A 115,343-nucleotide genomic window follows, 5' to 3' on the forward strand; every position below is an offset into this window, starting at 1 on the left:
AAAAAAGAAAGGATGGCTGTNGTTCCGGTCGCTGCTGGGTGATGGGTCGTCGTTGGGGATGTCGATCTCGTATGCGGTGCAGGAGTCGCCGGACGGGTTGGCGCAGGCGTTCCTGATCGGGGAGGAGTTCATCGGCGACGAGTCGGTGGCGTTGGTGCTGGGGGACAACATCTTCCACGGGACGGCGCTGGGGACGGCGTTGGCGGCGAACACGGACATCACGGGGGCGGTGATCTTCGCGTATCAGGTCGCGGATCCGCGGGCGTACGGGGTGGTGGAGTTCGATCAGGATTTCCATGCGCTGTCGATCGAGGAGAAGCCGGCGGCTCCGAAGAGCAACTACGCGGTGCCGGGGCTGTACTTCTACGACAACGAGGTGCTGGCGATCGCGAAGACGATCGAGCCGTCGGCGCGGGGCGAGCTGGAGATCTCGACGGTGAACGAGCGGTATCTGGAGGCGGGCGCGTTGAACGTGCAGGTCCTGGACCGGGGCACGGCGTGGCTGGACACGGGGACGTTCGACTCGATGATCGAGGCGACGGAGTTCGTGCGGGTCATCGAGCAGCGTCAGGGATTCAAGATCGGCTGCATCGAGGAGATCGCCTGGCGCAACGACTGGATCGACGACGCCCAGCTCGCCACCCTCGCCGCACCGCTCGTCAAGAGCGGCTACGGCGCCTACCTCGTGCAACTGCTCATCGACGGCGGGGACGAGAGGGCGAGCACGGGCCCGGGCCGCTCCGCCGGCGTGCGGTAACGTCTCAGCGGCAAGCCCCGCCCCGTTCACACCCATCTGCAGGAGTACTCGTGCGAATCCTCGTCACCGGCGGCGCCGGCTTCATCGGCAGCAACTTCGTGCACCTCACGCTGCGCGAGCGTCCCGACGCGCGGATCACGGTCCTCGACAAGCTCACCTACGCCGGCAACCGCGACTCCCTCGCGCCCGTCGCCGACCGCATCACCCTCATCGAGGGCGACATCACCGACGCGCCCCTCGTCGACCGCCTCGTCTCCGACTCCGACCTCGTCGTGCACTTCGCTGCCGAATCGCACAACGACAACTCCCTCAACGACCCCTCCCCCTTCCTCGAGACGAACATCATCGGGACCTACACGCTCCTGCAGGCCGTCCGCGCCCACGATGTCCGCTACCACCACATCTCCACCGATGAGGTCTACGGCGACCTCGAACTCGACGACCCCGCGAAGTTCACCGAGCAGACTCCCTACAACCCCTCCAGCCCGTACTCCTCGACCAAGGCCGGCAGCGACCTCCTCGTGCGCGCCTGGGTCCGCTCCTTCGGCGTCCGGGCCACGATCTCCAACTGCTCCAACAACTACGGCCCCTACCAGCACGTCGAGAAGTTCATCCCCCGCCAGATCACCAACGTCATCGACGGCATCCGCCCCAAGCTCTACGGGGCCGGCGAGAACGTCCGCGACTGGATCCACGTCGACGACCACAACAGCGGCGTCTGGGCCATCATCGACCGCGGCCAGATCGGCGAGACGTACCTCATCGGCGCCGACGGCGAGAAGAACAACCTCGAAGTCGTCCAGCAGATCCTGACCGAATCCGGCCAGCCCGCCGACGCGTTCGATCACGTCACCGACCGCCCCGGCCACGACCTCCGCTACGCCATCGACTCCACCCGCCTGCGCACCGAGCTCGGCTGGCAGCCCCGCTACACCGACTTCGAGACCGGACTCGCCGCGACCATCCACTGGTACCGCGACAACGAGGCATGGTGGCGGCCGCAGAAGGCCGCCACCGAGGCGAAGTACGCGGCGCAGGCCGCCGCCACCGCCGTCTAGGCGAGGTATCGACCGGAGCGGTCGCCGTCCCACGACGACGACCGCTCCGCTGCGTCTGCGGTCCGTGGATCAGAGACCGACGGGCCATCACTCCGCGACTCGAGTCGAGCACGAGCTCCTCGTCGCTGAACCGCCCCTCGTCGCCACGCCGTGGAGTCGAGCGACCCCGCGCGGTCGGCCCGGCCGACGATGGGCTGCACGCCCTCGGCGATCAGTCCGACCGATCGAACGCGCCGTGCCGGTGCGCTGCTCGCGCGACCGGTGTCGAGTGTTGTCAGCCCTCCCCTCTGCGGACGCCTCATTAGAGGGACGAAGCGCCGACGCATTCTTCACTCCTGCTGAGAAGCGAGCCGATCTGCCTACGTTGGGGCTCACCCGGTCTCTCGCTGTTGAGCGGTCTCCCCGGTCTATCCGGCACCGCTGAAGAAGAAGGCACGAAGAGCATGTTCCTCGCCTCCCGACATCCCCTCCGCTCGCTCGGTCTCGTCATCGCGCTGGCGCTCGCAGCCGGCCTGGTGCCCCTGGCCGCTACTCCGGCAGTCGCGGCGCCCGCGGCCGTGACGCCCGGGACCTACCAGAACGACTCGCCGGACGTCACACTGACAGGCACGTGGAACACGGTGTCGTCCTCGATGGACAGCGGCGGCTCGTACTCGCAGCTGCCCACTGCCGGCTCGGCGGAGATCACCTTCGCGGCGACAGGAGTCGCGTGGGTCGCCCGCAAGAACCAGTCCTCCGGGCTCGCGGACGTCTTCCTCGACGGCACCAAGGTGACCACGGTCGATCTGTACTCGGCGAGCACCCAGTACCAGCAGAGCGTCTACAGCGTCGACGGGCTCTCCGACGGCAGCCACACCCTGCGGATCGTGCGCACCGGGACGAAGAACGACGCGTCGATCGGGCGCAACATCACCCTCGACTCGTTCGTCGTCTCGGACATCACCCCGCCGGCCACGCCCGCGGATCTCGCCGCAGTACCGGAGGGGACCGGTGCTCGGGTCACCTGGACGGCGAGCGCCGACACCGACGTCACCGGCTACCGCCTCTTCCGCGCGTCGAGCGGGAGCAGCACCTGGACGCAGATCACCACCGACAGCGGCGTCGCCGACACGAGCTACCTCGACGCGGGTCTCGCGCCCGGCTCGAGCTACGACTACCAGGTCCTCGCCGTCGACGCCGCGGGCAATCTCTCTCCGCGCAGCGCATCCGCCTCCGTCACCCTGCCGCAGAACGCCGTCGCACCGGGCACTCATGAGAACGACAGCTCGGCCGTCACCCTGTCGGGCACCTGGGCCGTCGTCTCGTCGTCGATGGACAGCGGCGGCTCCTACTCGCAGCTCACCAGCGCGGGGTACGCCGAGATCTCGTTCACGGGCACCGGCATCTCGTGGATCGCTCGGAAGAACCAGTCCTCGGGGTTCGCTGACGTCGTGCTCGATGGAACCACCGTCACCACGGTCGACCTCTACTCGAGCAGCACGCAGTACCGGCAGGCGGTCTACCAGATCGACAGCCTCCCCGCCGGCACCCACACCCTCCGGATCGTGCGCACCGGGACGAAGAACGACAGTGCGATCGGGCGGAACATCACGCTCGACTCCTTCGTCATCCCCGACATCACGGGACCTGCTACTCCGACCGACCTCGCTGCCACGCCCGAGGCGACCGGCGCCCGGGTCACCTGGAGCGCGAGCCCCGACCCCGACACGGCCGGTTACCGCCTCTACCGGGCCGCGGGCACGTCCACCTCCTGGACCGAGGTGACTCCCGCCGCGGGAACGACCGGCACGAGCCTCCTCGACGGATCGCTGCAGCCGGGCGCCGACTACCGCTACCAGGTCGTCGCCTTCGACGGCTCGGGCAACACGTCGCCGCGCAGCGGCTCCGCGTCGGTGACCACCGCGATCACCTCGGTCGCGCCGGGGACGTACGAGAACGACTCAGCGGACCTCACTCTCTCGGGGACCTGGAACACCGTCGCGTCGTCGATGGACAGCGGAGGCAGCTACTCGCAGCTCGCCAGCGTCGGCTACGCCGAGATCTCGTTCACCGGCACCGGGGTGTCGTGGATCGCCCGGAAGAATCAGTCCTCCGGCATCGCCGAGGTGCTGCTCGACGGGATCTCGGTGGCCTCGGTCGACCTATACTCGGCCTCGACCCAGTACCGGCAGACCGCATACCAGGTCGCCGGACTCGTCGACGGCGCGCACACCCTCCGGGTGGTGCGCACCGGCACCAAGAACACCAGCGCGATCGGGCGCAACATCACGCTCGACGCGTTCGTCGTGCCCGATGTCACTGCTCCGTCGACCCCGACCGGGCTCGCCGCTACGCAGGAGGGGACCGCCGCCCGCGTCACCTGGAACGCGACCCCCGAGGCGGACGTCGCCGGGTACCGCGTCTACCGCAGCACCGGGGGCTCGGCCTGGTCGCAGATCAGCCCGGCCGCCGGAGTCGCCGGCACCAGTCACCTGGACAGCGGACTGCAGCCGGGCCAGACCTACTCGTACCAGCTGACCGCCTTTGACGCGTCGGGTAACACCTCCGCCCGCACCGCGTCCGCCAGCATGACCATGGCGATCGCCTCGGTCGGTCCCGGTTCGTACGAGAACGATGACGACGCGATCACCTACACCGGCACCTGGAAGACCGTCACGTCGACGATGGACAGCGGCGGCACGTTCTCACAGCTGACCACCACCGGCTACGCCGAGTTGTCCTTCGGGGGCACCGGTGTCTCGTGGACGGCGCGCAAGAACCAGTCCTCCGGCATCGCCGACGTGCTGATCGACGGGACCAAGGTCGCCTCGGTCGACCTCTACTCGGCCTCGACCCAGTACCGGCAGACCGTGTACCAGGTCAGTGGCCTCCCCGACGGCGACCACACCCTGCGGATCGTGTACACGGGCACGAAGAACGCCAGCGCGATCGGGCGCAACATCACCCTCGACTCCCTCGTCGTCGCCGACATCACCGCACCCTCCGCCCCCAGTGGAGTCACGGCCGTCCCCGAGGGTACGGGCGCGAGGATCACTTGGACGGCCAGCCCCGAGTCCGACGTCACCGGGTACCGGATCTACCGCGCACCCAGCGGCACGGTGACGTGGACGCTGATCACGCCTGCGGCGGGCGTCACCGGGACAAGCTACCCCGACGCGGGACTGCAGCCGGGAGCCGGCTACAAGTACCAGCTCACTGCGATCGACTGGGCGGGTAACGCCTCGCCGCGGACCTCCTCCGCCTCGGTCACGACGTCGCAGAACACGGTCGGGCCGGGGACGTACGAGAACGACTCCCCCGCGGTGACGCTCTCGGGCAGCTGGGCCGTCACAGCCTCTCCCCCGGACAGCGGCGGGAGCTACTCGCAGCTCACGAGCGCAGGCTATGCCGAGCTCTCCTTCACGGGAACCGGAGTGTCGTGGACCGCGCGGAAAAACTCGTCCTCGGGCATCGCGGACGTCTACCTCGACGGGGTAAAGGTCACCTCGGTCGACCTCTACTCGGCCACCACTCTGTACAAGCAGACGGTCTATCGGGTGGGCGGTCTCCCGGACGCCGTGCACACGGTGCGGGTGGTGCGGACGGACTCGAAGAACGACGCGGCGATCGGTCGCAACATGACGCTCGACTCCTTCGTCGTCCCCGACGTCACGGCACCCGTGGCCGCCACGGGTCTCACCGTGGGCCCCGAGGGGACCGGTGCCCGGATCACCTGGACGGCGAGCAGCGCCTCCGACGTCGTGGGCTACCGCCTGCTCCGCACCCCCACCACCAGCACGACGTGGATCCAAGTGCAAGCGGCGCTCATCACGGGGACCAGCTACTACGACGCGGGTCTGACTCCGGAGGGCCGGTTCAAGTACAAGGTGATCGCGGTCGATGCGAGCGGGAACGAATCGCCCGGCACGCCGACCGCCTCGATGACGGCTCCATCGATGCCTGTCATCCAGAGCCCGACCCTCGCGGACTGCCCGGCCGCGACCGTGACCGTCTCGACCGCGAACCAGCTGAAGGCAGCGCTGAACGCAGCTGGGCCGGGGACAGTCATCCGGCTCACGGCCGGCGTCTACGCCGACTCGTTCACGGCCACCAAGTCGGGGACCGCAGCTGCTCCGGTGTGGATCTGCGGAGACCGCAACGCCGTCCTCGACGCAGGATCGACCTCGGAGGCCCGCGCGCTGCTCCTCTCCTCGGTCAGCTACGTGAACCTGGTCGGCTTCTCGATCCGCAACTCCACGAAGGGTGTCATGGTCGCCGGGAGCGACCACGTCATCGTGTCGCACCTGAAGATCGAGAACATCGGGGACGAGGGCGTGCACCTCCGCTCGACCACCACCGACAGCTTCGTGACCGGGAACATCATCGACGGGACGGGCCGCGTCCGCCCGGAGTACGGCGAGGGGGTCTACATCGGCACCGCGGAGGACAACCGCTGCACCTTCAGCAACTGCCTCCCCGACGGATCGAGCCGCAACATCATCGCGGGCAACACCATCACCGACACCACCGCGGAGGCGATCGAGGCGAAGGCCGGAACGTTCGACGGCTGGATCCTCGACAACTCCGTCGACAGTTCGGGCATGGGACCCGACCACGAATCACCCCTCGTGATCCTCGGCAACTCGTGGGTCGTGACCGGCAACACGATCGTCACCGCCAAGCGCGACGGCATCCAGGTCTATGCCTCGGAAGACCAGTTCGGCTGGGACAACGAGATATTCGGCAACAGCTTCACCACAGCTCCCAGCGGGTACTTCGCCCGCATGACAGTGCTGGTCTACGGCAACATCGTCGGGTGCGACAACGATCCGGGAGCGTCGGGGATCTCGAACCTGGCCTGCCAGAACTGACCCTCACCGGGACGGATGCGCCTCGATCACCGACGCCTGCGAGTGCCGGACCGAGATGGTGGAACTCCCGGGCCGGGCGGAGTAGGCGATCAGGCCCTTCGGGTCGGCGACGCTCGTCGCCGCGAAGTAGGTGACGTCGAGCTCGTACTCGTCAGCGAGCCGATACGCCAGCTCGAAGGTCTGCCGATCGTCGGAGTCGGAATCGGACTGCCAGCCGAGCTCGCCCATCGCGCAGTGCACACCCTGATCGGAGCACCACTCACCGAAGGTCGTCATCGAATCGAGCAGCTTCTTCCGCGTGCCGTCGTGGAGGTAGAAGTGCTGGGAGTAGACGATCGCGTTCAGCGGATCGGTGACGGGGGGACCGTTCGCGGCGTCGGCCGCGAAGCTCGAACCGAGGATCGAGTCGATCCAGATCGCATGGGTGTCGCCGCGCTCGCGGAGGTCGTCGACGACCGTCTGCATGTACTGGAAATAGGCCGGCGCTCCGGTCTTGCTGCCGCGAGGCTCATTGAAGAGGTTGTAGGCGGCCACCCGCGGGTCGTCCGCGAACCGGTCGGAGATCGCACGCCAGACCTTGCGCACGTCGTCTGTCGTCAGGTCGCCGCCGCAGTAGATCGTGCCCTCCGGCGCGGCGCCGGTCCCCCACGGATAGGCGCAGCTGTTGTGCAGATCGAGGACCACGCGGATCCCCGCCGCCCCGGCGCGCTCGACCTGCTCGGCGATCAGGTCGAGGTACGCGGAGTCGACGGGTGCGTCGAGAGCCTCGCGGACGTCTTCGCCGGGCTTCCACGGCTGCAGCCGCTGCCACGGCACCGCGAGGCGGACGATGCTGACACCCCGGCTCGCGAGGTAGTCGTACGACGCCTGATTGTCGGGCTTCACCCGCGAGGTCGAGATCGCGCGCTGCTGCTGGAGCGTGTAGATGTTGACACCGCGGAGGTAGGACCGGCCGTCGAGATACGTCTCGAGGCCGTCGGAGCGCGCGCCGGTGGGGGTGGAAGAGGAGGTCGGCGCGGGAGTCGGTTGCGGCGTGCAGCCCGCGAGGACGGCGACGACTGCGCAGAGGGACACCGCGATCGATCCCCGCCTGCGCGATCGAGTCCGCCTGCTCCTGGTCACTCCGGCTCCTGTCCTCTCCCTCTCATCGCCCCGCCTCGGCGCGGGCCTGCTAGCTCAGCCGCCCGAAGCGCTCGCGAGGAAGAAGGCGCGCAGGTCGTCCTCGTATCGGGAGTACGGTCTCCGACGCGCGATCGACGATACCTTCTCGTTCCTCTCAGCCAGCTCGGGAGCATCGGCGAGAAGCGAGTTGACCGCTTCTCGGAGGGCGATATGGTCGGCGACCGGAGTGACCGCGACCGCTAGATCCTCGTACCCTCGAATACCCACTGCATCGGTCGCCACGACAGGCGTTCCGAAGGTCGCGGCACTCATGAGCCGGACGTGTCCCGCACTCTTGTCGCTATCGATGAGAGCGAGAATGAAAAGAGTGGAGTGCGCCATCACCGAATCGTGCTCCGCGCGAGGAACCCGTCCTGATATCGTCACTCCCGCTCTCTGAGCTTCGGCCGCCAGAGAGGCCGCCTCGTCGTCGTTGCAGAAGATCCGGAGATCCCAGTCCTGGCCGTCCGCAGCCGCGATCAGGGTCTTCCAGTCGCAGGAATTGCGACCGCTCGACATGACACCCCGTCGCTGATCGGGGCCCACCGGCCCCGCCACGCCGTCACGGTCGTCCGAGTAGTAGAACGGGATGTGGACGAGCTGCTCCTGCGCGAAGCCGTACTGGTTCGCGAGGTGCTCCCGCTCCCACTCGGTCATCGTCTGCGCCCCCCGCACGACGCGCGGCAGGAGCATCCGGTAGAGGAATGCGACGACCGCGCCCCGGCGTCCGGGAAGGAACTCGACGAGCACGAGCTTCTTCTGCCGAGTCACGAAGAGGTAGGCGCTCAGAAGAATGAGTCCGAGTACCGTCCGTGCGCCCTGACTCGTGATCAGCACATCATTCCGATGGCTTCCGATGCAGAATCTCGCCGTGGTCACAACAAGTGTACGAGCACTCGTCGCGCGACCGACCTTCTCGGCATCGACGAGGTAGTGGTACGGGATGTCACTCATGGTGCGAATCGTCGACTTCATGGTTCTCTCCTCGTGTGGTCCTGTGTCTCGCCGGGCTCATGAGCTCTATGATTCGGATATCCGATCACGAAGGAAGTCCGAATGCCTCTCCTGCTCAGACTCACCGGCAAGCTCCCCCCGCAGTGGCGCTGGCGCATCCTTTCGCGTCGGCTGGGCCGATCGGCGGCGGCTCGCGCGCTCGGCGTGAAGGTCGGCGAAGGCTGCCGGATCGTCTCCTGCCAGGTCCGCTCCGAATACGACCTGCTCACCATCGGAGACCGGGTGACGGTGAGTAGCGAAGTGCTCTTCATCACGCACGACGGTGCCGGCTGGCTGGCCAACGACGAGAAGGGGCGCCGATACCGACTGGCGCCGATCACCATCGGCGACGACTCCTTCATCGGAGCCCGCTCGACGATCCTCCCCGGCGTGCGCATCGGATCGGGATGCATCGTGGCCGCCGGCTCGATCGTGACCAAGTCGGTCCCGTCCGGTGCCATCGTCGGCGGGAACCCCGCCCGAGTCATCGGCGAGACCGCGACGTTCCGCGAGCGAGCGCTGCGGGAGTGGCCGACGACGCGTGAGGTGTCGAGGGAGTTCCGTCCGGAGATGGGGCGCTGATCAGCTGACCGGCGCGGAACATCAGCGGAGTGAGCAGCGCGAGCAGTGCCGGGTTCACATCGATCGCGCTGAAGCCCGACAAGCTCACGAGGAAGGCGACGACCGCGGCCGCAACGCCGGCGTCGCCCCTCCGGGCGACGCGGAGCACCACGACCGCGAGTGCGCCCAGCGCCAGCGCTGCCAGCGGAATCCCGAGCGACAGCGTCAGCTGGAACACCGAGTTCTCGAGCGGCCCATCGAACACCGATGAGAATTCGGTCGCAGAGTTGCCGGGACCGGTCCCGAGAAGCCAGTCGTCCTCGATCAGGTCCAGAGCGACCTTGGTCGACTGCTCCCGGTAGTCCGAGGACTTGATTCCGCCCGAGGAGTCGTTCCTCTGGTCGAGCAACGGCGAATTGGTGACCACGCCGAGGAAACCGACCGCCGAGACGAGCAGGAAGAACGCCGTGACGCGGCGGGTCCGCCTGCTCGGCGAGGAGCTGAAGAGCAGAACGAAGCAGCCGAGCGCGAGACCGATCGCGAGAGCGAGGACTCCGGTGCGCGAGACGGCGAGGATCACCGCGGCGCCCGAACCCAGTAGTGCGGTGATCCGGAGCCATCGCCGACGATCGGAGCCGAAGAGGGCGATCATCGCGCACATGGTCGCGACGGTCGACGTCACCAGCGGGTGGCCCAGACTCGTGCGGGTGCGGAACACCGACCAGACCTTCTCGGTCACGTCGTACGAGAACAGGGACGACCACGGGTTGAACCCGGCGACGAAGTCGAGCACGGCGAGACCGCCGATGAAGACGCCGATCCAGAGGAAGGCCGTCTGTGACGACGGCCAGATCTCATCGCGACGGATCCGACCGTAGTGGTACGGCAGGACGACGCAGATCAGCGCGACCAGAGCCCAGGTGACAGAGATACCCGGATCGACGCCGAGGAGGGTGGACACTCCGACGACGCCGAGGACAGGCAGCCAGAGGACCGCGCCGATCTTGACGGGTGCCGCGTCGGAGTCGCGGGCGCCGAACATCATCCGCAGCACCCAGACTGCGAGGATGATGACAGCCGGAGTGAAGTAGCGGCCGGTGATCCGCGGGATGTCCATGTAGCCGACCGGCAGGACCACCAGCACCGCGAGCGCCAGGGCGGGCATCAGATGGCGGGGCATGAAGAAGACGACGAGCCCTCCGATCAGCCCGACCGCGGCCAGCGCGACCAGGGTCATACGCGCACGTCGCCCGACGCGATCCCGAGTCCGCTCCCGAGAGGACGAACCGAGCGGGACGAGGCCAGAGCGAGGTCGTCGACGGTGACCTCATCCGCCTCCCTCACCAGCGCGAGGTCGCGCTCGGAGAGCAAGCGCGCGATCTGCGCCTGGTGGTCGTCGATGTGCTCGCCGCGCTGGGAGCGCCGGATCACCAGGATCGGGTAGATCCCGAGCTCGAGCAGTCGCAGCACGCTGCCGACTCCGGCATGGCTGACGACGACGTCGGCGTCTCGCGCCGAGTCGTCGAATCGCGCGCTCGAGAAGAAGCCGAGCACCTCGCCCCGGAGCCCCGGAGCTGGCGGGGTCACGCCGAGCTGCCAGACCGTGCGATCGCCGACCAGCGGCGCGAGCGCCCGCATCGGCCGCGGGAAGGGGTACTTCTTGATGGTGCCGAGAGTCACGAAGACGCTCGGGTCGACGATGCTCTCGCGTGCGGTGTACGACTCGAAGGAGTCGAGGACGGAGCCGTGGTACGACCAGCGGGCATCGGACCAGTGCTCGTGCTGGGTCCAGACAGTACGGGCCAGGCGGGTGCGGTTGACGAGGCGACCGGTCACCGACGGGCCCTCCACGCGCGAGACGCTCTCGATGTAGAGAGTCGGCATCCGGAGCGAGCGTGCGGCGACGAACGCGGGCGCCGCGATCGCCGCACCCGTGCTCACGACTCCGTCGAAGTCGCCCTGGGCGAGGATTCGGCGGAACAGCGGCACGGCGCGCGCGGCGCCCTGCACGTCGCGCTGCAGGATCTCGGGGATGTAGTGGTGCGGCGACTCCGAGAGCAGTCCCACGGCCTGCGGGGAGTCGAAGGTCACCCACTCGGAGGCAGGGTCGATCGAGGAGCCCTGTGAGAGCCGCCAGAGCTGCTCCAGGTGCCCACCGGTCGACGCCGCCAGCAGGAGGCGCGGACGGGTGGCAGTGAATCCTTCTGCGAGATCGATCATGCTCGTGCCTCCAGGAGTGTGCGGACTGCGGTACGGACTTCGGCCAGCTGCTCGACGGCGCCCCGGAGGGCGTTCTGCTGCGAGGTGACGGACTCGGCGCTGCGCAGAGCGTCGCGGATGTCCTCCTTCGAGCGGTGCTGCGCGTCGTAGACGACGATCGGGATGCCTGCCGCGGCGAAGTGTCGCTCGATCTTGTCGGTCGGCGAGTCTGCGACGGAGGTCACGTCGGCGCCCTCGGCGACGGCCACGATCAGGGCGTGGAGGCGGTCGCTGACGACGAGCGCCGACTGCGCGAAGGCGCGGCGCACCTCCTCCTCCTGGTCCCTGTGCGAGCGGGAGCCCCAGCTCACGTAGTCGGCTCCCCACTCCCGAGCGAGCTCGGCCATCAGCGGCTCATCACGCTCTACCTGAGTGACGACGGTGAGGCACAGACCGCGCTCCGCCGCGACCTGCGCGACCGCCTGCCGCCACTGGGGTGACGGCGGTACACGATCGCCTCGCATAGTGACGGTGAGGCGCGTGCGTTCGTTCGACTCCGACCGCTCGGTGCCCGCCTGTCCGAAACCGAGATCGGGCATCACTCCCCCGTGCCCGAGCCGGTCGGCCGTGCGCACGTCGCGCCACATCGTGTAGTGGCTGAGCCCAAGGGTGGAGCGGAAGACCGCCGTCGGGAGGCGGTCGAAGTTGCGCGAGCCGGCCCCGACCCGGATCACGAGACCGCGACGCAGGCGCGTCGCGACGACGAGTGGGAGCAGTCCGATGTGCTCCTTGAGACCGCGCCAGGTGAGCTGGATCTCGCCGGGCTTGTAGACGTAGGCCACGCACTCGCCGCGTCGGAGGCTCGTGACGAGCGCCTTCGCCCATCCGCCGACACCCTTGTAGGTGATGACGTCGGCGGGGAGGTCGAGGGCCTCGTCGTAGGAGGCGGGAGAGTTGCCGACGTAGGCGTGCATCTCGCCGAGACCACTCAGCCACTCGACGAGCTCTCGACGCAGGACGATGTCGCCGATGTTCTCGTACTGCCCGACAACGGGCACGAAGATCTTCATACTCACCCCTACTTGCTCAGGATCGTGTCGACGATGAGAGGAGCGTTGAGCTCCTCGACGGAGGCGCGGGCGGTCACGGCGGAGGCAAGGCTGGCCCGCTCCACCGCCGCCGCGAGCTCGGCCGGGTCGTCCTGGGAGGCGCGGGCGCCGTTGACTCCCTCGACGATGAGCGCATTCGGGTCGCCTCCCGGCGTGGTTGCGACCGGGAGGCCGGTGGCGAGTGCCTCGACGATCGAGCGGGAGAAGCCCTCGAAGCGGGAGCTCATCAGCAGAAGGTCGTGCTCACGCATCAGCGCGCCGACCTCGCCCTTCGGCACCGCGCCGCGGAAGTCGACGCGGTGCGCGATGCCGCCCGAGGCCGCGGCGTCGCGCATCCGGCCCTCGAGGGTGCCGCTGCCGGCCACGGTGAGGCGGAAGCGCTCGTCGAGAAGGGCGAAGGCGGCGATGGCCAGCTCGGGGTTCTTGGCCGGTTCGATGCGGCACGCCCAGAGCACGTTCACCTTCTCGCTGCGCTCCGACTCGCTCGGGTAGAACTCGGTGGGGTCGAACCAGGTCGGCGAGAAGTGCACCGACTCCGACTGGCGACGGAGCCGCTCCGCCCCTCCGCTGCTGAAGATGACGACGGCGCGGGACTGCTTCACCACGCGGCGCTCGAGGAACCGGTAGAGACCGCGCGCTCGGCGGAAGAACGAGACGCTGCCCTGCTTGAGGTTCGCGTCGCCGCTGCTGTGCATGAACTGCACGTGCGGGGTCCCTCGGAAGTGCCGGAGCGCGACGGCTCCGACGTTCACGCGGTGGGTCTGCACGGTGTCGAAGTCGCTGGTCGGCAGGAACTTCTTCAGTCCCTGCGCGAGGCGCACCGAGTGCGGGATGCGCCGGGTGAGGTTCGCGTGGTCGAGTTGCACCAGCGGCATGAACTCGAAGCGGCGGCCGCCGATCTCGTACTCCTTCCACTGGCCGAGGACCTTGTCGCCGATCGCGTCGACGCCGGCGATCCGGATCACCTCGTCCTCGGGGGCGAATTTGACGAGTCCGCGGATGCAGGTGTCGATGCCGCCGGGCTTGGGGCGCACCGGGTCGAACTGCTCGACGATCAGACGAGTTGCCATCTCGGGATTCCTTCTCTGGGGTGTCATTTCTTCAACCAGCGCACGAGTTCGACGGGGGAGATCGACGAGCGACGGGTCAGGAGCACATAAGCGGCGATGAAGACGAGGGTCTGCGCAGCGACGATGGCGAGCACGGAGATCAGCGGGGGGTCGATGAGGAAGAGCACGGCCCATCCCGGAGCGCCGACGACGAGCGAGACCGACGCCGTCGCGACGGCGGCACGGAGGATGTCGCCACGGGCAGCGCGATTCATCCGGTAGCCGATGCGGGACGACAGCCAGCGGAGCTTGATCGGCAGGTCGAGCCAGTAGGACGCTGCGAAGCCGACCGCGAGGCCGAGAATGACCGACTGGGCGGGCAGCCACAGGAGCGCCATCAGGCCGGTCGCGATCCAGATCGTGTTGATGATGATCGCGCTGTAGAGCGGTCGCATCGCGTCGTGCTTCGCGTAGAAGGGGCGGATGAGCAACGCGTGCCAGGTGTAGGGAAGAAGACCTGCGGCGAGGATCGCCAGGACCACGCCGATCACCCGCGCCGAATCGCTGGAGGTCTCACCGCGGGCGAACATCACCTCGCTGAGCCCCGGTCCCAGAGCGACGAGAAGACCCGCAACCGGCAGCACGAACGACGCCAGCCGAAGCAGCGCGTCGTCGAGCTCGTGGAAGGCAGCCGTGTCGTCCGAGGCCGCGAAGTGCTTGGACAGCCGTTGGAGCAGGACGGAGGCGAGGCTCGAGACGGCGACACCCTGCACGACCGACACGATCGCCTGCGCGTAGAAGAGCGCCGAGAAGCCGAAGCCGATGAGGCCCGCGTCAGCCGCTGTCGCACCGGCCTGGGAGGCCCAGGCGGCTGTCAGCAGATTCGAGACCTGGTAGCAGATCGCGGAGGCGACCGCCAGGAGACCGGTCCGGACTGCGACACGCAGACCGAGGCCGCGCACGCCCCCGCGCCACTGCGGACGGAAGCCGACGCGGAGCAGCAGCACGCAGAGGACGACGGTCTGCAGCACGGTTCCGCCGAGAGTCGCCGCGCCGAGGATGATGATCGCGACGAGCGGAACGGAGTCCGGCGAGTCTCCGCTCACCTCGCCCGAGGCGACCACGACGAGTGCGCCGACGATGATGCCGACGCTGGACAGAGCGGGCAGCCAGCTCACGGAGGTGAACTTGCCGCGAGCGTTCATCAGCTGCGAGGCGACGGTGAACACGGAGGCGGCCGCCACCTGCGGGATGCACCAGAGGAAGAACGCGAAGGTCAGCTCGCGCTGCGACACACCCCAGCTCCCGCCGCCGAGGACGGCGATGAGCGGGCCGGAGAAGGCGAGCAGGAGCGCGCTGACGACGATGCCGAACGCACCGGAGCAGATCAGGAGGATCGTCCCGTAGCGGTCGGCGTCCTGCTCCGAGCGCACCCGCAGCGTCGCGAGCTGAGGGAGGAACACCGCGGCGATCACTCCTCCGCCGAGCAACAGGAAGATCTGATTGGGGACCTGGTTCGCGAGGTTGTAGGAGTCCGATACCAGGCCCGTGCCGAGCGCCGCTGCGAGGGCGATGTTGCGGAGGAAGCCGAGCACACGAGCGACGAGCGTGCCGGTCGACGCGCTCAGGACCGTGCGGCCGGCGCCCCGCTCACTCACTTCTGCATCACCACGGCCTTCAGCCGGCTGCGGAGTGCGGCACCACTGGACGCGCGGGTGAAGGAGCTCAGCCACGGCTCGTAGCCAGCCGGCGACATCTCGGAGGCCTCGAGGACACCCTCGGCGAAGTCGGCGGCCGACTCCCCCGCGACCAGTACGCCGGTCAAGCGCGGGACGATCGCGTCGGCGACGCCGAGCGCCTGCGACGACGCGACGCTGGGCACGCCCACCCGTGCCGCCTCGACGAGCACGTTGCCGAACCCCTCCGACAGCGAGGGCAGAAGCACGACGGAGTTCGCGGGCAGGTCGGACGACCAGGACGACACCCAGCCGTGGAAGACAGCCGTGACGCCGCGCGATGCCGCGAGAGCGCGGACCTGCTCGGTCAGCGGCCCGACACCGTAGAAATGGGCCTCGACATCGCGTCCGTGTCGGTCCCTGACAGCGACCGCGGTCTCGATGACCAGGTGCGGTCGCTTCTGGGCGACCAGCCGCGCCGGTGCGACGAGGGCGATCGGGCCCTCGCTCCGCAGGCGCGGGACGATGTCGGCGGAGTCGGTCTTCAGCGACGGGTTGAGCACGACCGAGACCTTCGCGGGCGGGAGGCTGTAGAGGGCGATAGCTTCGGCGGCCACCGGGTGCGAGATCGCGATGAACTCGTCGGTCCAGCGGTAGGAGATCCGTGCGAGCGCCTGCTTGAGCGCGTACGCGACTCCGAAGGTGCGGCGGAGGTGGACGGCCATGTTGCGCCCGCTGATGACGACCTTGGGGCGGCCGGGCAGGAGGCGGGTCGAGAACAGGGCGAGGAGGTTCCAGTACGGCATCAGCGCGAGCACGACGTCGGGCTTCTCCGCGCGGATCACTCCGCGCAGCTGCAGCAGCTTGCGCACGGCACCCCGCGCGTCGATGTCGGCGAGCCGCAGCTCCGCGGGGATCTCGTCGTCGGCGGAGAGCTTGGTCGCGGCGACCACGACCGTGTCCCCGCGCTCCGCGAGGTGCAGCGCCCACTGGCGTGCCACGAACTCCGCCCCGCCGCCCGAGAACCGGGGGACGAGGATGACGACCTTCATCGCTTCGCGCTCTCGACGCGGGCGAAGGCTGCCGGCATCATCGCCGCGGAGTCGCGGTCGGCCACGACTCGCGCGGGGGCGCCGGCGACCGTGACACCGGCCGCGACGTCGCGGTTGACGACGGCGTTCGCGCCGATGACGGCTCGATCGCCGATGCTGACGTCGCCGTAGATGACCGCGCCGGGTCCGATGTAGACGAAGTCGCCGATGGTGGGCACGCCGCCCTGGGCGATGCCGATCGTGACAGTGGGGTGGATCCGGCAGAAGGCGCCGACGCGCGCGCGCGAGTTGACGACGAGCGTGCCGTAGTGCGCGATGGAGAGTCCGGGACCGAAGACGCCCGGCCCGATCGAGATGCCGGTCCGCAGCCCCGCCTGCTGGAGGCGGAAACGCGCGACGAAGCGAGCGATGCGCGCAGCAGCACCCTTCTGGGCACGCAGGAACTCGACCTGTCGGAGGCGGCGTTGGTAGTGCACGACCGGATAGCGCCAGCGCGAGTCGAACCGCCACGCGGATACTCCGTGGGCCATCTGGTCGGCCAGCACGAACGCCCGGTAGTCGGCGCGGCTGCTGATCACGCGAGGCAGCGTGCGCAGCTCGTCGTCGGTGAGGATCATGCGGTGTCCCCGAAAGTCTCGCGCGCCCAGGCGAGGTGGCGAGAGAGACCGTCCTTGAGATCCACCTTCGGGGCCCATCCCAGCTCGGCCGCGATGCGCTCTGTCGCACCGCCCGTCCGGACCACGTCGCCGAGAGCGGCATCGGTGTACGAGACGTTCAGCGGTGACCCGTTGACCTCACCGAGGAACTCCAGCACCTCGTTCACCGAGGCGCTCGTCCCACCGGCGACGTTGTAGACCGAGCCGGGCGCGGTAGCGGTCGTCGCCGCAAGCACGTTCGCCTCGACGATGTCATCGACGAAGGTGAAGTCGCGGATCTGCTCGCCGGTGCCGTAGATCTCGATCCGATCGCCCAGGACGGCCGCCTTCACGAAGCGGGTGAACGCCATGTCGGGGCGCTGACGCGGGCCGTAGACGGTGAAGTACCGCAGCGACGTGGTCGGGAGCCCGAAGTTGGTCCCGTAGAGGCTCGTGAGGTGCTCGGCGGCGAGCTTGGTCACGCCATAGGGGCTGACGGGAGCGGGCGTCGTCGACTCCGCGGTCGGGAACGACTCCGCGTCGCCGTAGATCGACGAGGAGGACGCGTAGACGAAGCGCTGCAGACGGTCGTGGTCGCGGAGGGCCTCGAGCAGGCGCTGCGTCGCGCCGATGTTCCGCGTGAGATAGGGAGCGAATCCGTCCTTCCACGATCCGCGCACTCCCGGCTGACCGGCCTGGTGGAAGACGACATCCACACCATCGAGAAGAGGCGGGAGTTCGATCTCGGTGAGGTCGGCCTCGACCAGATCCAATCCAGCGGCGACATTCGCTGCGGCATTGGTGCGCTTGAGAGCGACATCGTAGTAGTCGGTGAACGCATCGATTCCGACGACATCCCAGCCGTCCGCGAGGAGTCGTCGACTGATGGTCGAGCCGATGAAGCCGGCAGCTCCGGTCACGAGCGCTTTCATGGATCCCTTCGCGGCCGGCACCGAAAGGCGGCGCCGATACCCAGTAAATATCTATCGAGCGGCCGGCATCGCCCGCGGAGTTTTGAACTCTACCGGCCGCTGGAGTCGCCGAGGTTACAGGGAAACGATATTCACTCAGTTCTCGCCCCCCGTTAGGAGGCAGAGAAATGGAGGGATCGTCGCCGCTCCGAAAGCGGATGCGCTGCACCGGCGACCGACCCGATGGCACCGCCCCCTAGCCAGGATCCTGCTAGGTTCTTGGGCGAGCACCACCGCCGATCGCCACGAAGTCCACCCGTCGGCGCGTCGGGCGGAACTGCCGGTCGACGGATTCTCCTGTCCGAGCAGACTCATTCGAGGGGTGAAGGGAAGATCGCGTTTCCCGTGAACTGTAGATGGAAAGCAGTGCCCGCCGCACGGGTCGAGAAGGCCGGCAAGGCATTCCTGCTCCCCCTGATCGAGCCGCTCCGAGAAGCCGTGGAACTCACTGGCTCAGGTCTGCTCATCTGGGACGAGATCTGCGACTCGTCTCATGGGATCGCAATCGATGAGCTCGTCGGGAGGATAGCGACACTCTATTCGACAGATGTGTCGGAAGTGGATGCGTCAGTGCAGGAATTCGTGCTCTCCCTTCGCGCGCAGGGGCTGATCGTGGCTGCGGACAAGAGGGTGGTCGACGAATGACGGACATCTCTGGACTCGATATCCGAAGCGCGGTCCTCCTGCTCCACGGCTGGATCTCGGCTGTCTCGGAGAAGCACGGATATCGCGCTCTCTTCATCAAAGGACCAGGTCTGCGCTTCCTCGGACTCCGAGAAGATCACGTCTCAGCAGACGTCGACGTCCTCGTCGACCCGGCCTCCTTCGAGGAGTTCTGCTCGCGGCTCGAGGCGAGCGGGTGGAGCCAGCGGAGGATCACGTTCGCCGGAGCCCGCTACACCGAGCACTCCCGCACGTTCATCCACCCGAGCTGGCCGTGCGACATCGATGCGCACCGGTTCTTCCCCGGCTTCCTCGCCTCGGAGCACGTCGTCTTCGACGAGCTGTGGGAGCGCCGCATCCCGATGGAGATCGCCGACCGGGTCTGCACCATCCCGGATCGCGCCGGGAGCATGCTCATCCTCGGGCTGCACGCTCTCCGCAGCCGTGCAGACAACCCCAGGCATGCTCGAGAGCTCAGCTACATGATCGAGCACACCGCCCTCGATGCCGATCAGCGGATCGACCTCGCTGACCTGGCCCGGCGCACCGGTGCCGAATCCACCCTCGCCGAGGTCCTCCTCGCCGTCGGCGCCACGCCCTCGGCACAGGCGCCGACTAAGGACGACCCCGCGACAGCTGCGGCACTGAGGGCGTGGAACCACCGGGTCGCCTCTGGAGCGAGCACCGGCTACATGTGGACCAGCATCATCCGCCGGCAGCGGGGCTGGCAGCGCCTCGTCACCATCGGTCACGCACTGTGGCCTGAGCGCGCCGACCTCTTGAGGATGCGGCCCGGCACACCCGACACCGTCGCAGGGCGGTCGATTGCGCGGATCCGGCGCCTTGCCGCCGGAGCTCCGGCGGTGCGGCAGGCTGTCGCAACGCTTCTCGCCGAGACTCGTCGGTCGCGGCGCTGAACCCTCAGCGCACCGCCACCGTCGACCGATCCCGCCCGGTCAGATCGCGCTGCGTCGTCGCCCCACGCCACCCGTCGCCCGAGAGCAGCGCCCGGATCTCCGCCCCCTGCAGCTCGCCGTGCTCGATCACGAGCACTCCCCCGGCCCGCAGGAGCCGGCGCGCCGTCGCCGAGAGCGATCGCACGACCTCGAGGCCGTCCTCGCCTCCGTAGAGCGCCGACGGCGGATCGTACAGCCGCACCTCCGGATCGCGCGGTACAGCAGCCGAGGGGATGTACGGCGGGTTGGACACCACGACCGAGACCGTCCCGTCGAATTCCGGCAGCGCCCGGGCGATGTCGTCGAAGACTATCCGTGCGTTCTCGAGCCCGAGCCGATCGCGGTTCCCGCGGGCCCAGATGAACGCCTCGACGGCGTTCTCGACGCCGATGACGCGGGCGTGCGGCACCTCGTGCGCGAGCGACAGAGCGATGGCTCCACTGCCGGTGCCGAGGTCGACCGCGAGCGGGGACGGATCCACGACGGCTCGGAGCGCGTCGATCGCGATCTGCGCGACCCCTTCGGTCTCGGGCCGCGGCACGAACACTCCAGGCCCGACCGCCAGCTCGAGTGAGCGGAACGGCGCGACGCCGGTGATGTGCTGGAGCGGCTCCCGGGCCGCCCGGCGCTCGATGAAGCGGTCGTAGGAGGCGGCGGCCTGCTCGTCGACGACGAGTCCCGTGATCAGGCGCGCCTGCAGCTCGCCCCGCCCGAGCCCGAGCACGTGGCCCAGCAGCAGCTCGGCATCGACGTCGGAGGTCGGCACGAAGGCTGCGGAGAGCCGCCCGGTGGCGTCGGCGAGCAGGGTCCGGCCGTCGACGGCGGTGGTCACGGCGATCACGCCTCGTCGCTGCCGATGTCGGCGAGGCGCGCCTCTTCGTCGAACTGGATCGCGCTCTCGACGACGGGGTCGAGGGCGCCGTTCATGACGCCGTCGAGGTTGTACGCCTTGTAGCCCGTGCGGTGATCGGCGATCCGGTTCTCGGGGAAGTTGTAGGTGCGGATGCGCTCGGAGCGGTCCATGGTGCGGATCTGAGTCTTGCGGGCGTCGGACGCGGCCGCAGCGATCTCCTCCTGCTGGCGCGCGAGGATGCGGGCGCGCAGCACGCGCATCCCGGCCTCGCGGTTCTGCAGCTGGCTCTTCTCGTTCTGCATCGACACGACGATCCCGGTCGGGAGGTGGGTGATGCGCACCGCGGAGTCGGTCGTGTTGACCGACTGGCCGCCGGGGCCGGAGGAGCGGTAGACGTCGATCTTGAGATCGTTCTGGTTGATCGCGACCTCTTCGGGCGCGTCGACCTCGGGGAACACGAGGACTCCGGTGGTCGACGTGTGGATGCGGCCCTGCGACTCCGTCACGGGAACCCGCTGCACGCGGTGCACGCCGCCCTCGTACTTGAGGTGCGCCCAGACACCCTGCGACGGGTCGGTCGCATTGCTCTTGATGGCCACCTGCACGTTCTTGTAGCCGCCGAGGTCGGACTCGTCGCGGTCGAGGATCTCGGTCTTCCAGCCCTTCGCCTCGGCGTAGTGCAGATACATGCGGAGGAGGTCGGCGGCGAAGAGCGCGCTCTCGGCTCCGCCCTCTCCCCCCTTGATCTCCATGATCACGTCGCGGCCGTCGTCGGGGTCGCGCGGGATGAGGAGGCGGCGCAGCTTCTCCTGCGCGACGCGCAGCGACTCCTCGAGCGCCGGCACCTCCTCGGCGAAGGCGTCGTCCTCCCGGGCGAGCTCGCGGGCGGCGTCGAGGTCCTCCCCCGCCTCGATCCACGCCGCGTGCGCGGCCTTGATCTGGCTCAGCTCGGCGTAGCGGCGGTTGACCTTCCTCGAGCGCGCGGGGTCCGCGTGCAGCGCGGGGTCGGACAGCTGCGTCTGGAGATCCTCGTACTCGGCGAAGAGGACGCTGACGGATTCGAACATGAAGAGTCCTGGTTTCAGGTCGTGGGGTGTTCAGGGGGTGCGCCGGGGAACGCAAAACGTCCGCGACCGCCCCTGGTGAAGGGGCGGTCGCGGACGTCGGGGCGCTAGTGGTGGCCGTTGCTGTGGTTCGCGGTCGTCGGGCCGACGGCCGACTTCGAGACCTGCATCAGGAACTCGACGTTGGAGGTCGTCTCCTTCAGACGCGACAGGATGATCTCGAGCGCCTGCTGCTGGTCGAGTCCGGCGAGGGCGCGGCGCAGCTTCCAGGTGATCTTGACCTCGTCGGGGCTGAGCAGCATCTCCTCGCGACGGGTGCCGGATGCGTTGACGTCGACCGCGGGGAAGATGCGCTTGTCGGCGAGGTGACGCGAGAGGCGCAGCTCCATGTTGCCGGTGCCCTTGAACTCCTCGAAGATCACCTCGTCCATCTTCGAACCGGTCTCGATGAGCGCGGTGGCGAGGATGGTGAGCGAGCCGCCGTTCTCGATGTTGCGCGCGGCGCCGAAGAACTTCTTCGGCGGGTACAGCGCGGAGGCGTCCACGCCGCCCGAGAGCACACGACCCGAGGCCGGCGCGGTCACGTTGTACGCGCGGCCGAGGCGGGTGATGGAGTCGAGCAGCACGACGACGTCGTGGCCCAGCTCGACCAGGCGCTTGGCCCGCTCGATGGCCAGCTCGGCGACGGTGGTGTGATCCTCCGCCGGGCGGTCGAACGTCGAGGCGACGACCTCGCCGCGCACGGTGCGCTGCATGTCGGTCACCTCTTCGGGACGCTCGTCGACCAGGACGACCATGAGGTGGACCTCGGGGTTGTTCTGCACGATCGCGTTGGCGATCTGCTGCAGCACGATCGTCTTGCCCGCCTTGGGCGGCGCGACGATGAGGCCGCGCTGGCCCTTGCCGATCGGGGCGACGAGGTCGATGATCCGCTGGGTCAGCTTGCCCGGCTCGGTCTCGAGGCGGAGGCGCTCGGTCGGGTACAGCGGCGTGAGCTTCTGGAACTCGACGCGCGCGGCGGCCTCCTCGACGGTCTGGCCGTTGATGGAGTCGACCCGCACGATCGCGTTGTACTTCTGGCGACCGCTGCCCTCTCCCTCGCGGGGCTGGCGGATCGCGCCGACGACCGCGTCGCCCTTGCGCAGGTTGTACTTCTTGACCTGGCCGAGCGAGACGTAGACGTCGTTCACCCCGGGCAGGTAGCCGGTGGTGCGCACGAAGGCGTAGTTGTCGAGGACGTCGAGGATGCCGGCGACCGGGATGAGGACGTCGTCCTCGCTGATCTCGGGCTCGAAGTCGTCGCCCATGACGGTACCGCCACGACGCTTCCGGTCGCGGTAGCGGCTGCGACGACCGTCCTCGCCATCGGCCTGCTGGCCGTTCTGGGGCTGCTGCCCGTTCTGCGGCTGGTTGCCGTTCTGCGGCTGGTTGCCGCCCTGGCCCTGGTCACCCGAGTTCTGGCCACCCGACGCGCGCTGCGCCTGGTTGCCGTTCTGTCCGGCGCTGTTCTGGCCGTTCGCGTTCTGCGGCTGACCGTTCTGGCCCTGCTGGCCGCCGTCGGCCCCCTGGCGATCGTCGCCCCGGTTGCGGTTGCGGTTGCGGCGGTTGCGGCCGCGGCTCGAGCCCTGCTGGTCGCCCGAGTTCTGCTGGTCGCCCTGCTGGTCGTTCGAGCCCTGCTCGTCGGCGGAGTCGCCGTCGGCGTCCTGCGTGTCGACCGCGTCATCGGCGGTGGACTCGGCTGTCTCGTTCTGCTCGACGCTGCCGCCGCGGCTGCGACGGCGTCCGCGGCGCTCGCGGGGCCCGTCCTCGCGGGAGGAGCCGCCGGTCTCGGGGCCGTTGGGCAGCTCGATGTCGATGACGGTCTTCGGCGCCTGGTCGGCCTCGGCCGCGGGCTCGATGACGGGGAGGTCGGGGATGAGCGACTCGACGCCGCTCCCGCCCTCGATGTTGAGGTGCTCGCCGGCGGCGACCGTGCCGCTGGAGGCGCGACGCGAGGCGCGGCGGCGCGGGGTGCGCTCGGCGGGCGCCTCGACCGGGGCCGGCTCGGCAGCGGCCGGCTCGACGACCTCGGGCGCGGTGACCTCGACGGCAGCCTGCTCGGCCGCCTCGGGGGCGGGCTCGGTCGCCGCGGGCGACTCGAACTCGAGCGGCGCCGCTTCGGCGGCGGGCGACGGCGCCTCGTCGACGACCGGGGCGGCCTGCTCGATCACATCGGCGGTGTCGGCCTCGACGGTCTCGACCGCGGGCTCGACGATCGCCTCGGGCGCCGGAGTCGTCTGCTCGACGACGTCGGCCGGCTCGGCCTCGACGCTCGCCGCATCGACGACGGCGGCCGCCTCGGCTGCCGCACCGTCGCGGAGCGCCGAGATCGCCTGGACGAGCTCGCCCTTGCGGAGCTTGGAAGCTCCGCCGAGGCCGAGGCTTGTCGCGAGCGCCTGCAGTTCTGCGACGCGGAGTGCCGAGAGATCGGCGCTGGTGTCCACGGCCGAGCCGTGGGTGTTGACATCTGTCACTGGAGAGGGTTCCTTCCCTCCGGGAGCGACTGCTCACCGGGAGAGCTCATCATCCGTGCGGTTCCATCGCGTGTTCTGATCCACGCGATGCTCTCGGCAGCCCATGCACCGGCTGCGACGAGGCAGCGGAGGAGGATGGACGACCGGACGCCGATCTGCAAGAGGAGCAGGACGGGCGCCCTTCACACGAAACGATGGCCGTGGTTATCGGGACGATCCCGGGGACAGATTCCGCTCGTTACGCGGTTCCCTGGGATGCGATGCCTACTGTAGCACCCTTGAAGTCGACGGCCAGCATGTGCGCGCGCCACGGCGTGGGCGCCTCCTTCTCGACCAGCTCGGCGGCGGCGAGCCGCTGAGCAGGGTCGCTGCACAGCACGAGCACGCTCGGGCCTGCTCCGGAGACGACGGCGGCGTAGCCGTGCGAGCGCAGCAGGAGGATGAGCGAGGCGGTCTGCGGCATCGCGGCCGCGCGGTAGTTCTGGTGGAGCTTGTCCTCGGTCGCCGCGAAGAGCAGCTCCGGGCTCTGGATCAGCGCTGCGATGAGCAGCGACGAGCGCGAGACGTTGAAGACGGCGTCCTCGTGCGGCACGCTCTGCGGCTGGAGCGAGCGCGCCAGCTTCGTCGACATCGTGTGCTCGGGCACGAACACCACCGGTGACACTCCGCGATGCACCATGAGGCGCTTCGACCGCGGGCGCAACGGGGTCTCGACTCCCCCGGACGCGTCCGGCTCGACCCACGCGATCGTCAGCCCGCCGAAGAGGGCGGGCGCGACGTTGTCGGGGTGACCCTCCATCTCGGTGGCGATCCGGAGGAGGTCGTCGGCGTCCAGGGAGACGACGCCGTCGAGGAGCCCCTTGGCCGCCATGATCCCCGAGACGATCGCGGCACCGGAGGAGCCCATCCCGCGGCCGTGAGGGATGATGTTGCGCGCGATCACCTCGATGCCGGGCATCTCCTGGTGCTGATCGGCGAAGGTGTACGCGATCGCCTGCACGACGAGGTTGGTCTCGTCGGTCGGAACCTCCCCCTCGCCCACTCCGTGCACGGTCACCCGGGCACCGGAGGCGGCGACGGCCGTCACGTCGAGCTCGTCGTACGACGAGAGCGCGAGGCCGAGCGTGTCGAACCCGGGGCCGAGATTCGCCGAGGTCGCGGGGACCTTGACGTGCACGGTGCGGCCGACGGGAACCGCCGAGGTCATGCGCCGGCCAGCCCCAGCACGCCCGCGATCGCGGTGGTGTCGACGGGGACGACGGTCGGCGTGATGTCGGCACCGTCGGCGGTGCGGAGGGCCCACTGCGGGTCCTTGAGGCCGTGGCCGGTGACTGTGAGCACGACGGTGGCGTCCTTCGGGATCGCTCCCGCCTCCGCGCGCTCGAGCAGGCCGGCGACGCTGATCGCCGAGGCGGGCTCGACGAAGACGCCGACCTCGCCCGCGAGGATGCGGTACGCCTCGAGGATCTTGTCGTCGCTGATCGCGCCGAAGTAGCCGTCGCTGACGGTGCGCGCGTTCAGGGCGAGCTCCCACGAGGCGGGGTTGCCGATGCGGATCGCGCTGGCGATGGTCTCGGGGTGTCGGACGATCGCGCCGTGCACGATCGGCGCGGAGCCCTCGGCCTGGAAGCCGAACATGCGCGGGAGGCGCGTGGTCGCTCCGCGCTCGAGCTCCTCCGAGTAGCCGCGGAAGTACGCGGTGTAGTTGCCCGCGTTGCCGACCGGGACGATGTGGAAGTCGGGGGCGTCGCCCAGGACCTCGACGACCTCGAACGCGGCGGTCTTCTGGCCGGCGATGCGGTCGGGGTTCACCGAGTTGACGAGGTGCACCGGGTAGTTCTTCGCGAGGTCGCGGGCGATGTCGAGGCAGTCGTCGAAGTTGCCCTGCACCTGCAGCAGCTGCGCGTTGTGGGCGATCGCCTGGCTGAGCTTGCCCAGAGCGATCTTGCCCTCGGGGACCAGCACGGCGGCGGTGATGCCGGCGTGGGTCGCGTAGGCCGCGGCGGACGCCGAGGTGTTGCCGGTCGAGGCGCAGATGACGGCCTTCGCGCCGTGCTCGACGGCCTTCGAGATCGCCATGGTCATGCCGCGGTCCTTGAAGGAGCCGGTGGGGTTCATGCCCTCGTATTTCACCCAGACCTTCGCGCCCGTGCGGGCCGACAGCGCCGGAGCCGGGATGAGCGGGGTGCCGCCCTCGCCGAGGGTGATGACCGGGGTCGCCTCGGTGACATCGAGGCGGTCCGCGTACTCGTGCAGGACTCCGCGCCACTGCTTGGCCATCTCAGGCTCCTTCAACTCGTAGAACAGACGTCACGGCGCCGACGAACCCGTGGGAATGGAGGGCGGTGACGGTGGCCGCCAGATCGGACTCTGCCGCCGCGTGCGTGCCGATGACCAGGGTAGCGGTCGGCTCGCGGCGCTCAGCACCGGGCGCGACCTCGTCGAGCGGGTCGGCGACGGGCGGTGTCTGCACGAGGGTCTCGACCGAGACGGCGTGGTCGGCGAAGACTCCGGCGATCTGCGCGAGGACACCCGGGCGGTCGAGGACCTCGAGGGTGACCTGGTAGCGCGTCGTCACGTGGCCGATCGGCAGGACGGGGAGGCCGGAGCTCGCGCTCGTGACGAGGCCCGGTCCGCCGACGACGTGCCGGCGCGCAGCCGAGACCACGTCGCCGAGGACGGCGGAGGCCGTCTCGACGCCGCCGGCGCCTGCTCCGTAGAACATCAGGCTGCCGGCCGCCTCGGCCTCGACGAAGACCGCGTTGTTCGCGCCGTGCACGGCCGCGAGCGGGTGCGAGCGGTGCACGAGAGCGGGGTAGACACGGGCCGAGACGCCCTCCTCCCCCGTCTTCGCGTCGACGAGCCGCTCGCAGATCGCGAGGAGCTTGACCACGTATCCGGACGCGCGGGCCTGGTCGATCTGCTGCTTGGTGATCCCGGTGATGCCCTCGCGGTGCACGAGGGTGACCGGGACGTCGGTGTGGAAGGCGAGGCGCGCCAGGATCGCGGCCTTCTGCGCCGCGTCGTAGCCCTCGATGTCGGCGGTCGGGTCCGCCTCCGCGTAGCCGAGCTCGGTCGCGCGGGCGAGCGCCTCCTCGAGGGTCGAGTGCTCGGTGTCCATCCGATCGAGGATGTAGTTGGTCGTGCCGTTGACGATCCCCATGATGCGGTGCACCCGGTCGCCCGCGAGGCTGTCCCGCAGCGGGCGGATGATCGGGATCGCTCCGGCGACGGCCGCCTCGTAGTTGAGCTGCGCGCCGACCTGGTCGGCCGCCTCGAAGAGCTCGTTGCCGTGCGCGGCGAGCAGCGCCTTGTTGGCGGTGATCACGTCGGCGCCCGACGAGATCGCCTTCAGGATGTAGCTGCGCGCCGGCTCGAGGCCGCCGATCAGCTCGACGACGATGTCGGCGCCGAGGATAAGAGCCTCGGCGTCGGTCGTCAGGTACTCGCGGGGGATGTCGGCGGTGCGCGGTGCGTCGATGTCCCGGACGGCCACCCCGGCGAGCTCCAGCGGCGCCCCCACGCGCTGGGCGAGCTCGTCGCCGTGGTCGAGCAGGAGGCGTGCGACCTGGGCACCGACGGACCCGGCGCCCAGCAGGGCGACGCGGAGGCTGCGGTACTCGATCATCGGAGGATGGCCTTTCGTTCGATGCCGGCATCGCGGCGGAGGAGGTCGTCCTCGGTCTCGCCGCGCACGATCACGCGGGCGCGGCCGTCGCGCACGGCGACGACCGGGGGGCGGCCGAGGTGGTTGTAGTTGCTCGAGAGCGACCAGCAGTAGGCGCCGGTCGCCGCGACCGCGAGCAGGTCGCCGGGCTCGACATCGGCCGGCAGGTAGTCGTCGTGCACGACGATGTCGCCCGACTCGCAGTGCTTGCCCGCGACCCGCACCAGGGCGGGTTCGGCGTCGGAGGCGCGGTTCGCGATCCGCGCCGTGTAGTCGGCTCCGTAGAGAGCGGGCCGGGCGTTGTCGCTCATCCCGCCGTCGACGCTGACGTAGCGCCTGACCGCACCCTCGCCGCCGACGACGACGTCCTTGATCGTGCCCACCTCGTAGAGGGTGAGGCCCGCCGGGCCGATCAGCGAGCGGCCGGGCTCGATCGCGATGTGCGGGACCGGGATGCCGCGATCCGCGCACTGCTCGGCGACCGCGTCGGCGATGGCCGCCGCGATCTCGTCGATCGGAGTCGGGTCGTCGGCGCTCGTGTACGCGATGCCGAAGCCGCCACCGAGGTTGAGCTCGGGGACGGGGCCGCCGTCGAGCAGCGCCGCATGCACCTCGAGCAGCCGGGACGCCGACTCCGCGAACCCGGCGGAGCCGAAGATCTGCGAGCCGATGTGGCAGTGCAGGCCGAGGAAGCTCAGACTCGCGTGGGAGCGGATGCGAGCGACCGCCTCCGGGCAGTCGGCGAGCGTGATGCCGAACTTCTGGTCCTCGTGCGCGGTCGCGAGGAACTCGTGGGTGTGCGCGTGCACTCCGCTGTTCACGCGCAGCCGGACCGCCTGCACGCGGCCGAGGCGCTCGGCGGCGGCGGCGACCCGCTCGATCTCGATCAGGCTGTCGAGGACGATCGTGCCCAGCCCGACCTCGACCGCGCGGTCGATCTCGCGGAGCGACTTGTTGTTGCCGTGCAGCCCCAGCCGCGCGGGCTCGATGCCGGCGGCCAGAGCGACGGCGAGCTCGCCCCCGCTCGAGAGGTCGATGTTGAGGCCCTCGTCGCGCATCCAGCGCGCGACCTCGGTCGAGAGGAAGGCCTTGGCCGCGTAGTACACGGTGACTCCGGTGCCGATGCGGCCGAGCTCTCGGGCGAAGGCGTCGCGGGTCTGGACGGCGCGGCGGCGGGCATCGCCCTCGTCGACCACGTAGAGCGGAGTGCCGAACTGCGCGGCGAGCTCGGCGGCCCGGACGCCGGCGACGCTCAGGGCGCCGTCGACGCCGCGCGACGCGCCGTCGGACCAGACGCCGTGGACGAGCGTGTTCGCGTCGGCCGGGGCGAGCAGCCACTCAGGGGCGAGCGGGTGACGCGGGGCGCGGGCGGGCGCGTCGTCGTGTTCCACGGGTGAGACCTCACAGGAGAGAGTGTGGGAGCGTCACTGCGTGGCGAGCGAGTCCGGATTGACCCCTGAAGCCAGCGAGTTGAGTGGCGGGCCGCGGGATTCCGCGGGCACAGCGCTCCGATCCTACCGGGCGGCGGCGCGAGCCCCTCGACGTCTCAGGGGCAGACGCCGGTCTCCTGCTGAGCGGGGTCGCTGAGGAAGGTCGGGGCCAGCGCGAAGGTCGCGTCCAGCGACTCCGCCGACACCACGGCGCCGGTGAGGGCGAGACCCCGGGGCACCGAGTCGGCGATGCAGACCGAGCGGGGTCCGAGCAGGCCGTCGGCGACAGGCCCGAAGCGCGACTCGACGTCGGAGGCGGTCAGTGTCGCCCCCGCGACCGTCACCTCCGAGGGCGTCAGCTCGATCGCTCCGTCCGCCGTTCCGAGCTCGATCCCGACGCCGGCCGCGAGGGTCAGTCCGAGCACCTCGACCGAGGTGTTCACCCGCACGAGCGGTGGGTCGAGGGTGACGCCGTCGATCGGCACCTCGCTCCGCGCGGCGACGAGGTCGCTGACCGAGGCGGGGTCGAGGGCGACGGTCGCGGTCCCGGAGTCGAGCGCACCCGATCCGCTCGCCGGCACACCTTCGAGGGTGACGTCGATATCACCGTTCAGATCACCGAAGGCGACGTCGTCACTGCGGATGTCGAGCCGCTCGAGCCGCCCCGAGACCAGCTGCGGCAGCACGGCCCAGCCGGCCACCTCGACATCGACGGGGTGATCTGCGGGGAGCGAGAGCGCCTCCCGGATTCCCGATGCGGTTTGGTCGGCGACGGCGCGGCGAGCGAGGGAGTCGCCGACCACCGCGGCCACGACGAGCAGCACGACGACGACCGCCAGCACGAGGAGGAGGCGGCCGGTGCGCCGGCGTCGGGGCGCCGCTGCTGTGGTCACATCCGGTCCGGAGCGGTCACGCCGAGCATCGAGAGGCCGTTGCGCAGGACCTGACCCGTCGCTTCGTTCAGCCGGAGGCGGGTGGAGTGCACCGCCTCGATCGGGTCGTCGCCCTGCGGCACGACCCGGCAGTTGTCGTACCAGCGGTGGTAGAGACCCGCGATCTCCTCGAGGTAGCGCGCGATGCGGTGCGGCTCGCGCAGCTCGGCCGCATGGGCGACGATGCGCGGGAACTCCTGCAGACCTCCCAGCAGCGCCGACTCGCTCGGGTGCACGAGCGTCTCGGGCGCGAACGGCTCGCGCGGCACTCCCGACGCCTCGGCCTTCACCGCGACCTGGCGGGTGCGGGCGTGCGCGTACTGCACGTAGTAGACGGGGTTGTCGTTGCTCCGCTTGGTCAGCAGATCGAGGTCGATGTCGAGGGTCGAGTCGGCGGAGGAGCGCACCAGCGAGTACCGAGCGGCGTCGACGCCGACGGCCTCGACCAGGTCCTCCATCGTCACGACCGTGCCGGCGCGCTTGGACATCCTCACGGCCTCTCCGTCCTTGAGGAGGTTGACGAGCTGGCCGATCAGGATCTCGAGGTTCACGCCCGGGGTGTCGCCGAACGCCGCGCACATCGCCATCATGCGGCCGATGTAGCCGTGGTGGTCGGCGCCGAGCATGATGATCGCCCGGTCGAAGCCGCGCTCGCGCTTGTCGAGGTAGTAGGCGAGGTCGCCCGCGATGTAGGCGGCCTCTCCGTCGCTCTTGATGATGACCCGGTCGCGGTCGTCGCCGAAGTCCGTGGTGCGCAGCCACGTCGCTCCGTCGGACTCGAAGATGTGGCCGAGCTCGCGGAGGCGCTCGATCGCGCGCTCGACCGCCCGCGACTCGTGCAGCGAGTTCTCGTGGAAGTAGACGTCGAAGTCGACCCCGAACTCGTGCAGGCTCTGCTTGATCTCGCCGAACATCAGGTCGACGCCGATCGAGCGGAAGGTCTCGGCGCGCTCCTGCTCGGGGAGGACCGACAGGTCGCCCGGGTAGGCGGCGACGACGCGGTCGGCGATGTCGGCGATGTACGCGCCGCCGTAGCCGTCCTCCGGGGTCGGCAGACCGTCGTGGGCGGCGAGCAGGCTGCGGGTGAAGCGGTCGATCTGCGCGCCGTGGTCGTTGAAGTAGTACTCGCGCGTCACCTCGGCGCCCTGCGCGATCAGCACGCGGGCGAGACTGTCACCGACGGCCGCCCAGCGGGTACCGCCGATGTGGATGGGCCCGGTGGGGTTGGCGGAGACGAACTCGAGGTTCATCCGGAGTCCGGAGTAGAGGGATCCGGTGCCGTACGAGTCCCCCGCCTCGACGATGACCCCGGCGAGCGCTCCGGCCGCCGCGGCGTCGAGACGCACGTTGAGGAATCCGGGACCCGCGACCTCGACGGTGGCGACGCCGTCGACGGCGCCGAGCCCCTCCGCCAGCTCGGACGCGAGCTCCCGGGGGTTCACGCCCACCTTCTTGGCGAGCTTCATCGCGATGTTCGACGCCCAGTCGCCGTGGTCGCGGTTCTTGGGGCGCTCGAGGACGACGTCGGCGAGCGGCACCTCGACATCGCTTCCTCGTCGCTGCACGGCGTCGAGGACGAGGGCGTGCAGGGAGGCGGCGAGCTGTTCGGGAGTCACGGGGCACGATTCTACCGGCCGGTGCCGCCGCGCCTCCCCGGCGGTCGGCCCACCGCCGGAGCGGTTGCTAGGGTGCCTCGCATGCGCCGTCCCGCTGCCCTCCTCGTCGCCGTCGCGCTCGCCGTCGCGCTCTCGGGGTGCTCGCAGGCGCAGGAGCCGTCACCGAGCGCCGACGCCGCGATCACCGGCACCCCTGTCCCTCTCTCCTGCGAGCAGCTCGTCCCCTCCTCGGCACTGACCGGGCTCTGGGCCGGCTTCTCGCCGGGCGACGTCGACCCCACCGCGGTCTCGGCCGAGATCGCCGGCTACGACGGAGTCGTCTGCGGCTGGTCGGACGACGCGGGGGCGACGTTCCAGCTCGCCGTCGCGCAGTTGGACCCCGAGATCATCGAGGCGCTGAAGAACGAGTACTACACGACCAGCAAGGCAGTCCCGACCTACGGCAAGCCGCCGGCGGTCGAGGGCTACTACGAGGTGGCGAGTGGCCGCGGAGTCGCGGACGCCTTCGTCGACCAGTACTGGCTGGAGGTGTCGAGCGAGTCGTTCGTGGAGCCGGGCGATCCAGAGCCTCTCGTCCGAGCGGCGCTGGACGCACTGGCCGGCTGAGCGTCAGCCCAGCCGCATCGGCGACACGTGGTCGTCGTCGGGCAGCTCGTCGCACTCCGCATCCACGCTCATCGTCTCGAGCCGCAGGTCGGAGAGGTAGCTGCTGAGGAACGCGGTGTCGGCCGTGTCGCGGCCCGACGAGATGCGCAGCATCGAGCCCCGCGGGGCCAGGCGCGTCGCGTCGACCACGTGCCAGGCCCCGCCGACCCACGCCTCCGTCACGGCGTGGAAGTCCTTCGGCTGGAGCGCGGGCGCGTACACCGCGGTGACCCGCGCCGGGATGTCGAGCGCGCGGAGGAGACCGGCCACCGTGTGCGCGAAGTCGCGGCAGACGCCCTGGCCGCTCTCGATCACCTGCGCCGCTCCTCCGGTGGCGACCGTCGACCCGTAGACGTAGGAGAGGCGCCCGTGCACCCACTCCTCGACCGCGAGGAGCGCCTCGAAGCCGCGCGCGCGACCGAACTCTCGCCGGGCGATACCGCCGAGGGCGTCCGCCTCGGCGTAGCGGCTCGGCCGCAGGTACTCGACCAGCTCGAGCTCGCTCGGCTCGTCGGGAGCGCCGTGGCCCTCGACCCTCGCCCGGTACTCGACCGACATCTCTCCCCGGTTCGCCTCCACCCGGTGGATGCGAGCACCGTGCCTCGCATCGAATTCACGGACGGGCACCGGCTCACCGTCGAGCAGCACGGTGAACGAGTCCTCGAACCCGGTGCCGGTCGGGGCCGCAGCGACGAGGAAGATGAGGTCGGTCGGCCCGGAGAGACGCAGGCCCAGCGAGGCGGAGACGGTGCGCAGCATGGCTCCATCGTGGCACGCCGTGCGCCCCGCGCCGGCGTCGGGGAGGCCCCTGCCCGAGTGCTAATGTTGACCGGTACTCCTGGCCCCCATAGCTCAGGGGATAGAGCACTGCCCTCCGGAGGCAGGGGCGTAGGTTCGAATCCTACTGGGGGCACCACTTCTCAAGGCCCTGAATCACGAGGATCGTGTGTCGTTCCGAGCCTGCCCACGATCCGCCCACTGCGCCCTGATCGGGGCGGAAGAGACGGCGTCGCACAGCTGAGGGCAGATGTCGAGAGTGACCGCCGCGCAGACACCAACGAGCATCCGCTGCACGGCCTTCACATCGGCTCCGGCGCTGGTCGCGAGCGACGCCGAAGCGTGCCGCAGCTCGTGTGGTGCGAGCCCCGGCAGTCCCATCGACTCGCCTGTGGCAGCGTCATCCGTGCGCGGAAGGCCCGCGCACCGGCCGCCGACGCACCGCTACGACCACTCAGTCGTCGTCGGTCGCGCAGTTCACAGAGCAGTAGGGGTCGGCGAAGCGGCGAGGGCGCCGCCGGCACGAGTCGCAGCGTCCGGTGTGCAGAAGGGTTCGCAGAATAGCGGTCATCGATGACTCCAGGGTGTAGGCGCCGCGACCACCGTGAGGCTGCGAGCATTCGGGTGCTCGCTGGTCGCTCGGGAGGCGCCAAAGTCATTCGTACCCGCCCCGCGATCGGATGGGAAGCCCTCCCGTCGAGGACCTGCGCGGGCTCGTGTCGGTTGTCTCGAGCGCGATCGCGGCACGACCCGCTTCGACCCCGACCATCCGCACCGCCCCCGCGGCCACCCCGACGCCGCCGTCGACGCGTACCGTCGGCATGGCGACGACGCGCCCTGGCTGCTCTCATGGAAAGGCGGAGTGGTCGTGATCGACTCCGAGACGGGCCGCTGCATGTGTGACGGCGAAGTCCGCGCGGACGCCGACCGGCGTGAGCGTGGCGGTCGCCGCTGACCAGCTCCTTCGTCACGCGCCGCAACTCTTCGGAGCGCCACAAGCCGAGTGCGTTCATGGTCGCGACGACCTCGGACACCATGAACTCGTTCATGCGATTCACCTTCCGGTGCATCGTGCGCTCCGGGATCCCGATGCGTCTGGTCATCGCGGCATTCGTCGGATGGCCACGGTCGACCGCAACGGTGATGAGGGTGATCACCCGCTCGAAAGTCGGCCGATCGTCCATCGTGAAGGCTGTGTCCGCCTGCGCATGACCGGCGCCGTTGCGTCTGCATCCACCGGCGAGTGTTCGACGAGGTGTTCGATCCATCTCGTGAGCAGCGAGAAGGTCGTCCACACTGTGGACCCCTCCGGGGCTCGTGTCAGGCGTGGAGTCCCTACCCCCTCCCCCCGGAGAAGGCTGCACAAGAGTGCGTAGCCCGGGCCAGGGGCCGTGATTCATCCGGACCCTTGAAGGGGGGACTCGCGTCACACCCCTCCTTGCTCGCATTCTGCCGACACTCCCCCGCAACCCTTGTGCGTGAGCAGGGTCCGAACGAGCGAGCAAGGCGAGAAAGACGCGGCTCAGGCGTCGAAACTCCGCATCCTCGCGGGAAGCGATCGCCCCTCCAGGGGCGGGGGCGCAGGTTCTCATTCCGCTGGGGGCACCACGCGGAGGCGCTCTCCGTCCGATCGCCGAGCCCTGTCGGCTCTCACGATGTCGCAGATCGCGTGCCAGCGCCTCGCCCAACATGCGCCCATCGTCGGCGCTCGCCCACAGCCTGAATAGCCTGACGGGCGTGCCTCAGCGACTTGACAGCCTCACGAGCTTGCGATGGTTCGCCGCTCTTCTCGTTTTCTGCTTCCACGCCACAGCTCTCCTCGATGGCCCGTCCGCAACCGTCTTCGGTGTCCTGTCCTCATCGGGGCGAAGTGGTGTGACCTTCTTCTTCATCCTGTCGGGTTTCGTTCTGGCGTGGTCCCACCGGAGGTCAGTGACACCTGTGACGTTCTACAGGCGTCGGCTGTCGAGGATCTATCCGGTGTATGCGGTCACTCTGCTCGCAGGTGTCGCCGCGAAGATCGCAACCGACCCGGCTGCTCTCTCCGACGGCATCCTCACTCCGGTGCTTCTCCAAGCCTGGCTCCCGGATCACGACGTCATCCTCGCAATCAATGTCCCAGCCTGGTCCCTGTCGTGCGAGGCCTTTTTCTACCTTGTGTTCCCGCTCGTGATCCGTCCGGTTGTCGCTATGCGGTCGCGAGCACGATGGTTGATGGCAGCGGCGTCCGCCGCGGGCGTCCTTCTCGTTGGCGTGGTCGGATCCTTCGTCTCGGGCACGGGACGCATCGGGGACTCCGAGGTCGCCGACTGGCTGGTCGGGTACCTGCCACTGGCAAGGCTCCCGGAGTTCTTCCTCGGGGTCGTCTTCGCGGTCGCCCTACGGAAGGGCGAGATGCCCCGCATTCCACTCGCACTCGCTGGGGGGCTCTCGGTCGGAGCACTGGCGTTCGCCTCCGCGACACACTCCCTCATCGGCGTTGCTGCCGCGCCCGTCCTCGCCTTCGGTCTCCTCATCGTCTCAGCAGCGCAGTCCGATCTGGATGGCCGCGGCCGGTGGCTCCGACACCCCGTCCTCGTTCGTCTCGGCGCATGGTCCTACTCGTTCTACCTCGTGCATGTCCTTGCGATGGGCGCCGTCTCGACGGGGTCGGGCATGCTCGGCTTGGCGACTCGCGGCCCGACAGTGATCCTGCTCGTCTTCGCCGTCAGTCTCGCTTCCGCGGGTCTACTCCACGCCTTCGTCGAACGCCCCGCAGATCGGCTGCTGAACGGGCGCAGCGCACGATCAGTCGTCGCCGACGCCTGATCGACGAAGGGCTGAGCGTCATCGTCTGGGAGCCGGCATCGAAGAGCTCGTGCTGAATCACGCCGTGACGATGATCTCCCGGAGGTCCTCGGCCGGCTTCTGCGCCATGTGGTCGTAGCCGGCCGTGTTCGGGTGGCCGAGCTCGATGTTCACCCACTCGGGCTGCGACGACGTCGGGAACCACGTCTCCGCCAGCGGGCTGATGAACTCGATCCGCTGCTCGGCCGCATACTCGCGGAGCACCTGGTCGACGTAGCGCTTGTTTGCATTCGAGTTGGTCGATATCGAGACCGGGCCGAGCATCAGGAGCCGCGCTGACGGGAAGTGCGCGCGCAGGGTCTGCACTGTGCTGCCCACCGCCTCCGCCGGTCCCGCGTTCTCGACGTTCTGGTCGTTCGATCCACCCGGGAGGATCACCAGCTGGAACTCGTCTCCATGGCTCAGCGCGTCGATGCGCTGCTGGAAGGTGCCCAGACCGTCGTTCCCGGCCTTGAGGTAGCCCGTCGAGCCGACTCCCTCGACGGCGACATCCCAGCCCTCGAGACAGCGCGGGAGCACCGCCGCGAAACTGTCGGAGCCGCGGTTCGCGACCCGCACGGTGATCCTCACCGCCGTCCTCTGCCACTCGTGCGTCAGTCCTCGAGCACGTGCCATCGGATGTCCCCCGTGATCGGATACCTGATCGCTGCGGGACCGATCGCGGGCCACCGGCTCTTCCTGCGGGCGGTCCTCAGACCGCAGAGCGCGTGGCCGCCCTGTCCGAGACCGCGCGGCCGACGCGTCGTGCGAGCCGGTGCGACGGGTACTCGACGGCGCGATAGAAAGCCCAACCCGCGGCGAGGGACAGCGGCAGAGCGATGACGATCGCGAGGAAGGACAGGTCGGGTCCCAGCGCGACCCCGACCGCCACCACGATCGGCTCATGGATCAGATAGAGACTGAACGAGATCATCCCGAGCCAGCGCAGAGCACGGCGGCGGAGCAGGTCGACGGCCGGCTGCCACGAGAGCGCGAGGACGAAGAGGATGACGATGCCGGCGATCGCGGTGCCCTGTGCGGCCGAAGACAGCACTGACGGAAGGGCAAGGGGCAGCAACGTCCACTTCAGGGTCAGCAGCAGGACCGCCGCCATCAGGAGCGCCCACCCGACCGCATCGCCCCGGCGCCCGCTGAGGAGGCGACGCGCCGCGGCATCGATGCTCGGCCAGTTGCTCGCCAGGACGCTGCCGAAGAAGAACATCGGCATGAAGAAGAGGGCCTTGACGTCGAGCAGCGCGCCGAGGACGATCAGCGCGAGCAGGCCGCCCGCCGTCGCCACCCACCACCGCGACGGCCGCCCGAACAGGAGCAGCGCGAGCGGGAGGATCAGGGAGTAGAGGACCTCCCACTGCAGCGACCACAGAGGAGTGTTCAGCGTCGAACCGCCGAGGACCAGCGCTGCGTCGGTGAGGGTCTCGCCGAGTGGCTGCGAATTGTGCCGGTCCATCCACGCGCCGGCCGAAGCATCGGGGCGGGTGACCAGGAGGGCGAGGACGGCGGCGAACGCGAGCGCCGCCCACGCCGGGAGGTAGATGCGGATCAGTCGACGCGGGTAGTAGGAGGCCATGTCGAGTCGACGTGTGCGCAGGTAGGGAAGCGTCAGCACGAAGCCGCTCAGGATGAAGAACAGCCAGACGGCCTCTGTACCGAGCCAGACGAGGTGCAGCGGAGAGAACTTCAGCACGTCCGCGAGGAGAGACCCCTCCCCCGGCCCCCCGGAGGCGAGCTCGGGCACGACGAGCAGGCAGTGGTGGATGACGACGACCAGCGCAGCGACCCCCCGGAGGCCGTCGAGAGACTCGAAGCGTCCCGTTCCCGCTGTGCTGACCTCCATCGACGGAGTGCGGTCGACCTGCTCCTTGCGTTCCGTCGTCATGCCGTCCCCAACCGTCGAATAGCGCCGAGGCTAGTCGAGGAGCGGAACAGCGTTCTGCCGGCTGCGGAGACGACGAAGCCGCTTCGCAGAAGGCGATGTGCGAAAGCGCCGACCGCCTCCTTCCGCGCGAATACGGGGGCTCGGCACGCCGTCGAGCGCATGGAGTACCCGCTGCACAGTCCGCGCGAGCCACTCGCACGGACGTCGCCCCTCGGACGTCGTCGATTTCTCCTTCCCCGCGTCACCCGGAGTGGCGCCAGTGAAGCGCCGACCGGTACTGCCGAGAACCGGGCCCGCCGATCGTCCGCCGAGCCTGCGGCGTCGGTACGGGAGGTCCGGCCGATGCGTCAGTCGTCGTCTTCGGCGCAGCGCTTCGAGCAGTACGGATCGAACAGCCGCCGCGGAACGCGTCCGCACGACAGACAGAGCTGTCGCTTCCTCCGCCAGCGGGCGGGGACGAGCGGTCGGAGGCGCGGGAGGAATCGTGCAGGGGTCACGGACATCACCTATTCGTCGACGTCGCGAATCTCCATGGGGACGGAGCGCGCTTCGGGTGCGCGAGGTTCGCCGGGAGACGTCGTGTCCTATTCGTAGTCGCATGCCCCCCGGATGGGAACGTCGTGGCGGGAAAAGACAGTAGATCTGCTCAGCTCGAGGACACATCGTCTCGCTGATCGCCTCCCACCCTCGATCGAGGGCCACCGGTGGCCGAGTCGGCTTCCTCGCTGCCGACCCCGAACATCCCTCGAAACGCTCTCAGGAAACGCCCGTTCCTGAGAGCCGCGCCGTAGGGTGAGCGCGTGAACATCCTTGTCGTCGAAGACGATCCAGCCATGGGCGAGGCCCTCGTGGGCGGCCTCGAGGACGCCGGCTACCAGGCCGTGCTGACGACCAACGGCGTCGACGCCCTCGTCGCCTTCAACAACGCCGAGTTCTCCGCCGCGATCGTCGACGTGATGCTGCCGGCGATGTCCGGGTTCGAGATCTGCCGGCGCATCCGGGAGCTCGGCCGGTCCACTCCGATCATGCTGCTGACGGCGCGCGACGCCATCGAGGACCGCGTCTTCGGGCTCGACGCCGGTGCCGACGACTACCTCACCAAGCCGTTCGCCTTCACCGAGCTCAACGCCCGCCTCCGCGCGCTGCTGCGCCGGAGCCCGTCGCTGATGTCGACCTCGATCGAGGTCGGCCGCATCACCGTCGACGGCTCGAGCATCCGCCGAACGGCCGACGGTACCCGGATCCACGTGAGCCCGAAAGAGCTCGAGCTCCTCAAGCTCCTCATCACTCCGGTCGGCTCGGTCGTCACCCGGCAGCGGATCCTCTCGGAGATCTGGGGCGGCGGCGAGATCGTCGACAACAACATCGTCGATCAGTACGTCAGCTACCTCCGCAAGAAGCTGCCCACCGAGGACACCGGCGTGAGCATCGTCACGGTGCGCGGCAAGGGCTACTTCCTGCGTCCCGTCGAGTAGAGCCGTGTCGACGCCCGAGCCGGCCGGGCGCCGATCGAACGCCCTCTCGATCCGCGCGCGCATCACCATCGGCAGCGTCGCGGTCGCGACCGTGCTGTTCGCGCTCGCCGCGATGCTCTTCTACCAGGTGGTCTCGGGGATCGTCGAGCGGAGCGAGCGCACCATCCTGGTCTCGATCGAGGACGAGATCCGCCGCGACATCTCGGCCGGCAACGTCCCCCGTGCCGACGGCTCCTCGACGGGTCAGCTCTACCTCGCCGTGAGTCCGGAGGGGGATGCCGGTGCGACGACGATGCCCGCCCGCCTGTCGACCTCGATCCTCGACGAGCTGAGGGCGAGCGCCGCCGACTCGACCCCGCGCTACACCGAGATCACGACGGGCTCGACCCGGTACCTCGTGCGCATCACCGCGGTCGAGGCCGATGACGGCATCTGGTCGGTCGCGACCGCGCGGGATCAGGCCGCCTCGCAGCTCGTGCTCGACGACTTCGCTCATGTGCTGGTCTACGCGGCGATCTTCCTCGTCGTCACGTTCGGTCTCGCCTCCTGGATCCTCACCGGTGCGGCTCTCGCACCGGTCAGACGGATGCGCGCCCGCGCCGACCAGATCGCCGCCGACCCCGGCCAGGGCGACCAGCTGCCGGTCGTGGGCACCCGCGACGAGATCGACGAGCTGGCCGAGACTCTCAACGCGTTCCTGACGAAGCAGAGCGCCTCCCTCGCCCGCGAGAAGCAGATGGTCTCGGATGCGAGCCACGAACTGCGGACTCCGCTCGCCGCCCTGTCGGCTCAGCTCGAGATCGCCCACCACCGCGTCGAGGATCCGGTGGCGGTCGACCGGGTGATCCTCGACGCGCGCAAGAGCGTCGACCGGCTCGTGCGCCTTGCCTCGGCCCTCCTCGACATCTCGCGGATCGAGAGCCGGTCGGTCCGGCCGACGGCTCCGTTCGACGAGCTGGTCGACGAGCTCGTCGGCGCCGTCGACCGCACCCGGCTGCTGGCGAGCGAATCGGGCGTCGAGATCGACTACGACATCGACGAGCGCGAACCGTCGCGCCTCTATGCCGTCGCGGCTCAGGACTTCGGACGTGTCATCGACAATCTGGTCCGCAACGCGATCCAGGCGATCAGCGGCGGAGGAATGATCGTCGCCGCACTCAGCCAGAAGGACGGACGGCTGCTGCTCACCGTCTCGGACGACGGGCCGGGGATGCCCGACGCCTTCATCCCCGTCGCCTTCGATCGGTTCTCGCGGCCCGACGACTCCCGGACGCTCGCGTCAGGCGGCAGCGGGCTGGGCCTGGCACTCGTGCACACGACGGTCCTCTCGGCCGGCGGCACCGTCGCACTCTCGAACCGCGAACCGCACGGGCTCGTGGTCGACATCGTCCTGCCGCCGGTGGGCTCGGCGTCGCGCTGATCGAGGACGGAACGAGGCGGTTCTCGCAGAGGTACCGCTCAGGAGGCGATGTCTCCGCGAGAACTGGTTCCCTCGGTGCGAGTCAGCGCTGGTCGTCCTCGGGGCGGACAGGCGCCGGCTCGCCCGTCACCGGCGGCGGCGCCCAGACGGTGTTCGGCGCCTCGGCCCCGGCGGCCTGCCCATCGAGCAGGTTGCGGGCCCGGTTGACCACCTCGGGGTCGACGAGGACCGAGTAGCTGGTCGCGATGACCTGCATCGTCGAGGTGAAGTCGCGGCGACGGCGGTTCACGGCGTAGGAGGCGAGGCCGAACAGCATCCCGAAGCCGGCACCGAGCAGAACGGCGGCGATCAGGAAGGAGAACTCGGTCGTCGGAGAGAAGATGATGAGCAGGAGGCCCAGGAACACCCCGAGCCAGGCTCCGGACGCCGCTCCTGCCAGCGCGACGCGACCCCACGTGAGCTTGCCGGTCACCCGCTCAACGCTCTTGAGCTCGTTGCCGATGATCGCGAGCTGGCGCACGGGGAAGTCGGCGCGGGCGAGCACATCGACGGCGGCCTGCGCCTCCTGATAGGTGTCGAAGGTGGCGAGGATCTCGCCGCGAGGGATGGTCGGGAAGGCCCGCCCGCGGCCGTTGAACGGCGTCTGCTGAGTCACCCGTTCAGGGTCGCACAGCCGACTTGGAGCCTTCTGAACAGTGATCGAGAGCATCCCGAGGGCCAGCCGGGAACGCACGGCTCCGGCCTGGGTGGGCGGCACTAGGTTTGTAGCCGTGAGTTCTGCCAGAGTCTTCGTCGCGCGCTTGGCCGGATGCAGCGTCTTCGACCCCGCCGGTGATCGCGTCGGCAAGGTCCGGGACGTGCTCCTGGTCTATCGGCAGAACGACCCTCCGCGCGTCGTGGGACTGGTCGTCGAGATCCCCGGCCGCCGACGCGTCTTCGTCTCGATCGGCCGCGTGACCAGCATCGGCAGCGGGCAGATCATCACCACCGGGCTCATCAACGTCCGCCGCTTCGAGCAGCGCGGAGGCGAGGTCCGCGTGATCGCCGAGCTCCTCGGCCGGCGCATGAGCTTCGTCGACGGCTCGGGCGACGCGATCGTCGAGGACGTCGCGATCGAGGAGGTGGGGCCGGGTGAGTGGCAGCTCGCCCAGCTCTTCGTGCGCCGTCCCAAGACGAGCCCCTCCCCCTTCGCCAAGGGCGCGACCGCGTTCGCCGGCTGGCGCGAGGTGCGCGAGAGCGTCTCCCGCGAGGCGCAGTCGGCCGAGCAGTACGTCGCCAGCCTCTCCGAGCTCAAGCCCGCCGACCTCGCCAGCACACTGCTCGACCTTCCGCAGCAGCGGATGCTCGAGGTGGCCGGCGAGCTCTCCGACGACCGCCTCGCCGACGTCCTCGAGGAGATGCCCGAGAGCGAGCAGGTCGAGATCCTCGGCCAGCTCGACGACGACCGCGCCGCCGACGTCCTCGACCAGATGCAGCCGGACGATGCGGCCGACCTGATCGCCCAGCTGTCGGAGGAGCGCGGCGAAGCCCTGCTCGAGCTGATGGAGCCGGAGGAGGCGGACGACGTCCGCATGCTCCTCACCTACGCGCCCGAGTCGGCCGGTGGTCTGATGACGACGGAGCCGATCATCGTCTCGTCCGAGGCGACCGTCGCCGAGGGCCTGGCCCTGATCCGCCGCCACGAGCTCGCACCCGCCCTCGGCGCCGCTGTCTGCGTCACTCTGCCGCCGTACGAGCCGCCGACCGGTCGTTTCCTCGGCATGGTGCACTTCCAGCGGATGCTGCGCTACCCGCCGCACGAGCGACTGGGCACGCTGCTCGACCAGAGCCTCGACCCGATCACCCCCGACACCTCGGCCGCCGAGGTCGCCCGGATCCTGGCGAGCTACAACCTCGTCTCGGTGCCCGTGGTCGACGAGTCGCACAGGCTCGTCGGCGTGGTCACGATCGACGACGTCCTCGACTACCTGCTGCCGGACGACTGGCGCAGCCACGGAGACGACGACGAACCGCGGAAACCGGTGACCACGGCGACGCAGGGCATCCCGCTCGCCCCGCAGAAGACGACCAGGGCGAGCGGCGGACGACGACGAGGATGGAGGGGCGCCCGTGGCACGGGAGACTAAGCAGGACCGGCGGCTCGACGCCCCGAAGGGACTGCGCACGCGGGTCCTGCCGTTGCGCAACAGGCAGAGGAGCGACCGCTTCGGCCGGCTGACCGAGTCGTTCGCCCGCGGCATGGGGACCCCGTGGTTCCTGTTCGGCATGACGGTCTTCTGCGTGTTCTGGCTGCTCTTCAACACCTACGGCCCAGAGGATGCGCGCTTCGACTCGCAGGCCCTCGGGTTCACGGTGCTGACGCTGATCCTCTCGCTGCAGGCCTCGTACGCGGCTCCGCTCCTCCTGCTCGCGCAGAACCGACAGGACGACCGCGACCGCGTGCAGATCGAGCAGGACCGTCAGCGCGCCGAGCGCAACCTCGCCGACACCGAGTACCTCGCCCGAGAGGTCGTCGCCCTCCGCCTCGCGATCCGCGACATGGCGAGCAAGGACTTCATCCGCTCCGAGCTGCGGAACCTCGTCGAGGAGCTCGAGAAGGACCGCGCGGAGTCGGGCGCGCCCGAGCGCGGCGATGCCTGACGTCGCGGGCGCTGACCGAGCGGCGTGCGACCCGGCCGAGCTGCAGCGCGCCGTGCGCGAGTCGCTCGCACGGGTCGTCGATCCCGAGATCCGCAAGCCCATCACCGAGCTCGACATGGTCGAATCGGTGGTGGCCGACGCCGATGGTGCCGTCGACGTCGAGATCCGGCTGACCATCGTCGGCTGCCCGGCCGCGTCGGCGATCGAGCGCGACGTCCGCGAGGCCGTCGAGCGGACCCCCGGAGTGACGCAGACCCGCCTCGCGGTCGGCGTGATGACGCCGGCGCAGCGGAACGCCCTCACAGAGCGCCTCCGCGGCGCCCGGCGAACGATGCCGTTCGGTCCAGAGTCCCTGACCCGGGTCATCGCGGTCACCAGCGGCAAGGGGGGAGTCGGCAAGTCGACGGTGACAGCCAACCTCGCGGTCGCCCTCGCCGAGCAGGGCCTCTCGGTCGGGCTGGTGGACGCCGACGTGCACGGCTTCTCGATCCCGGGGCTCCTCGGACTCATGCACGACGGGCGGGTCGCCGGACCCACGCGGGTCGGCGAGCTGATGATGCCGCCCGTCGCTCACGGCGTCAAGGTGATCTCGATCGGGATGTTCCTCGAGGGCGATACCCGGGGCGCCGCCGTCTCGTGGCGCGGACCGATGCTGCACCGCACGATCTCGCAGTTCCTGACCGACGTCTACTTCGGCGATCTCGACGTGCTGCTGCTCGATCTTCCGCCGGGCACGGGCGACGTCGCCATCTCGATCGGCCAGCTGCTCCCCCATGCCGAGGTGCTGATCGTGACGACCCCGCAGCCGGCCGCCGCTGACGTCGCCGAGCGCAGCGGCGCTCTCGCGCGGCAGTCGGGCCAGCGCATCATCGGCGTCGTCGAGAACATGGCCGGGCTCCCCCAGGCCGACGGCACAGTGCTCGAGCTCTTCGGCAGCGGAGGCGGCGCCGAAGTCGCCCGCCGGCTCACGGCGAGCGGCGATCCGGTACCCGTGCTCGCATCCCTGCCGATCAGCGTCGCTCTGCGTGCGGGCGGTGACGACGGCGTGCCGGTGGTGGTCGGTGACCCCGGCGATCCCGCTGCGCGGGCGATCACGTCACTCGCGCGGGACCTCGCGCGGAGGCCGCGCGGGCTGACCGGGCGGAGCCTCCCGATGTCGGTCGGTTGACCCGGACGCTGTCAGCGGGTCACGGCGGCGCGCCTCAGGTGGCTTCGGAGTCGATGGGCGGCGGCGCCACCGTCGAGAGCTCGCCGGCACCGGCGGAGCGCTTCATCGTCGTGTAGTAGCTGTCCTGCTTCGACGCGGCGGTCGTGACCGGAGCTGCGACGGCGGACGGCGGCTTGACCGTCGGAGTGGGCGTGTCGTCCTCGAGGAGGGCGTCGCGGATGATCCGACGCGGGTCGTACTGACGCGGGTCGAGCTTCTTCCAGTCGACCTCGTTGAACTCCTCGCCCATCTCGTCCTTGACCCGCTCGCGGGCCTGCGTGGCGAATCCGCGCACCTTGCGCACGAGCTGCCCGAGCTGGGCGGCGTAGTGCGGGAGGCGGTCGGGACCCAGCACGAAGACGGCAATGACTCCGATGATGAGGAGCTTGTCGAACGTCAAACCGAACACGAGACAAGAGTAACCCGCCGCGCCTGCGTCGCCGACCTCGCGCGCCACCGTAGCCTGACCGTGCGGCGGGCGCGATCCGCCCCCGCATCGACGAAAGGGAGTCCCTCCGTGTCCGACAAGGATGCCAACTGGAAGTACGCCGAGGACGCCATCGTCGAATCGGAGGCGATCACCGCCGCCCGACGACTCTCGGTCGAGCTCGGCATCGACGCCGTCTCCCCCTCGATCGGCGCGCAGTCCGCCCTGGTCGCGGCCGCCGCACGTGCCACGTCGATCATCGAGATCGGCACGGGGACCGGCGTGAGCGGGCTGTGGCTGCTCGACGGCGCTCCCGAGGCGATGCTGACCTCGATCGACTCCGAGGCGGTGCATCAGCAGCACGCGCGCGCTCAGTTCCACGAGGCCGGGATCTCGCCGAACCGGCTGCGGCTGATCCCGGGACGCGCCCTCGAGGTGCTCCCCCGGATGAACGAGAACTCGTACGACATCGTCTTCGTCGACGGCGACCCGCTGCAGGTCATTGAGAACGTCGAGCACGCGCTGCGGCTCGTGCGACCGGGCGGCACCGTGCTGGTGCCGCACGCGCTCTGGCGCGGCCGGGTCTCGAACCCTGCTCAGCGCGACGAGATCGCGTCGGCGTTCCGCACGCTCGTCGCAGAGGTCTGCGCCTCGCCCGCGGTCGTCAGCGTGCTCTCGCCGATCGGCGACGGGCTGCTGCAGGCCAACAAGCGCCGCGCCTGACGCTGCCGAGCGTTTCCGCGCCTCCGAGGGACTGCCGGAGAAAGAGGGAACGCCCGCCGCACGGGGTGCGACGGGCGTTCTCGACAGTGCTGTTCAGATCCGGGCTGTTCAGATCTGGCGATGTGCTGCTCAGGCGGGAGACACCACGGACGCGAGCGCGTCGTGGAGTTCTTTCGCCTCTGCATCGTTGACCGAGACGACGAGGCGTCCGCCTCCTTCGAGCGGGACGCGCACGACGATGAGTCGCCCCTCCTTAACAGCCTCCATCGGTCCGTCTCCGGTCCTCGGCTTCATGGCCGCCATAGAGTTCCCCTTTCGTGACGTATCCGTCTATTATCGCGCATCCGCGGCCCTCACGAAATCCGCCCTCTCGGTGACCCTCAGGGGTTGCCGATCACGGCGGAGTCCAGTCGTAGCCGTCGACCGCCCAGCAGATGGTGATCCAGCCGATCTGGCCGGCGATGCCGAGGGCGACGAGGCCGCAGCGGAACAGCGGCGAGCGGGGAACGGCGAGTGCGCCGACCAGCGGGAACATCGGGCCGAGGAGCCGGAATGTGCTGGACTGCGGGAAGAAGAAGGCGAACAGGTAGACGGCGTATCCGGCGACCCAGACGCGGCTGAACAGGTCCAGACGTCGTGTCCACGGAGCCGCCAGGATGCCCACGAATGCGGCGACCAGCAGCACGACGATGAGGATGCCGATCAGCGGGGCGCCGAACCACCAGTTCCCCCACCAGGCCCCGCTCTGGAACCACGCCGTGAAGGGGAAGAGCTCCTGGTAGCCGATGTAGGCCGAGCGCCAGGCGAGCTCGGTGTCGGTGTAGGCGGTCGGCGACCCCGTCACCGCCCACGCGGCGGCGGGCCAGAAGAAGCCGACGACGAGGCCCCAGCCGGTCAGCGCGACGGCAGGGAGCCAGTCGGCGCGCGGGAACGGCTCGCGAGCGCGGCGGACGAACCGCACCACGACATAGAGGCCCATCGCGGCGGCGAACGCGAGACCACTCGGCCTCGTCAGCCCCAGCAGGAGCACGACCGGGAACACCCAGGCGAACTGCCTCCGTACGAGCAGCAGCAGTGCGATCGCGGTCAGCATCATGGCCATCGACTCGGCGTAGGCGAGCTGCAGCATCGGCGAGGTCGGCGCGACGCAGAAGAGCAGAACCGCCATCAGCGACTGCCCCTCGCCGAGCGAGTGCCGGAACAGGCGGTAGAGCACGAGGCACGTGGCGGCTCCGCAGATCACCGAGATGGCGACGGCGGCGGTCGCCCAGCCGAGTCCGGTGACGGCCATCAGGAGTCGCACCACGGCCGGGTACAGCGGCATGAACGCCCACGCGTTCTCGCCGATCTCCCCCGCCTCCGTCACTGGGAGCACGGACGGGTAGCCGGAGGTCGCGATGATCTCGTACCAGCGGCCGTCCCACATCGTCGCGAAGTCGACGTAGGAGGGGGACGGGCCCGTCCACGAGTTCTGCGCCTGGTTCGCGGCGAACTGCAGCAGGATCACCGTCGTGACCACCCGGGTCGCGACGAAGACGGCCAGGACTCGGACCCACCACGGGACGAGACGCAGCTGCGCCCTCCTCCGCACGGGGAGCTGAGCCGTCAGGGCGTTCACGCCGAGCCGCCGAGCCAGCGGCGCAGTCCCGCCGCGCAGTCGGTGATCTCGTGAACTGCCACACGCTCGTCGTCGGCGTGGGCGCGCAGCGGGTCGCCGGGACCGTAGTTGACGGCGGGGACTCCCAGCGCCGAGAAGCGGGCGACATCGGTCCAGCCGTACTTCGGCTTCGCCTCAGCTCCCACTGCGGCGAGGAAGGCGGCGGCGAGCGGAGCGTCGAGGCCGGGGCGGGCGCCCTCGGCGAGATCGACGACCTCGACCTCGAAGCCGTCGAAGAGCTCGCGGAGGTGGGCGACCGCCTCCTCGCCGCTCCGGTCGGGGGCGAAGCGGTAGTTGACGTGCACGGTGCACAGATCGGGGATGACGTTGCCCGCGACCCCACCCGAGACCCGGACGGCGTTGACGCCTTCGCGGTAGACCAGCCCGTCGACCTCGACGCTTCGGGGCTCGTAGGCGGCCAAGCGGTCGAGGATCGGGGCGGCCGCGTGGATCGCGTTCTCGCCGACCCAGCTGCGCGCGGAGTGCGCACGCCGACCGCGGGTGATCACGTCGACGCGGAGGGTGCCGTTGCAGCCCCCCTCGACCTCCGCGCTGGTCGGCTCGCCGAGGACGGCGAAGTCTGCGGAGAAGAGGTCGGGGCGCTGAGCGGCGAGCCGGCCCAGGCCGTTGAGATCGGAGGCGACCTCCTCGTTGTCGTACCACATCCAGGTGATGTCGACGACCGGATCGACGAGCTCGGCGGCGAGGACGAGCTGCACCGCGACTCCGGCCTTCATGTCGACCGTGCCGCGCCCGACGAGGTGCTCGACACCGTCGATCGTCTCGACGCGGACCGGCAGATTGTCGTTGATCGGGACCGTGTCGAGGTGGCCGGCGATCGCCACGCGCTGGGCGCGACCGAGGTTCGTCCGCGCGACGACCGTGTGACCGTCGCGGATCACCTCGAGGTGGTCGTAGGGCGCGAGCGCGAGCTCGACAGCATCGGCGATCGCCTGCTCGTCACCCGACACCGACGGGATGTCGCAGAGGACCCGCGTCAGCTCGATCGGATCCGAGCGGAGATCGAGGGGCACGACGGCGGGAGCGTCGGAGGTCGGAGCGGCCATGCGTCCCAGGCTACCGGCCGCGCCCCCCGCGCTACCCTGGTCCGCATGACCACCCAGAGCACCGCCGAGTCCGCCGCGCCCGCCTCCGCCTGGGGATACGGCCTCGCGACGATCGCCTCGGACGGCACCGTCCTCGACACCTGGTTCCCGGAGCCGCGGCTCGGCGCCATCCCCGCCGACCGCGATCCCTGGATCGTGCCGGCCGAGTTCGAGGCGCTGGCGGGCGAGGATGCGCGCCGTGAGGTCCGGATCGACGTGGTGACGCTGCAGATCGACACCCAGGCACCGCCGGCCTCGACCTCCGACGCGTACCTCCGCCTGCACCTGCTCTCGCACCTGCTGGTACGGCCGAACACCATCAACCTCGACGGCGTCTTCGCCCATCTGCCCAACGTGGTGTGGACGAACGCGGGGCCGGTGTCTCCGGAGTCGTTCACGCGCCTACGCCCCTCGCTCCGCCGCCACGGGATCCAGGCGGCCGGGATCGACAAGTTCCCGCGCCTCACCGATTACGTGACCCCGGCCAAGGTGCGCATCGCCGACACGTCGCGGGTGCGACTCGGCGCGCACCTCGCCCCGGGTACGACCGTCATGCACGAGGGCTTCGTGAACTTCAACGCCGGCACGCTGGGCAGCTCGATGGTCGAGGGGCGCATCTCGCAGGGGGTCGTCGTCGGCGACGGCTCCGACATCGGCGGAGGCGCCTCGATCATGGGCACTCTCTCGGGCGGGGGCGTGCAGCGCGTGTCGATCGGCGCGCGGGCACTGCTCGGGGCGAACTCCGGGATCGGGATCTCGATCGGCGACGACTCCGTCGTGGAGGCGGGCCTCTACGTCACCGCCGGCACGAAGGTCGTCGTGGTCGGCGGCGCGCCGCGAGCCGACGGCCGCCCGCAGACGGTCAAGGCCGTCGAGCTCTCAGGAGTCCCGAACCTGCTGTTCCGCCGCAACTCGCTGAGCGGCGCCGTCGAGGTGCTCGCCCGAACCGGCGCCGGCATCGAGCTGAACGCGGCGCTGCACGCCTGACGCCCGAGCCCCCTCGCGTTCCGAGGTCGATCCTCCGGCGACTGCGGAAGCGAGGAGCCTCGCGCACATGGCGAGAGCCCGATTCCTCCTGATCTCTCGGGGAATCGGGCTCTCAGCCCTGTCTCTGCTGCCGCGGATCAGCGGCCGGTGGGCCAGTGGCGCTCGGGGGCGCCCATGTAGAGCTGCTGGGGGCGGCCGATCTTGGTCTGCGGGTCGGTGTTCATCTCACGCCAGTGGGCGATCCAGCCCGGGAGGCGGCCGATGGCGAACAGCACGGTGAACATCCGCGTCGGGAAGCCCATCGCCTTGTAGATGACACCGGTGTAGAAGTCGACGTTCGGGTAGAGGCGGCGCTCCTTGAAGTAGTCGTCCTCGAGCGCGAGGGCCTCGAGCTCCATCGCGATGTCGAGGAGCGGATCCTTCACTCCGAGGGCCTGCAGCACCTCGCCCGCGCTCTCCTTCACGAGCTTGGCGCGCGGGTCGTAGTTCTTGTACACCCGATGGCCGAAGCCCATCAGGCGCACGCCCTCCTCCTTGTTCTTCACCCGCTCGACGAAGGTCTGAACACTCTCGCCGGACTCGCGGATGCGGCCGAGCATGGTCAGCACGGCCTCGTTCGCTCCGCCGTGCAGCGGCCCGAACAGCGCGTTGATGCCGGCCGAGACCGACGCGTAGAGGTTGGCCTCGGTGGAGCCGACGAGGCGGACGGTCGACGTCGACGCGTTCTGCTCGTGGTCCTCGTGCAGGATCAGGAGGCGGTCGAGCGCCTTGGAGAGCACGGGGTCGATCTCGTACGGCTCGGCCATGGTGCCGAAGTTCAGCCGGAGGAAGTTGTCGACGAAGCTCAGCGAGTTGTCGGGGTAGAGGAACGCCTGGCCGATCGCCTTCTTGTGCGCGTACGCCGCCATCACGGGCAGCTTCGCGAGGAGGCGGATGGTGGTCAGCTCGACCGCCTCCGGATCCTTCGGGTTCGAGGTCTCCTCGTAGTAGGTCGAGAGGGCCGAGACGCCCGCGGAGAGCACCGACATGGGGTGCGCGTTGTGCGGCAGCGCATCGAAGAACCGCTTGAGATCCTCGTGCAGGAGCGTGTGACGGCGGATCCGCTCGTCGAAACCCGCGAGCTCGTCGGCCGTGGGCAGCTCGCCGTAGATGAGGAGCCAGGCGACCTCGAGGTAGGTCGCGTTGGTGGCGACCTCTTCGATCGGGTAGCCGCGGTAGCGCAGGATGCCCTGGTCGCCGTCGATGTAGGTGATGCGCGACTTCGTCGCCGCGGTGTTGACGAAGCCGTAGTCGAGCGACATGAGGCCGGTCTGCTTCGTCAGCGTCGAGAAGTCGATGCTCGAGGCGCCGTCGACGCTGCGGAGGACGGGGAACTCGGCCGTCCGATCGCCGAAGGTCAGCGTGACCTTCTCGGGCTGGGCCTCGGCCGCTGCCGGCGCGCTCTCCGTGGCGGGCTCGGGTGTCTCCACCGTCGCGGGTCCGTCGCTCTGCGTGCCGGATTCGGTCACAACGCCTCCCAGGTCGTCACGTCGCATCCCTGCGCGCGCTCGCTCGGAGCGGGCGGCGCCGGGTCTGGATGGTGGTGCAGCGCGCGCCGTCGTGAGGCGACATCGACCGAACCACATACAGCCTATGGGCAAAGCGGGGGCACTGTGACACCCGCCAGCGCTCGCCGCTGCGCCCTGTGGGATCCCTCCAGGATCGCGCGGAGAGGCGCCTCAGAGACCGGCCGAGAGACGGTCGGCGGCCACGGCGATGCGCTCGTCGGAGGCCGTCAGCGAGAGCCGCACGTGCTCGGTGAAGTGGTCGCCGTAGAAGACGCCGGGGCCTGCGAGGACGCCGATCCGCGCCAGCCGATCGATCGACTCCCAGGCCGGCCGTCCCTCGGTGGCCCAGAGGTAGAGTCCGGCCTCGCTGCGGTCGATCCGGAAGCCGGCGGCCTCGAGGGCCGGCCGGAGACGGTCGCGGCGCGCGCGGTAGCGCTCCTTCTGCTCGGCGACGTGCGAGTCGTCGGCCAGGGCGACGATCATCGCCTCCTGGAGCGGAGCAGGGACGATCATGCCGGCGTGCTTGCGCACGGTGACGAGGCGTGCGATCAGCGCCGCGTCTCCGGCGACGAAGGCCGCGCGGTAGCCGGCCAGGTTGGACTGCTTGCTGAGCGAGTAGACGCCGAGGACGCCTCGGCGCTCCTCCCCCGCCACCCGGGGGTCGAGGATGCTCGGGATCGGCTCGCCGACCCAGCGGCCGTCCCAGCCGAGCTCGGCGTAGCACTCGTCGCCCGCGATCACGGCTCCGAGCTCGCGCGCCCGGGCAACGGCGCGCTGGAGCGCCGGAACGTCGAGCACGGCGCCGTCGGGGTTGCCGGGCGAGTTCAGCCAGACCAGGCGGGTGGCCTCGGGCCACTCGTCGGGATCGTCGGAGGCGAGCACCTCGGCGCCCGCGATCGCGGCGCCCATCGCGTAGGTCGGGTAGGCCGCGCGGGGATGCACGAGGACGTCGCCCTCGCCGAGCCCGAGAAGGAACGGCAGCCAGGCGACGAGCTCCTTCGAGCCGATGGTCGGCAGGATCTCGTCGAGACCGAGGCCGGGTACTCCGCGGCGCCGGTCGTACCAGGCGGCGATCGCCTCGCGGAGGGCAGGGGTGCCGACCGTCGTCGGATAGGAGTGGGCGTCGGTCGCGCGGGCCAGGGCTTCGCGGATCGGCGCAGGCGTGGGGTCGACGGGCGACCCGATGGAGAGATCGACGATCCCGCCGGGGTGAGCCGCCGCGGTGCGTGCATACGGCCCCATGAGATCCCAGGGGTAGTCGGGCAGCGCTCCGAGTGCCACGGACGCGCCTCAGTGGGCCTGGGGAGGCAGGACGGCGATGACCGGGTGGTCCTTCGCGATCACGCCGACCTTCGCAGCGCCGCCCGGCGAGCCGATCTCGTCGAAGAACTCGACGTTGGCCTTGTAGTAGTCGGACCACTCCTCGGGCAGATCGTCCTCGTAGTAGATCGCCTCGACGGGGCAGACCGGCTCGCAGGCACCGCAGTCGACGCACTCGTCGGGGTGGATGTAGAGCGAGCGCTCGCCTTCGTAGATGCAGTCGACCGGGCATTCGTCGATGCAGGCGCGGTCTTTGACATCGACGCACGGAAGTGCAATCACGTAGGTCACGGTCGTGGACGTCCCTTCGAACAGAGGTCTCTATCGTACGGGGAGCGGCGGTGCGGCGACGCCGCCGGGCGCCGGGACGCGCAGTCGCGGCCAGGCGATCACGACGAGCGCGATCAGCGCCGGCAGGAAGGTCCAGGCGATCCCCATGCCGTTCGCGGGGACGAGCACCGAGCCCCCGGTACTCCGCAGGGCGAGGAGGCCGATGACTCCGAGGAGCCCCATCGCCGTGCAGAACGCGACGAAGCGATCGACCATGACCAGGCGGAGGCCGAGGAGCAGCAGGAGGACCGCCGCGAGGGACGCGATGAGTCCGAGGGGGAGGACCGCTCCACCGACGGTCACGGTGCTCTGGTGCGCGACCGTCGTGATGGTGCCGACGACGGCGCCGACGGCGACCGCGGCGACTCCGGAGAGCAGCCGCGAGCGGAGGCCCGGGCGCTGCTCGACGGCGGGCCGGGGCTCGACGGGCGGCGCGGACGGGCGGAAACGCTCGACCCGGCCGATGGGGAAGGGTGGGCCGCTCGACAGCCGCGCCTGCTCGCCCTCCACGACGAGCTGGGTCGCGTGGGCCTCGAGGGCCGAGCGCTTGCGCGCGTAGTCGTCGTCGGTCAGCTCGATCGCCACATCGCCGGGGAGCGGCTCGGCATCGACGGGCAGGACGGCGAGGAAGCGCAGGCCGAGGCGCTCGGCCGCCTGCCGCGCGACGCTCGCGGTGCGGATGTGATCGGGGTGGCCGTAGCCGCCTCCGTCGTCGTAGGAGAGCACGGCGGCCGCGCCGGTCTGCGAGAGGACGGCGACGAGGTCGGCGATCTCCTCCTCTGCGTCGGCGCTGGTGAGGGAGTGCGGATCGGCCGGCTCGAGCGGGACGGGCACCCGACCAGGGCCCCACTGCATGCCGGAGTCGCGGTAGATGCGGGGCGTGAGACCGGGGGCTCTGGCACCCGCGTCGCCGAGGAAGCGGTGGTCGGCCACACCGAGCGCGGTCAGAGCGACGACGAGCTCGGTGGTGCGGTGGGGGGCGAGCTGATCCGAGCCCTCGAGGGCCGCCAGGTCGTCGGGGATGACCTCGCCGCGCTCGCCGCGAGTGGCGGTGACGACGGTGACGGCCGCTCCCTCCGCGACGAGATGCGCCAGAGTGCCGCCCATGGTTATGGTCTCGTCGTCCGGATGGGCGTGCACCGCCACGATCCGCTCGGTGACGCCGTCTCGGGTCGCGTCCACTCTCTGCCTCTCGTCCGACGCGTCTCCTCCGGCCCGCGCCACTGATGGACAGGCACGCGGGCATCGGGCTACAGTCGACTCCGGTAAGGCAAGGCTTACCGAAGGAACACGGCCCGGGGCGGGTGCCGTCCCGTCCTCCCCGCCCTCGATCAAGAGAACACGCGTGCTCGCAAACTACCTCATCGGCCTTCGCGAAGGCCTCGAAGCAGGCCTCGTGGTCGGCCTCCTCGTGGCCTACCTGACCAAGCTCGGCCGCCGCGACGTCCTGCCCCGGCTGTGGACCGGGATCGCCGCCGCGATCGTGCTGTCGCTGGGCACGGGCGCGATCCTCACCTGGGGGCCGTACGGCCTGTCGTTCCAGGCGCAGGAGCTGCTCGGCGGCGGTCTCTCGATCCTCGCCGTGGGCCTCGTGACGTGGATGATCTTCTGGATGGGCGCTCACGCCCGGAGCCTCAAGGGCGAGCTCGAGTCTAAGCTCGACGGCGCCGTGGCCGGCTCCGCGATCGGGATCGTCGTGCTCGGCTTCGTCAGCGTCGGCCGCGAGGGAATCGAGACCGCGCTCTTCGTCTGGGCCAGCGTGTCCTCGAGCAGCGCCGATTCCGGATCGGATGCGTGGGTCGGCACGATCGGCGCGTTCCTCGGGATCCTGAGCGCCGTCGTCATCGCCTACCTGATCTTCCGCGGCTTCGTCCGCATCGACCTCGGGCGCTTCTTCACCTGGACCGGTGGATTCCTGATCCTGGTCGCCGCCGGCGTGCTCGCGTACGGCGTGGGCGACCTGCAGGAGGCCTCGCTGCTGCCCGGTGGGGGCGCGCCGCTGTTCAGCCTCGGCTCCGTTCTCCCCGCGCCGATCGCCGCGGTGCTCGGCGGGCTCTTCAACTACACGCCCGAGCCGACCGCGCTCCAGTTCGCGGCCTGGCTGCTCTACCTCGTCGTCGTCGGCACCCTCTTCCTCCGCCAGGTCCGCCTCCGCAGGCCGCGACGGGGCAGCGCGGCCCCGGCCGCGGCGCCCACCACCGCCTCCGTCTGATCTTCTCGACCCGCTCCGGCATCGCCGGGCCGGCCTCCCTCGACACCAGGAGAACAATGTCCTCGCGCACTCGAACCCCGCTCCCCCGTGCCCTCACCGGCCTCGCAGGAGTCGGCGCGCTCGCGCTGATCCTCACCGGCTGCGTGCCGAACACGACTGACGCGTCCTCCTCCGCCGCCCTCGACGTCGCGATCAGCGACGAGACGTGCGACGTGTCGACCGCCACCGCCGAGGCCGGAGCCGTCACCTTCGCACTCGAGAACACGGGATCGGACGTCAACGAGTTCGAGATCCTCGCCGAGGACAAGCTGCGCATCGTGGGCGAGAAGGAGAACGTGACCCCGGGCCAGAGCGTGTCGTACGTCGCGCAGCTCGAGCCTGGCACCTACTACACGGCCTGCAAGTTCCAGCAGGTCGGCGCCCCGATCGGGCTCACCGAGTTCACGGTGACCGGCGAGGCGACCGAGCAGTCCGCCGACGAGCAGGCCGCCACCGAGGCCGCCGTGACCAACTACATCGCCTACGTGAAGTCCCAGTCGGGCGAGCTGCTCCCCGCCGTGAAGGCGTTCACCGACGCGTACGTCGCCGGCGACGACGAGACCGCCCGCAGCCTCTTCGCCTCGACCCGCGTGTTCTACGAGCGCATCGAGCCGACCGCCGAGGCGTTCGGCGACCTCGACCCCAGGATCGACTACCGCGAGGTCGACGCGGTCGCCGAGGGCCTCGATTGGACCGGCTTCCACCGCATCGAGAAGGACCTCTGGGTGCCCGCGCCGGACGCGCTCAACTCCGACGGCACCAGCGCCTACCTCGACTGGGCACCGTCGACGACGGAGCAGCGCGCCGAGTTCGGCCAGGGCCTCGTCGACGACGTGCAGAGCCTCTACGACCTCGTGAATGCGGCCGACTTCACGGTCTCGGTCGGCGACATCTCGAACGGCGCGATCGGACTGCTCGACGAGGTCGCCGCCGGCAAGATCACGGGCGAGGAGGACTGGTGGTCGAGCACCGACCTGACCGACTTCGCCGCCAACGTGCAGGGCGCAGAGGTGGCCTTCGGCAACGTCGAGCCCATCGCCACCGCGACCGGCGACGACGGCGCCGACCTCACGGCGCAGATCACGGAGCGCTTCACCGAGCTCGACACGATGCTGGCGCAGTACGGCTCGATCGATTCCGGGTTCGTCGCCTACTCGACGCTGACGGCCGACCAGAAGAAGGAGCTCTCGGACCAGGTGAACGCCCTCTCGGAGCCCCTCTCGCAGCTGACTCACACGGTGCTGGGCGTCGAGGAGCCCGCGGCGTAGTGAACGACGAGCAGATCGCGGACGACCCGGAGTCGACCGCCCCGGTCGAGCAGCCCCGCCGCCTCTCGCGGCGCGGACTGCTCGGCCTCGTCTCCGCCGGGACGGCGGGTATCGCCGCGGGGGTCGGCGGCACCGTCGCCGTGACCTCGACGGCGGCCGCCAGCGCCTCCGGAGCAGCGAACACGGTGCCGTTCTTCGGACCCAACCAGGCGGGCATCACCACCGCGGCGCAGGACCGTCTGCACTTCGCCGCGTTCGATGTCGCGTCGGGAACCACGCGCGAGGATCTCATCGAGCTCCTGCAGGACTGGACACTCGCCGCATCCCGGCTCTCCCAGGGTCTCGAGATGAGCGAGGAGGGGGCCGTCGGCGGACCCGACACCGCTCCTCCGCAGGACACGGGCGAGGCCCTCGGGCTCGACGCCTCGTCGCTCACCGTGACGTTCGGCTTCGGCCCGACGCTCTTCACCGATGCCGACGGTACCGACCGCTTCGGCCTGGCCGACCGCCGGCCGCCCGAGCTCGAGGCGCTCCCGCGCTTCCGCGGCGATGCGCTGCTCCCCGCGGGCAGCGGAGGCGACCTGTGCATCCAGGCGTGCGCCGACGACCCGCAGGTGGCCGTGCACGCGATCCGCAATCTCAGCCGCATCGCGTTCGGCCGCGCGTCGCTCCGATGGTCGCAGCTCGGGTTCGGGCGCACCTCGTCGACCTCGACCGCGCAGGCGACGCCGCGCAACCTCTTCGGGTTCAAGGACGGCACGGCCAACGTGAAGTCGGAGGAGGCGGACGCCGTCCAGGAGCACGTCTGGGTGCAGTCCACGGACGGCCCCGACTGGCTGGTCGGCGGGAGCTTCCTGGTGGCACGCAAGGTCCGGATGATCATCGAGACGTGGGACCGCTCCCAGCTCGGCGAGCAGGAGCGGGTGATCGGCCGGAGCAAGGGCTCGGGAGCTCCCCTGTCGGGCGGCGGCGAGTTCACCGAGCCCGACTTCGACACGGCCGGCGCGACCGGCGCGCCGCTCATCGACAAGGAGTCGCACGTGCGGCTCGCGCATCCGACCGTCAACGGCGGGGTGCGGCTGCTGCGGCGCGGCTACAACTTCGTCGACGGGAACGACGAGCTCGGGCGCCTCAATGCGGGGCTGTTCTTCCTCTCGTTCCAGCGATCGCCCCAGCAGTTCGTCACGGTGCAGCAGAACCTCGCGAACGACGCGCTCAACGAGTACATCAAGCACGTGGGGTCGGCGATCTTCGCGGTTCCCCCGGGAGCGCGCGACGAGAACGACTTCGTCGGCTCCGGGCTCTTCGCCTGATGCCGGGGCCTCTCGCAGCACCTGAGGAGACGCGCATGCTGTCCCAGCCACTGCGCCGCTCGCTCCTACCCTCCGCAGAGACCGGCTGCCTAGCGTCGGGCCGATGTCTGGACACGGTGCGAAGAGCGGGCTGACCAAGCGGGAGCGGCAGGAGCTCGCTCGCGAGGAGGCGAAGGAGCGGCGCGAGGCCGAGCGGAGGCGCCGACGGCGGAACCGCATCCTCGGTCAGAGCGGTGCCGCCCTCGGTGTGCTCGCGGTCGTCGCCCTCGTGGCCTGGAACGTGTGGTCGCAGCAGGCCGTCGCGAGCATCGGCCCGGCGAACATGCTCAGCGACGGGATCGTGCTCTCCGGCTCGGACTCCGCCGCCACGGCCGTCACGACGGCGCCGATCGAGGCGGACGCGCAGCCCGTGGCGACCGATGAGGCGACGGCGCGCGCCGGCGGCGTCGTGACCGTCGACCTCTACGTCGACTACCTCTGCCCCTACTGCGGGCAGTTCGAGTCGGCGAACTCGGCGAATCTGGAGTCGTGGCTGACGCAGGGCGCGATCACCCTCGAAATCCATCCGATCGCGATCCTCGACTCGTCGTCGGCGGGCTCCCAGTACTCCAGCAGGGCCGCGAACGTCGCGGCCTGCGTGGCGGACGAGGACCCCGACCGGTTCCTCGCCGTGCACGAGGCGCTGTTCGCGAAGCAGCCGGCGGAGGGGACGACAGGGCTCGACGACGACGCACTGCGCACTCTCGTGACGGACGCAGGCGTGACCGACGACGACGTGCTCGCGTGCATCACGAGCGGCGAGTTCAGGCCGTGGGTCGCAGCCGCCACGAAGCGGGCGACCACGCAGCCACTCGCGAACTCCTCGCTCGACAAGCTGGTGTCGACGCCGACGGTGCTCGTCAACGGGCAGCAGTACACGGGAGCGCCGGACGACGCGGACGCGTTCGTCTCGTTCATCACAGCGACGCTCGAGGCGGAGTCGTCGGGCTCGACGCCGACGCCGACGGGGTGAGCCGGGCTCTCGTCAGGGTGGTCCGGGTGCGGTTTGCAGGAGATCCGACGGATCTGCAAGATTCTGCGAGCACAGACCCATGAATCCGGCGCCATCGCCTGCAGACCGCACCATCGCCTGCAGGCCGCACGCGGCCTCGTGCGGAGGTGACGCCGGACATGCGGAAGGCCGGCCGGAGCGCGCTCCGACCGGCCTTCCGTGAGATCAGCCCTGCTTCTTGAGGCGGCTGGTCTGACGCGCGCGGGCGTTCGCGTCGAGCTCGACCTTGCGGATGCGCACGATCTCGGGGGTGACCTCGACGCACTCGTCCTCGCGGGCGAACTCGAGGCACTCCTCCAGAGTCAGCTGACGCGACGGCGTCATCGACTCGAAGGTGTCGGAGGTCGACTGACGCATGTTGGTCAGCTTCTTCTCCTTGGTGATGTTGACGTCCATGTCGTCGTTGCGCGAGTTCTCGCCGATGACCATGCCCTCGTAGACCTCTTCGGTCGGGTTGACGAAGAAGGTCATCCGCTCCTGGAGCGCGATGATCGCGAACGGGGTCACGACGCCGGTGCGGTCGGCGACGATCGAGCCGTTGTTGCGGGTCACGATGGCGCCCGCCCACGGCTCGTAGCCGTGCAGGATCGCGTTCGCGATGCCGGTGCCGCGGGTGGTGGTGAGGAACTCGGTGCGGAAGCCGATCAGGCCGCGCGAGGGCACGATGAACTCCATGCGCACCCAGCCGGTGCCGTGGTTCGCCATGTTCTCCATGCGGCCCTTGCGGGCGGCGAGGAGCTGCGTGATCGCGCCGAGGTACTCCTCCGGAGCGTCGATCGTCAGGTGCTCGAAGGGCTCGTGCACCTTGCCGTCGACCTGGCGGGTGACCACCTGGGGCTTGCCGACCGTGAGCTCGAAGCCCTCGCGGCGCATCTGCTCGACGAGGATGGCCAGCGCGAGCTCGCCGCGGCCCTGGACCTCCCACGAGTCGGGACGGCCGATGTCGAGGACCTTGAGCGACACGTTTCCGATCAGCTCGCGGTCGAGCCGGTCCTTCACCATGCGCGCGGTGAGCTTGTGGCCCTTGACCTTGCCGACGAGCGGCGAGGTGTTGGTGCCGATCGTCATCGAGATCGCCGGGTCGTCGACCGTGATGGCCGGCAGGGGACGGATGTCCTCCGGGTCGGCGATGGTCTCGCCGATCGTGATCTCGGGGAAGCCCGCGATCGCGACGATGTCACCGGGGCCCGCGGACTCGGCCGGGTAGCGGTCGAGTGCCTTCGTGATCAGCAGCTCGGTGATGCGCGCGTTGGTGTGCGAGCCGTCGTGGTGCACCCAGGCGACGGTCTGGCCCTTCTTGATCGTGCCGTTGAAGACGCGGAGGAGGGCGAGGCGGCCGAGGAACGGCGAGGCGTCGAGGTTGGTGACGTGCGCCTGGAGGGGCGCGTCGTCCTCGTAGGTCGGCGCGGGGATGTGCTTGAGGATCGCCTCGAAGAGCGGCTCGAGGTCCTCGGCGTCGGGCAGCGTGCCGTTCTCGGGCTTGTTCGAGGACGCGCGGCCGGCCTTGCCGGAGGCGTAGACGACGGGCACGTCGAGGATCGCATCGAGGTCGAGGTCGGGGACGTCGTCCGCCATGTCGGAGGCGAGACCCAGGAGGAGGTCCTGGCTCTCGGCGACGACCTCGTCGATGCGCGCATCCGGGCGGTCGGTCTTGTTGACCAGCAGGATGACGGGGAGCTTCGCCTCGAGCGCTTTGCGGAGCACGAAGCGGGTCTGCGGGAGGGGGCCCTCCGACGCGTCGACCAGGAGGCAGACGCCGTCGACCATGGAGAGGCCGCGCTCGACCTCGCCGCCGAAGTCGGCGTGGCCGGGGGTGTCGATCACGTTGATGGTGATGGGGCCGTCGGTCGCGTGGATGCCGCTGTACGAGACAGCGGTGTTCTTCGCGAGGATCGTGATGCCCTTCTCGCGCTCGAGCTCGTTCGAGTCCATCGCGCGCTCGTCCACGTGGGCGTGCGCGTCGAAGGAGTTCGTCTGCTTGAGCATGGCGTCGACCAGCGTGGTCTTGCCATGGTCGACGTGGGCGACGATCGCGACGTTGCGCAGGTCGGAGCGGGTGGCACTTGCCATTAACGGACTCGTCTCGTGTTCTCGTGCATAAAGGGGGACCCTCAATCGTAGCGCAGGCGCGCCGCGGCACGACGGAGGGCCCCGATCCCGGCCGGCCGCCCCGGTGAACACGGGGTGGACGGCGCGGGACGGGGCCCTCGATCGAGCGGATCAGACCGCGAACTCGATCCCCGCGCCGGGGATGGCGGCGAGCAGTTCGCGGGTGTACTCCTTCTGCGGCGAGTCGAACACGGTGTCGGTCGACGCGTGCTCGACGATCTTCCCCGACTGCATCACGCAGACGTCGTCCGCGATCACGCGGACCACGGCGAGGTCGTGCGTGATGAACAGGTAGGTCAGTCCGAGCTCGGCCTGCAGATCGGCCAGCAGGCGGAGGATCTGCGCCTGGACCAGCACGTCGAGCGCCGAGACGGCCTCGTCGAGCACGACGATCTCCGGCTTGAGCGCGAGCGCACGCGCGATCGCGACACGCTGGCGCTGACCGCCCGAGAGCTCATTGGGGTAGCGGCCCGCGATCACCCGGGGCAGCGACACCTGGTCGAGCAGCTCGAACACGCGCTCGCGCTGCGACGTCCGGTCGCCCACGTTGTGCACCTTCAGCGGCTCCGAGATGGTGTTGCCGATGTTGTACAGCGGGTCGAGCGACCCGTACGGGTCCTGGAAGACCGGCTGCATCGAGCGGCGGAGCGCGAGCATCTCCTTGCCGCGCAGCTTCTCGGTGCGGCGGCCGTCGATCGAGATCGCGCCGCTGGTCGCGGTCTCGAGACCGAGAACGAGGCGGGCGATGGTCGACTTGCCCGACCCCGACTCCCCCACGAGGGCCGTCGTGGTCCCCTTCGGGATCGAGAAGGAGACCTCGTCGACGGCGGTGAAGTCCTCGGCCTTCAGCCCGCCGCGGCGGATCTTGAAGACCTTGGTGAGCTTCTCGACCTCGATCATCGGCTTCGTCGCCGCCGCGGGCCCGCCCGTGTGCACGCCGGCGGCGCGGACCAGGTCGACCTCGCGGACGTCGGCGGACTCGCCGGGCACCGCCTCCGTCGCCGCACCCGCGGTCGACTGGATGCGCCGCGAGGCGAGGCTCGGGGCAGCCGCGATCAAGCGCTGCGTGTAGGGGTGCTGCGGGTTCTGCAGCACCTCCACCGAGGCGCCCGACTCGACGATGCGGCCCTTGTACATGACGATCAGCTTCTCGGCGCGCTCGGCGGCGAGACCCAGGTCGTGCGTGATGAAGAGCAGCGCGGTGCCGTCGGTCTTGGTCAGGGTCTCGAGGTGGTCGAGGATCCTCCGCTGCACCGTGACGTCGAGCGCCGAGGTGGGTTCGTCGGCGATGAGGAGCTGCGGAGCCGCTGCGAGACCGATGCCGATGAGCACGCGCTGGCGCATGCCTCCGGAGAACTGGTGCGGGAACTGCTTGAGGCGCTTCTCGGCGTCGGCGAGACCGGCGTTCTTGAGCACCTCGATCGCCTTCTCGCGGATCTCCTTGCGACCGGTGGCGAGGCCGTTGGCCTTGATCGTCTCCTCGACCTGGAAGCCGATCGACCAGACCGGGTTGAGGTTCGACATCGGGTCCTGCGGCACGTAGCCGATCCGGCGGCCGCGGAGGTCCTCCAGCTCGGTGCGCGAGGCCTTGGCGAGATCCTTGCCGTCGAAGAGCACCGAGCCGCCGGTGACCTTGCCGCTGCCCGGCAGCAGGCCGATGATCGCCGCAGCGGTCGTCGACTTGCCCGAGCCGGACTCACCCACGATGGCGACGGTCTGGCCGTGCTCGATCGTGAGGCTGACACCGCGGAGCGCCTGCACCAGGCCGCTGCCGGTCTGGAAGCCGACCTCGAGGTCGCGGACCTCGAGGAGAGGACCGGTCGGGGTGGGGGGTGTGGTCGTCATCGGAGGGCCCTCGCCTTCGGGTCGAGCGCGTCGCGCAGGGCCTCACCCATCAGGATGAAGCTCAGCACCGTGATGGTCAGCGCGGCGGACGGGTAGATCAGCGTCTGCGGGTTGGTCCGCAGGTCGCGCTGCGCCTGGCTGATGTCGTTGCCCCACGACATCACCGAGCCGGGGAGGCCGACGCCGAGGAACGACAGCGTCGCCTCCGCCGTGATGGCCGCGCCGAGCGAGATCGTCGTGACGACGATCACGGGAGCGATGGAGTTGGGCATGACGTGCCGGAAGAGGATCGCCATCCGCGAGAGCCCCGTGGCCGTCGCCGCGCCGACGAAGTCGGACTGCTTGACCCGGAGGACCTCCGACCGGAGGACGCGGGCCGTGGTGGGCCACGCGAACGCGCCGATCGCCAGGGCGATGACGAAAACGTTCCGGTTCGCCGAGAAGACCGACATGATGACGACCGCGGCGAGGATGTAGGGGATCGAGAAGAAGATGTCGCCCGCGCGCATGATCACGGTGTCGACCCAGCCGCCGAAGAAGCCGGCGAGGGCTCCTCCGATGACACCGGTGATCGTGGTGATCGCGATCACGATGAGGCCGACGGACAGCGACGTCGAGGTCCCGAAGATGATCCGCGAGAAGACGTCGCAGCCCTGCTTGGTGTAGCCGAGCACGCTTCCGTTGCCGGGACCGTCGAGGCTGCGGCCGAGGTCGCAGGCACGCGGGTCGACGGACGTGAACAGGTTGGGCAGCAGAGCGACCGCGATGATCAGGACGATCAGCGCACCCGAGATCCAGAACATCGGGCGCTTGCGGAGGTCCTGCCAGGCGTCGGTCCAGAGGTTGCTGGGCTTCTCGTCGAGCGAGACGGCGTCGATCGACGCGATCGGGGTCTCTTCGAGAGGAGCGACGAAGTGATCGATGCGGCGCGGTGCGCCGGGCGTCTCATTTGGCATAGCGGATCCTCGGGTCGAGTACGGCGTAGAGCAGGTCGACGAGGATGTTCACCACGAGGTAGAACAGCACCATCACCGTGACGAAGGAGACGACGGTCGGCCGCTCTCCTCGGATGATCGCCTGGTAGAGCGTGTTCCCGACTCCGGGAACGTTGAAGATGCCCTCCGTCACCGTCGCGCCCACGATCAGGAGGCCGAAGTCGGCGCCGAACTGGGTCGTGACGGGGATCAGCGAGTTGCGCAGGATGTGCACGGGGACGACGCGGCGGCGCGAGAGTCCCTTGCCGTAGGCGGTGCGGACGAAGTCGGAGCCCGCCGTCTCGATGACCGAGCCGCGCGTGAGGCGGATCGCGGAGGCGACGACGAACAGGGCCAGGACGATCGCCGGCAGCAGCAGCCGCTCGAACGTCGCCTGACCGCCCACTGTGGGCGGGAACCAGCCGAGCTGGACCGCGAAGAAGGTCTGGGCGATGAAGCAGAGCACGAAGATCGGCACCGACACGAGCAGCAGGCTGACCACCAGCGCGCTCGCGTCGAAGAACGAGCCCTTGCGCAGGCCGCTGATGAGCCCGACGGTGAGAGCGACGACGATCTCGATGATGATCGCCATCATGGCGAGCGTGAGGGTGACCGGGAAGGTGCGGGCCAGGATGTCGTTGACCGACTGCCCCGAGAACGAGATGCCGAAGTCACCCCGGACGACTCCGCCGAGGTAGTAGAGGTACTGGACGATGAAGGGGTCGTTCAGGTGGTACTGCTCCTCGAGACGCGCGAGGAGCGCGGGGTTCGGCGTCTTGTCGCCGAAGAGCGAGAGCAGCGGGTTCCCCGGCATGGCGAAGACCATGAAGTAGATCAGGAACGTCGTGCCGATCAGCACGGGGACGGCTTGCAGGATGCGTCGGACGATGTAGGCGAGCATCTCAGCCCTGCCGATTCCGGTGTCGCATGGTGGGAGACCTCATTCGATTCGGACCGAAACAGGGCGCTCCGCCCACGGGCCGACCGGAGTCGACCACGCGGGCGAAGCGCCCCAGTTCTAGCAGCTTAGTTCTTGGTGATCTCGTAGTAGAGCGGCACCGAGTTCCAGCCGAACTGCACGTTCGACACGGTCTCGCCGTATCCGCCGGTCACATTGGAGTACCACAGCGGGATCGCGGGCAGGTCCTTCAGGAGGACCTCCTGCGCCTGCTGGAACTTCTCGTTCGCCGAGTCGAGGTCGGTGTCGACAGCGCCCTCACCGAGCAGCTGGTCGAACTCGGCGCTCGAGTAGTCGCCGTCGTTCGAGGAGGCGTTGGTCGCGTACAGCGGGCCCAGGAAGTTGTACAGACCCGGGTAGTCGGCCTGCCATCCGGTGCGGAACGCGGTCTCGATGGTGCGGTCCGTGATCTTGGTGCGCGCCTCGGCGAAGGTCGGGTAGGCGTCACCCTCTGCATCGATCCCGAGCGTGTTCTTGATCGAGTTCGACACGGCGTCGACCCAGCCCTGGTGGCCGCCGTCGGCGTTGTAGGCGATCTTGAAGGTGCCGTCCCAGGGGCTGATGGCGTCGGCCTGAGCCCACAGCTCCTTCGCCTTGTCGGCGTTGAACTCGAGCACCTCGGCGCCCTCGAGGGAGTCGCTCCAGCCGTCGATCACCGGGGAGGTGAAGTCGGAGGCGGGGGTGCGGGTGCCCTCGAAGATCACGTCGGTGATCTGAGCGCGGTCGATGGACATCGAGATGGCCTGACGACGCAGCTGGCCCTCCTCGCCACCGAAGTGCGCGAGGCGGTCCGGGATGGTGAAGGACTGGAACACGGCGGCGGGCTGGTTGACCGCACGGTCGCCGAGGTCGCTCTCGTAGGTGCCGTACGCCGAGTCCGGGATGGCGTCGAGGACGTCGAGGTTGCCGCCCTGGAGGTCGGAGTAGGCCGCGTCCTGCGTGGCGTAGAAGGTCACCGTGAGGCCGCCGTTGACGGGCTTGCGGCCACCGGCGTAGTCCGGGTTCACGACGAGGTCGATCTGCACGTTGTGCTGCCACGCGTCATCGCCCGCGAGCATGTACGGGCCGTTGCCGATCGGGTTCTCACCGAAGGCGTCCATGTCGTCGAACGCGGCCGCGGGCAGCGGGTAGTACGCCGAGTAGCCGAGGCGGAGCGGGAAGTCCGACTTCGGCTCCTTGAGCGCCACGGTGAACGTGGTGTCGTCAACGACCGCGAGGCCGGTGAGCTCGCTGTCCTCGTCGTAGCTGAAGCCCTCGATGTCCTCGAAGAAGTAGCTGTTCAGCTGGTTGTTCGACAGCTTCGCGCCGTAGTTCCACGCGTCGACGAACGAGTTCGCCGTGACCGGGTCGCCGTTCGTGAAGGTGAGGTCCGGCTTGATCGTGATCGTGTAGTTCTGCGCGTCGTCCGACTCGATCGACTCGGCGACGTCGTTCTGCGGCGCACCCTCGGCGTCGTAGTAGACGAGGCCCGCGAAGATCTCGTCGAGGATCTTGCCGCCGCCCACCTCGTTGGTGTTCGTCGGGATCAGCGGGTTCTGAGGCTCGGAGCCGTTGGTGGTGATGATCGCGGAGGAGTCGCCTCCCGCGTCACCCCCGCCGTTGTCGTCCGAGCTGCTGCTGCAGCCGGCGAGGACCAGGGTGCTCGCGGCGACGAGCGCCAGAGCCCCGAGGCCGAATCGTCTGATTTTCACTATTCCTCCAGTGGTGTGAGGGCGCGCGAGAAGTGGTTTCTCTGACGCGGAGAGGGCCGTGCGCGTGGCGACGGCGTCGGCGCACGGGAGACTGTTGGCCACCGCGCGAATGCCTTGGACGAGACTATGTATTGACTCGCTATCTCCGCAAAAGCATGTGGGAACCGTTACACAGCGGTAACCGGGAGGTGGAATCCTTGCGTCGCGCCGCACAAATCCTGCGTGTGCAAGCAGATTCACGCACGCCATCGAAGTTGCGAAAGGATCCGGACGGTGTCCCACGATCTTCCAGGCAGGACCTCGTCACGGCGCCGGATCGGCGCGGAAGTGCTGCTCGTCCTCGGGCTCTCGCTCGGGGCGTCGGCCGTCTACTCCGTGGTCTCGATCACGAACAAGCTGACCCGGTCGGTCGCCCTCGGAGATCAGACGACGACGATCAACGGATCGCTCAGTGATCGTCCGACGTTCGACCTGATCTACCAGCTGCTCGCCCTGTTCTTCGACCTCGTGCCCGTCGCCCTCTGCGCGTTCCTGCTCTGGCAGAGCACGGGGCGTCCGCTCGGCCGCCTCGGGCTCGACCTGCGGCGTCCCGGCTTCGATCTGGGCAGCGGCGTGGTGCTCGCGATCGCGATCGGCGCGCCGGGGATCGGCCTCTACGCGCTCGGCCGGGCGCTCGGCATCACCGTCGCGGTCGTCGCCTCGCCGCTCGACACCTTCTGGTGGACCGTCCCGGTCCTGGTGCTCTCCGCGATCCGGGCGGGGATCCAGGAGGAGGTGATCGTCGTCGGGTACCTCTTCGCGCGCCTGGAGGACCTCGGCTGGGGGCGCTGGCGGATCCTGTTCGCGAGCGCGCTCCTCCGGGGCAGCTACCACCTGTACCAGGGCATCGGGCCGTTCATCGGCAACGTGATCATGGGGCTCGTGTTCGGGCTCTTCTACCAGCGCTTCGGGCGGACGCTTCCCCTGGTGATCGCGCACTCGATCATCGACATCGTGTCGTTCGTCGGGTATCCGCTGGCGGTCGCGCTGTGGCCGGAGCTGTTCGCGGCGCCGGCTGCCACCGCGACGCCGACGCCGAGCGGCTGACAGACGATCGATCCGTCACGAACGGCTGCCTCCAGTCGCTGGAGGGAGCCGTCCATGACGGATCGATCAGCGCCCGACCCGTCGGATCAGGCGAAGGCCTCGATCGGCGGGCAGGCGCAGACGAGGTTGCGGTCGCCGTAGGCCTGGTCGACGCGGCGGACCGGCGGCCAGTACTTGCCGCGGACGAGGGAGCGGACGGGGTAGACCGCCTCCTCGCGCGAGTACGGGTGCGTCCACTCCTCGGCGACGAGGCACTCGGCGGTGTGCGGGGCGCCGCGGAGCGGGTTGTCGTCGACCGGCCACTCCCCCGCGCCCACGCGGTCGGCCTCGGCCTTGATGCCGATCATCGCGTCGATGAAGCGGTCGATCTCGGCGAGGTCCTCGCTCTCGGTCGGCTCGACCATCAGCGTTCCCGCGACCGGGAAGCTCATCGTCGGCGCGTGGAAGCCGTAGTCGACGAGGCGCTTCGCGACGTCGTCCACGGTGACTCCGGTCGCCGCGGTGAGCGGGCGGATGTCGAGGATGCACTCGTGGGCGACGAGGCCGTTGTCGCCCGTGTAGAGCACCGGGTAGTGCTCGCGGAGGCGCGCGGCCACGTAGTTCGCGGACAGCACGGCCGCTCCGGTCGCGGCGCGCAGGCCCTCCTCGCCCATCATGCGGGCGTAGGCCCACGAGATCGGCAGGATGCCGGGGCTGCCGTACGGGGCGGCCGAGACGGGGGCGCCTCCGTGCACGACGGTCTCGCCGTTCTGACCGACGGCGTGCTCGAGCCGCTGCGCGAGCGGGTGCCCGGGCAGGAACGGGGCGAGGTGCGCCTTCGCGGCGACGGGGCCGACTCCGGGGCCGCCTCCGCCGTGGGGGATGCAGAACGTCTTGTGCAGGTTGAGGTGCGAGACGTCGCCGCCGAAGTCGCCGAAGCGGGCGAAGCCGAGCAGGGCGTTGAGGTTCGCGCCGTCGACGTACACCTGTCCGCCGGCCTCGTGGACGAGGCGGCAGATCTCGGCGACCTCGTGCTCGTAGACGCCGTGGGTCGACGGGTAGGTGATCATCAGTGCGGCCAGGCCCGCCGCGTGCTCGCCGATCTTGGCGCGCAGGTCGTCGAGGTCGACGTTGCCGAGCTCGTCGCAGGCGACGACGACGACCTTCATGCCCGCGAGCACCGCGCTGGCGGCGTTCGTGCCGTGCGCGCTCGAGGGGATGAGGCAGACGGTGCGGTCGAGGTCGCCGTTCGCGCGGTGGAAGCCGCGGATCGCGAGCAGGCCCGCCAGCTCACCCTGCGAGCCCGCGTTGGGCTGCAGCGAGACGGAGTCGTAGCCCGTCAGGTGGGCGAGCCAGCGCTCGAGCTGGTCGATGAGGGCGAGCGAGCCCTCGACGTCGGACTCGGGAGCGAACGGGTGCAGGTTCGCGAACTCGGGCCAGCTCACCGCCTCCATCTCGCTGGCGGCGTTGAGCTTCATCGTGCACGAGCCCAGCGGGATCATGCCGCGGTCGAGCGCGTAGTCGGCGTCGGCGAGGCGCTTGAGGTAGCGCATCATCGACGTCTCGCTGCGGTGGGTGTTGAACACCGGGTGCACCAGAAACGGCGTCGCACGATCGAGGGCCGCGGGGATGCTGCGCGCCGATCCTCCGAGGAAGCCGGAGGAGGAGTCGAGGTCGCCGATCGCGGTCGCGACGGCGACGACCTCCTCGGCGGTCACGGTCTCGTCGATCGCGACGGCGACGGTGTCGGAGTCGACCAGGCGCACGTCGAAGCCGGCGTCGCGAGCACGGCCGACGGCCGCCTCCGCGCCACCCGGCACGACGACGGCGACGGTGTCGAAGAAGTCGGCGTGCCGGAGGGAGTGGCCGCGATCGAGCAGCAGGCGGGCCAGCAGAGCGGCGTTCGAGTGCACGCGCTCCGCGATGCGGGCGAGCCCGTCCGGTCCGTGGTACACCGCGTACATCGCCGCCATGACGGCGAGGAGCACCTGCGCCGTGCAGATGTTCGAGGTCGCCTTCTCGCGGCGGATGTGCTGCTCGCGCGCCTGCAGCGAGAGGCGGTAGGCGGGGTGGCCCGCCGCGTCCTGGCTGACGCCGACGAGGCGGCCGGGGAGCTGGCGCTCGAGTCCCTTGCGCACGGCGAGGTAGCCGGCGTGCGGTCCGCCGAAGCCCATCGGCACGCCGAAGCGCTGGGAGGTGCCGACCGCGACGTCCGCGCCGAGCTCGCCGGGCGAGCGGACGAGGGTGAGCGCGAGGAGGTCGGCGGCGACGACGCCGAGGCCGCCGTGGGCCCTGACGGCGGCGAGGACGGCCGACGGGTCCCACAGGTGGCCGGAGGCGCCCGGGTACTGCACGAGGGCGCCGAACGCCTCCGGGATCCGCTCGGCCGGGGTCTCGGAGAGCGGGAGCTCGACGATGCGGATGCCGACCGCCTCCGCCCGGCCGCGCAGCAGCGCGAGGGTCTGCGGAAGGGCGTCGGAGTCGACGACGAAGACGTCGGTGCGCGCCTTCGACGCCCGGCGGGCCAGCAGCATCGCCTCGACGACGGCGGTGCCCTCGTCGAGCATCGAGGCACCGGCGGTGTCGAGCCCGGTGAGGTCGGAGACCATCGTCTGGAAGTTGATGAGCGCCTCGAGGCGGCCCTGCGAGATCTCGGGCTGGTACGGCGTGTAGGCCGTGTACCAGCTCGGGTTCTCGAGGACGTTGCGCTTGATCACCGCGGGCACATGGGTGCCGTGGTAGCCGAGACCGATCAGCGGGCGGCGCACCGTGTTGCGCGAGGCGAGGGCCCGGAGCTCGGCGAGCGCCTCCGTCTCGGTCGCGGGGGCGGGGAGGACCGGGTCGAGGTCGCGGACCTGGATCGAGTCGGGGACGGCGGCGGCGACGAGGGCGTCGACGGAGTCGTAGCCGAGCGAGGCGAGCATGGTGCGCTGGGCGTCGGCGTCTGTCCCGATGTGGCGCGACTCGAAGTCGCCGGGGGTGCGGGGGGTCGACATCTACTCTCCGACCAGCTCGCTGTAGGCGGCGGCGTCGAGCAGGCCGTCGGGCAGGGCGTCGAAGCGCACCTTGATCAGCCAGCCCTCGCCGAACGGGTCGGAGTTGACCAGCTCGGGGCTGTCGACGACGGCGGAGTTGGTCTCGAGGACCTCGCCGTCGACCGGCGCGAAGAGCTCGCCGACCGACTTGGTCGACTCGATCTCACCCACCACGCTGCCGCCCTCGACGCGGGAGCCCGCGTCGGGCAGCTCGACGAACACGACGTCGCCCAGCTTGTCGGCGGCGTAGGCGGTGATGCCCACGGTCGCGGTGTCGCCGTCGACGAGGATCCACTCGTGATCGGAGGTGTACTGCAGTTCGGTCGGAACGGCCATGTCAGATCTTCTTCCTCGAGTAGAAGGGGAGGGCGGTGACAGTCATCGGGAGGCGGCTGCCACGGATGTCGACGGAGAGCGTCGTGCCGGGCTGCGCCTGGGCGGGGGCGACGTAGGCCATGGCGATCGGGATGCCGAGCGTGGGCGAGAGCACCCCGCTCGTGACGACTCCGATCGGGTCGGTCGCGTCGTCGGAGGCGTACACGCTGTAGTCGGCGCGGGCGGCGCGGCGCCCCTCGCCGGTCAGACCGACGAGCACGGGCGCGTCCCCGGAGGGGCCCTCCTCGCTCGCGGCGCGGCCCACGAAGTCGATCGGCTTGCCGAGGGCGACGACACGGCCCAGACCGGCCTGCGCGGGGAAGATCTCGCGGGAGAGCTCGTGGCCGTAGAGCGGCATGCCCGCCTCCAACCGGAGGGTGTCGCGTGCGGCGAGGCCCGCGGGGACGAGGCCCGCGCCGGCTCCCGTCTCGGCGAGCGCCTGCCAGAGGGTCGGGGCGGTGTCGGGAGCGACGTAGATCTCGAAGCCGTCCTCACCGGTGTACCCGGTGCGCGCGATCAGGATCGGGTGCGCCTCGAAGGTCGCGGGCACGGCGCGGTAGTAGAGCAGCTCCTCGAGCAGGCGGGCGGCGTGATCGGTGTCGAGCACCGACTCCGCCCCGCGCTCGGTCTCGATAGCGAGGCCCTGCACGTTCTGCAGGATCTCGAGCGAGCGCGGCCCCTGGATCGCGATCAGGGCGACGTCGTCGCTCTCGTCGAAGAGCTCGCACTCGAACATCGCGGTGCGGTCGCGGAGCTGCTCGGCGACGACGTGACGGTTCGAGGCGTTCGCGACGACCATGAAGCGGTCCTCACCGGTGCGGTAGACGACGAGGTCGTCGATCACGCCGCCGGTGCGGTCGAGGAGGAGCGTGTACTTCGCGCGGCCCACGGCGACGGCCGAGAGATCGCTCGCCAGGGCGTAGTCGAGGGCGTCCACCGCCTCCGGGCCGACGACGAGGATCTCGCCCATGTGCGAGAGGTCGAAGAGGCCGGCCGCGGTGCGGACGGCGTGGTGCTCGGCGAGATCGCCGGAGTAGCGGACCGGCATCCACCAGCCGGCGAAATCGGTGAAGGAGGCGCCGGCCGCGACGTGCACGTCGTGCAGCGGCGAGTGCCGGGGCTCGGTGCTCGGCGCGGTGGCGTCGGGCGAGTCGATCTCGATGCCGCCGGTGTCGGGGGCGTCTACGGGGGTCTCTTCGGACATGGGAGTTCTCCAATTCGTCGCAGTGCTGCGCACGCGCCCGCACAGGTCGATGGTGCGAGGCACAGCAGTGCCGTGGGAACTCCCCCTCTGTCGCGGTGCCTGAGAGATTCGCGCCGGAGCGCTTTCACCATCGGCGGATCCCGGGATCGGATCGCTTTCCAGAGTGGCCAGTTCGACGCGGTACAAGACCTGAGAGATTGGCGGGGAGGCTTGCTCCTTCGGTGCCGACCGGAGTCGGCTCTCCCGCGTCGCGTATGCGGCCCGGTATTCGGTTGTGCGGTCAGCCTAGCGGGGGCGGTGATGCGGGTGCACAGTGTTCGGCGTTTGGTGTTCGGGTCGAGATGACACTAAGCTCCTTCCAGCAGTTAGGGTCACGACGACTTTTAGTAGGGACAGCCCGTGGAGCGAGACGATCAGCCGCAGATCGCGGTGTCGACCGTGATCTTCGCGCTGCGCCCGCACCCCGTGACGGGCGCGAGCACCGTGTGGATCCCGGTCGTGCGCCGCATCCGCGAGCCGTTCGAGGGGCTCTGGGCGCTGCCCGGCGGCCCCCTGCGCCCCGATGAGGATCTCGCGGAGGCGGCGCGCCGCACCCTCCGCGAGACCACCGGGCTCGGCCCGCGCTACCTCGAGCAGCTCTACGCCGTCGGCGGCACCGACCGCTCCCCCGGCGAGCGCCGCGTGGTCTCGATCGTCTACTGGGCGCTCGTGCGCACCTCCGAGGCGGACGAGGCGATCGACGACGAGAACGTCGCCTGGCTCTGCACCGACCTGCCCCTCGAGCTCGCGTTCGATCACGGGGTGATCGTGGAGTACGCGCTCTGGCGCCTCCGCAACAAGATGGAGTACTCGCGCATCGCGCACGCGTTCCTCGGCGGGACGTTCACGCTCGCTCAGCTGCGCGAGGTGCACGAGGCCGTGCTCCAGAAGCCCCTCGATCCGGCGAACTTCCGCCGCACGATCGAGGCCTCCAAGACCGTGGTACCGACCGAGGAGCGCCTGACGGGCACCCGTCACCGCCCGCCCCGGCTCTACCGCTACGACGGGTCAGTGGCACTCGTCGACAACGGTCCGCTCCCCGTCTGAGCGCCCCGTCAGTCCGCACCATCCGAGGAGACACCGTGACATCGGTCGACAGCACCATCCAGCTCATCGAGCGGGGAGCCCCCGGCGCGACCTGCGCCCCCGAGCTCGCCGACGCGCCCTGGTCGTTCGACCTCGGCTTCCCGGCGTACGGTCCCGGCGCCTCCCAGGCCGACCCGATCCCGGCGGAGGCACCGGTGCAGGGCCGCCTGCCCGACGAGTACACCGCGGCGAGCGCCGACGAGCTGCACCGCCGCATCCTCGCGGCGAAGGAGACCCTGGGCGACCGCGTCGTCGTGCTCGGGCACTTCTACCAGCGCGACGAGGTCGTGCAGTACGCCGACTTCGTGGGCGACTCGTTCCAGCTGGCGAAGGCCGCGAAGGGCCGTCCGGAGGCGGAGGCGATCGTCTTCTGCGGTGTCCACTTCATGGCCGAGACCGCCGACATCCTGTCGCGTCCGGAGCAGGCCGTGATCCTCCCGAACCTCGCCGCCGGCTGCTCGATGGCCGACATGGCCGACATCGACTCGGTCGAGGACGCCTGGGCCGAGCTGACCGAGCTGTACGGCACCGCACCGGACGCCGATGGCCGCGTGCCGCTCGTCCCGGTGACCTACATGAACTCCTCCGCGGCGCTCAAGGCGTTCTGCGGTCGCAACGGAGGCGTGGTCTGCACCTCCTCGAACGCGGCGACCGTGCTCGAGGACGCCTTCGCTCGCGGGCAGCGTGTCCTCTTCTTCCCCGATCAGCACCTCGGCCGCAACACGGCCAAGGCGATGGGCGTGCCGCTCGAGCGGATGCCGATGTGGAACCCGCGCAAGCCGCAGGGCGGCTCCGACACCGCGACCCTGCTCGATGCGCAGGTCATCCTCTGGCACGGCTTCTGCTCGGTGCACAAGCGCTTCACCGTCGCGCAGATCGAGAAGGCGCGCCTCGAGCACCCGGGCGTCCGCGTGATCGTGCACCCCGAGTGCCCGATGGCGGTCGTCGACGCGGCCGACGAGTACGGCTCCACCGACTACATCGTGAAGGCGATCGAGGCCGCGCCCGCGGGCAGCACCTTCGCGATCGGCACCGAGATCAACCTCGTGCAGCGCCTCGCCGCGCAGTATCCCGAGCACACGATCTTCTGCCTCGACGACGTGGTCTGCCCGTGCTCGACGATGTACCGCATCCACCCGGGCTACCTCGCCTGGGTGCTCGAGGGGCTCGTCGAGGGCCGCGTGCTCAACCGCATCAGCGTCGACGACTCCGTGCAGACCGAGGCGCGCGTCGCCCTCGAGCGGATGCTCGCCGCCGTCCCGCCCGCCGGCCCGGTCGCGGCTGCCTGACATGGACCGCGTCGTCGTCGTCGGCAGCGGGATCGCCGGACTCGTCACCGCCCTTCTGGCCGCGCGCCGGCACGAGGTCGTCCTCGTGACCAAGGGCGAGCTCGCGGAGTCGAACACGCGCTACGCGCAGGGCGGGATCGCGGTGGTCACCTCCCCGGCGGACTCCGTCGCCCTGCACGTCGAGGACACGCTCACCGCCGGCGCCGGGCTGTGCTCGCGCTCGGCGGTCGAGGTGCTCTGCGGAGAGGGCCCCGCGTCCGTCGCAGCGCTGCAGGCGTGGGGCGTCGGCTTCGACCGCGACGGCGACGACCTCGCGCGCGGACTCGAGGCGGCCCACTCGCGCGCCCGGATCCTGCACGCCGGAGGCGACGCGACCGGCGCCGCGATCGAGGCGGCGCTGGTCGCCGCGGTGCGGACCGCCTCCGCTGTCACGGTGCTCGAGCACACCGCCCTCGTCGACCTCGTGCGGCCGGGAGACGCGGTCAGCGGAGTCGACGTCCTGCGGAAGGGGCGGGTCGAGCGGATCGACGCGGACGCGGTCGTGCTCGCGACCGGCGGCGCGGGCAGGCTCTACCGCCACACCACGAACCCCGCCGTCGCGACCGGCGACGGACTCGCCGCAGCGATCCGTGCGGGCGCGCAGACGGCCGACCTCGAGTTCTACCAGTTCCACCCCACGGCGCTGGCGAGCGGCTTCCTCGTCTCGGAGGCGGTGCGAGGCGAGGGCGCGGTCCTGCGCGACGCCGCGGGCACGCGCTTCATGCCGGCGGTGCACCCCGATGCCGAGCTCGCGCCGCGCGATGTCGTGGCGCGGGCGATCGCCGAGCGGATGCGGCTCCAGGGCGGGCTGCCGGTGCACCTCGACGCGCGGGCGATCCCCGCGGCGACGCTGGCACGCCGGTTCCCGACGATCTCGGCCGCCTGCCGAACCGGCGGGCTGTCGCTGGCGGACGACCTGATCCCGGTGACTCCCGCGGCGCACTACTGGATGGGCGGGATCGCGACCGACCTCGACGGGCGGACGAGCCTCCCCGGCCTGTTCGCGGTCGGAGAAGTCGCCTGCACCGGGGTGCACGGGGCGAACCGCCTCGCGTCGAACAGCCTGCTCGAGGGTGTGGTGTTCGCGCGGCGCGCGGCGGCGGCGCTCGATCTGCCGGCCCCGTCCGCCTCCGACGCCGCCGCTGCTGCACCCGTCGTGCCACTCGCCCTCGACCGCGCGGCGCTGCAGGCGGCGATGTGGGCGGGCGCCGGGCTCTCCCGCGACGCGACGGGGCTCGAAGCAGCTCGCGACGCGCTCGCCGCCGGGACTTCTGCCCCCCTCACCCTCGAGACTCTCGAGAACACGAACCTCCGGACCGCGGGCCTCGCGCTCATCGATGCGGCGCTCGCCCGCGCCGAGTCGCGCGGCGCGCACCACCGGACCGACCACCCCACCCCCTCCGCGACCGCCTACCGCGTCGCCGGCACCAGGAAGGTCGCCGTCCCGTGCTGACCCGTCAGAGCATCGAACGCCTCGTCACCCTCGCCCTCGAGGAGGACGCCCCCTGGGGCGACCTCACGTCGGACACGCTGATCCCCCCGGACGCGACGGCCTCGGCGCAGCTCGTCGCCCGCGAGCCGGGAGTCTTCAGCGGCGGCGCCGTGCTGCTGGGCACGTTCCTGCAGGCCGACTCGCGGATCCGCGTCTCCGACGTCGCCGAGGACGGCTCTCCCTTCGACACCGGCGACGTGCTCGCCCGGATCGACGGGCCGGCCGGCGGCGTGCTGCGCGGCGAGCGCGTGGCGCTCAACCTGGTGCAGCGGATGAGCGGCATCGCCACCCTCACCGCACGCTACGTCGCCGCGGTCGAGGGCACGCGGGCGCGCATCGTCGACACCCGCAAGACGACGCCGGGGCTGCGGGCTCTGGAGCGGCACGCAGTGCTCAGCGGCGGCGGGCACAACCACCGCTTCTCGCTCTCGGACGCGATCCTCGCCAAGGACAACCACCTCGCGATCCTCGCCGGGCGCGGGATCGACCTCACCACCGCCCTGCGTGCCGCGCGCGCGACCGTCTCGCACACGACGCACATCGAGGTCGAGGTCGACCGGCTCGACCAGGTCGAGGCGGCGCTCGCGGGTGGCGCCGACACGATCATGCTCGACAACTTCACCCCGTCGCAGCTGCGCGAGGGCGTCGAGCTGATCGCGGGTCGTGCCGTGGTCGAGGCGAGCGGAGGCGTGAACCTCGAGTCGGTCCGCGCCATCGCGGAGGCGGGGGTCGACGTGATCTCGGTCGGCGCGCTCACGCACAGCGTCCGCGCGCTCGACCTCGGGCTCGACATCGCGGTGTCGGCCGCCGCGTGATCTACCTCGACCACGCGGCCTCCTCCCCCGTCCGCCGCGAGGTGCTCGAGGCGATGTGGCCCTTCCTGACGAACGAGTACGGCAATCCGTCGAGCAGCCATTCGCTGGGCGACGCGGCCGCCAGGGCGCTGGACGAGGCGCGCGGTCGCGTGGCGGCGTTCCTGGGCGGGCGCGCCTCCGAGACCCTCTTCACGTCGGGAGGCACGGAGTCGATCAACACGGCGATCAAGGGGATCGCGCTCGGCGCCCCGCGCGGGCGGCACGTGGTGATCTCGGCGATCGAGCACGAGGCGACCGTCGAGTCGGCGGATCACCTGCGGCGACTGCACGGGTTCGAGGTCTCGATCGCGCCGGTCGACGCGTCCGGGAGGCTCGACCTCGCGGCCCTCGCCGCGCTCCTCCGGCCCGACACGACGCTCGTCTCGATCGTCGCGGCGAGCAACGAGATCGGGACGGTGCAGGACGTGCCGGCGATCGCGGCGCTCTGCCGCGAGCACCGGATCCCGCTGCACGTCGACGCGGTGCAGGCCGCGGGCTGGCTCGATCTGACGGGGCTCGGCGCCGATGCGGTGTCGATCTCGGGGCACAAGCTCGGCGCGCCGAAGGGGGTCGGGGCGCTGCTGCTCCGGAGCCGGGTGCCCTTCGAGCCGCTGCTGCACGGCGGCGGGCAGGAGCGCGAGCGGCGCTCGGGCACCGAGAACGTGGCGTTCGCGGTCGCCCTCGGTGCGGCGGTGCGGCTCGTCGATCCGACGCGAGCGGACCGGATCGCGGCGGTGCGCGACACCTTCGCGGCAGAGGTCGCAGCACAGGCGCCTCGGGCGGTGCCGACCGGATCCGCGGAGCACCGCCTCCCGTCGATCGCGTCCTACGTCGTGCCGGGACGCAGCGGCGAGTCGATCCTGCTGGCGCTGGAGGAGCGCGGGGTCGTCGTCTCGAGCGGCTCGGCGTGCGCCGCGGGCCGGGACGAGCCGTCGGCGGTGCTGCTGGCACTCGGGCTCGAGCCCGCCGTCGCGCAGACGGCCGTGCGCTTCAGCTTCGGGGCCGAGTCGACGGTCGCGGAGGCGGAGAGCGCGGCAGGAGCGTTCGCGGCGGTGCTCGCGGGCTGAGCCGCGCCTCCGACACGCCGGATGCTCGACGGATGTCGGCCTTTCGGGAATGTCGGAGGTGCCCGGCAGTGTTCTGAGCCTCGTACCACCCGTCGCATCGATCCCACCCCGACGATGCGCCCCTCACGACGATCCCCCTCACGACCGGAGACGCACCAGTGACCGAGCGCACCCTCACCGACACGCGGACCGCCGCGCCCGAGCGGTCGACGACGCTCGACCCGAAGAGCCGCCTGGTCATCAGCCTGCTGCTGGTCTCGGCGTTCGTCGTGATCCTCAACGAGACGATCATGAGCGTCGCGCTGCCCGACCTGATGGCCGACTTCGGCATCGAGGCGCACGTGGGCCAGTGGCTCTCGACGGCGTTCATGCTCACGATGGCCGTCGTCATCCCGATCACCGGCTACCTGATCCAGCGGCTGAGCACCCGCACGCTGTTCACCGCGGCGATGACGCTGTTCAGCATCGGAACTCTCTCGGCGGCGCTCGCCCCGAGCTTCGCCGTCCTGCTCGCCGCGCGCGTGGTGCAGGCCGGCGGCACGGCGATCATGATGCCGCTGCTGATGACCACGGTGATGACCCTCGTCCCGCCGGCGATCCGCGGCCGGATGATGGGCAACATCTCGATCGTCATCTCGGTCGCCCCGGCGGTCGGGCCGACCATCTCGGGCGTCATCCTCAACTTCCTCGGCTGGCGCTGGATGTTCTGGATCGTGCTGCCGATCGCGATCGGTGCTCTGCTGCTCGGCCTCCGCAAGGTCGAGAACGTCACGGAGCCGCGCTCGATCCCCATCGACGCGCTCTCGATCGTGCTCTCCGTCTTCGGCTTCGGCGGCCTGGTCTACGGGCTCAGCAGCCTGAGCGAGGGCGGCGACGCGATCGTCGCTCCGTGGGTGCCGTTCGTCGTGGCGGCCGTCGGCCTCATCGGCTTCGTCCTGCGCCAGCTCTCGCTGCAGAAGACCGACCGCGCCCTGCTCGACCTGCGCACCTTCACCTCGGCCAACTTCACGATCGTCATCGTGATGATGGCGATCAGCATGTCGGCGCTGTTCGGCACCCTCATCCTCCTGCCGCTCTACACGCAGAACGTCCTCGGTCTGACACCCCTCGAGACAGGCCTCCTGCTGCTCCCCGGCGGTCTGCTGATGGGACTGCTCGCTCCGTTCGTCGGACGTGCCTTCGACCGCTTCGGACCGCGCGTGCTGCTCGTGCCCGGATCGATCATCGTGGCCGCGGCCCTCTGGGGCTTCACCACGCTCGACGAGAACTCGACGTCGTGGATGATCCTCGCGCTGCACGTGCTGCTCAGCCTCGGCCTGGCGTTCGTCTTCACTCCCCTCTTCACGGCGGGGCTGGGGTCGGTGCGGCCCAAGTTCTACTCGCACGGCAGTGCGATCATCGGCACGGTCCAGCAGCTCGGAGGCGCGGCAGGCACGGCGCTGTTCGTCACCGTGCTCTCGATCCAGTCGGCCGCGCTCGCCCGCGACGGCGCCGACCAGGTCGCCGCCTCGGCCGGCGGCATCCACTCCGCCTTCGTCTGGGGCGCCTCGATCGCGACCGTCGCGATCGTCGCCGCCTTCTTCGTGCGACGCCCGGCCGAGTCCGACGCTCCGATGCCGGTCGGCCACTAGGCTCACGGTCGCCGCCCGGTGCGGCACCGCCTGTTCACCTCCGCGACACCGGGCCGCCCTACGGTGACGCTCCGGTCGCCGAGCGGGTCGTGCGGCCGGAACGGAGACGACACGTGGGTGACACCAGCACCGGGAATCCTCAGGATCTCCTCGACGCCGGAGCCCTCGCGACGCCTCCCCGGACTCTGGTGGACGTCCTCCGCGACACTGTCGAACGGCACCCCGACGCCTCCGCCCTCGAGGACCCGGCCGGCGCGCTGAGCTACCGGGAGCTCCTGGCCCGCGTCGTCGGAGCAGCCGGTGAGCTCACGGCCGCCGGTGTCCGCCGCGGCGACCGCGTCGGCGTCCGGATGGCGAGCGGCTCCCGCGAGCTCTACATCGCGATCCTCTCGATCATCGCCGCCGGTGCCGCATACGTGCCGGTCGACGCCGACGACCCCGAGGAGCGCGCGCAGCTCGTGTTCGGCGAGGCCGCCGTCCGCGGCGTGATCACCGGCTCCGGTCGCTTCGAGCGCGGGGAGGGCGAACCGGCCCGCCTCTTCGCCGGATCGGCGCCGCACCCCAGCACCGCCTCGATCCCCCTCCTCCAGCCGCCGACCCTCGAGGACGACGCCTGGATCATCTTCACCTCGGGCTCGACCGGCACCCCGAAGGGCGTCGCGGTCACCCACCGGTCCGCCGCCGCCTTCGTCGATGCGGAGGCCCGCCTCTTCCTGCAGCGGGAGCCGCTCGGGCCGGGCGACCGCGTACTGGCCGGTCTCTCGGTCGCGTTCGACGCCTCCTGCGAGGAGATGTGGCTCGCCTGGCGCCACGGCGCGTGCCTCGTGCCCGCCCCGCGCTCGCTCGTGCGCAGCGGGATGGACCTCGGCCCCTGGCTGACCACCCACGGCATCACGGTCGTCTCGACCGTCCCGACCCTCGCCGCCCTCTGGCCCGCGGAGTCGCTCGAGAACGTGCGCCTGCTGATCTTCGGCGGCGAGGCCTGCCCGCCCGAGCTCGGCCAGCGCCTCGCCGTCGACGGCCGCGAGGTCTGGAACACCTACGGACCCACGGAGGCCACCGTCGTCGCCTGCGCCGCCCCACTCGGCGGAGAGGGACCCGTGCGGATCGGCCTCCCCCTCGACGGCTGGCGCCTCGCCGTCGTCGACCCGGCGGGCGAGCGCGTCCGCGAGGGCGAGGTCGGCGAGCTGGTGATCGGCGGAGTCGGGCTCGCCCGCTATCTCGACGCGGCCAAGGACGCGGAGAAGTACGCTCCGGCGCCGGCCCTCGGCTGGGACCGCGCCTACCGCTCGGGCGACCTGGTGCGCTTCGAGAGCGCCGGACTGGTGTTCCAGGGGCGCGCCGACGACCAGGTCAAGCTCGGCGGCCGCCGCATCGAGCTCGGCGAGGTCGAGGCCGCCCTGCAGGCGCTGCCCGGAGTCGCCGGTGCCGCCGCGGCGGTCCGGAGCACGAGCGCCGGCAACCAGGTGCTCGTCGGCTACCTCGCGCTGCACGAGGGGCACGAGCTCGACCGCGATGCGGCGCTCGCGCGACTCCGCGACGAGCTGCCGGCCGCCCTCGTCCCCCTCCTGGCGGTCGTCGCCGAGCTGCCGACCCGGGTGTCGGGCAAGGTCGATCGGGCCGCGCTGCCCTGGCCCCTCCAGGACGACACCGGGGAGGACGCCGCGCTCGACCCCGAGACGGCCTGGCTCGCGGCGCGCTGGCGCGAGGTGCTCGGCGTCCCCGTCGATGAGAAGGCGAACTTCTTCGATCTCGGCGGCGGATCGCTCGCCGCGGCCCAGCTGGTGGCGCGGATCCGCGAGCGCGACCCCGAGTTCACGGTCGCCGACGTCTACGCGCACCCGCGGCTCGCGGCGATGGCATCCGAGATCGCGAGCCGTGCGACCGGCCTCACCCCGGTCTCCGAGCACCGCATCGTCCCCGTCCCCGTGCGGATGCGCCTGCTACAGACCCTCCTCGGCGCACCGCTGCTCGTGCTCGGCAGTGCCCGCTGGCTCACCGCGATCCTCACCGTGACCGCGATCCTCGACCTGCTGCCCGGCTTCGACTGGCTGCCGACCGTCCCGCTCTGGGCGCTCATCCCCGCCTTCGCGCTGTTCTGCACCCCGTTCGGGCGGATGGGCCTCACCGTCGCCGCCGCCCGGCTGCTGCTGCGCGGGGTGCGCGCCGGCGACCACCCGCGCGGCGGCGGGGTGCACCTCCGGCTCTGGCTGGCCGAGCAGATCGCGCACCAGCTCGGCGCCGTGAGCCTCGCCGGGGCCCCCTGGGTCGCCTACTACGCTCGCGCTCTGGGCGCCCGCATCGCCGACGACGTCGACCTGCACTCGCTCCCTCCGCTGACCGGCATGCTCACCCTCGGCCGCGGCGCCGCGATCGAGCCCGAAGTCGACCTGTCGGGCTACTGGATCGACGGCGACGTCGTCCGCATCGGCGCCGTGCGCGTCGGAGCCGGCAGCACGGTGGGCGCCCGGAGCACGCTGCTCCCGGGCGCGCGGATCGGCAAGAACGCTCAGATCGAGGCCGGTTCGGCCGTCTTCGGCCGGGTGCCCGCCGGACAGCGCTGGGGCGGCTCCCCCGCGCAGCGCCTCGGCAAGGCCAACGCGGGCTTCCCCACCGAGCGCCCGCCGCGCCGCACTGCCTGGGTCTGGGCATACGGCGTCTCGGCGGTCGGCCTCGCCGCCGTCCCGGTCCTCGCCTTCGGCGCGGGCACCGGCGTCCTCGCGATCGCCACGCAGGGGTCGAGCGGTCTGGCGGAGGCGGTGCCGCGTGCCCTCGCCGCGCTCGTTCCCGCCGTCGCCGTCACCGGCCTCGTGCTGGCGGCACTCGTGGTCGCCTTCGTCCGCCTCCTCGGCCGCGGTGTCGATCGCGGCACGTACCCCGTCCGCGGACGGATCGGCTGGCAGGTCTGGTCGACGGAGCGTCTGCTCGACCAGGCGCGCACCCTCCTGTTCCCCCTCTACTCCGGCCTGTTCACCCCGGTCTGGCTGCGGCTGCTCGGCGCGAAGGTCGGCCGCGACGTCGAGGCGTCGACCGTGCTGCTGCTGCCCGCGATGACGACCATCCGTGACGGCGCCTTCCTCGCCGACGACACCCTGGTCGCCTCCTACGCCCTCGGCGGTGGCTGGATGCGGCTGGCCCGCGCCGAGATCGGCGAGCGCGCGTTCCTCGGCAACTCGGGGATGGCCGCGCCCGGGCACACCGTGCCGGCCGGCGGTCTGGTCGCCGTGCTCTCCTCCGCGCCCCGCAAGTCGAAGGCCGGGTCGTCGTGGCTGGGCTCACCGCCCGTGCGGCTCAGGCGCACCGTGGTCGAGGCGGAGTCGGCCCGCACGTTCCGCCCGGCCACGCGCCTCCGCGTCGCCCGCATCGTCTGGGAGGTGCTGCGCTTCGTGCCGGTGATCGTCTCGGTGGCGATCGGCCTCGGAGTCGTCGTCAGCCTCCTCGCGCTGGTCCAGATGTCCGGTGCGATCGCGGCGACCCTGCTCGGAGGCGTGGTGCTGCTGATCGCGGGCGCCGTCGCCGCCGCGATCTCGACGGCGGCGAAGTGGCTGCTGATCCAGCGGGTGCGGCCGAGCGAGCATCCGCTCTGGTCGTCGTTCGTCTGGCGCAGCGAGCTCGCCGACACGTTCACCGAGATGGTCGCCGCGCCCTGGTTCGCCCACGCGGCCGCCGGCACTCCCGCGCTCGTCTGGTGGCTGCGCAGCCTCGGCGCGCGCATCGGCCGCGGCGTCTGGTGCGAGAGCTACTGGCTCCCGGAGGCGGATCTCGTCGAACTCGGCGACGGAGCGGCCGTGAACCGGGGCTGCGTCGTGCAGACCCACCTGTTCCATGATCGAATCATGAGCATGGATCTCGTGAGTCTCGACCCCGGTGCGACCCTCGGCCCGCACAGCGTGATCCTCCCGGCGGCGCGCATCGCCGCGCACGGCACGGTCGGCCCCGCCTCCCTGGTCATGCGCGGCGAGCTCGTTCCCGCCGGCAGCCGCTGGAGCGGCAATCCCATCGGCCCGTGGCGCGACGTGCGCGTCGGCGACTACCACGCGCCCGTCGCGTGAGCCCTGCGCAGACAGGACTCGAGACCGCCGGCGACCCGTACCTCACCGGGATCGGCAACACCGGCTACCGGGTCGAGTCGTACGATCTCGACCTCGACTACCGCGTCGCGACCAACAGGCTCTCCGCCCGCGCCGTTCTGCGCATCGTCGCGCTGCAGCCTCTGCGCCGGTTCTCCCTCGACCTGAGCCGCCTGCGAGTGACCCGGGCGCGGGTGGCCGGGCGCAAGGCGCGCACCGAGCAGACGGCGCACAAGCTGCGGATCATCCCCGCCGAGGCGCTGACGGCGGGCGAGTCGGTCGTCGTCGAGATCGAGTACGGCGGCCACCCCGGCCCGCGCGCCAGCCACTGGGGCGAGCTCGGCTGGGAGGAGCTGACCGACGGCGTCCTGGTCGCCTCGCAGCCCTCCGGATCCTCCACCTGGTTCCCCTGCAACGACGACGTCGCCGAGAAGGCGCCGTACCGGATCCGCATCACGGCCGAGGAGGGGTACTCGGCCCTCGCGAACGGCGTCCTCGTCGAGACGAGCGAGCGCTCGGGCCGGCGGACCTGGCTCTACGAGCAGCGCGAGCCGACCGCGACCTACCTCGCCTCCGTGCAGATCGGCCGCTACGTGCTCGAGGACCGAGTGCTGGCGGGCGTCGCGGTGACCCTCGCGCGACCGGCGGGGCTGGCGCTGCGCGTGGCCCGCGACTTCGCTCCGCTCAGCGACATGATCGCTCTCTTCGAGCGGCTCTTCGGACCGTACCCCTTCGCCCGCTACACGGTCGTCGTGACCGCGGATGTGCTCGAGATCCCGCTCGAGGCGCAGGGCATGGCCATCTTCGGCGCGAACCACGCCGACGGCCGGGGTGGATCCGAGCGGCTGATCGCCCACGAGCTCGCGCACCAGTGGTTCGGCAACAGCGTGGGCGTCGCCCGCTGGCGGCACATCTGGCTCAACGAGGGCTTCGCCTGCTACGCCGAGTGGCTGTGGTCGGAGGAGTCGGGCGGGCCCTCCGCCGATTCGCACGCGCGCCGGCACCACGCGATCCTGCGTCACCAGCCGCAGGATCTCGTGCTCGGCGACCCCGGGCCGGTCGCGCTCTTCGACGACCGCGTCTACAAGCGGGGCGCGCTGACGCTGCACGCGCTGCGCCTCCGCGTCGGCGACGCGGTCTTCTTCGTGCTGCTGCGCGCGTGGACCTCGCGGCACGCCTCCGGAGCCGTCACCGACGACGACTTCCGCGCGCTCTGCGCCGAGCTCACCGACGGCGTCGACGACCTGCTCGACGCCTGGCTGCTCGGCACAGCCCTCCCCGCGCTACCGGGCCGCTGACACGAGCGACTCGGCCAGCGCGTCGCCGTCCTCGCGGCGCCAGCCGATGATCGGCCCGACGCTGCGCCCCTCCACCGGGCCCAGCGCGACGCTCACGCGGAAGGCCGGGTCGAGCTGCGGCTCGGCGAGGCGGTAGCGGGCCTCGTCGATCCGTGCCTCCGCGGTCAGGCGCGACTCGTGGATCCGCACGCGCCGCGGGTCCAGCTCGAGCCCGCGGCCGTCGGCCTTGAGCGCCGCCTCGACCCGCGTCCAGTGCAGGATCGGATCGGACGGCCGCATCGCCCCCATCGAGAACGGCGCGCCGGCGACCCGGGTGATGTGCGCTCCGCGATCGGCGGGGCCGTCGACCGGCTCGATGTCCACTCCGACGGTGCCCGCGGTGCTCACCGCCACCACCACCGCGCCGGCGCAATGGGCGATGCTCACCGACAAGCCGGCGAGCGCCTCGTCCGGCCCCTCGAGCGCCGGGCGGCCGTGCGGTCCTCCGCAGCTCGCGCAGCAGGCCACGACGCTGATCGCCGCCGGATCGCCGGCCGTCAACTCGGCGGCGAGCATGCGGAGGAGCACCCGCCCGAAGACGAAGCGCTCGGCCGTCGAGGCCGCGGCGGTACCCCGGTAGCGCTCGAGCTCGAGCGGCGTCAGCAGCGGCAGGAGCGCCTCGGAGTCGAGGCTCTGCTCCTCCAGCGCCAGCCAGCGCAGATGCACGCCCGGCAGGTCGCGGTACTCGTCGTCCATGATCTCCCCCTGCCGCCCCCCGGCGGCTCTACCTGGCCGTCGCGGCGTGCTCGCCGCGCTCGTACACATCGGCCGCCGAGCCGACGATGAGCGGATCCGGGCCCGTCGGCGAGACGACCTCGTCGTCACGACCGTCGTAGTCGTACAGGCTCAGCACATAGCGCATCGCCTCGAGTCTCGCGCGCTTCTTGTCGTTGCTCTTGACGATCGTCCACGGCGCGTCGGAGGTGTCGGTCGCCGCCATCATCGCCTCCTTCGCGGCCGTGTAGTCGCCCCACTTGTCGAGCGAGGCGAGGTCCATCGGCGAGAGCTTCCACTGCCGCACCGGGTCGATCATGCGGATGGTGAACCGGGTGCGCTGCTCCTCGGCGGACACCGAGAACCACAGCTTGACCAGGTCGATACCGTCGCCCGTGAGCATGCTCTCGAACAGCGGGGCCTGCCGGATGAACTCGTCGTACTGGTCGGGGGTGCAGAACCCCATCACGCGCTCGACGCCGGCGCGGTTGTACCAGGAGCGGTCGAACAGCACGATCTCGCCCGCGGCGGGCAGGTGCGAGACGTAGCGCTGGAAGTACCACTGGCTGCTCTCGCGCTCGGTCGGCTTCTCCAGCGCGACCACGCGGGCTCCGCGCGGGTTGAGGTGCTCGGTGAAGCGCTTGATCGTGCCGCCCTTGCCCGCGGCGTCTCGGCCTTCGAAGACGACCACGAGCCGTCGGCCGTTCTTCTTGATCCAGTTCTGCAGCTTCAGCAGCTCGATCTGCAGGAGGCGCTTGCCCGCCTCGTACTCCTCGCGCGACATCCGCTCGTCGTAGGGGTAGCCCTCGCGCCAGGTGTCGATCTGCGTGCCGTCGCGGCGGAGGAGGACGGGGTCGTCGTCGTCCTCGTCCAGGACCACGAGATCGCGGGCGTCGTCGGGCGTGAGCGTGCGGAGCAGCTCGGGCGTGGGGAGGAGCTCGATCGCCGGCGGAAGCACGGAGACCTGCTGCGGAGCGGAGGCGGGAGTGTCGGGCACGCAGCGACGCTAGAGCTCCCGTGCGACGCGCCGGTGAACGGAGGGTGTCCCTCGCGGATGCGCGCACCCGGTCGTACCCTCGTCGCATGTGCCGGAACATCCACACTCTCCACAACTTCGAGCCCGCCGCGAGCGATGAGGAGGTGCAGGCCGCCGCCCTCCAGTACGTCCGTAAGATCAGCGGGACCACCAAGCCATCGAAGGCCAATCAGGAGGCGTTCGACCACGCCGTCGCCGAGATCGCCCACATCACGGGGCACCTCCTCGAGGATCTCGTGGCGACCGTGCCTCCGAAGGACCGTGAGGTCGAGGCCGCGAAGGCCCGCGAGCGCTCGGCCAAGCGCTTCGCGACGGCCTGAGCGTCAGAACGCGGCAGGCGGCAGGTCCGTCTCAGCGTCCGCGATCGCGTCCACGATGCGGGCGGCGACCGACTCCGGGCTGTGTCCCGCGCCGAACGTCGGGGCCGAGCCGGCGAGCGGATGCGTCGACAGCTCCGTCTCGGTGTGACCCGGCCGCGCATCGAGCAGGAGGATGCCGGCGCGCTTGTACTCGCGCGCCGACGCCTTCACGAAGGAGTACAGAGCGGCCTTGGAGGCGGAGTACGCGGCGAGACCGGCGGTGGGGGCCTCGGCGACGACTCCGCTGATCGTCAGCGCGAACGGCTCGCGGCCGTCTGTCGCTGACCGCGACAGCGCCTCGAACGCCGCGGTCAGCAGCCGGATCGGCGCGAGGGCGTTCACCTCGACGAGCTCCTCGAGCACGGCGGGGTCGAGCTCGGCCGACGGGCCGAAGGCCACGACCCCGGAGGCGACGACCACGCCGTCGAGGCGGCCGTGCCGGTCGAGCACCTCGCCGATCAGGCGCTGCGGTGCGTCCTCACCGCGCAGATCGGCGACCAGCGGCTCGGCACCCAGAGCTCCTGCCTCTCGTCCGGAGCGGACGGCTCGGGCCCCGCGCGACTCCAGATGGTCCGCGATCAGACGGCCGAGGCCGCCGGAGGCTCCGAGAACGAGGACGACGGCACCATCGAGTCGGGTCATGCCTCCGAGCCTAGGCGGGGGGTATGGCGCGGATCGCCTCTACCGCCCCCGGCCGGGGGCCCCTAATCTGAGCGCCATGTCGAGCCTCGTGACCCGTGCCTCGCTCCGCCGACTCTCCGAGGTCCTCGAGGATCCGGCGCCCATCAACCGGGGTCACGCCCGCTACGTCCGCCGTCTGATCACCAGCGTGACCCTCGCTGAGGCGCGGCCGTGGAGCGGCTCGGGCGCGACCGAGCAGCTCGCGGCGATCGCCCCCGACGACGCGGCGGAGGATCCGGCTCTCTGAGCCCCCACTCCTCAGAGCCGACGCTCCTGCGCTGCAGATCACCGACCGGCGCGGCTCGCCTCTGACGGACGTGACCACTCCTCCAGCATCCGCGCACTCTCCGCGCCGGAGGCAGACCCGGTCGCGACTCCGATCACCAGGTCGTAGGCAGCATCGTCGGGTGCATCCAGTGCCACCGCGTTCAGTCCGAGGAAGACGACAGCGGACAGCCAGCCGAGTCGCTCGTTCCCGTCGACCAGTGGGTGATTCCGCACGATCGATTCGAGCAGCACGGCCGCCTTCTCGAAGAGGGACGGATACGCATCCCGCCCGAAGAGCGACGACTGCGGTCGATGCGCAGCGGAGTCGAGCAGACCCAGATCGCGGATGTGCGGGACGCCGAGATCGTCCGCAAGGGTCAGCAGATCCTCGAGACGGAGGTACCTCATCCGACTACTGAGCGAGGCGATCGAGGAGGTCTGCGTAGCGCTCGCGTCCCCGAGCAGAGAGGGCGGCGACGTCATCTGTCTGTACTCGCCGGTCCGCGGCCTCGAGGATCGCGCGCACCGTCGCCTCCTGTTTGCTGATGCCCTGCGCGTCGGCGAGAGCGGCCAGCGCTCGCTCCTGCTCGTCGGTCAGCCTCAGTGTCATCGCCATGTCTCGATGACACCGGAGTGATACCAACGGTGGGGCGACCCGGGCTCGGCGTTGTCGCGGATCACTCACCCCAGGGCTGTCCTGGCTCCTCCGACCCGCGGGCCTCTCACGGCCCCTCGTAGACTCGACCGGCCGAGAGAACGGGGAGCCGGTGGACGAGAACGTGGACGCCCCGGCGGGCTGGTACCCCGAGGGCGGCGCGATGCGCTGGTGGGACGGCACCCGGTGGACCGAGGACCGCATGTCCGCCGAGGACCGCATGTCCGCCGTCGATCGATCGTCCTCGACCCTTGCTCCTGTTTTCCGCCTCCCGAACGCCGACGGCACCCCGACCATCGATGCGATCGACGAGGCCGAGCGGATCGAAGAGATCGCCGACACCCTCGGCCGGCCCCTGCGTGCCGGCGAAGTCGTCGAGGAGTCGCTCGACGTCGAGCTGATCCCCGAGCCCGACCACCCCACTGGCGCGCCCGCTGTCTCGATCCGCGCGCACGGGCGGGTCATCGGCTACCTCCCCGATGCTGTGTCCTACCGGCCCTCGATCGACCGCATCGTCGCGAGCGGAGCCGTCCCCGTGACCCGCGCCCGCCTCCGGGTCGAGCGCGCGGAGGAGGGGCTGCGCGCGTCGCTCCGCCTCGCGCTGCCGTCCCCCGACCTCGTGGTGCCGCTCAACGCGCCCCCGATGTCGCGCTACTCCGTGCTGCCGTGGGGGCGAGGACTGCAGGTGCTGCGCGAGGACGAGCACTTCGCGCAGCTGACCGGCATCGTCGAGGGCCGCGGGCTCGTCCTGGTGACGATGCACCTCCTCCCGAGCGACCTGATCGAGGTGCGACTGGACGGCGCCCGGGTCGGCGAGCTCTCGGTGGGCACCTCGCCGCACTTCGCACCGACAGTCCGCCACCTGGAGGGGCTGGGCCTCACGGCGACCGCGTACGCGGCCCTCCGCAGCTCACCTCTGAAGGCCGAGCTGACGCTCCAGGCGGCACGTGCCTCCGAACTGCCCGCGCTCTGGGTCGACGGGCCGGCCGTGACACTGCCCGCACTCGTGCCGACGGCCGCCCGGTACGACGTGCCCGACGCCTACGTCCGCCCGTTGCGCCGCTCCTCCCGCACCTCGGAGGCGGTCACCCGCTCGACCCGTCGCGTGGTCGCCTGGGTGGTCTTCGGCGTCGCGACCCTCGTCGGCCTCTCGAGCTGGATCATCGGCGACCTGCTGAACTGACGACCCCACCGGCTCCATCGGGGAGCATCGCGTTGCGGGCACTATCGCTCGAGGCGGTCGAGGAGGCCTGCGTAGTGCGCCCGACCGAGCGCGGACGGCGCCACGACATCGGTGCCCTGGACGCGGGACCCGTCGTCCTCGGAAATAGTGGGTGGTGCAGGCTCCGCCGCCCCGGCACTCGGCGGGCCGCCCGACGCGGTCGACCCGCACACCTGATCGGCCGATGGCCGCGGGCTGGTCGCCCTCCGACGGCCGAACCCGGCCGCACGCCGACACCAGCCACCCGGTGCGATCCGCGCCCCGCGAGAACGCGGCCGTGCACGCCCATCCCACGAATCCGACGTGCATGCCGGCATCGCTCGTGCACGCGCATCCGGCCGACACCCTCACCGCGCGCCTCCGGCTCGCGTAAACACGTTCGGCTCGCAGAATCTGCGAGATCCTGCGAGCCGAACGATCTTGGACGAGCCGAAGCCCGGCCGAGCCGAAGCTCACACGTTGAAGCGGAACTCCACGACGTCGCCGTCCTGCATCACGTAGTCCTTGCCCTCGATGCGGGCCTTGCCCTTCGCGCGGGCCTCCGCGATCGAACCCGTCTCGACGAGGTCGTCGAACGAGATGATCTCGGCCTTGATGAAGCCCTTCTGGAAGTCGGTGTGGATCACGCCGGCCGCCTGCGGAGCGGTCCAACCCTTCCCGATCGTCCAGGCGCGCGTCTCCTTCGGGCCGGCCGTCAGGTACGTCTGCAGCCCGAGCGTGTCGAAGCCGATCGTGGCGAGCTGGTTGAGCCCGGACTCCGTCTGGCCCGTCGACTCGAGCATCTCGGCGGCGTCCGCCTCGTCGAGGTCGATGAGCTCGGACTCGATCTTGGCGTCGAGGAAGATCGCGTGCGCCGGGGCGACGAGCGCGGCCAGCTCGCCCTTGCGGACGTCGTCGGTCAGCACCGCCTCGTCGACGTTGAACACGTAGATGAAGGGCTTCGCGGTCAGCAGCCCCAGCTCGCGGATCGGCTCGAGGTCGATCGAGGACGCCGACAGCGGCTTGCCCTGATCGAGGAACTCGCGGGCCTTCTTGGCCGTCTCGACCACGATCGGTTCGATCTTGCGACCCTTCAGCTCCTTCTCGTAGCGGGCCTCGGCCTTCTCGAGGGTCTGCAGGTCGGCGAGCACCAGCTCGGTGTTGATCGTCTCCATGTCGCTCGCGGCGTCGACCTTGCCGTCGACGTGCACGACGTCCGAGTCCTCGAAGCCGCGGATGACCTGGGCGATCGCGTCAGCCTCGCGGATGTTGGCGAGGAACTTGTTGCCGAGCCCCTCCCCCTCGGAGGCGCCGCGCACGATGCCGGCGATGTCGACGAAGGAGACGGGGGCCGGGAGGATGCGCTCGGAGCCGAAGATGCCGGCCAGCACCTCGAGGCGGGAGTCGGGCAGGTTCACGACTCCGACATTCGGCTCGATCGTCGCGAACGGGTAGTTCGCGGCGAGCACCGAGTTCTTGGTCAGCGCGTTGAAGAGCGTCGACTTGCCGACGTTGGGGAGTCCGACGATTGCGATAGTGAGAGCCACGGGCGACCATCCTACGCGGGGCCGCGTGCCGCGGGCGGCGGTGTCGGAGGTGCGTGAGAGGCTGAATCGTGCCCATCGACTTCACCGCCATCGACTTCGAGACCGCCAACTCCCACGGGGCCTCGGCCTGCTCGGTGGGGCTGGTGAAGGTCCGCAACGGCCACATCGTCGATCGCGCGGGCTGGCTCATCCGCCCGCCGTACGGGTTCGACGACTTCCTCGAGTGGAACACGCGGATCCACGGCATCCGCAAGCACGACGTGCACGGCGCCGCCTCGTGGAGCGAGCAGTTCGCCGATCTCGTCGCGTTCGCCGGAGACGACGTGTTCGTCGCCCACAACGCCGGCTTCGACATGGGCGTCATCCGCGCCGCCTGCGCCGCGACCGCACTCGAGCACCCCGAGTACGACTACCTCTGCTCGCTCCAGCTCGCCCGCAAGACCTACGAGCTCGACTCCTACCGCCTGCCCGTCGTGGCGATGGCCGCCGGCTTCGAGGACTTCCGCCACCACGACGCCTCGGCCGATGCCGAGGCGTGCGCCTCGATCGTCGTGCACGCCGCGCAGCGCCACGGCGCCGACAGCATGGCCGAGCTCGGCGCGCTCGCCGGAGTCTCGGTCAAACGACTGCGACCCAAGGCCCCGGTCGCCGCCTGAGCCGCAGGCTCACTCGCCCGCGCGCGGGTCGCCGAACCAGTTGCTGAAGATGCGCCAGAAGTTGCGGTTGCCGTAGGCCGAGCAGGCGTCGCCCTCGCCGTAGAGGTTCTCGAGCGCCGCCGCGTTCGGCTGGTACGGCGTGTAGTAGTACAGACCCGCGGTCGCCGCGTTCTCGATCAGCACCGGAGCCGTTCCGCACGCCGCGTCCGGCGAGTACTGGATCTCGCTCGTCTCGCCGATCGGGTACCAGTCGAAGCTGCTGTCCGGGTTCCTGTACCGCTGGAACTGCCAGGCGGCTCCGTAGACCTGACCGAAGAAGCCGAAGTAATCGCTGTCGCAGTCGGCTGTGTCGGGGCAGCCGTAGCCCGTCGCGCTGCGGAACTGCCGCTCGCTCGGCGCCGCGTCGGTCACGAGCGACTGCTCCTTCTGCAGCAGGACGAGCAGCACCGCGGGGCTCACGTCGCACGCCACGGCCACCGAGCCGATGATCTCGGCGGCGGAGCGGTTCGGCCCGCCGCGGTACGCCGCGCACTGCTCGTCCGCAGCGACATCCCCGGTGTCCTCCGCATAGTCGCGCAGGCACGGCACCTCCGCACCCTCGCAGTCGGGGACCCGCGCCGTGAGGAACGCCTGGACGGTCAGCGGGCCGAGCGCGTCGCCGTCGAAGAACACCTCGTCAGACACGATGTCGCCGGGGTCGAAGCCCGAGCCGTCCACTCCGCCGGCGAGATCGGTCCACATGCGGATGCTCGCCGGCTCGGGCGGAGGCGCTGCCGCTCCCCCGAGGTCGGTCGCTCCCGCGAGGAGCAGGACGGCGACGAACGCCACGAGAGCGCAGAAGCCTCCCCGCCGACGCCGGGCGTCGGTCGGGGAGGCACTCATCCCTCCACGCTAGCGGGAGACGGAGATCGGCTCAGCCACAGGACTCGAGGCGTGCCACCGAGTCGGATAGCGTTCCCGTGCCTCCGAGCAGCACGACCCTCTTCGCTCCCAGGGTGCGGATGTCGTCGAGCACGGCCTGCGGGACGCAGGTCGGCGGGACGGCGAAGAGGGGGCTCTTCGTGAATCCGGCGGCGGTCGCTCCCGCGAGAGCATCGGGGAAGTTCTCGCCCGTCGCGAGGTAGACGGTGCTCGCCGTGCTGAACGCCGCGCGGTTGAGCTTCTCGGAAGTGTCGTAGCGGTCGGCCCCGCCGATGCGAGTGACGGAGGCGACCGGCACGGAGCTCGCGATGCCGTCGCTGACCGAGAGGGCACTGCCCGCGATGGTGAGCGTCCGCACTCCCAGCCCCGAGAGGATGCTCTTCGTCGTGGCGTCGGCCGTCGGCAGACCGCCGTTCACGAGCACCACCGGTGCCCTGACCGATCCTGCGGCCGCGCTGGCGCCGAGGGCGTCGGGGAACTTCTCGCCCGTCGCGAGCCACGCCCTCGACGATCCCTGCGGGAACGCGTACTGGATGATCTGCTTCGACGTGTCGTACCGGTCGACGCCTCCGATGCGCTGGATCGACCGCGTGTACTGCGCGAGGTCGTTCTTGAGCGCCTCACTGATGCTGAGGGCCGACCCGACGACGACGATCTTCGCGGGCTTGAGCCTGCTCAGCTCGTCGCGCACCGACTGCGCCATCGAGTCGCGGTCGACGAGCAGGAGCGGGCCGCCCTGCTTCGCGGCGGCGGGAGCGGCGCTGAGCGCGTCGGGGAAGTTGCCGCCGGTGGCGACGTAGACGACCGGCACGTTCGCGCCGAAGGTCGCCTTCGAGATCTCGACGGCTGTGCCCTGGCGGTCGCTGCCGGCGAGGCGGCTGACGGCGACCGAGCCGTTGTTGCTCACGCTCGAGCAGCCGAGGTCCTTCGATCCCGAGGCCTTCGAGTCGCCCGAGCCGGTCCAGAGGTTCCAGGCGACGGAGGCGGCGCTCACGCAGACCGTGTAGGTGCCGAGTGCGGAGGCGGGCGCCGTGGTGGTGAACCCGTGCCCGCGGCCGGCTGCCGGGTACTCGCCCGGGATGTCGCCGCGATCGCCGCCGGCGTTCTGCGTGCGGACGGTCTTCGAGCCGTCAGGAGCGGTGACGGTCACCGTGGTCGAGATCGCGGTCTGCTGCGTGGTCGGGTCGACGGCCCAGCCGGAGGCGGTCAGGGTGCCGCCCGAGATGCGCGGCGCGTCCACGCGGCCGGCCGGGGCGACACCGGCGTTCGCCAGCGTGCCGTTCCAGTCGCTGAAGATGTACCAGAAGTTGATGTTGCCGTAGGTCGCGCAGGCCTGGTTGCCGCTGTTGGTCAGCGCGTAGTCGTTGGGCTGGTACGGCGTGTAAAAGTAGAGGTTCGCCGTGGCCTGGTTCCGGATGGTGACGGGCGACGAGCCGCACGAGGTGTCCGGGTTGTAGAGGATGTTCGGCGTCGTGTCCTTGGCGTAGGTGGTGAAGTTCGAGCCGGATCCGGGCGGGTTCGCGTACTTCTTGAACTGGCGCGCCGCTCCGTAGACCTGGGTGAAGAAGCCGGCGGAGCCGTTGTCGCAGCCGGTCGAGTCGGGGCAGTTGAAGCCGGTGGCGCGGTTGTAGAGGCGCTCGGTCGGGCTGGTCGTCGTGACCAGGCTCGTCTCCTTCTGCACCAGCACGGCGAGGACCAGCGGATTGATGCCGCACGCCTCGCCGACACGGGTGAAGATCGACGCCGCGGACTCCTGCGAGCTCCCGGTGTACGCCGTGCACATCGGGTCGGCCGCCTTGCTCGGCGTCTGCTGGCTGAACGCCCTGAGGCACGGCACCCCGTTGGGGGTGCCGGAGCAGTTCCGGCCCTTGTCGTCGAGGACCGCCTGCATCTGGGAGACGTTCCGCGAGTCGCTGTCGAAGAAGTTCGCGTCGCTGAAGATGTACCCGGCGCGGAAGCTCTTCGTGCTGCTCGCCTCGTACTGCACCTCCTGGTCGGGCAGTCCTGTGCCGTCGTCGACGGAGACGGACGATTCCGCGGTCCCCGGATCGACGAGGACGGACGCAGGCGGCGCGACGTCCTCGGCCGCTGCGGCGGACGAGATCGGGACGAGCGCGGTGCCGAGCCCGACGGCGACGGCGAGCGCGGCGGTGAGCAGGCGCGATGATCGGCGGTGATTCCCCATGATTGCGAAGCCTACGGGGAGGCACCGACACCGGCGTCCCTCGATGGTCACACCCTTCCGAGGGGCACAACGGCCGATGTCGGAGGTCCGTGGTGTCATCTGCGGCATGGACTCCTCCTTCCTCATCGGCCTCGTGATCGGCGCCCTGCTCGCCTCGATCGTGGCGTTCCTCCTCGTCCGCTCCCGCACACCCGATGCCGCGCTCGCGCTCGAGCTCGCCACCGCGCGCGCCAGGGCCGAGGGTGTGGAGGAGCGCCACGAGGCCGTCGTCGAGCAGCACCGCGAGCACCTCGGGTCGGCGCGCGACCAGATCCGCGAGCTGCAGGAGCAGCTGCGCGTCGTCGCCGAGCGCGAGCGGCACGATGCGCGGATCCTGCAGACGCTCTCCCCCGTCGCCGAGAGCCTGCGCGGCATGCAGGAGTCGGTCCGCCGGCTCGAGAGCGAGCGCGCCGCGCAGTTCGGCGCGATCACCGAGCAGCTCGAGGGCCAGCGCGCGGCCGGCGAGCGGCTCCGCTCGACCACCGAGACCCTCGCCTCGGCGCTGCGCTCCAGCGCCAGCCGCGGGGCGTGGGGCGAGACGCAGCTGCGCAACGTCGTCGAGGCGGCGGGGCTCACCCAGCGGGTCGACTTCGACGTGCAGTTCGGCCTCGAGGGCGAGGCCGGGCGGGGCCGCGCCGACATGGTCGTGCGCCTGCCGGGGGGCAAGGCCCTCGCCGTCGACGCGAAGGTCCCGTTCGACTCCTACCTCGAGGCCAGCGCCATCCCCGCCGGAGCGGGGGCCGACGAGGAGGCGCGTCGCACCGCCCTGCTGCGAGCCCACGTCCGCGCGCTCCGCGGTCACATCGACGCACTCGCCGCCCGGGAGTACTGGAGCGGGCTGCCCGCCAGCCCGGAGTTCGTGATCGCCTTCATTCCGAGCGAGCCGCTGCTCGCCAGCGCACTCGACGCCGACCCGAGCCTGCTCGAGTACGCCTTCCGCAAGCGCGTCGCGCTCGCCTCCCCGGTCACCCTCTGGTCGGTGCTCAAGACCGTCGCGTACACCTGGCAGCAGGACGTCCTGACCGATGACGCGAAGCGCCTCCTCGACCTCGGGAAGACCCTCTACACGCGCCTCGGCACGCTCGCCGACCACGCGGAGGGACTGCGCCGCTCGCTCGAGAAGACCGTCGACTCCTACAACGCGTTCGCCGGCTCGCTCGAGAGCCGCGTCCTCGTCACCGCCCGCCAGTTCGACACCCTCGACGAGTCACGGGTGATCGCCCCGATCGGAGGCGTCACCACCTCACCGAGGCGCCTCACCGCCGTCGAGCTCCTCGCCCCCGACACCCTCGACGACGAGCGCAGCGCGTGAACCCGCAGCCTCATCGAGACGCCGTCGCTTCCGCGCGAGCACCACGTTCCCCGCGGTGTCTCGGCGAGAAGCCCGGCGTCTCGATGAGGTGATCGCGCCGCTGGCTAGAGCCACTTCTCCGCGAGGTGCTGGGCGGTCACCCGGCGGATGGTGCCCGAGCGCGAGCGCAGGACGATGGACTCCGTCGTGATGATGTGCCCCTCCTTGCGCACGCCCTTCACGAGCCCGCCGTTCGTGACGCCCGTCGCGACGAAGTAGGTGTTGTCGCTGCGGACGAGGTCGTTCGCGTGCAGCACGCGGTCGAGATCGTGTCCCGCATCGAGCGCGCGCTGCCTCTCGTCGTCGTCCTTCGGCCGGAGGATCCCCTGGATCACACCGCCCAGCGCGCGGATGGCGCACGCCGTGATGATGCCCTCGGGCGTGCCTCCGGTGCCGACGCACATGTCGACCCGCGAGTCGTGCCGTGCGGCGTTGATGCCGCCCGCGACATCGCCGTCGAGCAGCAGCCGGGTCCCGGCCCCGGCGGCGCGGATGTCCTCGATGAGCTGGGTGTGACGGGGACGGTCGAGGACCGCGATCCGCATCTCGTCGACCGGCTTGCGCTTCGCCCGAGCGAGGGCGCGGATGTTCTCGCCGATCGGCCTCTGGATGTCGATGATCCCGATGCCCTCGGGCCCGGTCACGATCTTCTCCATGTAGAACACGGCCGACGGGTCGAACATGGCGCCGCGGTCGGCGACCGCGATCATCGAGAGCGCGTTCTGACGGCCGGCGGCGGTGAGCGAGGTGCCGTCGATAGGGTCGACCGCGATGTCCGCGGCGGGACCTGAGCCGTTGCCGACGTGCTCGCCGTTGTAGAGCATCGGCGCGTTGTCCTTCTCGCCCTCGCCGATCACGACGACCCCGTCGAAGTTGACGGTCCCGAGGAAGGTGCGCATCGCGTCGACGGCGGCACCGTCGGCAGCGTTCTTGTCGCCCTTGCCGATGAAGGGCACGGCGCGGATCGCCGCGGCCTCGGTGGCGCGGACGAGCTCCATGCCGAGGTTGCGGTCAGGGTGGAGATACAGAGAGTCGTTATCGGTCACAGCGCGGAGTCCTTCGCATTCGATTCGTGCAGACGGCGTCGTCGCAGGACCCGCTGTCGCGGATCCCCATCCCGGGTCGAAGCCTACCGGAGGCGTCCCCGCGCCCCCGGGGACGCCTCAGCCCCGCCTCGCTAGACTCGTCGGCGGCGCGGGCCTCGCCCGACCCCTCCCGTTCATCCGTCAAAGGAGATGCCATGCCCGTCGCTACCCCTGACCAGTACGCAGAGATGCTCGACAAGGCGAAGGCCGGCGGATACGCCTACCCCGCCTTCAACGTCTCGTCCTCGCAGACCATCAACTCCGTCCTGCAGGGACTCACCGAGTCCGGCTCGGACGGCATCATCCAGGTCACCACCGGAGGCGCCGACTACTTCGCGGGCCACACCGTCAAGAACCGCGCGGCCGGAGCGATCGCCTTCGCGAAGTTCGCCACCGAGGTCGCCAAGAACTACCCGGTCACGGTCGCGCTGCACACCGACCACTGCCCGAAGAACGCGCTCGAGGGCTTCGTCTACCCGCTGATCGCCGCCTCCGAGGAGGAGGTCAAGGCCGGCCGCGAGCCGCTGTTCCAGTCGCACATGTGGGACGGCTCCGCGGTCCCCCTCGACGAGAACCTCGCCATCGCGAAGGAGATCCTCCCCCGCGTCAAGAACATCAACGCCATCCTCGAGGTCGAGATCGGCGTCGTCGGCGGCGAGGAGGACGGTGTCTCGCACGACATCAACGAGCACCTCTACACCACGCTCGACGACGCGATCGCGACCGTCGAGGCTCTCGGCTTCGGCGAGCAGGGCCGCTACATGGCCGCGCTGACGTTCGGCAACGTGCACGGCGTCTACAAGCCGGGCAACGTGCGCCTGCGCCCCGAGCTGCTCCGCGAGATCCAGGACGGCCTGCAGCAGAAGTACGGCACCGCCGCCCTGCCGCTCGACCTCGTGTTCCACGGCGGCTCCGGCTCGACCGACGAGGAGATCGCCGAGGCGGTCCGCAACGGCGTCGTGAAGATGAACATCGACACCGACACGCAGTACGCGTTCAGCCGGTCCATCGCCGACACGGTGCTGAAGAACTACGACGGCTTCCTCAAGGTCGACGGCGAGGTAGGCAACAAGAAGATCTACGACCCGCGCGCCTGGGGCAAGATCGCCGAGACCGCCATGGCCGCCCGCGTGGCCGAGGCGACCCGTCAGCTCGGCTCCGCCGGGCACTCCGGAAAGTAGGACACCGCTCCGTGACGAACGCACACGACCAGTCGGGTGGCGCCGAGCGCCCGAAGCCCCAGTACGGCGAGTACGCGCCGCCCGGCTGGTCGTGGCAGCCCGCCGAGGACGCGGTGGTCGTCCCGGATCCGCGCGGCTCCGACGCGGATCCACGTCCGGCGAAGACACCCGCCCGGCAGGCAGCGGCACACCCGGTCGACCGCCTCCTCACGATCATCCTGCTCGCGCTCGGCGTCTTCTTCGCCGTGCCGACGCTGCTCGACCCGTCGAGCTTCGCGACCACGCTCGAGGAGCTGTACCGGAGTCAGGGCATCGGCACCTACGCCTCGCCCGATCTCGCCCGGGCCCTCGGAGTCGTCGTGGCCCTCGCGCAGTCGCTGATCGTCGCTTTCGCCGTCTGGATCTCGATCCGCCGGCTCCGCGCCGGGAAGCGCACCGTGCTGGTGCCGATCCTCGGGATCGTCGCCACCATCGTGCTCTCGATGATCATCGCCGCGATCGCGATCCTGGGCGACCCGACCTTCGGCGACTACGTCAACCAGATGTCGTCGCAGGGCTCCGCCGGTCTCGACACCTGAGCTCTCACGCGAAGAGGCCGCCCTCCCTCGGGAGTGGCGGCCTCTTCGCGTAGGCGGTCCGGGAGTCAGCTCGCGGCGCTGATCCGTCCACCGACACCGCGGGCGTCGCGCTTGCCGGCGACGTCCTTCCGCAGCTCCTTCGGCAGCGAGAACATCAGGTCCTCCTCCGCGGTCTTGACCTCTTCGACGTCGCCGTATCCGGCGGCCGCCAGGTCGTCGAGCACCTCGCGCACCAGGATCTCGGGAACCGAGGCGCCGCTGGTGACGCCGACGGTGCGGATGCCGTCGAGCCACTCCTGCTTGATCTCGCTCGCGTAGTCGATGCGGTAGGACGCCTTCGCGCCGTACTCGAGCGCCACCTCGACGAGGCGGACGGAATTGGACGAGTTGGCCGAGCCGACCACGATCACGAGCTCGGCGCTCGCGGCCACCTTCTTGATCGCGACCTGGCGGTTCTGCGTGGCGTAGCAGATGTCGTCGCTCGGCGGGTCCTGCAGGTTGGGGAAGCGCTCGCGGAGGCGGCGCACGGTCTCCATCGTCTCGTCGACCGAGAGCGTGGTCTGCGAGAGCCAGACGACCTTGTCCGGGTCCTTCACCTGGATGTTCGGGACGTCGTCGGGGCTGCCGACGAGCGTGACGTGATCGGGAGCCTCGCCCGCGGTGCCCTCCACCTCTTCGTGGCCTTCGTGGCCGATCAGGAGGATCTCGAAGTCGTCGCGCGCGAAGCGGACCGCCTCGCGGTGCACCTTGGTGACCAGCGGGCAGGTGGCGTCGATGGCCTGCAGGTGGCGGTCGGCCGCGCCCTGCACGACGGCGGGAGAGACTCCGTGGGCGCTGAAGACGATGTGCGATCCCTCGGGGACCTCGTCGACCTCGTCGACGAAGATCGCGCCCTGACTCTCGAGCGTCGAGACGACGTGGACGTTGTGCACGATCTGCTTGCGCACGTACACCGGGGCACCGTAGTGCTCGATGGCCTTCTCGACGGCGACGACCGCGCGGTCGACTCCGGCGCAGTAGCCGCGCGGGGCGGCCAGCAGGACGCGCTTGGGCCCGTCGACGGGGACGTCGCGCAGACGTCCTGCGGCGCGGGGCATGCGCGGCATGGGCAGGCTGATCGGGGCTTCACTCACCACACGATTCTACGGGCCGCATCCTGTGCGAGGCCGACTCCTGCAGAATGCCGCCTCCTCCACAGGTTCGACTCGCGCCGACCATCGGCCCGGCGACCTGCACGGCAGCCCCGGTGTCGGAGGCATCCCGTACCGTTGTCGACGCAGGTCCGCCACCCGCTCCCCCGCCCGCTCCAGCGAAGGCACCGATGACAGACGCCCCTCCCACCGCCGACGCCCCGTGGCCGGTCGGTCTGCTCGCGAGCAAGATCAAGGGCTGGATCGAGCGGCTGGGCACCGCGTGGGTCGAGGGCGAGATCACCCAGTGGGGAGTCTCCGGGGGCAACGTCTACGGCAAGCTCAAAGACCTGTCGGGCGAGGCCACGGTGGGGTTCACCGTGTGGTCCTCGGTCCGCTCCCGCCTCCCCGCCGATCTCGCCCAGGGCGATCGCGTCATCGCGCTGGTGAAGCCCAACTACTGGGTCAAGGGCGGCACGCTCTCGATGCAGGTCTTCGAGATGCGGCACGTCGGGCTCGGCGACCTCCTCGAGAAGCTCGAGCGCCTCCGCCGGCAGCTCGCCTCCGAGGGGCTCTTCGAGGCGAGCCGCAAGACGCCGCTCCCCTTCCTCCCGCACGGCATCGGCCTGATCACCGGCAAGGACTCGGACGCCGAGAAGGACGTCCTCCGGAACGCCCAGCTGCGCTGGCCGGCCGTCCGCTTCCGCGTGGTGCACGCGGCGGTCCAGGGCGACCGCACGGTGCCCGAGGTCCTCTCGGCGCTGCGCACGCTCGAGGCCGACGAGAGCATCGACGTGATCGTGATCGCCCGCGGCGGTGGCGACTTCCAGAACCTGCTCGGCTTCAGCGACGAGAGGCTCGTGCGCGCGGTGGCCGCCTGCTCGACCCCTGTCGTCAGCGCCATCGGCCACGAGGCCGACCGCCCGCTCCTCGACGAGGTCGCCGATCTGCGCGCCTCCACCCCCACCGACGCGGCCAAGCGCGTGGTGCCCGACGTGTCCGACGAGCTGCTGCGGGTGCAGCAGGCGAGGCTCCGGATGACCAGCCGGGTGAGCGGACTCGTCTCGCACGAGGTCGACCGGCTCTCGCAGCTGCGCACACGACCCGTCCTCGCGCAGCCGCACGTCCTCGTCGACCGGCGCTCCGAAGACCTGACCCGCTGGGTCGCGAGGGGTGCCGAGCTCGTCGAGCGGAGGATCGAGCGCGCGCATCTCGAGGTCGAGCGGCTGCACGGCCACCTCCGGGCCCTCTCGCCGCAGCACACCCTCGACCGCGGCTACGCGATCGTGCAGAACTCCGCCGGGCACGTCGTCCGCGGGCCGGGCGATGCGGCGAGCGGTGAGTCGCTCGTCCTGACCCTCGCCGAGGGAGCGGTGTCGGCCCGATCCGAGGGTGCGGCCGCCGACCCCGCAGGACGCGGCTGACACCGCCCGCGCCGAGCCTCCCTCCAGCACCGATCGATAGGATCATCCCCATGCCCGACGCCCGCACCGACCCGTCCGCCGCGGAGACCACCGACCCCGGCGCCACTGTCGCCGGCACGGCCGACCTCAGCTACGAGCAGGCGCGCGACGAGCTCGTCCGCGTGGTCTCCGAGCTCGAGCAGGGCAACTCCACCCTCGAGCGCTCACTCGCGCTCTGGGAGCGCGGCGAGGCACTCGCCGCCCGCTGCGAGGAGTGGCTGATCGGAGCCCGGGCGCGTCTCGACGCCGCCCGCTCCGGCGGATCGAGCGCCGGATGAGCCGCGAGAAGCCGCCCCGCGTCGTCGCCGAGCTCGGGCGGCCCGAGACCCCGGCCGAGATCGCGGCCCGCAAGGCCGAGAACTCCCGCCTCTACCGCCAGCGCAAGACCGTGAACAACCTCGTCTTCTCTCTGCTGGCCACCGTCGGCGTCGTCGCGCTCATCGTGCTCGTGGTCCCTCGTGGAGACGGCACGGAGCGACCGGCCGTCGACGTGCCGCTGGTCGCCTCCCAGCTGCAGCTCGGCGAGACGCAGACACTGGTCGTCCCCGAGATGCCCGACGGGTGGTCGGCCAATGCCGCCGAGCTGCGCACCGACGGCGGCATCGACTACTGGTACGTCGGCCTGCTCACCCCGAAGGCCGGCTACATCGGCGTCAGCCAGGGCCTCGACGCCGACGAGGCCTGGGTCGCCTCCCAGCTCGACCGCGCCGCCGCCACCGGGGTCGAGCAGATCGACGGCCGCGAGTGGACCGTGTACGACCGTCGCGACTCCGGAGCGGACACGGGCAACACCCCGTACGCTCTCGAGACGACGGAGGGGTCGAGCACCTACCTCATCTACGGCACTGCGTCGACCGATGAGATCCGCGAGGTCGTCGACGCCATCGCCCCGCAGATCGGCCAGGAGGAGACACGATGAGCCAGGACCTGAGCGACCAGGACGCACCCCAGACCATCCCGGTCCCGCGCGAGTCCCGCCCGCCCGCCTGGGTGTGGAAGGAGATGCTGCGCGGCAACCAGCGCTTCGTCGCCGGAGAACCGCGCCACCCTCGCCAGGACGTGGAGCGCCGCGCCGAGCTCGCCGCCGAGCAGAAGCCGCTCGCCGCCCTCTTCGGCTGCAGCGACTCGCGCCTCGCCGCCGAGATCATCTTCGACCTCGGCCTCGGCGACCTCTTCGTCGTCCGCAACGCGGGACAGGTCATCGCCGATTCGATCATCGGCTCGCTCGAGTACGGCGTGGCCGTGCTCGGAGTGAAGCTGATCCTGGTGCTCGGGCACGACGAGTGCGGTGCGGTGAAGGCGGCGATCCAGTCGCAGGCGCCCGGCGCCGAGCGCCTCCCGCCGCACATCGAGCACCTCATCGAACCGATCATCCCCGCCGTCCGTCGCATCGTCGGGCCGCAGCCCGACGGCCGGGTGCTCGTCGACCCGTCGGCGACCGACGCCCTCGCCGTCGGCAGGGAGCACCTGCGCGACACGGTCGCCGAGCTGCTCCAGCGCTCCCCGCTCATCGCCGACGCGGTCGCCGCGGGCGAGCTCGCCGTCGTCGGGGCCAACTACCGGCTGTCCGACGGCACCGTGATCTCGGACGTCGTGCTCGGCATCGATCCGCCGCAGCTGAGCCCCTACCGCTCCGAGCAGGAGCGCACGCTCACGCCGCTCCAGACCGTGGCGACCGACGGCTCTCCCGTCCTCTGACCGGGCTTCCGGCACACGAGCACTTGAACAGACCGAGCACCTCAACAGACAAGGACGAACACAGCGTGGTGGATCACTCCCCGACCGATTCCGGCGATTTCCGCATCGAGCACGACACGATGGGCGAGGTGCGGGTCCCCCGCGACGCGCTCTACGCCGCGCAGACGCAGCGCGCGGTCGAGAACTTCCCGATCTCGGGAGCCGGCCTCGAGCCCGCCCAGATCGCCGCTCTCGCGCGGATCAAGAAGGCCGCGGCGCTCGCGAACGCCGAGCTGGGCGTCCTCGACGCCGACATCGCCGGAGCCATCGCCGACGCGGCGGACCTGATCGTCGCCGGCGGCTACGACGAGCACTTCCCGATCGACGTCTACCAGACCGGCTCCGGGACCTCGTCGAACATGAACATGAACGAGGTGCTCGGCACCCTCGCGACGACGGCGCTCGGCCGCACCGTGCACCCGAACGACCACGTCAACGCGTCGCAGTCGTCGAACGACGTGTTCCCGACCTCGGTGCACGTCGCCGTCACCGGCGCACTGATCGAGAGCCTCATCCCCTCGCTCGAGCACCTCGCCCAGGCGCTCGAGGTCAAGGCCGAACTGTGGTCCGAGGTCGTCAAGGCGGGCCGCACCCACCTGATGGACGCCACTCCGGTCACGCTGGGTCAGGAGTTCGGGGGCTACGCGATGCAGATCCGCCTCGGCATCGAGCGCGTCCGCTCGGCACTCCCGCGCGTCGCCGAGGTCCCGCTCGGCGGCACCGCTGTCGGCACGGGCATCAACACGCCCGCGGGCTTCCCGCAGAAGGTCATCGCCCGACTCGCGGAGGAGACCGGTCTGCCCGTCACCGAGGCGCGGAACCACTTCGAGGCACAGGGCGCCCGCGACTCGCTCGTCGAGGCCTCCGGGGCCCTGCGCGTTCTCGCGGTCAGCCTCACCAAGATCAACAACGACCTGCGCTGGATGGGCTCCGGCCCCAACACCGGTCTCGGCGAGCTGCGCATCCCCGATCTGCAGCCCGGCTCGTCGATCATGCCCGGCAAGGTCAACCCGGTCATCCCGGAGGCGGTGCTCATGGTCTGCGCCCGCGTCATCGGCAACGACGCGACCATCGCCTGGGCCGGCGCCTCGGGCGCCTTCGAGCTCAATGTCGCGATCCCCGTCATGGGTACCGCGCTTCTCGAGTCGATCCGGCTCCTGTCGACCTCGGCGACGCTGCTGGCCGACAAGACCGTCGACGGCCTCGAGGCCGACGTCGAGCACGCCCGCGCCCTCGCCGAGTCCTCCCCGTCGATCGTCACCCCCCTCAACAAGGTGATCGGCTACGAGGCGGCCGCCAAGGTCGCGAAGAACTCGGTCGCCAAGGGCATCACCGTCCGAGAGTCGGTCGTCGACCTCGGCTTCGTCGAGCGCGGCGAGGTGACGGAGGAGCAGCTCGATGCGGCCCTCGACGTCATGTCGATGACGCACCCGGGCTGAACCGTTTTGTCGGGTCTGCGCAGGCGCAGACCCGACCGCGGTCGGCAGAGCGCGTGGAGTGGTCCGCAGAGCGTGGTGCGAACGGCTGGGGCGAAACGCTGACACGCGTTTCGCCCGTTCGCCTCGCGAGTGGTCGGCTGGTTCGGGTACCGGCGGCTCGGGACACGTGATGCAGAGTCATTCCGCCGCTCCCCCGGCGTGCTGATCGAGCCCGCAGTCCTCGCAGAGGGCTTATCGAGATCCCAGCCGATCACGCCGCGGGGCGGCGGGACCAGGCGGGGGCGCGCTCGGGGCGCGGGCCGACGCCGACGAGGAGGGCGGGCACGACGGCCAGGGCGGGCAGCGCGTGGAGGAGCGCGACGAGCAGGCGTGGCGGGCCGGACAGCCGCCCGTTGAGGGCGGGCATGATCAGGCGGGCGTGCAGCACCCGCTGCAGAGTCTGGATCAGGGCGGCGGGAACGGCACGACGACGCTGGACGCGGGCGAGCAGAGCATCGCCTCCGTGCTCGAAGACGCCCCTCCGCAGCGGGCCGGCGAGCAGCCGCGCGGTCGCGACCGCGTCCTGCACCGCGAGGTTGATGCCGACTCCGCCGACCGGCGACATCGCGTGCGCGGCGTCGCCGATGCAGAGCGCACCCGGCGCATGCCAGAGGCGGAGTCGATCGAGCCGCACGTCCAGGTGCTTCACGTCGTCCATCGACGCGATCGCCTCGGCGTCACCGGCGACCTCCGGGAGCAGCGCCGCCGCCTCGGCTCGGAGCGCCTCGATCCCCCGGCCACGCACCTCGGCGTCGGTCCCCTTTACTCCGAGTCGCGCGACCTGGAGGTAGCCCCTCCGCGGGATCGCGATCGCCGCGCGTCCCGCCTCCAGCCTCGGCAGCAGCGACTCCCCCACGTCGCGCTGCGTCGGGATCCGGAACCACCACACATCGAAGCCCACCGCGGCCTCGCGTGCCACGAGTCCGACCGAGCGCCGCACCGCCGACCAGCGGCCGTCGCAGGCCACTGTCAGATCGGCGAGGAGCCGCCCCGGCCCCGACGACGACGTGTACTCCACTCCGACGACGCGCTCGCCGTCGCGGACGACTCCCGTCACCACGTGCTCGGTCAGCAGGGTGAACGAAGGCTCGGCCGCGGCCGCCTCGGCGAGTAGGGCGAGCAGATCCCACTGCGGCACCATCGCGATGTAGGGATGCCGGACAGGCAGCCGCGAGAAGTCGGCCACGACCATCGGGGTGTCACCGGTCGGCACGCTCACCCGCTGGATCCTCGAGTGCGGCAGGGCGTCGAAGCGCGGGAGGAGCCCGAGATCGTCGAGCAGACCCAGCGTCGTCGGGTGCACCGTGTCGCCGCGGAAGTCGCGGAGGAAGTCGGCATGCTTCTCGAGCACCGTCACCTCGACTCCGGCGCGCGCGAGGAGCAACCCGAGGACGAGCCCGGCCGGTCCCGCGCCGACGATCGCGCACGTCGTTCGCAGCATCGCGACCTCCCACCGTCCGACTCCCGGTCTACCACCGCGCCGCACGCCTGACCAGGGCGTCTCAGCCGGCCGCGACGACGATCCAGAACGCGGCGAGCTGGAAGGGGCCGAACGCGATGCGAGAGCGGTCGCCCGAGAGCAGGAGCGGCAGCGCCCAGAGTCCCGCCAGGAGGAACGCCAGCCCGACAGCCGCCGACATCCGATCAGGTCCGAGCGCCGCGAGCGGGAACGCCAGACCCGCTCCCAGCTTCACGTCGCCCATGCCGAGCCCGCCGGCGGAGTGCAGCACTCCGAGGATCAGCGCGACCGTCGCCGCGGCGACCACCGAGCCCGGCGCCTCCGCGACCCCGGCCATGAGGATCGGCACCGTGAGCACGTTCGGCAGGAGGCGCGTGCGCACGTCGGCGAGCACCAGCGGCACCGACAGCGCCGCGATCACGAGCGCCGCCCAGCCCGCCCCGCTGTGCACGACGATCGCTCCCAGCGCAGTCGCGCCCAGCACGACGGCGACCCCCTCGAGTGCTGCACCGTGTCGCATCCGCCGACCCTAGACCGCCCCGCCTCACCCCCGTCGAACTTCTCCACACCCCCCCCTGCCGGCCTCCGCGAGATGCCACTTGAGTACGCGACACGCCGGAGAACGCGTACTCGAGTGGCATCGCGCGGAGTCAGTCCCGAGGAGGCAGGGGCCCCAGCCAGGCGTTCGCGAAGGTCGAGTGCGCCGATTCGTCGTCGGAGGGGTGGAAGAGCCCGGCGAGCACGTCACGGTAGAGCCGCGACAGCTCCGAGCGGCGCGAGTAGGCCGAGCCCCCGGAGGCGCGCACGGCGCTCTCGACGATCCGCAGCGCCGCCTCCGTGGTCCGGATCTTGACGCCGACGAGCGACGGGAACCAGCGCGCGCCCCGGTCGACCAGTGCGTCGACATCGGCGGCTGCCGAGCGCAGCGGCGCCTCGAGCCCGTCGAGCAGGATCGCGGCATCGGCGATCCGCCAGCGGATGTCCGGATCCTCGGACAGCGGGCGCCCGCCCGCCTTCAGCGAGGTGCGCCGGTGAGCGGCCTCCACCGCGAGCGCCAGCGCTCGCTGCGCGATCCCGAGGTAGACGGAGGCGATCAGCAGCTCGAAGTTCGCGAAGATCGCGAAGACGAGCGGGTCGGCGGAGGGCCCGACGGGCAGCGAGCGGAACATCCGCGAGGCGGGCACCTCCACGCCGTCGAGCACGGTGGTCCTGCTCTGCGTGGCGCGCATACCGAGCGTGTCCCAGTCGTCACGGACACTGAGACCCGCTACGGACGACTCCGGTGTCTCGCGATCGATGAACCCGTGCACCAGCCGCGGCTCGGAGCCGCTGTCGTCGCGGCCGAAGACCCCGAGCCTGGTCCAGGCCGGCGAGAGCGAGGTGAAGATCTTGGTGCCGGTGAAGCGGTAGGAGCCGTCGGGCCGCGGCTCGGCGCGCGTCAGCGAGTCGAGCAGGACCACGTCGTTGCCCGCCTCGCTGTTGCCGAAGGCGAAGACGTGCCCGGCCGCCGCATCCGTCAGCACGTGGGTCAGCGAGTCGTCGCCGCGCTCGCGCAGGACGCGTGCGACTCCGGTCCAGACGAGGTGCATGTTGACGGCCAGGGCTGTGGCCGGAGCGGCGGTCGCGAGACGCGTCTGCTCGGCCGCGACCTGCTCGAGCCCGAGTCCCGATCCGCCCAGCTCCTCCGGGACGAGGAGCGCGAGGTAGCCGAGAGCGCGCAGTTCGTCGAGGTCCTCCGCGAAGAAGGCGTTGCGCTCGTCGTAGTCGGCGGCGCGGAGGCGGAGGCGCTCGAGGAGCGCGTCATCGAGGATGCTCACCTCCCCACGCTACGCCGCCCTGCCCGCCCTCGGGCCGCCGAGCGGATGCTCCTCAGCTCCCGGCCCTTCCGGTGGAGCACCCGGCCGACCCGAGGGCGCCCCGCCGACATCGCCGCGAACCCAGGCGGATCACGAGAGGAAGGCGACCCCGATGACGACGGCGAGGAGGAGCGCCGCCGACCCGAAGCCGACCAGGAGCGCGAACGTCATGGGACGGGTCTCCCGGAAGCTCATCGTTCCCGGGATCAGATCGTCGACCTGCCGGGCGCTGAGCACCTCCCAGGCCGGCGGCATCCTGCCGACGACGTCCTCGGGCGACGAGGTTCCCGGAGCGTCCTCCGCCGACCGACCGGAGCGTCGCCCGCTCCCCGAGGAGCGGAGTCGCGGATCCGCGGCACGGACCACGGCCTCGAGGGCGTCGATCTCCCAGTCCCCGCCGCGGAGCCGGATCGAACGGGTCCGGTCAGACAGGAACAGGATCAACGACGGAGGAAGGCGGATCCCCTCACTGTTCGGACCGGGCGCCAGCCACGCGAGCAGCGCCCTCACGGACGGGTCGGCGCTGTCGAAGGCGATCGTCTCGCCGCGAGCATTCGTGTACTCGATCGCGTGGGGTCGGATCCGGATGACCGCCTCAGCGTGGAATCTGCGGTTGCGGACCAGGAGCACACCGATGATGACCGCCGACACGACCGCGGCGACGCCGAAGAGTCCGAGGTAGGCGTACAGCGCGCCCTGACGGTCGTCGGCCGTCAGTATCCCCCAGGTCGCACCCGCCAGCAGGACGGCGGCGGGGACCACCGCGGCGGGCCTCAGGCGTCTCGACTCCTGCTTCTGCCGGGCCCGGGACGGCCGGAACTCCCGAACGGGCTCGCGCTCGGCGCGACCGTCGCTGCCGAACGTCATCGGCCGGAGGCGGCTGCCCGGACACGCGAGTCCTGCACACGCAGGACCCACGCCGGCGTGCTGTCGTGAAGGGTGCCGCGCATGAGGCGATGGTACTGCCGAGGGCGCGGGCCGGTCGCCGAGTCGGTGCCGCCGGTGCACGGCTCCTGCGCGACGGGCGACCCCCTTCGTGACAGGCCCGCGGGGAGGTCCCGGAACGGGCCCCTCCCCGCGCAGTCCGCTACGCCAGCTCGTTCGACTCCAGCATCTCGGTGACGAGCGCCGCGATCGCCGATCGCTCCGACCGGGTCAGCGTGACGTGGGCGAAGAGCGGGTGCCCCTTCAGCGTCTCGATGACGGAGGCGACGCCGTCGTGGCGGCCGACGCGCAGGTTGTCGCGCTGCGCCACGTCGTGCGTCAGCACCACCCGCGAGTTCTGGCCGACCCGCGAGAGCACCGTGAGCAGCACATTGCGCTCGAGCGATTGCGCTTCGTCGACGATCACGAACGCATCGTGCAGCGAGCGGCCGCGGATGTGGGTGAGCGGCAGGACCTCGAGCATCCCGCGCTCGATCACCTCGTCGAGCACGTTCTGCGAGACCAGGGCGCCGAGGGTGTCGAAGACCGCCTGGGCCCACGGGTTCATCTTCTCGGCGGCGTCGCCGGGCAGGAAGCCGAGGTCCTGACCGCCGACCGCGTAGAGCGGTCTGAAGACCATGATCTTCTTGTGCTGGCGCTTCTCGAGCACCGCCTCGAGGCCGGCGCAGAGCGCGAGCGCCGACTTGCCGGTTCCGGCGCGACCGCCGAGCGAGACGATGCCCACCTCCTGGTCGAGCAGCAGGTCGATGGCGAGCCGCTGCTCCGCCGAGCGCCCGTGCAGGCCGAACACGTCGCGGTCGCCGCGGACGAGCGTGATCTGGCGCTTGCCGGTGACGCGGGCGAGTGCGGAGCCGCGGTCGGAGTGCACGACGAGCCCGGTGTTGATCGGGATGTCGGCGACCACGTCGTTGAACAGGCGCTCGCGGTCGTAGAGCTCGCTCATCGCGTCGCCGGCGAGCGTGACGTCATCCATCCCGGTCCAGCCCGACTCGGGGGCGAGCTCGGCCAGGTACTCCTCGGCAGCGATGCCGATGGAGGCCGCCTTGACGCGCATCGGCATGTCCTTGGACACGACCGTCACGAGGGCGCCCTCGGTCTGCAGGTTCATCGCGACCGCGAGGATCCGGGCGTCGTTGTCACCGAGCTGCAGGCCGCTGGGCAGCACCGACATGTTCGAGTGATTGAGCTCGACACGGAGGGTGCCACCGTTGCCGACCGCGATCGGGAAGTCGAGCCGCTCGTGCTTGATGCGCAGCTCGTCGAGATTGCGCAGAGCCTGGCGGGCGAAGTACCCGATCTCGGGATCGTTGCGCTTGCCCTCGAGCTCGCTGATCACCACGACCGGCAGCACGACGGCGTGCTCCGCGAAGCGGAACATCGAGGAGGGATCGGACAGCAGCACCGACGTGTCGAGGACGTAGGTGCGTTGGAGCTGATCCGTAGGAGCCGCGGAGTCTCGCTGCGCTCGGCGGTGGATGCCGCCCTGCGCTGCGGTCTGCGGATCCATGCCCTGGGGAACTGTCACGTCGACTCTCCACACTCGGGGGCGCGGGCCCCCGACTCATGCTGCGAGCCGGCCCCTTCGGTGCAACTGGTGCACCGCGCAGTTCCCTTCGGTGGTCTGCGCGATATCGAGCCGTACTTGTGTGGCCGTCTCGACCAGGCGCTGTACCTGATGCCTCGAACCTAACCCCGCGAATGACAGCAGTGTGCTTTCTTGCGCTACGAACGTGTAACCAGTATGTGAACGGCCGTGGGCGGAACGGACGTCAGTACTCCACGACGGTCGCCGCCGAGATGAGCGCGGAGCGCAGGACGGCCAGCGTCTCGTCGGAGGTGCTCGCGTGGGCGCTGAAGCGCACGGTGGTCGGTCGCAGCCGCGTCGTGACTCCGTGGGCGGCGAGGGCCGCCGAGAGCGGACCGAGCTCCTCCGGGGCCGGCTCGACGACGACGATGCCGGCGCGCCTCCGCTCGTCGCGCGAGCCGACCACCGCGAGGCCGAACTCGTCGGCGAGGTCGATGATCGCGCTCACCCGGTCGGCCACACGCGCGGCGACGGCGGGGACGCCCACCGCCGCGATGTCCTCGAGCGCGGCCGCGAGACGGGCCTGCGCGATCGGGTCGGGGTTCGTGATGCTGAACGCGCCGGCGCCCGATCGCGGCGGGGTCACCTCGTCCCAGGGCTCAGGAGTGTCGGCACCGGTCCAACCCGAGAGCAGCGGATCCAGGCGCGACAGCGCGCGGTCGCCGAGGGCGAGGAACCCCGTGCCCCAGCCGGCCCGCACCCACTTCTGACCGCCCGAGGCGACGACGTCGGCGAGCTCGTAGGGCGCGTCCACGACTCCGAAGCCCTGGATCGCGTCGAGCACCAGGAGACGGTCGCCGATCACCTCGCGGATCCCCTCGAGATCGGCCACGTGACCGGTCCGCGAGTCGACGAGGCTGAGCGCGACGGCGGCGACCTCGGGAGTGAGCTGGTCCCGGATGCTCTCCGGAGTCACCTGCCCCGGCTCGCCGCGGAGCCACTCCGGCCCCGCCGCTCCGCGCAGTTCTGCCGCGCGCACCGCCGCGAACGGGAGGCTCGGGAACTCCCCGGGCGACACCAGGACCGAGCCCTCCACCCCGAGCAGCGCGTGCAGCAGACCGGTCGACGTGTTCGGCTGGAAGACGACCTGCTCGGCGGGGAACCGCACGAGGGCCGCGACGGAGGCGCGCACCCGCGCATCCTGGCGGAACAGCTCATCGAGCGTCTCGGCCCGCGCCCGCGCGAGCAGCTCGGAGGCGGCGCTCTGCTCGGCGACGGCGGTGGCCGACACCGGTCCCACCCGGGCGAAGTCGAGGTACCCGGTCTCCTCGTCGAAGGTGTCGAGGTAGGCCGCGAGGGCGGGGTCGTGCGCGGTCATGCCGAGCCCTTCCGGTCGGGAGTCGGTCAGCTGCCGAAGCGGCGGTGGCGCCCGGCGTAGTCCCGCAGGGCCCGGAGGAAGTCGACCTCGCGGATGTCGGGCCCGAGCGCCTCCATGAAGTAGAACTCGCTGTGCGCGCTCTGCCAGAGCATGAAGTCCGAGAGGCGCTGCTCGCCGGAGGTGCGGATCACCAGATCCGGATCGGGCTGCCCGCTCGTGTAGAGGTGCTCGCCGATCAGCTCGGGGGTCAGGAGCCCCGCGACGTCCTCGATCGAGGAGCCGAGCTTGCCGTGCTCGTCGAGGATGCTCCGGACGGCCTGGGCGATCTCGTGGCGGCCGCCGTAGCCGACGGCGAGGTTCACGTGCAGGCCCGTGTGCGAGGCGGTCCGCTCCTCCGCGGTGTCGAGCGCCGTCACCAGCGAGGCCGGGAGGCCGTCGTCGGAGCCCACGTGCTGCACACGCCAGTCGGGCTGCTGCGACACCTCCTCGGCGAGATCCGCGATGATCGCGATCAGCTCGGTGAGCTCGGAGGTCTCGCGGCCCACGAGGTTGTCCTGCGAGAGCAGGTAGAGGGTCACGTGGCGGATGCCGAGCTCGTCGCACCACTGCAGGAACTCGTGAACCTTCGCGGCACCGGCCCGGTGCCCGTGCGCGGCCGTCTCAAGGGCGCGCTGGCGGGCCCAGCGGCGGTTGCCGTCGATGATCATGGCGACGTGGTTCGGCAGCGTCCCGGGAGCGAAGCTCGACCGCAGGCGCTTCTTGTAGACGCCGTAGAGGAGGTCCCTCCCCACAGGCAGTCTCGACTTCGGCACAGAGCCACGGTAGTCGATGAGCGCCCCGGCTCCACCACCGCGGGCGTCCCGGGAGCAGGTCGTATCCTGTCGCGTATGACCCCGACGCCTCCCTCCCCCGATCCGGCCGAGGCGTCGACCAGGCGCGGCGACCGCGCCGTCGCGCAGGACGACGCCACCGGTCCTGATCTCCCGAATCTGCCCCTGGTCGAGGACGAGATCGAGCACGGGCCCACGGCCGAGACGAAGCCGACCTGGCGCGGCTGGATCCATGCCGGGCTCTTCCCGCTGGCGATCGTCGCCGGCGTCGTGCTGATCACCGTGGCCGAGGGCACCACCGCCAAGTGGGCGGCCGCCGTCTTCACCGCGACCTCGCTGCTGCTGTTCGGCAACTCCGCGCTCTACCACCGCTTCGACTGGGCGCCGAGGACCAAGGTGATCCTCAAGCGGATCGACCACGCGAACATCTTCCTGCTCATCGCGGGCACCTACACGCCTCTCGCCGCCCTCGCGCTGCCACCGTCGCAGGGGACGCTCCTGCTGGCGCTCGTCTGGGCCGGAGCGCTGCTCGGGATCGGCTTCCGCGTGTTCTGGATCTCGGCGCCGCGCTGGCTCTACGTGCCGCTCTACCTGCTGCTCGGCTGGGCCGCCGTCATGTACCTCGGCCCGCTGTTCGAGGCGAGTGCCGCCATGATGGTCCTCGTCCTGGTGGGCGGGCTGTGCTACACCGTCGGCGCGATCGTCTACGGGGTCAAGAAGCCCAACCCGATCCCCGGGGTCTTCGGCTTCCACGAGATCTTCCACGCGCTCACCGCGGTGGCCTTCGTCTGCCACTGGACCGCGGCGCTGCTCGTATGCATCGACCCCGCCTACAACGCGGGCTGACGCTCAGCGCTCTTCGAAAGTCAGCGCTCGGCCGCGTCGCGCTCCTGCTCCTCGGCGTCGAGCTGCTCGGCCAGCTGGGCGCGGTAGGTCGTGCGGCGAACCCGACGCACCATGTCGAGCGCCAGGAGCACGACGGCCCCGGCGATGACGAACATCGTGAGGAAGCCGAAGAGTCCCGGCGTGACCGTGTCCTCGTTGAACTCCGGCCCGGGCGTCGGCATCGGGGTGGCCTCGGAGGCGCGCAGCAGCGCGAAGGTCACGGCGTCGACCCCGGAGGCGAGCGCGGCGGCGATCACGCGGGCACCTCGGCGCCGGCACGGAGGTCGACTCCGGCGAACAGGTCGGTCTCGGGAGTCGGCGCGTCGACCCGGCTCTCGATGAGCTGGAAGTCGTCGGTCGGCCAGGCGGCGTCGATCGCCTCGTGCGGGAGGAAGAAGAACGCGTTGTCGGGAGCGACCTGGCTCGCATGGGCACGCAGGGCCGCGTCGCGACGGTCGTGGTAGCCGGAGATCGTGATCTGCGTCGTCGCCAGGTAGGGCGTCTCGTCACCCCAGCGCTTCATCTCCTCGAAGGTCGCGAGCCGCGGGTCCTCCGGGTCGAGGGAGCGCAGGTGCTCGGCGATCGCGTGCAGCTTCTGGCTGCTGAACACGCGGTCGTAGTAGAGCTTCGACACGGCCCACGGCTCGCCGGAGTCCGGGTACTCGCCGGGCAGCCCGGCAGCGCGGAACGCCTCGACGGCGACCTGGTGCGCGCGGATGTGGTCGGGGTGCGGGTAACCGCCGTTCTCGTCGTAGCTGATGATCACGTGCGGGCGGAACCGGCGGACGAGGCGCACCAGCGGGGCGGCGGCGATCCGCAGCGGCAGGCCGGCGAAGGACGAGGGATCGACCGCGCCGTCCTCGGGCATGCCGGAGTCGACGAAGCCGAGCCAGGTGTGCTCGATCCCGAGCGCCTCCTGAGCGGCCGCCATCTCGTACCGGCGGAGACCGCCGATGTCGCGCTCGGCATGGGCACGGGCGGCGAGCGCCTCGTTGAGGATGGAGCCCGCCTCGCCTCCGGTGCACGAGACGACCATCACCTCGGCGCCGCGGTCGGCGTAGGCGGCGAGGGTCGCGGCGCCCTTGCTCGACTCGTCGTCGGGATGGGCGTGCACGGCGAGGAGGCGCGGGGCGTCCCGCACCTCCGAATCGACGGAGACCTCGACGGCCTGGGACACGATCGCTCGATTCCTCGGGGTTTAATGGGGTCGACGCGGCAGCCCGCGCCATCCGTCCAGAGTAGACGCAACACCCGGGGAGTTCCGTGGCCGCCCGCACGTCCGAGACCGCCGAGTTGAGCGACGACGCGCCGCTCGACCCGAACGAGGTCCGCGCGGCCGGGCCGCTCGCCTCCCGCTACGGACGCACCGGTCGCACCCGGCGCGGCAACCGCTGGCTCTTCGGCGGTGT

The 115,343-nt window shown here is 70.5% G+C and carries 99 protein-coding genes, 1 tRNA gene, 1 pseudogene and 2 riboswitches (1 of these 103 running past the window's edge); of the genes and pseudogenes, 43 read left to right on the plus strand and 58 right to left on the minus strand.

Annotated features, from left to right (window positions below):
• Nucleotides 1-21: 21 nt before the first annotated feature.
• The 3 genes and pseudogenes from ASG06_RS17980 to ASG06_RS17990 form a co-directional block, all read left to right on the plus strand.
• Nucleotides 22-757, plus strand: a pseudogene (locus ASG06_RS17980) (sugar nucleotidyltransferase); the annotation flags it as partial.
• Between the two features lie 50 nt (nt 758-807).
• On the plus strand, nt 808-1,815 hold the full coding sequence (gene rfbB, locus ASG06_RS17985; RefSeq protein WP_056044910.1) for a dTDP-glucose 4,6-dehydratase: 1,008 nt from the start codon (nt 808-810) through the stop codon (nt 1,813-1,815).
• 443 nt (nt 1,816-2,258) lie between these two features.
• Nucleotides 2,259-6,665 (plus strand): fibronectin type III domain-containing protein, encoded by a 4,407-nt coding sequence (locus ASG06_RS17990; protein WP_056044911.1) that lies wholly within the window; start codon nt 2,259-2,261, stop codon nt 6,663-6,665.
• A 3-nt stretch (nt 6,666-6,668) separates the two neighbouring features.
• On the opposite strand, the gene ASG06_RS17995 is transcribed toward ASG06_RS17990, so the two are convergent.
• Nucleotides 6,669-7,739 carry a glycoside hydrolase family 5 protein gene (locus ASG06_RS17995; RefSeq protein ID WP_056044913.1) on the minus strand — a complete coding sequence of 357 codons (1,071 nt, stop codon included), beginning with the start codon at nt 7,737-7,739 and terminating at the stop codon, nt 6,669-6,671.
• Nucleotides 7,740-7,841: 102 nt separating this feature from the next.
• Nucleotides 7,842-8,801, minus strand: a complete 960-nt coding sequence (locus ASG06_RS18000; RefSeq protein ID WP_056044917.1) for a glycosyltransferase — start codon at nt 8,799-8,801, stop codon at nt 7,842-7,844.
• 81 nt (nt 8,802-8,882) lie between these two features.
• Here ASG06_RS18000 and ASG06_RS18005 point away from each other — a divergent pair, with 81 nt between their 5' ends.
• A complete protein-coding gene (locus ASG06_RS18005; RefSeq protein ID WP_082499346.1) occupies nt 8,883-9,401 on the plus strand; it encodes an acyltransferase in 519 nt (172 codons plus the stop codon).
• On the opposite strand, the gene ASG06_RS18010 is transcribed toward ASG06_RS18005, so the two are convergent.
• The 8 genes from ASG06_RS18010 to ASG06_RS18045 are packed head-to-tail and all read right to left on the minus strand — an operon-like array spanning nt 9,304 to nt 18,032.
• Nucleotides 9,304-10,617 (minus strand): O-antigen ligase family protein, encoded by a 1,314-nt coding sequence (locus tag ASG06_RS18010; protein ID WP_056044919.1) that lies wholly within the window; start codon nt 10,615-10,617, stop codon nt 9,304-9,306. The two genes, ASG06_RS18005 and ASG06_RS18010, sit on opposite strands and share 98 nt — an antisense overlap.
• Nucleotides 10,614-11,600, minus strand: coding sequence for a glycosyltransferase (locus ASG06_RS18015; protein WP_056044920.1), 987 nt, complete (start codon nt 11,598-11,600; stop codon nt 10,614-10,616). Before ASG06_RS18015 ends, ASG06_RS18010 begins: the two co-directional genes overlap by 4 nt.
• Complete coding sequence (locus ASG06_RS18020) at nt 11,597-12,649, minus strand: polysaccharide pyruvyl transferase family protein (protein WP_056044922.1); 1,053 nt, start codon at nt 12,647-12,649, stop codon at nt 11,597-11,599. Before ASG06_RS18020 ends, ASG06_RS18015 begins: the two co-directional genes overlap by 4 nt.
• An 8-nt stretch (nt 12,650-12,657) precedes the next feature.
• Nucleotides 12,658-13,758 carry a glycosyltransferase family 4 protein gene (locus ASG06_RS18025; protein WP_056044925.1) on the minus strand — a complete coding sequence of 367 codons (1,101 nt, stop codon included), beginning with the start codon at nt 13,756-13,758 and terminating at the stop codon, nt 12,658-12,660.
• A 23-nt stretch (nt 13,759-13,781) separates the two neighbouring features.
• Complete coding sequence (murJ, locus tag ASG06_RS18030) at nt 13,782-15,395, minus strand: murein biosynthesis integral membrane protein MurJ (protein WP_056044927.1); 1,614 nt, start codon at nt 15,393-15,395, stop codon at nt 13,782-13,784.
• Complete coding sequence (locus ASG06_RS18035; protein WP_056044929.1) at nt 15,392-16,465, minus strand: glycosyltransferase; 1,074 nt, start codon at nt 16,463-16,465, stop codon at nt 15,392-15,394. The genes murJ and ASG06_RS18035 overlap by 4 nt, the downstream gene beginning before the upstream one ends.
• Nucleotides 16,462-17,082, minus strand: coding sequence for a serine O-acetyltransferase (locus ASG06_RS18040; protein WP_056044932.1), 621 nt, complete (start codon nt 17,080-17,082; stop codon nt 16,462-16,464). The genes ASG06_RS18035 and ASG06_RS18040 overlap by 4 nt, the downstream gene beginning before the upstream one ends.
• A complete protein-coding gene (locus ASG06_RS18045) occupies nt 17,079-18,032 on the minus strand; it encodes an NAD-dependent epimerase/dehydratase family protein (protein ID WP_056045491.1) in 954 nt (317 codons plus the stop codon). Before ASG06_RS18045 ends, ASG06_RS18040 begins: the two co-directional genes overlap by 4 nt.
• Before the next feature lie 405 nt (nt 18,033-18,437).
• Here ASG06_RS18045 and ASG06_RS20350 point away from each other — a divergent pair, with 405 nt between their 5' ends.
• Together ASG06_RS20350 and ASG06_RS18055 are read left to right on the plus strand one after the other, a co-directional pair.
• Nucleotides 18,438-18,716 (plus strand): PqqD family protein, encoded by a 279-nt coding sequence (locus ASG06_RS20350; protein WP_056044935.1) that lies wholly within the window; start codon nt 18,438-18,440, stop codon nt 18,714-18,716.
• A complete protein-coding gene (locus ASG06_RS18055; RefSeq protein WP_056044936.1) occupies nt 18,713-19,651 on the plus strand; it encodes a nucleotidyltransferase family protein in 939 nt (312 codons plus the stop codon). Before ASG06_RS20350 ends, ASG06_RS18055 begins: the two co-directional genes overlap by 4 nt.
• 4 nt (nt 19,652-19,655) lie before the next feature.
• On the opposite strand, the gene prmC is transcribed toward ASG06_RS18055, so the two are convergent.
• From prmC to argS, 9 genes are all read right to left on the minus strand, one after another.
• Complete coding sequence (gene prmC, locus ASG06_RS18060; protein ID WP_056044939.1) at nt 19,656-20,531, minus strand: peptide chain release factor N(5)-glutamine methyltransferase; 876 nt, start codon at nt 20,529-20,531, stop codon at nt 19,656-19,658.
• The gene (gene prfA / locus ASG06_RS18065) at nt 20,528-21,610 is read right to left on the minus strand and encodes a peptide chain release factor 1 (RefSeq protein ID WP_056044941.1); all 1,083 of its coding nucleotides are present in this window, start codon (nt 21,608-21,610) and stop codon (nt 20,528-20,530) included. The genes prmC and prfA overlap by 4 nt, the downstream gene beginning before the upstream one ends.
• A 104-nt stretch (nt 21,611-21,714) precedes the next feature.
• On the minus strand, nt 21,715-24,120 hold the full coding sequence (rho, locus tag ASG06_RS18070; protein ID WP_056044943.1) for a transcription termination factor Rho: 2,406 nt from the start codon (nt 24,118-24,120) through the stop codon (nt 21,715-21,717).
• A 238-nt stretch (nt 24,121-24,358) separates the two neighbouring features.
• Nucleotides 24,359-25,327, minus strand: coding sequence for a homoserine kinase (thrB, locus tag ASG06_RS18075; RefSeq protein WP_056044947.1), 969 nt, complete (start codon nt 25,325-25,327; stop codon nt 24,359-24,361).
• Complete coding sequence (gene thrC / locus ASG06_RS18080; RefSeq protein WP_056044949.1) at nt 25,324-26,400, minus strand: threonine synthase; 1,077 nt, start codon at nt 26,398-26,400, stop codon at nt 25,324-25,326. Before thrC ends, thrB begins: the two co-directional genes overlap by 4 nt.
• Before the next feature lies 1 nt (nt 26,401).
• Complete coding sequence (locus tag ASG06_RS18085) at nt 26,402-27,748, minus strand: homoserine dehydrogenase (protein ID WP_056044951.1); 1,347 nt, start codon at nt 27,746-27,748, stop codon at nt 26,402-26,404.
• A complete protein-coding gene (lysA, locus tag ASG06_RS18090) occupies nt 27,745-29,178 on the minus strand; it encodes a diaminopimelate decarboxylase (RefSeq protein WP_056044952.1) in 1,434 nt (477 codons plus the stop codon). Before lysA ends, ASG06_RS18085 begins: the two co-directional genes overlap by 4 nt.
• A 155-nt stretch (nt 29,179-29,333) precedes the next feature.
• Nucleotides 29,334-30,110: an LmeA family phospholipid-binding protein gene (locus ASG06_RS18095; protein ID WP_056044954.1), complete on the minus strand. Its 777-nt coding sequence runs from the start codon at nt 30,108-30,110 to the stop codon at nt 29,334-29,336.
• Entirely contained in the window at nt 30,107-31,765 is a 1,659-nt protein-coding gene (gene argS, locus ASG06_RS18100; protein WP_056044956.1) for an arginine--tRNA ligase, read from the minus strand. The genes ASG06_RS18095 and argS overlap by 4 nt, the downstream gene beginning before the upstream one ends.
• Nucleotides 31,766-31,846: 81 nt before the next feature.
• Between argS and ASG06_RS18105 the strand changes: the two genes are divergently transcribed.
• Complete coding sequence (locus tag ASG06_RS18105) at nt 31,847-32,371, plus strand: hypothetical protein (protein WP_056044957.1); 525 nt, start codon at nt 31,847-31,849, stop codon at nt 32,369-32,371.
• 3 nt (nt 32,372-32,374) lie between these two features.
• Here the strand turns inward: ASG06_RS18105 and ASG06_RS18110 are convergent, their stop codons facing one another.
• Nucleotides 32,375-33,169: a transglutaminase-like domain-containing protein gene (locus ASG06_RS18110; protein WP_056044959.1), complete on the minus strand. Its 795-nt coding sequence runs from the start codon at nt 33,167-33,169 to the stop codon at nt 32,375-32,377.
• A gap of 82 nt (nt 33,170-33,251) precedes the next feature.
• Between ASG06_RS18110 and ASG06_RS18115 the strand changes: the two genes are divergently transcribed.
• Both ASG06_RS18115 and ASG06_RS18125 read left to right on the plus strand, forming a co-directional pair.
• Nucleotides 33,252-33,326: transfer RNA gene (locus tag ASG06_RS18115), tRNA-Arg, on the plus strand.
• A gap of 1,550 nt (nt 33,327-34,876) precedes the next feature.
• Nucleotides 34,877-35,995 (plus strand): acyltransferase family protein, encoded by a 1,119-nt coding sequence (locus ASG06_RS18125; RefSeq protein ID WP_082499350.1) that lies wholly within the window; start codon nt 34,877-34,879, stop codon nt 35,993-35,995.
• Between the two features lie 57 nt (nt 35,996-36,052).
• Here ASG06_RS18125 and ASG06_RS20355 read toward each other — a convergent pair whose 3' ends face one another.
• A complete protein-coding gene (locus tag ASG06_RS20355; RefSeq protein WP_056044965.1) occupies nt 36,053-36,604 on the minus strand; it encodes an SGNH/GDSL hydrolase family protein in 552 nt (183 codons plus the stop codon).
• A gap of 121 nt (nt 36,605-36,725) precedes the next feature.
• On the minus strand, nt 36,726-37,910 hold the full coding sequence (locus ASG06_RS18135) for an acyltransferase family protein (protein WP_056044967.1): 1,185 nt from the start codon (nt 37,908-37,910) through the stop codon (nt 36,726-36,728).
• An 800-nt stretch (nt 37,911-38,710) separates the two neighbouring features.
• Here ASG06_RS18135 and ASG06_RS18140 point away from each other — a divergent pair.
• The gene (locus ASG06_RS18140; RefSeq protein WP_056044970.1) at nt 38,711-39,385 is read left to right on the plus strand and encodes a response regulator transcription factor; all 675 of its coding nucleotides are present in this window, start codon (nt 38,711-38,713) and stop codon (nt 39,383-39,385) included.
• Between the two features lie 4 nt (nt 39,386-39,389).
• On the plus strand, nt 39,390-40,805 hold the full coding sequence (locus ASG06_RS18145) for a sensor histidine kinase (protein ID WP_056044971.1): 1,416 nt from the start codon (nt 39,390-39,392) through the stop codon (nt 40,803-40,805).
• An 82-nt stretch (nt 40,806-40,887) separates the two neighbouring features.
• Here ASG06_RS18145 and ASG06_RS18150 read toward each other — a convergent pair whose 3' ends face one another.
• The gene (locus ASG06_RS18150; protein WP_082499353.1) at nt 40,888-41,460 is read right to left on the minus strand and encodes a general stress protein; all 573 of its coding nucleotides are present in this window, start codon (nt 41,458-41,460) and stop codon (nt 40,888-40,890) included.
• A gap of 115 nt (nt 41,461-41,575) precedes the next feature.
• On the opposite strand from ASG06_RS18150, the gene ASG06_RS18155 reads away from it, so the two are divergent.
• Genes ASG06_RS18155 through ASG06_RS18165 form a run of 3 tightly spaced genes read left to right on the plus strand, consistent with a single transcriptional unit; the run spans nt 41,576 to nt 44,613 of the window.
• On the plus strand, nt 41,576-42,931 hold the full coding sequence (locus ASG06_RS18155) for a magnesium transporter MgtE N-terminal domain-containing protein (RefSeq protein WP_056044974.1): 1,356 nt from the start codon (nt 41,576-41,578) through the stop codon (nt 42,929-42,931).
• On the plus strand, nt 42,915-43,445 hold the full coding sequence (locus tag ASG06_RS18160) for a DUF1003 domain-containing protein (RefSeq protein WP_056044975.1): 531 nt from the start codon (nt 42,915-42,917) through the stop codon (nt 43,443-43,445). The genes ASG06_RS18155 and ASG06_RS18160 overlap by 17 nt, the downstream gene beginning before the upstream one ends.
• Nucleotides 43,438-44,613, plus strand: a complete 1,176-nt coding sequence (locus ASG06_RS18165; protein ID WP_056044977.1) for an Mrp/NBP35 family ATP-binding protein — start codon at nt 43,438-43,440, stop codon at nt 44,611-44,613. Before ASG06_RS18160 ends, ASG06_RS18165 begins: the two co-directional genes overlap by 8 nt.
• 34 nt (nt 44,614-44,647) lie before the next feature.
• On the opposite strand, the gene ASG06_RS18170 is transcribed toward ASG06_RS18165, so the two are convergent.
• On the minus strand, nt 44,648-45,061 hold the full coding sequence (locus ASG06_RS18170) for a twin-arginine translocase TatA/TatE family subunit (RefSeq protein ID WP_056044980.1): 414 nt from the start codon (nt 45,059-45,061) through the stop codon (nt 44,648-44,650).
• A 108-nt stretch (nt 45,062-45,169) separates the two neighbouring features.
• On the opposite strand from ASG06_RS18170, the gene ASG06_RS18175 reads away from it, so the two are divergent.
• Nucleotides 45,170-45,802, plus strand: coding sequence for an O-methyltransferase (locus tag ASG06_RS18175; RefSeq protein WP_056044981.1), 633 nt, complete (start codon nt 45,170-45,172; stop codon nt 45,800-45,802).
• A gap of 129 nt (nt 45,803-45,931) precedes the next feature.
• On the opposite strand, the gene ASG06_RS19735 is transcribed toward ASG06_RS18175, so the two are convergent.
• The 3 genes from ASG06_RS19735 to dapE all read right to left on the minus strand — a co-directional run bounded on the left by ASG06_RS19735 (nt 45,932) and on the right by dapE (nt 48,526).
• The gene (locus ASG06_RS19735) at nt 45,932-46,105 is read right to left on the minus strand and encodes a DUF3117 domain-containing protein (RefSeq protein ID WP_068208299.1); all 174 of its coding nucleotides are present in this window, start codon (nt 46,103-46,105) and stop codon (nt 45,932-45,934) included.
• A gap of 91 nt (nt 46,106-46,196) precedes the next feature.
• The gene (locus ASG06_RS18180; protein WP_082499354.1) at nt 46,197-47,420 is read right to left on the minus strand and encodes a hypothetical protein; all 1,224 of its coding nucleotides are present in this window, start codon (nt 47,418-47,420) and stop codon (nt 46,197-46,199) included.
• Nucleotides 47,417-48,526, minus strand: a complete 1,110-nt coding sequence (gene dapE, locus ASG06_RS18185; RefSeq protein ID WP_056044982.1) for a succinyl-diaminopimelate desuccinylase — start codon at nt 48,524-48,526, stop codon at nt 47,417-47,419. The genes ASG06_RS18180 and dapE overlap by 4 nt, the downstream gene beginning before the upstream one ends.
• A 45-nt stretch (nt 48,527-48,571) precedes the next feature.
• Between dapE and dapD the strand changes: the two genes are divergently transcribed.
• Entirely contained in the window at nt 48,572-49,552 is a 981-nt protein-coding gene (dapD, locus tag ASG06_RS18190) for a 2,3,4,5-tetrahydropyridine-2,6-dicarboxylate N-succinyltransferase (RefSeq protein ID WP_056044984.1), read from the plus strand.
• A gap of 137 nt (nt 49,553-49,689) precedes the next feature.
• Here dapD and ASG06_RS18195 read toward each other — a convergent pair whose 3' ends face one another.
• The 4 genes from ASG06_RS18195 to ASG06_RS18210 form a co-directional block, all read right to left on the minus strand.
• Complete coding sequence (locus ASG06_RS18195) at nt 49,690-50,952, minus strand: citrate synthase (RefSeq protein ID WP_056045496.1); 1,263 nt, start codon at nt 50,950-50,952, stop codon at nt 49,690-49,692.
• A 318-nt stretch (nt 50,953-51,270) separates the two neighbouring features.
• A complete protein-coding gene (dapC, locus tag ASG06_RS18200) occupies nt 51,271-52,380 on the minus strand; it encodes a succinyldiaminopimelate transaminase (protein WP_056044986.1) in 1,110 nt (369 codons plus the stop codon).
• A 9-nt stretch (nt 52,381-52,389) separates the two neighbouring features.
• Nucleotides 52,390-52,710 carry a ferredoxin gene (fdxA, locus tag ASG06_RS18205; protein ID WP_056044987.1) on the minus strand — a complete coding sequence of 107 codons (321 nt, stop codon included), beginning with the start codon at nt 52,708-52,710 and terminating at the stop codon, nt 52,390-52,392.
• Between the two features lie 30 nt (nt 52,711-52,740).
• On the minus strand, nt 52,741-53,931 hold the full coding sequence (locus ASG06_RS18210; RefSeq protein ID WP_056044989.1) for a PIG-L family deacetylase: 1,191 nt from the start codon (nt 53,929-53,931) through the stop codon (nt 52,741-52,743).
• A gap of 163 nt (nt 53,932-54,094) precedes the next feature.
• Between ASG06_RS18210 and efeU the strand changes: the two genes are divergently transcribed.
• From efeU to ASG06_RS18230, 4 genes are all read left to right on the plus strand, one after another.
• Nucleotides 54,095-54,961, plus strand: a complete 867-nt coding sequence (gene efeU / locus ASG06_RS18215) for an iron uptake transporter permease EfeU (RefSeq protein WP_056044990.1) — start codon at nt 54,095-54,097, stop codon at nt 54,959-54,961.
• A gap of 56 nt (nt 54,962-55,017) precedes the next feature.
• Nucleotides 55,018-56,268, plus strand: coding sequence for an iron uptake system protein EfeO (efeO, locus tag ASG06_RS18220; RefSeq protein ID WP_056044993.1), 1,251 nt, complete (start codon nt 55,018-55,020; stop codon nt 56,266-56,268).
• A gap of 14 nt (nt 56,269-56,282) precedes the next feature.
• On the plus strand, nt 56,283-57,581 hold the full coding sequence (gene efeB, locus ASG06_RS18225) for an iron uptake transporter deferrochelatase/peroxidase subunit (protein ID WP_056045499.1): 1,299 nt from the start codon (nt 56,283-56,285) through the stop codon (nt 57,579-57,581).
• 103 nt (nt 57,582-57,684) lie between these two features.
• The gene (locus ASG06_RS18230; RefSeq protein ID WP_056044994.1) at nt 57,685-58,593 is read left to right on the plus strand and encodes a DsbA family protein; all 909 of its coding nucleotides are present in this window, start codon (nt 57,685-57,687) and stop codon (nt 58,591-58,593) included.
• Between the two features lie 204 nt (nt 58,594-58,797).
• On the opposite strand, the gene typA is transcribed toward ASG06_RS18230, so the two are convergent.
• The 5 genes from typA to ASG06_RS18255 all read right to left on the minus strand — a co-directional run bounded on the left by typA (nt 58,798) and on the right by ASG06_RS18255 (nt 66,209).
• Nucleotides 58,798-60,702, minus strand: coding sequence for a translational GTPase TypA (gene typA, locus ASG06_RS18235; RefSeq protein ID WP_056044996.1), 1,905 nt, complete (start codon nt 60,700-60,702; stop codon nt 58,798-58,800).
• 150 nt (nt 60,703-60,852) lie between these two features.
• Nucleotides 60,853-62,586 (minus strand): dipeptide ABC transporter ATP-binding protein, encoded by a 1,734-nt coding sequence (locus ASG06_RS18240; RefSeq protein WP_056044997.1) that lies wholly within the window; start codon nt 62,584-62,586, stop codon nt 60,853-60,855.
• On the minus strand, nt 62,583-63,542 hold the full coding sequence (locus ASG06_RS18245; protein WP_056044999.1) for an ABC transporter permease: 960 nt from the start codon (nt 63,540-63,542) through the stop codon (nt 62,583-62,585). The genes ASG06_RS18240 and ASG06_RS18245 overlap by 4 nt, the downstream gene beginning before the upstream one ends.
• Complete coding sequence (locus ASG06_RS18250) at nt 63,532-64,461, minus strand: ABC transporter permease (protein WP_056045001.1); 930 nt, start codon at nt 64,459-64,461, stop codon at nt 63,532-63,534. The genes ASG06_RS18245 and ASG06_RS18250 overlap by 11 nt, the downstream gene beginning before the upstream one ends.
• 125 nt (nt 64,462-64,586) lie before the next feature.
• A complete protein-coding gene (locus ASG06_RS18255) occupies nt 64,587-66,209 on the minus strand; it encodes a peptide ABC transporter substrate-binding protein (protein ID WP_056045003.1) in 1,623 nt (540 codons plus the stop codon).
• Between the two features lie 273 nt (nt 66,210-66,482).
• On the opposite strand from ASG06_RS18255, the gene ASG06_RS18260 reads away from it, so the two are divergent.
• The gene (locus tag ASG06_RS18260) at nt 66,483-67,295 is read left to right on the plus strand and encodes a CPBP family intramembrane glutamic endopeptidase (protein ID WP_197409462.1); all 813 of its coding nucleotides are present in this window, start codon (nt 66,483-66,485) and stop codon (nt 67,293-67,295) included.
• Nucleotides 67,296-67,381: 86 nt separating this feature from the next.
• On the opposite strand, the gene gcvP is transcribed toward ASG06_RS18260, so the two are convergent.
• From gcvP to gcvT, 3 genes are read right to left on the minus strand one after another with little or no spacing between them, the layout of a single operon-like run.
• Nucleotides 67,382-70,270 carry an aminomethyl-transferring glycine dehydrogenase gene (gene gcvP, locus ASG06_RS18265; RefSeq protein WP_056045005.1) on the minus strand — a complete coding sequence of 963 codons (2,889 nt, stop codon included), beginning with the start codon at nt 70,268-70,270 and terminating at the stop codon, nt 67,382-67,384.
• Nucleotides 70,271-70,645: a glycine cleavage system protein GcvH gene (gene gcvH / locus ASG06_RS18270; RefSeq protein WP_056045007.1), complete on the minus strand. Its 375-nt coding sequence runs from the start codon at nt 70,643-70,645 to the stop codon at nt 70,271-70,273. It lies immediately after the preceding gene.
• Nucleotide 70,646: 1 nt separating this feature from the next.
• Nucleotides 70,647-71,888 (minus strand): glycine cleavage system aminomethyltransferase GcvT, encoded by a 1,242-nt coding sequence (gene gcvT, locus ASG06_RS18275; RefSeq protein ID WP_082499356.1) that lies wholly within the window; start codon nt 71,886-71,888, stop codon nt 70,647-70,649.
• A gap of 80 nt (nt 71,889-71,968) precedes the next feature.
• A riboswitch (glycine riboswitch) is annotated at nt 71,969-72,055 on the minus strand.
• Nucleotide 72,056: 1 nt separating this feature from the next.
• Nucleotides 72,057-72,144: riboswitch (glycine riboswitch) on the minus strand.
• Between the two features lie 143 nt (nt 72,145-72,287).
• Here gcvT and ASG06_RS18280 point away from each other — a divergent pair.
• The 8 genes from ASG06_RS18280 to ASG06_RS18315 all read left to right on the plus strand — a co-directional run bounded on the left by ASG06_RS18280 (nt 72,288) and on the right by ASG06_RS18315 (nt 84,753).
• Nucleotides 72,288-72,974 (plus strand): NUDIX hydrolase, encoded by a 687-nt coding sequence (locus tag ASG06_RS18280; protein ID WP_056045009.1) that lies wholly within the window; start codon nt 72,288-72,290, stop codon nt 72,972-72,974.
• A gap of 35 nt (nt 72,975-73,009) precedes the next feature.
• Nucleotides 73,010-74,302: a quinolinate synthase NadA gene (gene nadA / locus ASG06_RS18285; protein ID WP_056045011.1), complete on the plus strand. Its 1,293-nt coding sequence runs from the start codon at nt 73,010-73,012 to the stop codon at nt 74,300-74,302.
• 1 nt (nt 74,303) lies between these two features.
• Nucleotides 74,304-75,794, plus strand: coding sequence for an L-aspartate oxidase (gene nadB / locus ASG06_RS18290; protein ID WP_056045013.1), 1,491 nt, complete (start codon nt 74,304-74,306; stop codon nt 75,792-75,794).
• On the plus strand, nt 75,788-76,648 hold the full coding sequence (gene nadC / locus ASG06_RS18295; RefSeq protein WP_056045014.1) for a carboxylating nicotinate-nucleotide diphosphorylase: 861 nt from the start codon (nt 75,788-75,790) through the stop codon (nt 76,646-76,648). The genes nadB and nadC overlap by 7 nt, the downstream gene beginning before the upstream one ends.
• Entirely contained in the window at nt 76,645-77,754 is a 1,110-nt protein-coding gene (locus ASG06_RS18300; protein WP_056045018.1) for a cysteine desulfurase family protein, read from the plus strand. The genes nadC and ASG06_RS18300 overlap by 4 nt, the downstream gene beginning before the upstream one ends.
• Before the next feature lie 158 nt (nt 77,755-77,912).
• Entirely contained in the window at nt 77,913-79,385 is a 1,473-nt protein-coding gene (locus tag ASG06_RS20120) for a DHA2 family efflux MFS transporter permease subunit (protein ID WP_056045020.1), read from the plus strand.
• Between the two features lie 113 nt (nt 79,386-79,498).
• A complete protein-coding gene (locus ASG06_RS18310) occupies nt 79,499-83,437 on the plus strand; it encodes a Pls/PosA family non-ribosomal peptide synthetase (RefSeq protein ID WP_197409463.1) in 3,939 nt (1,312 codons plus the stop codon).
• The gene (locus tag ASG06_RS18315; protein WP_056045025.1) at nt 83,434-84,753 is read left to right on the plus strand and encodes a M1 family metallopeptidase; all 1,320 of its coding nucleotides are present in this window, start codon (nt 83,434-83,436) and stop codon (nt 84,751-84,753) included. The genes ASG06_RS18310 and ASG06_RS18315 overlap by 4 nt, the downstream gene beginning before the upstream one ends.
• Here ASG06_RS18315 and ASG06_RS18320 read toward each other — a convergent pair.
• Complete coding sequence (locus tag ASG06_RS18320; protein ID WP_056045026.1) at nt 84,739-85,488, minus strand: 4'-phosphopantetheinyl transferase family protein; 750 nt, start codon at nt 85,486-85,488, stop codon at nt 84,739-84,741. The two genes, ASG06_RS18315 and ASG06_RS18320, sit on opposite strands and share 15 nt — an antisense overlap.
• A gap of 28 nt (nt 85,489-85,516) precedes the next feature.
• Nucleotides 85,517-86,386 carry a polyphosphate kinase 2 gene (gene ppk2 / locus ASG06_RS18325; protein ID WP_231727864.1) on the minus strand — a complete coding sequence of 290 codons (870 nt, stop codon included), beginning with the start codon at nt 86,384-86,386 and terminating at the stop codon, nt 85,517-85,519.
• Nucleotides 86,387-86,589: 203 nt separating this feature from the next.
• On the opposite strand from ppk2, the gene ASG06_RS18330 reads away from it, so the two are divergent.
• Complete coding sequence (locus ASG06_RS18330) at nt 86,590-86,862, plus strand: DUF2277 domain-containing protein (RefSeq protein ID WP_056045027.1); 273 nt, start codon at nt 86,590-86,592, stop codon at nt 86,860-86,862.
• 3 nt (nt 86,863-86,865) lie between these two features.
• Here the strand turns inward: ASG06_RS18330 and ASG06_RS18335 are convergent, their stop codons facing one another.
• Nucleotides 86,866-87,543: an SDR family NAD(P)-dependent oxidoreductase gene (locus ASG06_RS18335; protein ID WP_056045030.1), complete on the minus strand. Its 678-nt coding sequence runs from the start codon at nt 87,541-87,543 to the stop codon at nt 86,866-86,868.
• A 76-nt stretch (nt 87,544-87,619) separates the two neighbouring features.
• Between ASG06_RS18335 and ASG06_RS18340 the strand changes: the two genes are divergently transcribed.
• Nucleotides 87,620-87,829, plus strand: a complete 210-nt coding sequence (locus tag ASG06_RS18340) for a hypothetical protein (protein ID WP_056045032.1) — start codon at nt 87,620-87,622, stop codon at nt 87,827-87,829.
• 38 nt (nt 87,830-87,867) lie between these two features.
• Here the strand turns inward: ASG06_RS18340 and ASG06_RS18345 are convergent, their stop codons facing one another.
• Both ASG06_RS18345 and ASG06_RS18350 read right to left on the minus strand, forming a co-directional pair.
• Nucleotides 87,868-88,257 carry a type II toxin-antitoxin system death-on-curing family toxin gene (locus ASG06_RS18345; RefSeq protein ID WP_056045035.1) on the minus strand — a complete coding sequence of 130 codons (390 nt, stop codon included), beginning with the start codon at nt 88,255-88,257 and terminating at the stop codon, nt 87,868-87,870.
• A 4-nt stretch (nt 88,258-88,261) separates the two neighbouring features.
• Nucleotides 88,262-88,465 carry a CopG family transcriptional regulator gene (locus ASG06_RS18350; RefSeq protein WP_056045037.1) on the minus strand — a complete coding sequence of 68 codons (204 nt, stop codon included), beginning with the start codon at nt 88,463-88,465 and terminating at the stop codon, nt 88,262-88,264.
• Between the two features lie 151 nt (nt 88,466-88,616).
• Here ASG06_RS18350 and ASG06_RS18355 point away from each other — a divergent pair, with 151 nt between their 5' ends.
• On the plus strand, nt 88,617-89,687 hold the full coding sequence (locus tag ASG06_RS18355; protein ID WP_056045039.1) for a DUF2510 domain-containing protein: 1,071 nt from the start codon (nt 88,617-88,619) through the stop codon (nt 89,685-89,687).
• Between the two features lie 491 nt (nt 89,688-90,178).
• Here ASG06_RS18355 and ychF read toward each other — a convergent pair whose 3' ends face one another.
• Nucleotides 90,179-91,252 carry a redox-regulated ATPase YchF gene (gene ychF, locus ASG06_RS18365; protein WP_056045043.1) on the minus strand — a complete coding sequence of 358 codons (1,074 nt, stop codon included), beginning with the start codon at nt 91,250-91,252 and terminating at the stop codon, nt 90,179-90,181.
• A 68-nt stretch (nt 91,253-91,320) separates the two neighbouring features.
• Here ychF and ASG06_RS18370 point away from each other — a divergent pair, with 68 nt between their 5' ends.
• Nucleotides 91,321-91,908 carry a 3'-5' exonuclease gene (locus ASG06_RS18370; protein WP_056045045.1) on the plus strand — a complete coding sequence of 196 codons (588 nt, stop codon included), beginning with the start codon at nt 91,321-91,323 and terminating at the stop codon, nt 91,906-91,908.
• Nucleotides 91,909-91,917: 9 nt separating this feature from the next.
• Here ASG06_RS18370 and ASG06_RS18375 read toward each other — a convergent pair whose 3' ends face one another.
• Together ASG06_RS18375 and ASG06_RS18380 are read right to left on the minus strand one after the other, a co-directional pair.
• Nucleotides 91,918-92,790 carry a hypothetical protein gene (locus ASG06_RS18375; RefSeq protein WP_056045047.1) on the minus strand — a complete coding sequence of 291 codons (873 nt, stop codon included), beginning with the start codon at nt 92,788-92,790 and terminating at the stop codon, nt 91,918-91,920.
• Nucleotides 92,791-92,821: 31 nt separating this feature from the next.
• The gene (locus tag ASG06_RS18380; RefSeq protein ID WP_056045049.1) at nt 92,822-95,014 is read right to left on the minus strand and encodes a cell wall-binding repeat-containing protein; all 2,193 of its coding nucleotides are present in this window, start codon (nt 95,012-95,014) and stop codon (nt 92,822-92,824) included.
• A 106-nt stretch (nt 95,015-95,120) separates the two neighbouring features.
• Between ASG06_RS18380 and ASG06_RS18385 the strand changes: the two genes are divergently transcribed.
• The gene (locus ASG06_RS18385) at nt 95,121-96,365 is read left to right on the plus strand and encodes a DNA recombination protein RmuC (protein WP_197409464.1); all 1,245 of its coding nucleotides are present in this window, start codon (nt 95,121-95,123) and stop codon (nt 96,363-96,365) included.
• Nucleotides 96,366-96,469: 104 nt separating this feature from the next.
• Here ASG06_RS18385 and glpX read toward each other — a convergent pair whose 3' ends face one another.
• Complete coding sequence (gene glpX / locus ASG06_RS18390; protein WP_056045054.1) at nt 96,470-97,402, minus strand: class II fructose-bisphosphatase; 933 nt, start codon at nt 97,400-97,402, stop codon at nt 96,470-96,472.
• A gap of 242 nt (nt 97,403-97,644) precedes the next feature.
• Here glpX and fbaA point away from each other — a divergent pair, with 242 nt between their 5' ends.
• Entirely contained in the window at nt 97,645-98,670 is a 1,026-nt protein-coding gene (gene fbaA, locus ASG06_RS18395; RefSeq protein ID WP_056045056.1) for a class II fructose-bisphosphate aldolase, read from the plus strand.
• 11 nt (nt 98,671-98,681) lie between these two features.
• Nucleotides 98,682-99,248, plus strand: a complete 567-nt coding sequence (locus ASG06_RS18400; protein WP_056045058.1) for a DUF6264 family protein — start codon at nt 98,682-98,684, stop codon at nt 99,246-99,248.
• A 65-nt stretch (nt 99,249-99,313) separates the two neighbouring features.
• Here ASG06_RS18400 and ASG06_RS18405 read toward each other — a convergent pair whose 3' ends face one another.
• Entirely contained in the window at nt 99,314-100,354 is a 1,041-nt protein-coding gene (locus ASG06_RS18405; RefSeq protein WP_056045062.1) for a 4-hydroxy-3-methylbut-2-enyl diphosphate reductase, read from the minus strand.
• Between the two features lie 215 nt (nt 100,355-100,569).
• Between ASG06_RS18405 and xseA the strand changes: the two genes are divergently transcribed.
• The 5 genes from xseA (at nt 100,570) to ASG06_RS18430 (ending at nt 105,017) form a co-directional block, all read left to right on the plus strand.
• Nucleotides 100,570-101,802, plus strand: a complete 1,233-nt coding sequence (gene xseA / locus ASG06_RS18410; protein ID WP_056045064.1) for an exodeoxyribonuclease VII large subunit — start codon at nt 100,570-100,572, stop codon at nt 101,800-101,802.
• Nucleotides 101,803-101,852: 50 nt separating this feature from the next.
• Nucleotides 101,853-102,119: an exodeoxyribonuclease VII small subunit gene (locus tag ASG06_RS18415; RefSeq protein WP_056045066.1), complete on the plus strand. Its 267-nt coding sequence runs from the start codon at nt 101,853-101,855 to the stop codon at nt 102,117-102,119.
• The gene (locus ASG06_RS18420; protein ID WP_056045068.1) at nt 102,116-102,760 is read left to right on the plus strand and encodes a DUF4245 domain-containing protein; all 645 of its coding nucleotides are present in this window, start codon (nt 102,116-102,118) and stop codon (nt 102,758-102,760) included. The genes ASG06_RS18415 and ASG06_RS18420 overlap by 4 nt, the downstream gene beginning before the upstream one ends.
• A gap of 83 nt (nt 102,761-102,843) precedes the next feature.
• Nucleotides 102,844-103,539, plus strand: coding sequence for a carbonic anhydrase (locus tag ASG06_RS18425; RefSeq protein WP_082499387.1), 696 nt, complete (start codon nt 102,844-102,846; stop codon nt 103,537-103,539).
• Nucleotides 103,540-103,604: 65 nt separating this feature from the next.
• Nucleotides 103,605-105,017: a class II fumarate hydratase gene (locus ASG06_RS18430; protein WP_082499357.1), complete on the plus strand. Its 1,413-nt coding sequence runs from the start codon at nt 103,605-103,607 to the stop codon at nt 105,015-105,017.
• 250 nt (nt 105,018-105,267) lie between these two features.
• On the opposite strand, the gene ASG06_RS18435 is transcribed toward ASG06_RS18430, so the two are convergent.
• The 7 genes from ASG06_RS18435 to ASG06_RS18465 all read right to left on the minus strand — a co-directional run bounded on the left by ASG06_RS18435 (nt 105,268) and on the right by ASG06_RS18465 (nt 113,031).
• Nucleotides 105,268-106,497 carry an FAD-dependent oxidoreductase gene (locus tag ASG06_RS18435; protein ID WP_056045071.1) on the minus strand — a complete coding sequence of 410 codons (1,230 nt, stop codon included), beginning with the start codon at nt 106,495-106,497 and terminating at the stop codon, nt 105,268-105,270.
• A gap of 61 nt (nt 106,498-106,558) precedes the next feature.
• The gene (locus ASG06_RS18440; RefSeq protein WP_056045072.1) at nt 106,559-107,035 is read right to left on the minus strand and encodes a prepilin peptidase; all 477 of its coding nucleotides are present in this window, start codon (nt 107,033-107,035) and stop codon (nt 106,559-106,561) included.
• Between the two features lie 130 nt (nt 107,036-107,165).
• Nucleotides 107,166-108,332, minus strand: coding sequence for an acyl-CoA dehydrogenase family protein (locus ASG06_RS18445; protein ID WP_056045074.1), 1,167 nt, complete (start codon nt 108,330-108,332; stop codon nt 107,166-107,168).
• A 129-nt stretch (nt 108,333-108,461) separates the two neighbouring features.
• Complete coding sequence (locus ASG06_RS18450; protein WP_056045076.1) at nt 108,462-109,238, minus strand: hypothetical protein; 777 nt, start codon at nt 109,236-109,238, stop codon at nt 108,462-108,464.
• A gap of 220 nt (nt 109,239-109,458) precedes the next feature.
• Nucleotides 109,459-110,823 carry a PhoH family protein gene (locus tag ASG06_RS18455; RefSeq protein WP_056045078.1) on the minus strand — a complete coding sequence of 455 codons (1,365 nt, stop codon included), beginning with the start codon at nt 110,821-110,823 and terminating at the stop codon, nt 109,459-109,461.
• Between the two features lie 262 nt (nt 110,824-111,085).
• Nucleotides 111,086-112,219, minus strand: coding sequence for an aminotransferase class V-fold PLP-dependent enzyme (locus tag ASG06_RS18460; RefSeq protein ID WP_056045079.1), 1,134 nt, complete (start codon nt 112,217-112,219; stop codon nt 111,086-111,088).
• Nucleotides 112,220-112,245: 26 nt separating this feature from the next.
• Nucleotides 112,246-113,031, minus strand: a complete 786-nt coding sequence (locus tag ASG06_RS18465) for an isoprenyl transferase (RefSeq protein WP_056045081.1) — start codon at nt 113,029-113,031, stop codon at nt 112,246-112,248.
• 75 nt (nt 113,032-113,106) lie between these two features.
• Between ASG06_RS18465 and trhA the strand changes: the two genes are divergently transcribed.
• Nucleotides 113,107-113,895: a PAQR family membrane homeostasis protein TrhA gene (trhA, locus tag ASG06_RS18470; RefSeq protein ID WP_082499358.1), complete on the plus strand. Its 789-nt coding sequence runs from the start codon at nt 113,107-113,109 to the stop codon at nt 113,893-113,895.
• A gap of 20 nt (nt 113,896-113,915) precedes the next feature.
• On the opposite strand, the gene ASG06_RS18475 is transcribed toward trhA, so the two are convergent.
• Complete coding sequence (locus tag ASG06_RS18475) at nt 113,916-114,191, minus strand: hypothetical protein (RefSeq protein ID WP_231727834.1); 276 nt, start codon at nt 114,189-114,191, stop codon at nt 113,916-113,918.
• Nucleotides 114,188-115,111 (minus strand): mycothiol conjugate amidase Mca, encoded by a 924-nt coding sequence (gene mca, locus ASG06_RS18480; protein WP_231727836.1) that lies wholly within the window; start codon nt 115,109-115,111, stop codon nt 114,188-114,190. Before mca ends, ASG06_RS18475 begins: the two co-directional genes overlap by 4 nt.
• An 86-nt stretch (nt 115,112-115,197) precedes the next feature.
• On the opposite strand from mca, the gene ASG06_RS18485 reads away from it, so the two are divergent.
• Nucleotides 115,198-115,343 carry the 5' portion of a DUF4307 domain-containing protein gene (locus tag ASG06_RS18485; RefSeq protein WP_056045083.1) on the plus strand. It continues 319 nt past the right edge of the window, so only the first 146 of its 465 coding nucleotides appear in the window; it begins with the start codon at nt 115,198-115,200; its stop codon lies off the right edge, out of view.

This window comes from Rathayibacter sp. Leaf185, assembly GCF_001423885.1.
GTDB lineage: Bacteria > Actinomycetota > Actinomycetes > Actinomycetales > Microbacteriaceae > Rathayibacter.

What these genes read in the sequence shown, in the direction of transcription:
- dapD (WP_056044984.1), top strand. Translation starts at nt 48,572, where the DNA reads ATGACCACCCAGAGCACCGCCGAGTCCGCCGCGCCCGCCTCCGCCTGG.
- ASG06_RS17990 (WP_056044911.1), top strand. Translation starts at nt 2,259, where the DNA reads ATGTTCCTCGCCTCCCGACATCCCCTCCGCTCGCTCGGTCTCGTCATC.
- ASG06_RS18340 (WP_056045032.1), top strand. Translation starts at nt 87,620, where the DNA reads ATGTCGAGCCTCGTGACCCGTGCCTCGCTCCGCCGACTCTCCGAGGTC.
- dapE (WP_056044982.1), bottom strand. Translation starts at nt 48,526, where the DNA reads ATGGCCGCTCCGACCTCCGACGCTCCCGCCGTCGTGCCCCTCGATCTC.
- prfA (WP_056044941.1), bottom strand. Translation starts at nt 21,610, where the DNA reads ATGTTCGAATCCGTCAGCGTCCTCTTCGCCGAGTACGAGGATCTCCAG.
- ASG06_RS18240 (WP_056044997.1), bottom strand. Translation starts at nt 62,586, where the DNA reads ATGACGACCACACCCCCCACCCCGACCGGTCCTCTCCTCGAGGTCCGC.
- ASG06_RS18250 (WP_056045001.1), bottom strand. Translation starts at nt 64,461, where the DNA reads ATGCTCGCCTACATCGTCCGACGCATCCTGCAAGCCGTCCCCGTGCTG.
- ASG06_RS18245 (WP_056044999.1), bottom strand. Translation starts at nt 63,542, where the DNA reads ATGCCAAATGAGACGCCCGGCGCACCGCGCCGCATCGATCACTTCGTC.
- nadB (WP_056045013.1), top strand. Translation starts at nt 74,304, where the DNA reads ATGGACCGCGTCGTCGTCGTCGGCAGCGGGATCGCCGGACTCGTCACC.
- ASG06_RS18010 (WP_056044919.1), bottom strand. Translation starts at nt 10,617, where the DNA reads ATGACCCTGGTCGCGCTGGCCGCGGTCGGGCTGATCGGAGGGCTCGTC.
- ASG06_RS18425 (WP_082499387.1), top strand. Translation starts at nt 102,844, where the DNA reads ATGCTGCGCGGCAACCAGCGCTTCGTCGCCGGAGAACCGCGCCACCCT.
- glpX (WP_056045054.1), bottom strand. Translation starts at nt 97,402, where the DNA reads ATGGAGCTCGTCCGCGCCACCGAGGCCGCGGCGATCCGCGCCGTGCCC.
- ASG06_RS18165 (WP_056044977.1), top strand. Translation starts at nt 43,438, where the DNA reads ATGCCTGACGTCGCGGGCGCTGACCGAGCGGCGTGCGACCCGGCCGAG.
- thrB (WP_056044947.1), bottom strand. Translation starts at nt 25,327, where the DNA reads ATGACCTCGGCGGTTCCCGTCGGCCGCACCGTGCACGTCAAGGTCCCC.
- gcvT (WP_082499356.1), bottom strand. Translation starts at nt 71,888, where the DNA reads ATGTCCGAAGAGACCCCCGTAGACGCCCCCGACACCGGCGGCATCGAG.
- ASG06_RS18040 (WP_056044932.1), bottom strand. Translation starts at nt 17,082, where the DNA reads ATGATCCTCACCGACGACGAGCTGCGCACGCTGCCTCGCGTGATCAGC.
- ASG06_RS18135 (WP_056044967.1), bottom strand. Translation starts at nt 37,910, where the DNA reads ATGACGACGGAACGCAAGGAGCAGGTCGACCGCACTCCGTCGATGGAG.
- ASG06_RS18320 (WP_056045026.1), bottom strand. Translation starts at nt 85,488, where the DNA reads ATGGACGACGAGTACCGCGACCTGCCGGGCGTGCATCTGCGCTGGCTG.
- ASG06_RS18460 (WP_056045079.1), bottom strand. Translation starts at nt 112,219, where the DNA reads ATGACCGCGCACGACCCCGCCCTCGCGGCCTACCTCGACACCTTCGAC.
- ASG06_RS18335 (WP_056045030.1), bottom strand. Translation starts at nt 87,543, where the DNA reads ATGACCCGACTCGATGGTGCCGTCGTCCTCGTTCTCGGAGCCTCCGGC.
- ASG06_RS18035 (WP_056044929.1), bottom strand. Translation starts at nt 16,465, where the DNA reads ATGAAGGTCGTCATCCTCGTCCCCCGGTTCTCGGGCGGCGGGGCGGAG.
- ASG06_RS18105 (WP_056044957.1), top strand. Translation starts at nt 31,847, where the DNA reads ATGCGCCGTCCCGCTGCCCTCCTCGTCGCCGTCGCGCTCGCCGTCGCG.
- ASG06_RS18045 (WP_056045491.1), bottom strand. Translation starts at nt 18,032, where the DNA reads ATGAAAGCGCTCGTGACCGGAGCTGCCGGCTTCATCGGCTCGACCATC.
- ASG06_RS18450 (WP_056045076.1), bottom strand. Translation starts at nt 109,238, where the DNA reads ATGACGTTCGGCAGCGACGGTCGCGCCGAGCGCGAGCCCGTTCGGGAG.
- ASG06_RS19735 (WP_068208299.1), bottom strand. Translation starts at nt 46,105, where the DNA reads ATGGCGGCCATGAAGCCGAGGACCGGAGACGGACCGATGGAGGCTGTT.
- ASG06_RS18375 (WP_056045047.1), bottom strand. Translation starts at nt 92,790, where the DNA reads ATGAGTGCCTCCCCGACCGACGCCCGGCGTCGGCGGGGAGGCTTCTGC.
- fbaA (WP_056045056.1), top strand. Translation starts at nt 97,645, where the DNA reads ATGCCCGTCGCTACCCCTGACCAGTACGCAGAGATGCTCGACAAGGCG.
- ASG06_RS18380 (WP_056045049.1), bottom strand. Translation starts at nt 95,014, where the DNA reads ATGGGGAATCACCGCCGATCATCGCGCCTGCTCACCGCCGCGCTCGCC.
- typA (WP_056044996.1), bottom strand. Translation starts at nt 60,702, where the DNA reads ATGGCAAGTGCCACCCGCTCCGACCTGCGCAACGTCGCGATCGTCGCC.
- ASG06_RS18025 (WP_056044925.1), bottom strand. Translation starts at nt 13,758, where the DNA reads ATGGCAACTCGTCTGATCGTCGAGCAGTTCGACCCGGTGCGCCCCAAG.
- ASG06_RS18345 (WP_056045035.1), bottom strand. Translation starts at nt 88,257, where the DNA reads ATGAGGTACCTCCGTCTCGAGGATCTGCTGACCCTTGCGGACGATCTC.
- thrC (WP_056044949.1), bottom strand. Translation starts at nt 26,400, where the DNA reads ATGGCCAAGCAGTGGCGCGGAGTCCTGCACGAGTACGCGGACCGCCTC.
- ASG06_RS18125 (WP_082499350.1), top strand. Translation starts at nt 34,877, where the DNA reads ATGCGCCCATCGTCGGCGCTCGCCCACAGCCTGAATAGCCTGACGGGC.
- trhA (WP_082499358.1), top strand. Translation starts at nt 113,107, where the DNA reads ATGACCCCGACGCCTCCCTCCCCCGATCCGGCCGAGGCGTCGACCAGG.
- ASG06_RS18420 (WP_056045068.1), top strand. Translation starts at nt 102,116, where the DNA reads ATGAGCCGCGAGAAGCCGCCCCGCGTCGTCGCCGAGCTCGGGCGGCCC.
- xseA (WP_056045064.1), top strand. Translation starts at nt 100,570, where the DNA reads ATGACAGACGCCCCTCCCACCGCCGACGCCCCGTGGCCGGTCGGTCTG.
- gcvP (WP_056045005.1), bottom strand. Translation starts at nt 70,270, where the DNA reads ATGTCGACCCCCCGCACCCCCGGCGACTTCGAGTCGCGCCACATCGGG.
- ASG06_RS18085 (WP_056044951.1), bottom strand. Translation starts at nt 27,748, where the DNA reads ATGATCGAGTACCGCAGCCTCCGCGTCGCCCTGCTGGGCGCCGGGTCC.
- ASG06_RS18020 (WP_056044922.1), bottom strand. Translation starts at nt 12,649, where the DNA reads ATGAAGATCTTCGTGCCCGTTGTCGGGCAGTACGAGAACATCGGCGAC.
- ASG06_RS18230 (WP_056044994.1), top strand. Translation starts at nt 57,685, where the DNA reads ATGTCTGGACACGGTGCGAAGAGCGGGCTGACCAAGCGGGAGCGGCAG.
- ASG06_RS18440 (WP_056045072.1), bottom strand. Translation starts at nt 107,035, where the DNA reads ATGCGACACGGTGCAGCACTCGAGGGGGTCGCCGTCGTGCTGGGCGCG.
- ASG06_RS18455 (WP_056045078.1), bottom strand. Translation starts at nt 110,823, where the DNA reads ATGGATCCGCAGACCGCAGCGCAGGGCGGCATCCACCGCCGAGCGCAG.
- ASG06_RS18330 (WP_056045027.1), top strand. Translation starts at nt 86,590, where the DNA reads ATGTGCCGGAACATCCACACTCTCCACAACTTCGAGCCCGCCGCGAGC.
- ASG06_RS18435 (WP_056045071.1), bottom strand. Translation starts at nt 106,497, where the DNA reads ATGCTGCGAACGACGTGCGCGATCGTCGGCGCGGGACCGGCCGGGCTC.
- ASG06_RS18385 (WP_197409464.1), top strand. Translation starts at nt 95,121, where the DNA reads ATGGACTCCTCCTTCCTCATCGGCCTCGTGATCGGCGCCCTGCTCGCC.
- ASG06_RS18000 (WP_056044917.1), bottom strand. Translation starts at nt 8,801, where the DNA reads ATGAAGTCGACGATTCGCACCATGAGTGACATCCCGTACCACTACCTC.
- ASG06_RS18015 (WP_056044920.1), bottom strand. Translation starts at nt 11,600, where the DNA reads ATGATCGATCTCGCAGAAGGATTCACTGCCACCCGTCCGCGCCTCCTG.
- ASG06_RS18415 (WP_056045066.1), top strand. Translation starts at nt 101,853, where the DNA reads ATGCCCGACGCCCGCACCGACCCGTCCGCCGCGGAGACCACCGACCCC.
- efeO (WP_056044993.1), top strand. Translation starts at nt 55,018, where the DNA reads ATGTCCTCGCGCACTCGAACCCCGCTCCCCCGTGCCCTCACCGGCCTC.
- ASG06_RS18055 (WP_056044936.1), top strand. Translation starts at nt 18,713, where the DNA reads ATGACGGACATCTCTGGACTCGATATCCGAAGCGCGGTCCTCCTGCTC.
- ASG06_RS18350 (WP_056045037.1), bottom strand. Translation starts at nt 88,465, where the DNA reads ATGGCGATGACACTGAGGCTGACCGACGAGCAGGAGCGAGCGCTGGCC.
- ASG06_RS18405 (WP_056045062.1), bottom strand. Translation starts at nt 100,354, where the DNA reads ATGCCGCGCATGCCCCGCGCCGCAGGACGTCTGCGCGACGTCCCCGTC.
- ASG06_RS18110 (WP_056044959.1), bottom strand. Translation starts at nt 33,169, where the DNA reads ATGCTGCGCACCGTCTCCGCCTCGCTGGGCCTGCGTCTCTCCGGGCCG.
- ASG06_RS18005 (WP_082499346.1), top strand. Translation starts at nt 8,883, where the DNA reads ATGCCTCTCCTGCTCAGACTCACCGGCAAGCTCCCCCCGCAGTGGCGC.
- gcvH (WP_056045007.1), bottom strand. Translation starts at nt 70,645, where the DNA reads ATGGCCGTTCCGACCGAACTGCAGTACACCTCCGATCACGAGTGGATC.